We start from the raw sequence: 113296 nt of genomic DNA, 5'->3' as shown, positions 1-113296 counted from the left end.
GTCGGCGTCGACTACGCGGCGATCAAGGCGCGCAAGGACAAGGTGTCGGGCGCATCCCGCACCGGGCTCGAGACCTGGATCGCGAGCATGGAGAAATGCACGCTCTATCGCGGCCATGCGCGCTTCGTCACCGCCAACACCGTGCGTGTCGGCGACGAGCTGCTGACGGCTCCAAAGATCTTCCTGAACACCGGCGGCCGCGCCTCGGTGCCGGACTTGCCCGGCGTCAACGACGTGCCCTACCTCACCAATTCCTCGATGATGGACCTCGATGTGCTGCCCAGCCATCTGATCGTCGTCGGGGGCAGCTACATCTCGCTCGAATTCGCGCAGATGTTCCGCCGCTTCGGTTCGGAAGTAACTGTCATTGAAAAAGCGCCGCGGCTGACCGGGCGCGAGGACGAGGACACATCCGCGGCGATCCTGTCGATCCTCGAAAACGAAGGCATCGCCGTCCATGTCGGCGCCGATGACATCGGCTTCGCCAGGAAAGGCAACGAGATCGCCGTGACCTTCTCCGCGGATAAGCCGCCGGCGGTGGGCTCGCATGTGCTGCTGGCGCTCGGCCGTGTTCCGAATACCGACGATCTCGGCCTCGACAAGGCCGGCGTCGCGGTCGACCAGCGCGGCTTCATCGTCGTCGACGACCAGTTGCGCACCAGCGTGCCCGGCATCTGGGCGATGGGCGACTGCAACGGCAAGGGCGCTTTCACCCACACCTCCTACAACGACTACGAGATCGTCGCCGCCAACCTGCTCGACAACGATCCGCGCAAGGTCAGCGACCGCATCGAGGCCTATGCGCTCTACATCGATCCGCCGCTCGGCCGCTGTGGCATGACGGAGGCGGCGGTCAAGAAATCCGGCCGCCGCGCTCTCGTCGGCCAGCGGCCGATGACGCGTGTCGGCCGCGCCGTCGAGAAGGGCGAGACGCAAGGCTTCATGAAGATCCTGGCCGATGCCGACACCGGAGAAATCCTCGGCTGCGCAGTGCTGGGACCGGGCGGCGACGAGGCGATCCACTGCGTGCTCGACCTCATGTACACGAAGGCGCCGATCTCGACGCTGGCGCGCGCCATGCACATCCACCCCAACGTCTCGGAGCTGCTGCCGACCATCGCCCAGGAGCTGAAGCCGCTCGCCTAGTTGTTTCGTTCGCGAAGCCGCCCCCGTCTTTCTGCATTGCTGCATTGCAACAATGGCGCTTGTGCGCTTGGCGCGGGTGCAGCCACTCTCGATTTGAACCGATTCAGTCCGGACATCCCATGCCGCTGCCGATCCTAGCGCTTGCCATTGCATCCTTCTGCATCGGCACCACCGAATTCGTCATGATGGGCCTGCTGCCGGAAGTGGCGGGCGACCTTGGCGTCTCGATCCCGTCGGCAGGGCTTTTGGTCACCGGCTATGCGCTCGGCGTCGTGTTCGGCGCGCCGATCGTCGCCATGGCCACCGCGCAATTGCCGCGCAAGCCGGTACTGGTCGGGCTGACGGCTTCATTCGTCGTCGGCAATCTGTTCTGCGCCATCGCGCCTGATTATTGGACGCTGATGGCCGCGCGTGTCTTCACCGCTCTTGGGCACGGGGCTTTCTTTGGCATCGGCTCGGTCGTTGCCGCCAGCCTGGTGCCGCGCAACAAGCGCGCCAGCGCCATGGCGCTGATGTTCGCCGGCCTGACGCTCTCAAACATCCTCGGCGTTCCCGCCGGCACCGCGCTCGGCGAGGCCTTCGGCTGGCGCGCCACCTTCCTGGCCGTGGTTGGCATCGGCCTGATCTCGGTCGCGGCCATCGCATGGCTGGTGCCGTCGGATGTCGCTGAACCGAGCGGCGGCGGCCTGCGCGGCGAGTTGCGCGTGCTTGGAAAGCTGCAGGTCTGGCTGGCGATGCTGATCGCCTCGCTCGCGTCCGCCAGCCTGTTCGCAGTCTTCACCTACATCAAACCGTATCTCACCGACGTCTCCGGCCTCTCGACGGCGACCGTCACCTGGGTGTTGCTGCTCTTCGGCGCCGGCATGACCATCGGCAACATCATCGGCGGCAGGCTGGCCGACTGGAAGCTGATGCCGACGGTGATCGGCACGCTATTCGCCATGGCCGTGCTGTTCGTCGTCTTCGCCAAGCTCGGCGCGATTGCCGCGGTCGCGGTCGCCATCGTCTTCATGTGGGGCATGCTGATCTTCATCGTCGTGCCGCCGCTGCAGATCCGCGTCGTCGAGGCGGCCGCCGAAGGCCCGAATCTCGCCGCCACGCTCAACCAGGGCGCCTTCAATGTCGGCAATGCCGGCGGTGCCTGGATCGGCGGCCTCGCCATCTCCTGGGGCGTGTCCTATGCCAATCTGCCGCTGGTCGGCGCGGCGCTGGCGCTTCTGGCCGTCGCGGTAGCGGTGCTGTCGCAGGCGCTCGACCGCCGCGCGATCCTGCAGGCACAGCCGGCTGAATAGGTTCGGAGTCTTCGCCGTAGCAGGTTCGGCGTCTTCGCCGTAACCATGCTCGGCGCCTTCGCTGTAGCCTTGCTGCGCCACGGCGCGGCCCCGCTGGACCACTCGACATCCCGGCCCCAAACAGGCATTTGGGTGACCTCTTCATTCGGAGGCCCCATGCAGAAGACGATCGAACGCCTCGCCGGCGACGCCGAAGGAACCATCTACGAATTCCCGGTCTTCCGCTTCCAGGGCAAGGATAAGAAAGCGCCGTCCGCCTATCTGCAGGCCGCCCTGCATGCAGGCGAACTACCGGGCGTCGTCGCCATCGATGCGTTGATGCCGATGCTGAGCAAGGCGGAGGCCGAGGGCCGCATCAGGGGCCCGATCACCATCGTGCCCTGGGCCAATCCGATCGGCCGCGCGCAATATCATTTCGGCGAGCATCAGGGCCGATTCAGCCTCGGCACGCGCACCAACTTCAACCGGTCCTTTCCGCTGCTTGCGGCGCCCGACGTCAGGCTGCTGCCGGACACGACCCTGGGCGGCGCCGACCAGCGGCTGAAAACGCGGCTCGTCCAGCTTTCGCTCGGCACCGACATCGTGCTCGACCTGCATTGCGACGACGAGGGCCTCGCCTATCTCTACATCCACACCAGCCTGTGGCCGCATATGGCCGACTGCGCGGCCGCCATGGGCGTCGATGCGGTGGTGCTGTGGAGCGAGGACGCGGACGGCACCTTCGAGGGCGCCTCGATCATGCCCTACCAGAACGTCCCGGCGAACGTAGCGCGCTTCGACCGGCGCGTCGTCACCACGGTTGAGTATCGCGGCATGCTCGACGTCGACGCTGCTCTGGCCGCTTCCGATGCCGAGGGCCTCTACCGGCTGCTGGTGACGCGCGGCGTCATCCAGAACCCGTCCGTTGCAAAGCTGGGCACCTTCGCCGGCGCCGTCGTGCCGCTGGAAAACATCGACATGATGCCCGCGCCCAGAGCCGGCGCGATCCTCTACGACGTCAAGCCCGGCGACCCCGTCAAGAAGGGCGACAGGCTGGCGACGATCGTGCATGCGCCGGGCGAGATCGACGGCCGCACTGAGGTGTTCGCCCCGCAGTCGGGCTTCATCCTGACCCGCCGCTCGCGCCGCATCATCCGCGCCGGCGAGGATCTTCTGAAGCTCGCCGGCGACAAGCGCAGCGACGATGCAAGGTCAGGCACGCTCGAGGATTGACGCCGTGCGGCCTTCACCATCGGCGTGAAATCCAGTTGCGCCGGCCTCCATTCGCCGCTATGGGAGTCGCCATGAACATGCGTTCGAACAAGACCATTTGGTGGTGGGCTCGCTGACAGCGGCCGGTTCGTGCGTGTGCGCGTGAAGGAAAGGGTGGCCGCAGCGGAATGTCCGGGCGGCCATTTGTTTTTTAAAGCCATTCCCGGGTCCGTTGCCCAAAACGCTGATGGAGACGGCAATGACGACTAAAGTTCTGGACAACGGGGCCGAGCGCTTCGTCACCGCCGGCGGCGTGACGATCACCCGCGAACGGCACGACAGGCCCTATGAAGGCGCGATCGACGCCTATGTCGACGGCCTGAATTCACGCCGCGGCGCGGTCTTCTCCTCCAATTACGAATATCCGGGCCGCTACACGCGCTGGGATACCGCCATCATCGATCCACCGCTGGTGATTTCGGCGCGCGGCCGGGCGATGCGCGTCGAAGCGCTGAACAAGCGCGGCGAAGTGCTGCTGCCGGTGATCGGCAAGACGCTTGGCGAGCTCAGCGAAGTGACGATCGCCGAGGCCTCGAAGACGCTCATCGGCCTCGATGTCGCCAAGCCCGGCCGCGTCTTCACCGAGGAGGAGCGCAGCCGCGTTCCCTCGGTCTTCACCGTGCTGCGCGCCATCACCGCTTTGTTCAAGACCGCGGAAGACGCCAATCTCGGCCTCTACGGCGCCTTCGGCTACGATCTCGCCTTCCAGTTCGACCCGGTCGACCACAAGCTCGTGCGCAAAGAAAGCCAGCGCGACCTGGTGCTGTTCCTGCCCGACGAGATCCTAGTCGTCGACCACTATTCGACCAAGGCCTGGACCGACCGCTACGACTATTCCGGCGACGGTTTTTCCACCGAGGGCCTGGCCCGCGACGCCCATGCCGAGCCGTTCAGGACCGCCGACCGCATCCCGCCGCGCGGCGACCACGAGCCGGGCGAATACGCCAACCTGGTGCGGCGCGCCATGGAGAGCTTCAAGCGCGGCGACCTGTTCGAGGTCGTGCCCGGACAAATGTTCTACGAGCGCTGCGAGACCCAGCCCTCCGACATTTCGCGCAAGCTGAAGTCGATCAACCCGTCGCCCTATTCCTTCTTCATCAATCTCGGCGAAAACGAATATCTGATCGGCGCCTCGCCGGAGATGTTCGTGCGCGTCAACGGCCGCCGGGTCGAGACCTGCCCGATCTCGGGCACCATCAAGCGCGGCGACGACGCCATTTCCGACTCAGAGCAGATTCTGAAGCTGCTCAACTCGAAGAAGGACGAATCCGAGCTCACAATGTGCTCCGACGTCGACCGCAACGACAAGTCGCGCGTCTGCGAGCCCGGCTCGGTGCGCGTCATCGGCCGCCGCCAGATCGAGATGTATTCGCGCCTGATCCACACCGTCGACCATATCGAGGGGCGGCTGCGCGAAGGCATGGACGCCTTCGACGCGTTTCTTTCGCACGCCTGGGCGGTCACCGTCACCGGCGCGCCGAAACTGTGGGCCATGCGCTTCATTGAGCAGAACGAAAAGAGCCCGCGCGCCTGGTATGGCGGCGCGATCGGCATGGTCAATTTCAACGGCGACATGAACACCGGACTGACGCTGCGCACTATCCGCATCAAGGACGGCATCGCCGAGGTGCGCGCCGGCGCCACGCTGCTCTTCGACAGCATCCCCGAGGAAGAAGAAGCCGAAACCGAATTGAAGGCATCCGCCATGCTCTCCGCCATCCGCGACGCCAAGACCGGCAACGCCACCGGAACCGAGCGCACCACCGCGCGCGTCGGCGACGGCGTCAACATCCTGCTCGTCGATCATGAGGACTCCTTCGTCCACACGCTGGCCAACTACTTCCGCCAGACCGGCGCCAACGTCTCCACGGTGCGCTCGCCGGTGCCGGAAGAGGTCTTCGAGCGGCTGAAGCCCGACCTCGTCGTGCTGTCGCCCGGCCCGGGCACGCCAAAGGATTTCGATTGCGCCGCCACCATCAAGAAGGCGCGCGCCCGCGACCTGCCGATCTTCGGCGTCTGCCTCGGCCTGCAGGCGCTGGCCGAGGCCTATGGCGGGGAACTCAGGCAATTGCATATCCCGATGCACGGCAAGCCGTCGCGTATCCGCGTCTCCAAGCCCGGCATCATCTTCTCGGGGCTGCCCAAGGAAGTGACCGTCGGCCGCTACCACTCGATCTTCGCCGATCCGGTGCGCCTGCCCGACGGTTTCGTCGTCACCGCCGAGACCGAGGACGGCATCATCATGGCCTTCGAGCATCGCAAGGAGCCGATCGCCGCGGTGCAGTTCCATCCGGAATCGATCATGACGCTCGGCCACAATGCCGGCATGCGCATCATCGAGAACATCGTCGCGCACCTGCCGCGCAAGGCCAAGGAAAAGGCCGCCTAGAGCCGGATGATTTCAGGTCGAATCGACCTGAATCTGAATCCGTCTCTAAATCAAAGAGGTAGAGCATGATGTCGCCCGAAAACCGCTTCACACTTTTCGGCATCATGCTCTAGGGCGGCACGTTGGGATGAACGCGGCAATGGCGATGACGACGGCGGAAGCAAAAGTGGCGGCCAGGCAAAAGGTCGCCAGCCTTGCGTTCTGGTCGATCGTCGTCGCCTGCGTCGTGCTCGCCCTCAAGGTTGTCGCCTGGTACATCACCGGTTCGGTCGCGCTCTATTCGGACGCGGCGGAATCGATCGTCAACGTCATCGCTTCGGCCGCCGCCTTCTGGGCGATCCAGGTGAGCTACAAGCCCGCCGATCAGGACCATCCTTTCGGCCACCACAAGGCCGAATATTTCTCGGCCGTGCTCGAAGGGGTGCTGATCGTCGTCGCGGCGTTGCTGATCCTCAACGAGGTCTGGCGGTCCTGGCAGCATCCGACCCCGCTCGAACAGCCTTGGGAGGGCCTTGCCGTAAACGGCGTGGCGACGGTCATCAACGCGATCTGGGCCTGGATGCTGATCCGCACCGGCCGCAACGCGAAGTCGCCGGCCCTCGTCGCCGACGGCCAGCACATCATGACCGACGTGGTGACCTCGATCGGCGTGTTCGGCGGCCTTGTCGGCGCAATTCTCACTGGATGGCAGATCCTCGATCCAGCGCTCGCCGTCATCGTCGCGCTCAACATCCTGTGGCAGGGCTGGCACGTCATCGGCTCGTCGATGAACGGCCTGATGGACCGCGCCGTCGAAAATCAGGAACACATGCAGATCCGCGATATCATCTCGGCCAATTCGAAGGGCGCGCTGGAGGTGCATGACCTCAAGACGCGCATAGCCGGCCGCGCCACCTTCATCGAATTCCACCTCGTCGTCGACGCCGACATGTCTGTCGGCGCCAGCCATGTCATCTGCGACCGCATCGAGGACGCGCTGAAGGCCGAAATCCCCTCGGTTCGCGTCACCATCCATGTCGAGCCGGACGACGAGGCGAAGCTGCCGAAAGGCACCACGGCGGTGCCTTTCGCGTAGTCAATGCGCGAAGGTCTGTCGAGATTCTGGTCAGGCCGAGTCGAGAACGGTGGCTTCCGAGAACCGGAGCGGAGCGTACTTGAAGTACGTGAGCACCGAAAGCGCAGGAAGCCGCCGTTCGCAGGCCGGCATCACCTGAATATCGCCAGACCTTAAGGTGCGCAGGCCGACTGAGGCAACGGCTGCAGCCGGTAGACCTTGTCGTCGGACTTGGTCTTGCCATGCGCTCCCTTCGAGCAGAGATCGACGACCGCGACCGCATTGTTGGGGTTGGCGATCATCATCGTGCCGTTGGCTCCGCGCTTGAGGAAAATCTCCTTCTGCGAGATGTCGCAGGAAAAATCGCTCATCTTCGAGCTGGCCGAACAGCGCCACTGGTCGGCCTCGCCCTGGCAGGAATAGGTCTGCGTGACCTTGGCGCCCTTCTGCCTTGTCGTCACCGAAACGGCGATGTCCGCCCCGTCCGGCCAGTTCGCGGTGTCCCCGCCTGCCGCGAAGGAAGCGAGCTCGACCGGTCCGCGGAAGACGCGGATCGATCGCGTCAGCTGGTTGGGATGCGTCTTCAGATGCGCATCGTCGTAGTCGCGCCCGAAGCAGAAGGGCTGGTCGGGCTTCAGTCGCACGCGCAGCGGATCGCCCAACGCCGGGTCGATCGGGTCGATGCGCGCGAACTCCGCCTTGCAGGTATCGGCCGGCATCGGATCGAGCTTGAAATTGTCGTCCTCGCTGCCCAGCGCCTGTCTGTTGTACTCCGCTTTGCCGAGCGACTCCGCCGCATCCGGGTCGAGATAGATGTCGGGGGAGAGGCCTGACAGGATGAGCTTGCCCTTGTCGTCGACCTTCAGCGATGAAAGCGTTCGGTCGCAGTCCATGCCGCAGCGGATGCCGCTCGACGGATCGCTCGGGTCGTTCTTGTTGCACCAGCTGCTCGCCCATTCCGGCTTCTTGGCGTCGCGCACCATGGTGGTGAGGAAGCCGTTATAGGAATTATCCTGGTTGGCGGCGGGTTCCTCGTTCGGCCGGCTGACCGGGTCATGGCCATAGAAGAAGAAAATGCGCGCCACTTTCTGGTGCGGATGCGCCTTGAGATGGGCGGCATCGTAGACGCGGCCGAAGCAGGCGTCGGCGCCGTTGGGGCTGAGTTCCTTGAGGCTGAGAGCACTATCGGCGCGCGCCGCGCCGGCAAAAGCGGCAAGGGCAGCGCAAAGCAGCGCGCCCGCCATGGTCCTCGCTACCATGGTCCACGATGTCATGTGATCCTCCTCCCACCGACAGGACTGGCATATGCTAGTCTAGGAGTGCCACCCGGACCATGCAAAATTGCGCGAGGGCGAGGTAAGGAGGATACGATGCTGCGCCGTGACATTTTTCGGGCCGGCCTTGCCGGCGCCTCCGGACTTTTCGGCCTGACTCGAGCCAACGCGGCGACCACTGAGGAAAGGCTGAAAGTCGCCTATCACCTCAGCGACGCGGACAAGGTCAACTTCGTCCTCGGCAACATCAAGAACCACTATGAAGGCACCGCCGGCAATGTCGACATCGTGCTTGTGGTGCATGGTCCGGCTCTGGCCGCCTTCAAATCCAAGGGCGCTTCCGGTGCTGTTTCCAGCCGCTTTGCCGGCCTCGTCCAGCAGGGGCTCGTCCCGCAGGCCTGCGGCAACACCCTGCACGGCATGGATATCACGGTGACCGACCTGCTGTCGGGCTTCCAGCTTGCCGAGAAGGGCGGCGTCGTGAAACTGGCTGAGCTGCAGGGCCAGGGCTATGTCTATCTCAGGCCCTGAATGCGCCCGGACTTGAACGGCAGGCCGGCAATGGCCTACGAAAGACGGCAACCCGGAGACCAGCTTAAATGGCGACGCTTGACATCCCCGATCTTGCCGGCAAGGCGGTGCTGGTCACCGGCGCCTCGACCGGCATAGGTGCAGCACTTGCCCGTGCGTACGCGTCGCAGAGATGCCGCGTCGCGCTGCACTACAATGCGAGCCGCGCGCCAGCCGCAACCGTGGCCGAATCCATCCGCGACGATGGCGGCGAGGTGTTTCTGGTCCAGGGCGACTTTTCGATAGCCGCCGACGTCGAGCGTGTGGTCGAAGAGAGCGCAAAACATTTCGGCCGGCTCGATGGTCTCGTCAACAATGCCGGCGGCATGCTCGGCCGGGTCGCCTATGCCGACCAGGACGAAGCGCAATACGATGCCGTGATGGACCTCAACGCCCGCTCGGTGCTGACCGCCTCGCGCAAGGCGATACCGTGGCTGAAGCGCCAGGGCGGCTTCATCATCAACACCACCTCGATCGCCGCCCGCAACGGCGCCGGCGGCGGCGCCGGCCTCTATGGCTCGTCCAAAGCCTTCGTCTCCAACGTGACGCGCGGCATGGCCAAGGAGCTCATCGGCTTCGGCATCCGCGTCAACGCGGTCGCGCCCGGCACCATCCTGACGCCGTTCCACGAACGCTATTCGAGCGCGGAGCAGATCAAGGCCATGGTCGCCACCATTCCGCAGGGCCGGGCTGGAACGGCCGAGGATTGCGTCGGCGCCTATCTGTTCCTGTCGTCCGATCTGTTGAGCGGTTACATCATCGGCCAGGTGATCGAGGTGAATGGCGGCCAGTTGATGCCGTGAGCTGGCGATTGCATACTTGGTGCAGCGCGCAACCTGGAGGGAGATCAAGGCATGTACGGACTGATCGGCAAGATGCGGGCGGCGCGCGGCCAGCGTGATGCGGTCATGGACGTGTTGCGCGAAAGCACCGCCGCGCTCCCCGGCTGCCTGAGCTACATCATCGCCACCGATCCGGCCGACGCCGATGCCATCTGGGTCACTGAGGTGTGGACAGACCAGGCGAGCCACAAGGCCTCGCTGCAGCTGCCGGAAGTCCAGGCTGCGATCGCCAGGGCACGTCCTTTCATGGCCGGCTTCGAATTCCAGATCGAGACCCGTCCTGTCGGCGGCTTCGGCCTCCCCGCGTCCGAAAAGGCTGGCTGATCTCCCGGAAAACTCAACATGGCTGAGCAGGGTCGCGGCTCTCGGCAACATCGCTGTTAGCGGCAGATCTCAGGGACAATTTCCGATCACTTGCAATGTGCAAATAGATAGACTAAGTTCAATGGACTAAGTCTGGTTGGAGCGATCAGCGATGCAGACGGTAAACATCCACAACGCGAAGACTAATCTTTCGCGCCTGGTCGACCGGGCCGCGCAAGGTGAACCGTTCATTATCGCCAAGGCAGGCAAACCCTTGGTCAAGGTCGTCCCCATTGATCAGCCCGCCGCGACACAAATGAAACGGCTTGGCTTCATGGCTGGCCAGTTTTCCGTACCCGACGATTTCGATCGCATGGGTGACGATGAGATCGAGCAGTTGTTCGGCATGAACAAGTGAAGCTGTTGTTCGACACCCATCTGCTGCTGTGGGCAGCCGGCGAACCTGACCGGCTGCCACTTTCGGCAGTTGCCGAGATCGAGAACGCATCAAACGAGCTGCTGTTCAGTCCTGCTAACCTTTGGGAAGTCGCTATAAAACGTGGACTTGGGAGAGACGGCTTTACCGTGGATCCGCGTTTGCTGCGGCGAGGCCTTCTCGACAATGGCTATAAAGAGTTACCCATCACCAGTGAGCATGCCGCGGCCATCGACGGGCTTCCCCCCATCCACAAGGACCCCTTCGATCGAATTCTTATTACTCAGGCGATCGTAGAAGGCATCACCTTGCTGACCGTAGACGATCTTGTTGCCCGCTACCCCGGCCCCGTCCGAAAGCTTTGACCAGGACCCGACAAAGACGAGAGTCCGCCAAGGTATGCGGGAGTATGGTTTTCCGGCACCCCGGGGTTCGCATTTTCCCGGCTCCGGGTCTAAGACCAAAAGATGGATTCCTCACCGCAGCAACCATCGCCGGACCAAGCGCCCGTTGAGCGCATGGCGCGCCTGCGCCCGCCGCGGCAGTGGCTGGTCCTGCTGCTCTTTTCCCTCCTCTTCGCCGGCGCGCTGGAACTCGCCGCCCTGCCAGCGGCGCTGCTGATCGGTCCGATGCTTGCCGCGATCCTGGCCGGCACCAATGGAGCCACCGTGCGCGTGCCGCGCCCGCTGTTCGGCTCGGCCCAGGCTATCGTCGGCTGTTTGGTCGCCAGCTCGATCTCCGCCGACATCTTTCCGGTGTTCTATGCCGAATGGCCGCTTTTCCTCGCCGTGGTGGTCGCGACCGTCGCCGCCTCGAGCCTGCTCGGCTGGCTGATCAGCCGCTGGCGCATCCTGCCCGGCACCACGGCGGTCTGGGGCTCTTCGCCCGGCGCCGCCACCGCCATGGTGCTGATGGCCGGCGCTTTCGGCGCTGATCAGCGCCTCGTCGCCTTCATGCAATATCTGCGCGTCATCTTCGTCTCGATGACAGCCGCGCTCGTCGCCAAGATGTGGGTCGACACATCCGGGGTCGAAGTGCCGCCTATCGTCTGGTTTCCGCCGATTGATCCCGTTGCCTTTGCCGCCACCATCGGCATCGCGGTCGTGGGCGGCCTGATCGGAAAGCTGGTCAGGCTGCCCTCACCGTTTTTTCTCGGTACCTTCATCTTCGGCGCGGTGATCCATCTCGGCCTTGGCGAGCCGATGCAATTGCCGCCCTGGCTGCTGGCGATCAGCTACGCCATGGTCGGCTGGTCGATCGGGCTGAATTTCACGAAGGCCATCCTGCGCCACGCGGCGCGCGCCCTGCCGCAGATCATCGGTTCGATCGTGGCGCTGATCGCCTTTTGCGGCGGCATGGCCTTCGTCATCAGCCGCCTGCTCGGCATCGACCCGCTGACCGCCTATCTGGCGACCAGCCCCGGCGGCATGGACAGCGTTGCCATCATCGCCGCCGCGGCGCAGAACGTCGACATCTCCTTCGTCATGGCGCTGCAATCGGCGCGCTTCCTCGTCGTCCTGCTCATTGGGCCAAGCGTAGCCAAACTGGTGGCGCGAAACGTCACGGCCTGATCCGGTCTATCCAATGCAAGGGAGCGGAGGAGAAGTGCCCATGCAACGCCGTCCGAATGCCGTCGATCTTTCCGGCCGCGTCGCCGTGGTGACGGGCGGCGCGCAAGGCATCGGCCTTGCGGTCGTCAGGCGCCTGCTATCGTCGGGCGCCGCCGTCGCCATATGGGACGTCGACCAGGCTGCAATGAGCAAAGCTGCCGCCGAGCTCGCTTCGCTCGGCCGCGTTGAGGCCATCCTCTGCGACCAGTCGCAGATCGAGGCCGTCGAGCGCGCGGCCGCCGAGACTGAACTGACGCTCGGTCCCGTCAATCTCCTCGTCAACAATGCCGGCATTGCCGGGCCGGCGGCGACCGTCGTGGATTACGACCCCGCCGCGTGGCGGCAGATCATCGATATCGACCTCAACGGCGTCTTCTACTGCTGCAAGCGCCTGGTACCCGGCATGGTGGCGCGCAACTATGGCCGCATCGTCAACATCTCCTCGGTGGCCGGCAAGGAAGGCAATCCGAATGCCGCCGCCTATTCGGCCGCCAAGGCCGGGGTGCTGGCGCTGACCAAGTCGCTCGGCAAGGAGCTCGCTGGACACGACATCGCCGTCAACGCGCTCACACCCTCGCCCGCCCGCACCCGCATTCTCGAGCAGCTCAACGAGGCGCAGGTCGCCTATATGCTCGGCAAGGTGCCGCGCGGTCGTTTCGTCGAGGTAGAGGAGGCCGCCGCCATGATCGTCTTCATGCTGTCCGACGAGAACTCCTTCACCACCGGCGCGACGTTCGATCTTTCCGGCGGACGCACGACCTATTGACCGCAAACTCCGATCTCAGCTGATGATCAGGCTCGCGATGTGGTCGCCTTCCAGCGTGAAGGCCATGTCGCCCTCGCCGTTGAAGCCATTGCCGGTCACGGCGACGCGGGCGTGGTAGACGCCGTCGCGCTGCGTGACGCGGACGATGCGAAGATTGGATCGCACGCCGATATTGTCCGAAAGGTTCCAGCTGGCGATGCCGTCGCGGCCACGGAAATCGCGGCCCCAGTCGCTGAGGAACGCAACGTCCGTGAATGTGTCGAGAAATGCCGCGGTGTCGCCCGCGTTGGTGGCATCGACAAAGCGGCGAATGGGATCGGGCGTGGCAGTCATGGGCTGAACCCTAAAGCTGCGTCGAGATTCAGGTCAGGCCGGGTCGAGAACGGCGGCTTCCGAGAACCGGCGCGGAGCGTACTTCATGTATGTGAGCACCGGAAGCGCAGGAAGCCGCCGCTCGCAGGCCGGCATCACCTGAATATCGGCACAGCTTAGTCGAGCCGCTTCATCAGATCGTCATCCAGCCACCGCCCGAAGAAATAGACCAGCTGCTTGTGCCACCACGGCCAGTCATGGCTGACGTCGCCGCCCCAATAGTCGACCCAGGCGGGAATGGACTTGTCGCGCAGCACCTGCTCCAGCTCGCGCGTTTCGACGAGCATGCGCTCTTCCCAGGCGCCCTGGCCGCAGCAGAAGATCAGCCGCAGCGCCCGCAGCCGTCCGAGCAGCTTCTGGTCGACGATACCGGGCAGATAATCGAGCGGCGAATTGAAGTAGATGTTGCCTTCCAACGCCCGGCCGAAGAAGTCGCGGGCCGAATAGACGCCGGAGAGAGAGATCACGCCGCTCGCCAGTTCCGGAAAGCGGAACACGAAATTCGACGAGTGGTAGCCGCCCATCGAGCAGCCGCAGAACAGAGGCTTGAGAACGCGTCCACCATTGGCCTTGGCGGCAATCGCCTGCAGCTCCGGCAGCGCCTCTTCGCGCACATAGCGGAAATAGGCTTCGTGGCGGGCAATGCGATGCGCGCCATCGGCATGCTTGTTGAAGAAGGATTCCGAATCGATGCCGTCCAGCGTGAAGAGCTGGATACGGCCGGTGTCGATGAAGTCGGCAAGCGCTGCGACCCCGCCCGAATCCTCGAACTGGTAGAACCGCCCCTGCGAGGTCGGGAACACCACCACCGGGCGCCCGGCATGGCCGTAGCGTTTGTATTCCATGTCGCGGCCGAGATTGCGGGCATGGCCCTTGTGATAGGAGACGTCCATCGGCTCAGGCCTTTTCCGCGTGGATATAGTCGACCGCCTGGCGCAGCGCCTTCCGATCCTTCGAACGCATCTGGTAGGCGTAATTGCCCATGGCGCGGCTGAAAACCTCTTCGATGGCCTGATGATGGACGATCTTGTCGCCGTGGGCGGCTAGCACGTCCGCATGGCTGTGCAAATAGTCGATGTGGCGTTTGCGGCTGGCATAGGCGGTGAAATACTTGCCCTTGTAAGGGCCGCCGGCGGCGTCCTTGACCACCATGTCGGCCCATGCGGCATAGACGTCGATATCGAACGTGTAGTTGATGGCATCGGTCATCCAGGCGCCGGGCGGGCGCATGTTGACCTCGAGCGCAATGACGCGATTGTCCTTGGTTTCGAACAGCTCGATATGGAAGAAGCGCTCGCGCACGTCGAACGCCTTGAGGATCTTGCGTCCCGCCTCCTCCACTGCCGGCGTGATTTCCGGAAAGCAGGTGTAGCTCATGTGGCGGTCCTTGTTGACCGCATCCATGATGCTCTGGTCGTAACGGTGGCTGGCCGCCAGCACCACCTCGCCGTCGCGGTTGACCAGCCCGTCGAAGGTCACCACCAGCCCCTCGATGAACTGCTCCATGACGAAGGTCACGCCCTCCGGCTTGTCCCGGAAGAACTGGTCGAGCTCCTTGGCGTTGGAGATCTTGAAGGTGTTGGAGGCGCCGGAGCCGGAATCCGGCTTGACCACCACCGGGTAGCCGACGCGGCGGATGAAGGTCATGGCGCCTGCGCGGTCGGAGCATTTGCGCTGCGGAATGGTCTCGACGCCACTCTTGCGGAAGAAGGCCCGCATACGGCTCTTGCGTTTGAGGTTCTTCACGAAATCGAGCTTGGTGCCGAAGATGTTGAAGTCGGTGCGGATGTTGGCCTCGAGCTCCAGCCAATGCTCGTTGAGCGACTCGAAGCGGTCGATTCGGCCCCATTTGTGGATGAAGTGCCCCATCGCGCGGAACACCAGGTCGTAATTCTCCATGTCCGCGACCCGGTAATATTCCGAGAGCGACACCTTGAGCTTGCCGCTCAGGCTCTCGAAGGGCGCATCGCCGATGCCGAGCACAGTCGCCCCGGCCTTCTTCAGCCGGTCGCAAAACTCGGCGCCATTGGCTGGAAAATGCGGCGAGAAGAACACGAAATTCATGGATGACCCCCTCCCCGGCTGCTGCCGTCGATCGCCAAGTCTGGCGCATTTGCGGCGCGCGGGGAAGAGCGCCTGCATTGGGGATGATATTCAAGCAATTCCGGCCCGGCTTGCCTACGAGGGGTCGCTCCTGTAAGAGAGCCGTCATGACAACGCGCGTCCGCACCGTCGCTTCCGCTCGCACCGGCTTTGCCGGCGAGACCGCGCGCGCGCTCGCTTCGACGCTGCTTCTTCTCGGCCTTATCGGCGATCGCCGGGTTCGCTGAAGGAGCGCCCGGCGGTCGATACCCGCCGCTTAAGGCGCAGGCTCCTTGGCAAAGTCATATCAAGCGAACGAAATTCTGGTAGAGGCGACGCTCGCCACCAATCCGCCCAAGGCGATCATGCGAGCCGCCGGGAGACATGACGATGAACGCACGAGAAGAAATCCACGCCGGCGAGGCTGAAGCCGAGAAGCGCGCGGCCGGCCACATGCCGGATGCAGCACGCAAATACCAGTCCTACCCGACAGTCGGCCTGACCGACCGCACCTGGCCGAACAAGGTAATCGAGAAAGCGCCGGTCTGGTGCTCGGTCGACCTGCGCGACGGCAACCAGGCGCTGATCGACCCGATGGGCCACGAGCGCAAGGCGCGCATGTTCGCGCTGTTGCTCGACATGGGCTTCAAGGAGATCGAGATCGGCTTCCCCTCGGCCTCGCAGACGGATTTCGACTTTGCCCGCTGGTGCATCGAGGAAGGCGGCGTGCCCCGCGACGTGTCGCTCCAGGTGCTTGTGCAATGCCGGCCCGAGCTGATCACGCGGACTTTCGAGGCGCTGAAGGGTGCGCACCGCCCGATCGTGCATTTCTACAATTCGACCAGCGAATTGCAGCGCCGCGTCGTCTTCGAAAAGGACGTCGCCGGCATCAAGCGCATCGCCACCGATGCCGCCAAGATGATCACCGACATGGCGGCCAAGGTCGGCGGCGGCTACCGCTTCGAATATTCGCCAGAAAGCTTCACCGGCACCGAGCTCGACGTCGCGCTGGAGATTTGCAACGCCGTCACCGAGATCGTGAAGCCGACGGCCGACAACAAGCTGATCATCAACCTGCCATCGACGGTCGAGATGTCGACACCCAACGTCTATGCCGACCGCATCGAATGGATGTGCCGCAACCTCGACAACCGTGAGAACCTGATCATCTCGCTGCATCCGCACAATGACCGCGGCACCGGCATCGCCACCACCGAGCTCGGCCTGATGGCCGGCGCCGATCGCGTCGAGGGCACGCTGTTCGGCAATGGCGAGCGTACCGGCAATGTCGACATCGTCACGCTGGCGCTCAACATGTTCACCCAGGGCGTCAATCCCGAACTCGACTGCTCCGACATCAATCGGATGAAGGACGTCTACGAGTATTCGAACCAGCTGAAGATCCCGGAACGCCATCCTTATGTCGGCGAGCTGGTCTACACGGCTTTCTCCGGCTCGCACCAGGATGCCATCAACAAGGGCATGAAGGCGCTGAAGAAGGCCAACACGCCGATCTGGGAGGTGCCTTATCTGCCGATCGACCCGGCCGATGTCGGCCGCACCTACGAGGCGATCATCCGCATCAATTCGCAGTCGGGCAAGGGCGGCATCGCTTATGTGCTGCAGGCCGATTACGGCCTCAATCTGCCGCGCAACCTGCAGATCGAGTTCAGCCAGGCGATACAGGCGATCACCGATGCTGAAGGCAAGGAAGTGCCGGCCAAGCGCATTCATGATCGCTTCCTCGAAACCTATGTCGACCAGCCCGGCGCGCGGCTGAAGTTCCTCGACCACCGCACCTATCCGGACACCGAGGTGAAGGGCCGGCGCATGGTCGAGGCCGATATCCTCGACAACGGCAAGGAAGTGACCATCACCGGCTCGGGCACCGGCCCGATCGACGGCTTTGTCGATGCGCTCTCGCGCCATGTCGGCGTCGACATGTCGGTGCTCGACTATTCGGAGCATTCCCTGCAGCGCGGCTCCAACGCCTCGGCGATCTCTTACGTCGAGATGGAGTATCCGGGCGGCAAGCTGTTCGGCGCCGGCATCAACACCAACATCGTCGCCGCCTCGCTGGAGGCAGTCGTTTCGGCCGCTAACCGTATCCTTGGCCGCAAGGCCGGCTGACCGGTCGGGCTCTTGAACACGGCGCGTCCGCAAGGCGCGCCGTGTGGCAAAACTGACGCAATTTCCCTGTAGTCAGTTAACCGGCGGGGGAATTTCCGGTGGCTTACGCGATCGCATAACAAGAAGCATCCTTGTGTGCCGGCGCGGGCGCTATATGATCGCGCCCTAACCTGTGCCGTTCGGAAGGATCGACACTTGGAGCCTGCCCCGCCTGCCGCCCCCGCAGTGCGCGAGACATTGGAGCGACTGCTTGCCAGCGAAACGTTCGGACGATCCGAGCGTGCACGCAGGCTTTTACGCTATCTAGTCGAACGCGAGCAGGCCGGCGAGGCGGACAGGCTGAAGGGCGTTTCCATCGCCATGGACGTCTTCGGCAAGGACGGCGATTTCGACGCCTCCACCGACGCCGTGGTCAGGGTCCAGGCCGGGCGGCTGCGCGAGCTTCTGGAGCAGTATTTCGCCAATGAAGGCATCGCCGAACCGGTGCGCATCGCGATCCCGCGCGGCGGTTATGTTCCCTCTTATGAGCTGAACGCGATCCGGCTGCCCGGCGATGCCAAATCCGCGTCCGGCAACATCGCGCAGCGGCCCGACGTGTTGGCCGAAGCAGCTCCGGCCGCGGCCGAACGTCCAGACCTCCATGCGCCTGGCGAGCCAGTTGCGCCGGCGGCGCCTGCCCAGTCGCTCACGCGACAACTGCGGTTCTTCTGGGCCGCCATGGTTCTGGTCATCGTCATGCTCGGCGTGCTCATCGTGCGTCAGAGCAATGCCTTCATCGACGGCAACGACACGGCCTCGACGGCCGAAGCGGCGGGCGCGACCGGCACCGCGGCCCAGCCGATATTCGACTCCCTGCCGCTGATCTACATTGCCGTGAAAGCCGATGGAGCGGAGGCGGCTCGCGTCGCGTCGTCGCTGCGCGCCGGCCTTGCCGGTTTCGACACCATCGACTTCATCGGGCGCGATGCGGATTCAACGCGCGATCAGTCCGCCGACCCGATCAGTTTCGTCTTCGATGTCGTTCCCGGGCCCGCCGCCGGCGACGTCACGGTCGAATTGCAGAGCGTTGCGACCGGACGGGTTCTCCTGTCGCGCAACCTGACATCGGCTGAAAGCGCGCCTGGCGTGGTCGAAAGCAACACCGCCAGCCTCCTGACCTCGACTGTTCCCGCTTCGGGCGCGATCTATAGTTACATTGACCAGAGCGACATCCGGACCAGCCAGATCGGATGCCTGGTGCTCGACGACCGCTATTATCTCGACATGAACGCCAAGACACACGAAGCTGCGTATCGGTGCCTTGAGAAACTCGTCAGCCAAGGCACCAAATCATCACTCGTCTATGCGGAACTGGCTTCGCTTCATATGGAAGCCGTCACTGCCCACTACGCCTATCCGCCGGATGCGACGTTCGAAAAGGCCATGTCGCTTGCCCACCGCGCCGTCCAGATGGGGCCGATGACCCCGCACGCGCATCGAGCCTTTGGCTATCTCAACTCGCGTCTCGGCAACACGGACGAAGCGATCCGCTGGATGCGCAAGGCCTATGAACTCAACCCGTACGATCTCGGCATGGCCGCCGCCTATGGTTACGGCCTGATCTTCGCCGGCAAATATGATGAGGGAACGCCGATCCTGAGCCATGCGGTCGAGGCCTTCAGCGGCCACCCGACCTGGTGGGACTATGGCCTGTTCGTCGGAGCCTTCATGCAGGGCGACATGAAAAAGGCCGCGGTCGCCAGCGAGTCGCTGCGCACGACGGCATCCAAGTCGCACTATCTGGCCGCGCGTCTGATCGGCGCCAGGATTTCGGGCCGCGACAAGCTGGCGAGCGAGCTTGCCAACCAGTTGACCGCCGAATTCCCGAAATTCGCCGCCGATCCGCGCGCGACATTCGTCGACCGCAAATACCCTGCCGACCTGACCGAGCGGCTGGTACAATCTTTGCGCGAAGCTGGAATAGGCAACCCGAGCTGACGGCAATTGCCCGGCGCTGCTGTTGCGGTGAGCCGGCCGGCCATCTGGCGGCCGACTTCGCCCTAAGCTTTGCAAAAACAAATGCTTATGACGATTGGAGTCGGCTTCGCTGGGTGCCGAACCGACGTGCCGCGCCTTTCTGAATGACGGCCGCAAAGGGGCGAAACGGTCGCGAAAATTTTACTGGCTATCGATCTGGCCGGGGAGCAATCCAGCCACAATTCGCAATTGCTGCTCCTGTTTCCCCGCTACCCTAGTCTTCATGCTTCCATCCCCTCATGCTGTCGAATGCGGCACAGGCACGAAAACGATCGTGCTTTTGCACGGCTTCGGTTCCTGCCTGGCGATCTGGCGCGACGTGGCCGCATCGCTTTTGCCGGGCATGAGAGTACTGGCCTATGATCTTCCCGGACATGGGCATTCGCTGGAATGCGAAGGCATGGGCGGCGCCAAGCAGGCCGCCCGAACGATCCTTGCGGACCTGGCCGCCCGTCAGCTGAACAAAATCCACCTCGTCGGCCATTCCATGGGCGGCGCTGTCGCGACCTTGATGGCGCTCGCCGATCCCGGCAGGATTGCCTCGCTGACGTTGCTGGCGCCCGGCGGCTTCGGTCCTGAAATCAACGCAGCCCTGCTGCGCCGTTATGCGGCAGCGGCCGGCAAGAAAGAGGTCCGCGCCTGCCTTGCCGCCATGTCGGGCCCGCGGAACGTGCCGCCGGACCATGTGGTGGACGCCCTTTGTCAAATGCGCAAGCGGCCGGGCCAGTTGCGGGCCCTTGTCGATATGGCGGCGGCAATGACCAGGGGTGACCGGCAAGGGGTCATTCCGAGCGCGCAACTGGATACGCTCGACATGCCGGTGATGGTTGTTTGGGGAGCGGAGGACCCGCTGCTGCCGGTCGAGCAGACCGAGGCTCTGCCGTCGCGTTTCCATCTGCACCATATCCTCGACGCGGGTCATATGCTGGTCGAGGAAGCCCCCGGCCTGGTTGCCGAGATCGTGCGCCGCAACACGCGCCGCCGTGGCAGGCGGCAACGACCGGTGTTCGGTGCGGCGGCAAGCTGACCGGCGCCATCATTCAGTGCATTTTGCCGGTGATTGTGTTAACCCGCTGTTAACCAACAGCGAGACAGCCGCCATGAAGGATGCAGGCGACAAAATCACCCCCGTCGAGCCGTCGCGAAAGCTTTCCGAAGCCATACGCGACATCAAGAACGCCTTCGCCGACCGCGATGACGTCGTCGTCGACATGCGCGAGGCGCACCGCATGCGGCTTGAGCTGCTGGCGAGCGAGCTTGCCCCGGTGTTTGCCGATGTCCCGGCCGACATGGACAGCTTCGACTTCGCTGTCTCGTCCGGCCTGCAGCCGCGGCTATGGATCGATGCGGTCAGCCACGTGGCCATGGGGCGCGACCGCCGCACCTACCGCTTCCTCAAGGATACGCGCGTCGGCCGTGTGGCGCTGGCCGAATCGACGGAGATGAAAGCCGTCGCCGATACGGTGACGCGCTACGTGGCGGAACGAGTCGTCGAGCGGCAGCGCATGATGGAGGGCGGCATCGAGAGCGCTGTTCCCGGCCTGCATCGTGCCGTGGTCCAGGAGGCGGAGCCGCCCATTCAATCCGAAACCCGCCGCAACGGCTGGACGAGCTTCTTTGCCGGTCTCGGCCTGATCGCCGCCGGCGCCGTTGTCGGCCTGGCGGTTTCGCTGGCCTTGTTCTGGGATCGCATCATGCAGATGAAGATCAGCTTCTGACGAGTTGGCGCCCATCTGCAGGAACCTCGAGGTCCATGGTCTGCAGGTCCGACGGCGGCATCGCCGGTCCGGTCAGCCCGCGCCGGATCAGGCGCAGGCGCCAGTTGCCTTTTTCGCCATCGATTTCGAACATGTTGTACTGCGCCGCCGGGTGCTTGCCACCGGGCGCCTGGCCGGCGGCGGCGACCCCGACCACGGGCACTTTGGCGCTGCGTGGGCCGATGGTGAACAACGACGGCAGATGCGAATGGCCATGCAGGACGAGTTCGGCGCCATGCCGGCGAATGACCTTGTGGAAACGGCCGATGCCGAACAGCCGCTTATGTTGCTGCACAGCGCCGCGCACCGGCGGGTGGTGGATCATGATTGCCCGGAACAGCCCTTGTCCGGCGGTATCATCGAGAACTTTGCCGAGTCGCTCGGCCTGCCCTTCCATGAAGAAGCCGTTGGCCATGAAGGGTGCGGTGGCGCGCGCCGTGGTGACGCCGATCAGCGCGACATTGCCGCGCACGCGCAGATACGGAAAGGAGTTGCGATCGACAGGGCTGTTGACGCCATCGCCCGTCATCCATGGAGCCCACGCCCGGCAGACCTTGTCGAAGGCGCCCGGCACATAGGCGTCATGATTGCCGGGAACCACGGAAACGTCATGCGGCGAGCCAAGCGTCTCCAGCCAGTGCTTCGCCATCTCGATCTCGCCGTCGAGCGCCAGGTTGACGAGGTCGCCGGTGATGGCGAGATGGTCGGGCGCACTGGCCTTGATGTCGGCGACGAGGCTGTCGATCACCGCGTCATGCATATGGCGGCGGCGGTTGCGCTGCCAGTTGACATAGCCCAGCACGCGCTTGGACGCGAGGTCGCGATAGGTTACATCGGGCAGTGGTCCCAGATGAGCATCGGAAATATGCGCGAGCCTGAACATGCTCCCTTCTTAAGCGACGCCGACAAGGCTTTCCACTCACCGTTCGCTGTTCGCCCAAGCAGGTTCCGCAAAAGTGTCCCGCGGTTTTGCGGCCAGAACCTGCGAAGAACAAGGAAGGCCAGGCAGATGTTGGTGGGACAACCCACGAACATCTGCTTGCGGATCGTTGCATGAACCGCCGCGCCGATCCGGAAGAGGCCTTCCGCCAGGCCGGCTGGCCGGGGCTGCGCGCGAGGCTTTTCCATTTTTATTTCCTGCTGCGCCGCCCGATGACGCTAGGCGTGCGTGGTCTGGTCTATGACCGTGCTTCCAACGCCGTCTTCCTCATCCGCCACACCTATGTTCCAGGCTGGCAATTGCCCGGCGGCGGGGTCGAGTCTGGCGAGACGCTCGAAGAAGCGCTGGCGCGCGAACTGGTTGAGGAAGGCAACATCACCTTGACAGCCCTGCCGGAGCTGAAATCGATGCATTTCAACCGCCGCTCCAGCAACCGCGACCATGTCGGCCTTTACCTGATCGAGGCATTCAATCAGACGGGGCCGAAACTGCCGGACCATGAGATCGCCGAGGCCGGCTTCTTCCCTATCGATCGTTTGCCGGAGGACACGACCCCGGCGACGCTGCGGCGGCTGGCAGAGATCTTTCAGAGCCGGCCTGTATCCGCATATTGGTAGGCTTGCTTTCTCCTTTGCGGAAACTCTATGCTCTACTTCAGGCGATTTTGGGCTCGGGATGAGACAATGAGAAACAGCGATGAACCTTCCGTAAACCTCTGGCCTTATGTTGGGTACTATACTTTAACGATGGTGGCGTTGACGGTTGCGCTTGGCGTATTGGTGGTCGTCACCCCAACCCTTTCAAAGGAGTTCGGTAAAGCCGCGGGGTTCGCCATAAGCTTCGGGTCCGCCAATGTCGCGCTATACAAGTTCGTCAGAAGAAACGGCCGGTTGTTCAATCGTCGGGAATATTGGACGATAGTTCTGCTCTCAACCCTGGCAGCTTTTTTGATTTCGGCGCCGCTGGGTTGGTTGGCCATCGCGGGTGAATCCAGATCGCGCGACCTGAGCAGCGTTCCTCCGGCCGTGTGGGTCGGAGGCGCTCTGTTCGCGTTCCTGCTCACGTTTGGCTTGAATGCCGCCTGGTACTCGAGCCGGTTTGGGAAGACTCTGCTGAAGGTCGAACTCGCCAGGCGAACCCGCACCGATACTGAGGCCTTCCGTTAGAGCAATTCCAGGAAAAAGTGTGAGCGGTTTTCCGTCCGGAATTGCGTCAAAAGAAAGAGATAGAGCAATTCCAGGAAAATCTCGTAACGGTTTTCCTGGAATTGCGTCAGAGCGAAGGGTTCTATCACATCTGAACCGGCTCGGATCAGGTCACGCCGCTTTCCTGAACCTGCCCCGATCATGCGCCGCCGCATAGTCGAGTTCCGGCCCCACCGGAACGATTCCCGTCGGATTGATCGATCTATGGCTGCCGTAATAATGCGCCTTGATGTGATGCAGGTTGACCGTGCCTGACACGCCCGGAACCTGATAGAGATCGCGCAGATAGTTGGACAGGTTCGGGTAGTCGGCAACACGGCGCAGATTGCATTTGAAATGGCCGACATAGACCGGATCGAAACGCACCAGCGTCGTGAACAGCCGCCAGTCCGCCTCGGTGATGTATTCACCGGTCAGGTAGCGCCGCCGCGACAACCGCTCCTCGATCGTATCGAGCGCTAAGAACAATTCGCCGAACGCTTCCTCGTAAGCCTCCTGCGTGGTGGCGAAGCCGGCGCGATAAACGCCGTTGTTGATCGCCGGGTAGACCAGCGCGTTGATCTTGTCGATCTCCGCACGCAGCGCCGTCGGATAGAAATCGAGGCCCGCCTCGCCCCATTCGTCGAAAGCGGTGTTGAGCATCCGGATGATCTCGGAGGACTCGTTGTTGACGATGGTCTCTTCCTGCTTGTCCCACAGCACCGGCACCGTAACGCGGCCTGAGTAGGCCGGGTCTGCCTTGGCATAGATCTGGTGCAGGAAATCGAGGCCGTAGAGCGTATCGCCGGTGGCGCCGTCCTCGGCTTTGAAGGTCCAGCCGTTTTCACCCATGAAGTGGTGCACCACGGACACCGAGATGACGCCCTCCAGCTTCTTCAGGGCGCGGAAGATCAGCGTGCGGTGCGCCCATGGGCAGGCGAGCGAGACATAAAGATGATAGCGGCCGGGCTCCGCCTTGAAGCCGCGCATGCGGCCCTGCGCCGGCTTGCCATCGCGCGTGATCCAGTCGCGCCATTGCGATTCTCTCCGTATGAACCGTCCGCCGCTGTCGGTGTCGAACGGGCGGTCCTGCCATTTGCCTTCAATCAGCAAACCCATGCGAAAAATCTCCCTGCGGTTCCAACTATATCTAGGCCAATGACCGGCCTGGCGAAGGTCCCGAGGCACTGAACAGTCCGTCAAACGGCGAACAGGTTCGTCAAAATGACGCAAGGAGGGCAAATAGCGGCGATTGCGGCGAAACAAAATTGGTGCTAGCGGAGGCGCCCATGTTCGACTTTGCCTCGATCCGGTTCGACCGACGACGAAAGGGCGCCCGCGCTTAACAGCGCTGACTGGCGAACGCTGCCGCTTTGCAGCAAACCTTCCTCGCATACCGGAACGCAAAGACCATGAGCCTTGCCGACGTGAAATACCTGCCGGAAACCCCGGCGCATGATGCCGAAATCGAAGCCATCAACGACGAGGCCTTCGGCCCCGGCCGTTTCGTGCTTGCCGCCTACAGGATCCGAGAGGCGGGCGGGCATGACCGCTCGATGTCCTTCGTCGCCGTCAAGGACGGCACGGTGATCGCTTCCGTGCGCATGACTCGCGTGGCGGCCGGTGCTGGCCGCGCCTTGATGCTCGGTCCGCTTGCGGTGCGCCCCGCCTTCAAGAATCTCGGCATCGGCCGCAAGCTGGTCGCGATCGCGCTGGAAGCCGCCAGGAAGGCTGGCGCGCCCGCCGTCATCCTGGTTGGCGACGAGCCATATTACGGGCCGCTCGGCTTCAAGCGCTTCCCGCGCGGGCAGATTACCATGCCGCGCCCGGTCGATCTCGACCGGCTGCTGCATCATGAAATCAAGCCCGGCGCCGTCTCCCGCTTTGCCGGCGATGTCTGTCACGCCAACACGGCGAGGATTGCCGAATTTGTCCCGGCTTTGGCACGCTCGGCCGCCAGTGAGGCGCCATCCATCGACCCGGCTATTGCGGTTGCGCCGCCGTTGCGGGCTTCGTAGCATAGTCCGAAATCCTGGGAGGCTTGCATGACCCCGAACGGCCAGATCGCGATCGTCACCGGCGGCGGGTCCGGCCTCGGCGAAGCGACGGCGCGCGCGCTGGCCGCCAAGGGCGCCCGTGTCGCCATCCTCGACGTCGGCATGGAGCGCGCCGCGAAAGTCGCGGCCGACATCGGCGGCATTGCCGTCCAATGCGATGTCAGCAGTGGCGAAAGCGCTACGGCCGCGATCGCCGAAGTGGCTGAAAAGCTTGGGCCGCCGCGTATCCTGGTCAATTGCGCCGGCATCGCCATCGGCGTGAAGACCATCGGCAAGGACGGGCCGCATCCGCTTGAGCAATACCGCAAGGTGATCGAGATCAACCTGATCGGCACCTTCAACATGATCCGCCTGGTCGCCGACCGCGCGGCGAAACTCGACCCGCTCACCGGCGGCGAGCGCGGCGTCATCGTCAACACCGCTTCCGTCGCCGCCTATGACGGCCAGATCGGCCAGGCCGCCTACTCGGCCTCCAAGGGCGGCGTCGTCGGTATGACGCTGCCGGTGGCGCGCGATCTGGCGCGCTCCGGCATTCGCGTCTGCACGATCGCACCCGGCATCTTCAAGACGCCGATGATGGCCGGCATGCCGCAGGAAGTGCAGGATTCGCTCGGCGCCTCCGTGCCCTTCCCGCCCCGGCTTGGCGAGCCGTCGGAATATGCGGCGCTTGCGCTCCACATCGTCGAGAACCAGATGCTCAATGGCGAGACCATCCGCCTCGACGGCGCCATCCGCATGGCACCGAAATAAGTCGGATGACTGGCTCGCCGACAGGCGTCGGTGCTTCCGCCGAAAAGACCGGCCCGCTCGCCGGCTTGAAAGTCATCGAGATGGCCGGACTCGGCCCGGTGCCGCTTGCCGCCCTGATGCTGTCGGAGATGGGCGCCGAGGTGCTGCGCATCGAACGCACCGACGCCGGCCAGCCGCTTCTGAGCCTGCCGGAAGAATACGATCTCGACCGCCACGGCCGTTCCATCCTCAAGCTCGACCTGAAGCGCCCGGCCGGCGTGGAACTGTTGCTGCGCCTCGCGGTCAAAGCCGACCTGCTTGTAGAGGGCTTCCGTCCCGGCGTGATGGAGCGGCTCGGCCTCGGGCCCGATATCTCGCTCGAACGCAATCCGGCGCTGATCTATGGCCGCCTCACCGGCTTCGGCCAGGACGGGCCGCTGTCTGGCCGAGCCGGGCACGACATCACCTATCTCGCTTATGCCGGTCTTTTGCATGCGATCGGCAGACGGGACGCATCACCAGTGCCACCGCTCAACCTCGTCGCGGATCAGGGCGGCGGCGCCATGATGCTGATCGCAGGTCTGCTCGCCGCTCTTTTCCACCGGTCGCGCACCGGAAAAGGCCAGGTGATCGATGCCTCGATGATCGAGGGGGCCTCGATGCTCGCGGCGCCGATCCACGCCTACATGGCGGCGGGCCTGTGGAACGACAGGCGCGGGGAGAACCTGCTCGATTCCGGTGCGCCGTTCTACGATACGTATGAGACGGCGGACGCAAGGCACATCGCCGTAGGCTGCCTCGAGCCGCGCTTCTTCGCCGAATTCGCCAGGCTGCTGCCGCTCGACGAGCGTTTTGTCGGCGGCCAATACGACAAGTCGCTATGGCCCGCGCTACGCGCCGCCATTGCCGGCCGGGTGAAGGAGAAAACGCGCGACGAATGGGCCGCGCTTTTCGCCGCGACCGACGCTTGCGTGGCTCCCGTGCTGTCCCTGGTCGAAGCCAGGTACCACCCGCACAATCGCGCCAGGCAAAGCTTTGCGAAATCCGGCGGGCTCCAGCGCCCGGCGCCCGCCCCGCGTTTCTCGCAAAGCTCGCACACGCTTGCCGCGATGCCAGCCACCGCCAATCGCGACCCCGCCGGCATATTGATCCGTTTCGGCTTGAGCGACGAGGAAATCGCGGCCCTTGCCAAGGCGGGTATACTCGGTCGATAAGCGGAGAGTAGAAATCAACTTATCTCGGGTGAGCTCGTGACCGAACCAAAAAAGGATGTCATTCGTGAAACCGACGCCGAGGCGGTCAGGCTGGCGAAAACCCTGGTCCGCACGGCGCGTTTCGGCGCGCTCGCGGTGATCGAGCCGGGCACCGGCTCGCCGCTGGCAAGTAGGGTCGGCGTCGCCACCGACATCGACGGCGCGCCGCTGATCCTGATCTCGATGCTGTCCGCGCACACCGGCGCGCTGCTTGCCGATCCACGCTGCTCGCTATTGCTTGGCGAACCCGGCAAGGGCGATCCGCTCGCGCATCCGCGCATCAGCCTGGCATGCCGGGCCTTGCGGCTGGAACGGGGATCGGCTGATCAGATGCGCGCCGAACGGCGCTACCTCAACCGCAATCCGAAGGCGAAGCTCTATGCCGGGCTCGGCGATTTCTCGTTCTTCCGGCTGGAGCCCGGGCCAGCCAGCCTGAACGGCGGCTTCGGCAAGGCCTATCTTCTCGACAAGGGTGATCTCATCACCGGCGGTGCCGTCGTCGAGGAGCTGGGCGGCAGCGAGCAGGCAGCTCTTGACCACATGAATGCCGACCATCGCGACGCGCTTGGCCTTTATGCGCGCCATTTCGGCCGCGCCGAAGGCGACGGATGGATTGCCACCGGCTTCGATGCCGATGGCATGGATCTCACCGCTTCGGATGTCACCTGCAGGATCTTCTTTCCGCAGCCTCTGCGGAGCGCGGGCGAATTGCGCTCGGTGCTGGTCGAGATGGCCAAAACGGCGCGCTCGGCGGAGCAAGAGCGATAGTTGATCGCGAGCCGGCGAAAGCAACGCTTGAGATTTAGAGGAAATGAATTACCTTTGTAGTGACGCTGATTCAGCAGCGCCAATCGACATCTGAACATTGTGGAATCAGGCGCCATTGCCCCCTGGCGCCAGGATGAGCCAGGACCCTTGGGGGATCTATGATCTCAAATAAGCTAATCGCCAATGCGGAATCGGCCGCCGCGTTTCTCACTCTCATGGGCAACGAAAAGCGCCTGCTGATCGTGGCCCATCTCATGGACGACGAAATGTCGGTCGGCGCCATCGCCGAGAAAGTGCAGCTGAGCCAGTCCGCGCTGTCGCAGCATCTCGCAAAGCTGAGGGCACTCGATCTCGTAGAGACACGGCGCGATCGCCAGATGATCTACTATTCCTGCAAGTCCGAGGCGGTACGCGAATTGCTGCGCATGCTGGAAGGCATTTTCGGCGACGGCGATCTTTCCCAGATGGCCTATCGGTTGCGTCGCGCCGGGGCTTGACCTGCGGCTCCTGCCGCTCATTACCTCGCTGACGAACCTTCGGCGAGGCCTGCATGAATATCATCCCTATCGGCGATCCCCAGGACCCGCGCGTCACCGCCTATCTCGACATCCGCGAGCGCGATCTCGTCGGCCGGCATGGCCGCTTCGTCGCCGAAGGCAAGGTGGTGCTGGACCTTCTGCTGTCGACTAGGCGCTTCGCCGCCGAGTCCGCCCTTGTCCTCGAAAACAGACTGGCCGGCCTGCAGCCGATCCTGCGCAAAGCGCCTGCCGATTTCCCGGTCTACGTCGCCGGTGGCGAGGTCATGGACAAGATCGCCGGCTTCCACATGCATCGCGGCATTCTGGCGATCGGCGTTCGTGGCGATCCGGCGCCCGCAGAGGCCCTGGTGGAGACCTTGCCTCGACGCGCGTTGGCTGTCGTCCTTGTCGGCATATCCAATCACGACAATATGGGGGCGATCTTCCGCAACGCCGCGGCCTTCGGCGCGGATGCGGTGCTGCTCGATACGACCTGCTGCGATCCGCTCTACCGCAAGGCAATCCGCGTTTCGGTCGGCGCGGCGCTGCAAGTTCCCTTCGCGTCCTTCGCCGATACCGCAACCTTTACCGCGACGCTCGACCGGCTTGGCTTCAGCCAATTCGCTCTCTCGCCACGCGGAGCCCATGATATCCGCGAGGCGGACCGTTCACCGCGCCTGGCGCTCTATCTCGGCACCGAAGGCGAAGGCCTGCCACGGGACCTTCTAGCCCGGCTCCACACGGTGCGGATCAACATGGCCGAAGGCTTCGACAGCCTGAATGTCGCGGCGGCCTCGGCCATCGCCCTGCATCACTTTTCGAACCGGTAGCGGCCTGCGGAGCAACCAGGAGGTCGAATAGCTCGACGCTTTGAGGGGTGTCGAGAATTCAGGTCGAGCCAGCCTTCTGCAAAGCCCTCACCCGGTCGGCAAGGCTGATGCCGCGCCCGCCTTGCTGCCCGTCGCTCGCCAGCGCCTTGGCGATGGGGGAATCCGGCCCGTCGAGCTTCATCGTCAGGTTGACGACCTCGGCCGCCAATTCGTACATTTGCTCGCGAAGACCCGCACTCGGGCGTGCATCGCCCGCCGCGTCGGGCATTGCCGTGCCCGACGCGGCAAGGTCGGTTTTCAACCGCTTGTTCTCCCGCGCCAGGGCCGCCAGCCTTGCCTCCAGCCGTTCGCGGTCGCCTTCCAGCTTGGCGATTGCCTTGTCGACGTCGTCACCTTGCACAACGGCGCTTGTGGCCAGCCGTGCGATGCCGTTGGCAGGCGAAATCTCCCTCGACCGTTCGCGCATCCGGGCGAGATCCTTCTCGCGCCGGTCGAGCTTTTCCTCGCGGTCGGCAAGCGTCGCCAGCAGCCGCTCGACCTTCTTGTCGAGCTCGGCCGTTTTCTTCTTCTCCGCCTTCAGCGCTTCGCGCGCGCCCTTGCTTTCCGAGGTGATTTCCTGGTTTCGCCTGTCAGCCTCCTTGCGCTGGCTGCGCAGCATCGCGATATCGCTGGCGAGCTTTTCCAGCTCCGATTCGCGGGCGACCAGCTCGATCTGGCGGTTCGACGAAGAGAAGCTGGCATCGTCATACATCTGCTCGAGCTTTTGCAGCTCCAGCGCGCGTTTCTCCAACGCCCGCTCCGTCTGCGCAAGCTTTTCCGACAGGCGGTGCAGGTCCTCCTCGCGCTGCCTGAGCTCCGCATTTTTAGCCTGCAGATCGGAGAGCGCCTGGTTCTTGTCCTTCGTCTCGACCGCCAGCCCCTTCAGGGCCTCGCGCCCGCGGCCGATCTCGACCAGTTGCTCGGCCGCCTTCTCCTGCAGGTTCTTGACGGTTATCTCCAGCCGGCGCGTCGTCATGGCGTATTCCGCCCGCACACGATCCTTGTCGGCCTGGATTTCGGCTTGCGTCAACGGCAGCGATGCCTCGAGGCGCCTGCGGGTCAGGACAACGGCCCGCCGCCACACTGCCGGCGCGACAAGCGACACCAGGAAAACGGCACAGAGGAAACCGAGGACGAAGAACAGAACCGACTGGACCAAGGCGTGCTATCCACTTTACGGAGCGGCAATCGCTGGATTGTGTCACCTTGGCATGGCGGAAATTCAACGCCGCGGCAAGGGCTTGCCGCGGCGCGATCAGCACGGTCCGAGCGGTTGTGACGGGCGGAGCCCGATCAGAACGGGTTCCAGGTCGGTCTTTCGGTGAGCTTCAGATAGCCGAGATTGACGCCGAGACGGGCGCCGACGCCGGTGCGGATCGGCACCAGCAGCACCCGGTTGCTCTGCAGAACGTTGAAGCCGACGCCGGCAATGACATAGGCGGAGCCGGCAACGCCGCCGAAGCGGTTATAGAGGCTGCTGATGTCGTCGAGATTATAGACCAGCATCATCACGCGTGATCCCTCGCCGCCGAAATCCCAGCCGAGCGACGGACCTTGCCAGAAGACCTTATGGTCGCCGGCGTTCTTGGTGTAGAGCGTCCCCTCGCCATAGGTCAGGCCGCCTATCAGGGCGCCGGATCCTTCCTCGCCCAGCAGGTAGCCGTTGGGCAGGCCGTAGGAGGCAAAGATCTTCTCGACGACGGTGGCCAGGCCGCCCGACGTTTCGCCGAAGAATTTATGACCGGAATCGATGATTTCCTGAGCGGTGTACTGTTGGGCCCGCGACGCCGAGGTCGAAAGGATCAAAGCCCCCAGGAGTGCTATGGTCATGGTGAGGACACGGACGACTGTCCGGTCGTAGTATCGGGAAAACATGCTTCCAATCTCCGTCAGGGAGCACTTTCGCCGACGCCTCGCACCCCTGCGGCTCTTGCCGGCCGTTCAGGGTGGCTATCACGGGCAAACTATGCCGTAATCCTTTTTCAACCATTAAGCTCTCACACGAAGATGGCGGATCGAAGGCTGCGTTTCCCCCGCCACGCCGGGTTTCCCCCCGCGAACACATCATTTTCGCCATCGGCAATTGTGGATTTGTTGATGCGCGCTCGGGCGCTGTGTATTCAGAAAGCATTGGAAAAGAGTGTGATTCGTGTGGGCAGGCGCGAAAACGGTCGCTCGGCCATGAATATGTGACTTAAGCAGGGATTTCGCCGATGGCCGAGCTTTTCACCCTTTCCGCGCCCGATCTCGCGGCGCTGCTGTGCAGCCGCGTCTGCCACGACATCATTTCGCCGGTCGGCGCGATCAACAATGGTCTGGAGCTGCTCGACGAAGGTGGCGCCGACGAAGACGCCATGAAGCTCATTCGCCAGAGCGCTAAGAACGCCTCGGCGCGGCTGCAGTTTGCCCGCATCGCCTTCGGCGCCGCCGGTTCCGCCGGCATGATGATCGATACTGGCGATGCCGAGGCCGTGGCCATCGCCTTCCTGAAGAACGAAAAGCCGGAGCTGGTTTGGAACGGCTCGCGCGCGCTCTTGCCCAAGAACAAGGTCAAGCTGCTGCTCAACCTCATTCTCGTTGCCCATGCGGCCATACCGCGCGGCGGCAAGCTGGTGATCACGCTGGAAAATCTCGAAACCGAGCCGCGCTTTTCGCTGTCGGCCAGCGGCCCGATGCTGCGCGTGCCGCCGAAATTCCTCGAACTGCATTCCGGCCACAAGCCGGAGGAGCCGATCGACGCCCATTCGGTCCAGCCTTACTACACGCTGCTTCTGGCGCGTGAGGCCAACATGACGATCTCGATCCACGCGACCCCCGAAGAGATCGTGCTGACGGCTGCTTAAGAAAAGCCGAAGTATCTTTATTGATAATATTTATGTTGGCAGTGCAGATCGAGCAATGCCGGCTGTGATCCATGTAACGGCGTCGCGGGCAAGGAACGCGCGATACGCCCGTTTGGAAAAACTTTACCTAACGGATTCTCAGCTTCTTTACCAGATTGGACTATGGTGCTCACCGGTTACCCGGAGGCTGCCGGTTCGGCAGATGGCAAAGAGGATCCGGACATGAAGCGCTGCCTTTTCGTCGACGATTCGAGCGTCATCAGGAAGGTCGCAAAACGTATTCTTGGCGGCTCGGACATGATTGTCATGGAGGCCTCGAGCGGCCTTGAAGCCACCGAGATGTGCGCCGGCGACATGCCGGACGTCATCGTCATCGACGGCGGTCTGACCGATGTCCAGGCGGTGGACCTCATCCGTCGCATCCGCGCCATGGAAAGCCCCATCAAACCGCAGATCCTGGTCTCGCTGGTCGAGGTCGATGTCGGGGCGATCATGCGCGCCAAGCGCGCCGGCGCCCAAGGCTATCTGTTGAAACCCTTCAACCGGGCGCAATTGCTGGAAAGCTTCCGCGTCCTGAAGATCGCCGCCTGATTCGCTGGAAGCGCCTCAAACAAAAAACCCGGCCTGAGCCGGGTTTTTTGTTTGAAATCTCTTGGATCGCTCACGCGCTGACGCGGATATCTTCCGGTTCGCGCAGCACATAGCCGCGGCCCCACACCGTTTCGATGTAGTTCTGGCCGCCGGACGCCGCGTCGAGCTTCTTGCGCAGCTTGCAGATGAAGACGTCGATGATTTTCAGTTCCGGCTCGTCCATGCCGCCGTAAAGGTGGTTGAGGAACATTTCCTTGGTGAGCGTCGTGCCCTTGCGCAGCGAGAGCAGCTCCAGCATCTGATATTCCTTACCGGTCAGATGCACGCGCTGGCCGCCGACCTCGACCGTCTTGGCGTCGAGATTGACCACCAGGTCGCCGGTGGTGATGACCGACTGGGCGTGGCCCTTGGAACGGCGCACGATCGCATGGATGCGCGCCACCAGTTCGTCCTTGTGGAAAGGCTTGGTCATGTAATCGTCGGCGCCGAAGCCGAGGCCGCGCACCTTGTCCTCGATGCCGGCCATGCCGGAGAGGATCAGGATCGGCGTCTTGACCTTGGAGAGGCGCAGCGTGCGCAGGACTTCGTATCCCGACATATCGGGAAGATTGAGATCCAGAAGGATGATGTCGTAATCGTAGAGCTTGCCGAGATCGACACCCTCTTCGCCGAGATCGGTCGTATAGACGTTGAAGCTCTCCGATTTCAGCATCAGTTCGATGCTCTGTGCGGTTGCACTGTCATCTTCAATCAGCAGAACACGCATTTCATTCCCCTTTTCTGCTGCCGGGCCGTGTCACGACCCGTCCGGGACCCGGAGCAGTGATTGCCTGAACAGAAGGTGCCACCGACTGGTTAACAAATCCTAATTTCGTGTCGTCCACGATACCAGATTTTTTAACCCCTTTCTACACCCACTTGAATCTAATAATGAATCACAGACCCAAACCGCTAATGCACCACGTTAATAAGTCCGCCTAAGTGACTCCAGAGACTCGCTGGCCGGGGGTTCCCGTCGCTGCCGGAATTTTTACCCGGCCTTAAGTCCTCGCCCGTATGATTAACAATGCCCGTAAACGAATGGTTACCGCCGGCAAAAATCTTTAGGGCTTTGTTTCCCATAGCCCGGGGAAAGCCAGGGGAAACGGGCGGCGCCTGGATCGTTCCGGGTGGAGTGGACGGTATTGCAGGTGTGCGTTTGCGGAGTATCGAGTCATGAAGTCACGTGAAAACCTCGTTCGACTGAAGCAGTTTCAGGTGAATGAGAAGCGGCGCCAGCTCTTGCAGCTGGACATGATGATCGCCGAGTTCGAGCGCATGGCCGTCGAACTGGAAGCGCAGATCATCGCCGAAGAGAAAAAAGCCGGCATCACCGACATCAGCCATTTCGCCTATCCGACCTTCGCCAAGGCGGCTCGTTTGCGCCGCGACAACCTCAGGAATTCACAAAGCGACCTCGCCCAGCAGCGAAGCACCGCCGAATCATTACTCGGCGAAGCTGAAGCGGAGCTTTCCAAAGCGGAGATGCTGGAATCGCGCGACACCAAGATCCGCGACGCCGACACGGGCGCCCGCAGCGCCATGATCGGCTGATCGCCGGCCTATTTGCAGTGATTGCCGGAGACATGCCGGCCATCTTCAGGACAGGCACCCGGCCGAATCAGCCTCGCCGCCGGCTTCAGGACGCGGCGGCCACCTCGCTGTGATCAGACGACGCTCGGGACCGGGCATCCTTGATTTCCGGCGCATGCTCCTCCGCCCAGGATCGGATCTGGCTGAGCAGCCCCGCCAGGTTCTGGCCAAGCTCCGTCAACTCATACTCCACGCGCGGCGGGATGACCGGAAACACCTGACGCCGGACAAGACCGTCGCGCTCCAGCACGCGCAGCGTCTGCGTCAGCATTTTGGGCGTGATGCCTTCCAGCTTGCGCGCCAGTTCGCCGTTGCGCAGCCTTCCGCGCCGCAGCGCGCAAACGGTGAGATAAACCCACTTGCTGGCCAGCATTTCGAGCACGGTGTGCGACGGACAGGTGCGCCGAAACGCGTCGTAGCCGAAGGGTGCGCTGTCACTATCCATAAGGTGCCTATATATAGAAGAGGTACATACTAGACAACAGAATATTACTATCCAAATGATAGCGGCACATCCATCCAACAGGAGGCTTCCATGCGTGCCGTTATCCAGAATGCCGTCGGCGGACCCGACGTCCTTTTCGTCGCCGAACAACCCGACCCCTCTCCCAAGCCCGGTGAAGTGCTGGTCCGCGTCAAGGCGGCGGGCATCAACCCAGTCGACGGCGCCGTGCGCGGCGGCTTCTATCCGCTGCTTGGCGAGCCGCCCTTCATTCTTGGTTGGGATATTTCGGGGACCGTCGTGGCGCTCGGCGCCGGGGTGACCGCCTTCGAGATCGGTGACGACGTGTTCGGCATGCCGCTCTTTCCCAAGCAGGCTGGAGCCTATGCCGAGCTCGTCGCCGCACCGGCCAATGAGATCGCCGCAAAACCCGCCACCATCGACCACGCCCATGCCTCGGCTTTGCCGCTGGCCGGCCTTACCGCCTGGCAGGGTCTCGTCCGCCATGGCGGCCTGAAGTCGGGACAACGCGTGCTGATCCATGCTGGCGCCGGCGGCGTCGGCCATCTGGCGGTGCAGATCGCCAAGGCGCGCGGCGCCTGGGTGGTCTCGACCGCCAGCTCCGACAAGTTGGATTACGTCCGCTCGCTCGGCGCCGACGAGGTCATCGACTACACGAAGGACGATTTCACCGGAAAAGCCTCCGGCCTCGACCTGGTGCTGGAGACCCTCGGCGGCGACCATGCCGGGGAATCGCTGAAGGTGCTGCGCGACGGCGGCGTCCTGGTGTCGCTGCTCAACGTCCCGGACGCGGTCAAGGCAAAGGCAAAGGAACGAAACATCCGTGTCGAGCGAGTGTCGGTCACGCCCGACCGGGAAGGGCTGGTCGAGCTTGCCAGGCTCGTCGATGCCGGGAAGCTTACGCCCCATGTCGCGAAAGCTTTTCCGCTCGACCAGGCCGGGGCTGCCCAAGCTTTCCTCGCCGCGCGGCCGATCGGCAAGGTCGTGCTGACGGTCTGAGGTTTTACAAAAGCGAAAAGGGCGCGGAACGCCGCGCCCTTTTCGTTTATGGCTACGCGGCCTAATGCCGGTATTGCTGGATCCGCGTGGTGCGCAGCCCGGCAAGGCCGTATTCGTCGATCGATGCCTGCCAGGAGAGAAATTCTTCGGTGGTGAGCTTGTAGCGTTGGCAGGCTTCCTCAAGGCTGAGCAGGCCGCCACGCACCGCCGCGACCACTTCCGCCTTGCGCCGGATAACCCAGCGCCGCGTGTTCGTCGGCGGCAGATCGGCGATCGTAAGAGGGCTGCCGTCGGGCCCGATAACATACTTGACTCTAGGTCTAACCAGATCGGTCATCGTACTCTCTACTAAAAACTCAAAGACCCAATCCCCGCCACAGTACCGCCACAGCTTTAAAAATTGCCTAAGCGAACCCTAATCACTAGGTAAGGATCGTGAACGACCGGTTAGGATATCGTTTAGGATTTGAAACAACCGCATCCAGGCCCTGATTTTGCCGATAAGCTCGTTCTGGGCCGCAAGCTGGCGCATACGTGGCGCTTGACCTATATTCCGGCCATTGGCATTGAGCGCCGCACAGTGAAAGCATCATGAACAGCCTCGATCTCCCTCGCCGCCCTGAAGAAACCCGCGTCGTCGTGGCGATGTCGGGCGGCGTCGATTCGTCGGTGGTCGCCGGCATCTTGAAGCGCGAGGGCTATGACGTCGTCGGCGTGACGCTGCAGCTTTATGATCACGGCGCGGCCACCCATCGCGCCGGTTCGTGCTGCGCCGGACAGGACATTGACGACGCCCGCCGGGTCTCGGAGACGCTCGGCATTCCGCATTACGTGCTGGACTACGAGGAGCGCTTCCGCAAGGCGGTCATCGATCCCTTTGCCGAGAGCTATGTCGCCGGCGAGACGCCGATCCCCTGCGTTTCCTGTAATCAGACGGTGAAGTTCGCTGACCTGCTCGCGACGGCGCAGGATCTCGGTGCCGACGCATTGGCGACCGGCCATTATATCCGTTCGCGCGCCAATGGCGCGCATCGCGCGCTCTATCGTCCGGTCGATGCCGACCGCGACCAGAGCTATTTCCTGTTCGCCACCACCCAGGCGCAGATCGATTACCTGCGCTTCCCGCTCGGTGGCTTGTCGAAGCCACAGGTTCGCGCCATCGCCGAGGAAATGGGGCTGACCGTCGCCGCGAAGCAGGACAGCCAGGACATCTGCTTCGTGCCGCAGGGCAAATATTCCGACATCATCGCCAAGTTGAAGCCGGCGGCCGCCAATCCCGGCGACATCGTCCACATCGACGGCCGCGTGCTCGGCCGCCATGAAGGCATCCTGCGCTACACGATCGGCCAGCGCCGCGGCATCGGCATCGCCTCCGGCGAGCCGCTCTATGTCGTCCATCTCGACGCCGACCGCGCGCGCGTCATCGTCGGCCCGCGCGAGGCGCTGGAGACGCACAAGATCTACCTGCGCAACATGAACTGGCTGGGCGACGGAGCGCTGTCGGACGTTCCGGCCGGCGGCATCGAGCTCTTCGCCAAGGTCCGCTCGACCAGGCCGCCGCGCCCGGCCGTGCTGCATCACCGTAACGGCGTGACGTCGGTCGAGCTTGCCGACGGCGAATCGGGTATCGCCCCCGGACAGGCCTGCGTGCTCTATTCTGACGACGGCAACGAGGCTCGCGTCTTCGGCGGCGGCTTCATCGAGCGCTCCGAGCGCGGCGCCGAGGCCGAGGCCATGCTGTCCAGGCTCGCGGCCAAGCCGGCGCAGATCCCCGCCGAGTAAGTTCTCAGTTCTATCGCCGCTGCTTCAGGCAGGCTCAGGCCGACGAGCCGGTATGGATCACCGTGCCGGCCGTCAGGATGCGCAGCACCCGGATTGCTTCCTCGCCATCGGTGCGCGGCTCGGCGCGCGTCTCGATGCATTGCATGAAATGGGCAAGCTCGCGCGTCAGCGGCATGCCTTCGCCCACCGGCACGTAAGCCGGTTCATTGGCCGTGAAGGCCCACTGGCCGCTGTCCTGCCAGACCGCGTGGCGGTAGACGGCAAGCTTGCGCTCCCAGGGCTCGACGTCGTCGAACACCGCCATCGCCTTGGTGCCGACGACCGTCAGCCGCCGCTCGCGATAGGGATTGAGGCGCGAAGCGAAGAGATGGCTGCGCAGACCGTTCGGAAAGCGCATGTGCAGATGCGCGAAGTCGCTGAGATTGTCGAGCAGCGCCGCCCCCTCGCCTCTCACCTCGATCGGCTCGGTGCCGGTGATGGCGAGGATCATCGACAAATCGTGCGGCGCAAGGTCCCACAGCGCATCGTTCTCGGTATGGAACTTGCCGAGGCCGAGCCGGTGCGAGTGGATGTAGCGCACCTCGCCGAGCTCGCCATTGTCGATCAGCGCCTTCAGCGTCTCGAAAGCCGGATGGAAGCGCAGCACATGGCCGACCATGAACACGCGGCCATTGTCCTTAGCCGCCTTCACCGCGCGCTCGGCGTCCGCGACCGTCAGCGCGATCGGCTTTTCCACCAGCACGTCCTTGCCGCTTTCGACGGCGCGCACCGCGGTGTCGGCATGGAATTGCGGCGGCAGCGCCATGACGATGGCGTCGATGTCGTTGCGCTCGAACAGCCTGTCCGGCTCGATCGCCAGGCAATCCTGCTCGCTGGCGAAACCTTCGGCGCGGGCGCGGTTGGCGTCGGAAACGGCATGGAGCGCGCCAAGCGCCTTGAGGGTGCGGATGTGGTTGCTGCCCCAGTATCCGCAACCGAGGACGGCGATGCGCGGCTTCATTCGCTCAAACTCTAGAATTTCATGGCCGAGACATAGCGACGTGCCCCGCCGAACTCAACCCCGGCAGATGAGCAGAGTGTCTGCCCGGCAAAGCTTTTCTGGGATGATAATTATGCTGGCGGATTATCCCGACATGTCGGCCGCTTCCAAGCTTGACAGGCTCACCCTGCCAACCTTATATCCGCGCGACCTTGGCGAACGCCTTGAAATACCCGTCCATTGAGGATGGTTTTCAGGCCATTTGCCGCCCTGGCGGGGTAGCTCAGTTGGTTAGAGCACGGGAATCATAATCCTGGGGTCGGGGGTTCAAGTCCCTCTCCCGCTACCACCATACCCCCCGACGCTCTGACGCCGTTGGGGAAGGCTTTCTCCCCTAGGAGTGCCGTCAGACGTCCGGCGATTTCTACTTCGACTCCGCCGAGCCTTGATGGATCTCGAAAAACGGTCACGGTTTCGATCAAGTCCCGCATCGCTTCCGCGGATTCGGAATCGCCGGCCATAAGGCCTTTAGCAAGTCCGGCCCGCAGTTGATTCAATTGTTCTTCGTAGCGTGCCAACAACGCAGGATGCAGTGCGATCACGCTGGCCGCCGCGGGCACCTGATTCAGTTCCGTCACAATCGCTTTCCGCTCTTCATTCAGCGTTGTTGATTGCGGTCCCAAGATTGCTGGATCGCCATGGCCCTTGGCGATGGCGGTGACCAGCCGGTCGATCTCGCGCGACAGTTCTCCGAGCCGTCGCTCCAGGCGAGCACGCCGTGCATCGGTATCGGCTGCCAGGCGCCTTCGTTCCTCTTGATAGGTCTGGACGTAATGGGCAATTACCTCAGGGTGGCGCAACTCGGCGGCGAGGCCGGTCAGGACCGCAGTCTCGACGGTATCCAGATAGAACGTCTTTGGATCAGCGCAAATTCCGCTTTCCGTGGCGGCGGAACAGCGGATGCGAACACGCTTGGTCTTGTCGATACCCTTTGACGACATACCCGCTCCACAAGCACCACACTTAAGGAGTCCCGTCAGCAAGTGCTGCGGTCGGCGCTGATGGCTTGGATGGGTGATTGCCCGCGCCTTCTTCCTTGCTCGTACCGCATCGAACAACTCAGCCGAAACAATGGCAAGATCGGGAACTTCGACGGTTTGCCACTCGCCCTTGGCATTTGGACGCGAGACACGCTTCCCAGTATCAGGATCCTTGACCATTCGGACCCTGTTCCAGATCAAGCGACCGGCATACAGTTCATTCTGAAGCAGCCCGGTACCTCTTTGCACATTGCCATTGATAGTTGAGGCGTTCCAGGTTCGACCGCGAGGAGGCGGCACGCCATCTTTGTTGAGTTTGTGGGCGATATCGCGTGGCGTCTGACCCTCGACATACTCGCCAAAGATGCGACGCACTATACGCGCTTCCTCTTCTACGATCATGCGCTTCCCAGGATCGCCCAACACGTAAGCGTAACCGTAAGTCAATCCCCCGGCGTGAAGGCCATTTTTGATCCGCCCTGCTTGGCCTCGGCGGACTTTGTGAGCAACGTCCTCACGGTAGAGTTGGCCGACAAGGCCACGAAGCCCGACCAAGACCGTATTGACCACACCCTCGTGAACGGCACGGATTTCGATGCCCAGAAATGAAAGCCGCTTGTGAATGCCTGCAAGGTCTTCCATGTCGCGAGAGAGCCGATCGAGTGCCTCCACGACGAGCACATCAAATTCGTGCTCACGGGCTTGGTCCATGAGGTGGAGCAAACCATCGCGTCCCAACACCGAACCGCCGGAGCGAGCTCGATCGTCAAATGTTGCGACAACGTTCAGCCCCTCACGTTCAGCGTACGTTCGGCATAACGCGACTTGATCGTCTATCGACCGCTCATTCTGAAGATCGGTTGAAAAGCGTGCGTAGATCACGGCTCGATTCATGATGTGCTTTCTCGGCCTGTTGACGCGCGTGATCCTCGCGGGCGGCTTGGCGCGCGAGAGCGCTTGCGAGACGAAGAATCGCCCTATCAGGCGGCCGATGCAAGGCCTGATTGTGGATTTTCACTACCATTGCGCGAAGTGCTCGGTACGGCTCGAGAATGGCGATGAAGTTGCAAAATACGCGGACAGCTTTCCGCTGGATGCGTGGCCTCCTTTGAGCCAACCGAGATCGCGATTTTTCTCCATACCTAGCAACATGTATTCAGTCGGGAGATGACAGAAGCACTTAAAGCGGTCCGTCGCAGAAACGGATAGCGTGGCGTGCTATTCGGAAATCTGCCCGTCTGACCGGTTGCTCTCGTTGACCTCAGGAAGGAAAAGAGAGTGTCCAATCATGGACGTCCCGGTCCGCCAGCATCCGCCCTCCTGTCCAATTGCGCTTGCCCTTTCATTGCTGGGCGGTGCCGCGCCCGAACTGGCTCATGCAGAGTTTCGTGACCCATGCCCCGCCCCCTTCATCATTGTAACTTCTTGTCTTGTGCACCAGGTGCGCTTTGCTGTACCGAGGCTGCTGACGTAGATCGGGGCTGCGGCGACTGAACAGCAAATGAAGGGTTGGCCAAATGCCTGAAGATCTGATCGAGTCCGACGCGGAATTACTCCAGGTGACCGCCGACATTGTTTCCGCGTATGTCCGCAATAACCCGGTCCCAGTTGCGGAACTCGCTCGCATAATTTCCGATACCTACGGAGCGATCCGCAAGCTGCAGGGAGCACCGGCACCCAAAGCGGAAGAGAAGCCTACACCCGCTGTCCCGATCAAGAAATCGGTAACGCCCGACTTCATCATCTGCCTGGAAGACGGCAAAAAGTTCAAATCGCTCAAACGGCACTTAGGCACTCGCTACGACCTGTCCCCGGATGCCTACCGTGCGAAATGGGGCCTGCCTTCCGACTATCCGATGGTTGCGCCGAACTACGCTGCGGTGCGATCGACGATGGCGAAGGCGATCGGCCTGGGACGGAAGGCCGTAGCGCCTGAGCCTGAAGCGGCGCCAGCGAAGCGCCGCAAGATCGGCATCAAGACGAACTGACATCGGGGCAATTTTGCTCAAAAGGCCCGCGCTCTGTAGCAGAAGCGCGGGCTGATCGTTTTCTGATAGGGGGGAATTCTTACCCCTCATTCAAAGGCAGCCGCTGTCGAGGACACCATCCCTCAAGGGATGATCACCCTCTCGCAGGCGGCATCTGGGAAAACGCGTCGATGATCGCCTCGAGCGACACATTCAGTGCGTTGGAAAAGGTCCTGCCCTTCTGCCAAATCGCAACGTAGTGATAGAGCGCAGATGGCTCTACTGGCTTTATTCCCAGGTGAAATGCTGCGTATTCACGCGCGATGATCTCATTGGTTATCGAAATGCCTAGGCCAGCCGAAACGTATCCGGCCTCGTGACCGTTGCAATCGAATTCCACCAGTATGTCTGGCTCGACGCCGGCGAAGCGCAAGGCATTGAAGTTCATCTGGTGGGCGGCGAACTGGGGATCGATATCGACGATCGTTTCGCCTGCCAGGTCGTAAGCCTCGATACAGGTATGTTTTGAAAAGCGGTGGTCAGGATGAAAGATGCATACGTTGCGCGCTGACCCGAGTGGCGCCCATTCAAACAGAGTTGGGTCCAACGGCAATCTCGAGATCCCAAGATCCGCCCGCCCGGCAAGGATGTGCTCTCCGATCTGCTCGTAGCTTCCAGAAATCGACCGGACATTCGAAGCGGCCTTTGAGTGGATCATAGCCACGACCTTGGGCAAGGTCACGAAACCGAAAACGGAGGGGGCGGCAATTGCAATCCTCTGCTTTTCCTCGTTCTTCATTGCGAAGATGGACGCCCCCAGCCGATCCAGGGAGGTCAAGGCTAACTCGACGTTTCGCAGGAGTTCCCAGGCCTCCTGCAAGGGGACGATGCGGTTGGCTGATCTCTTGAAGAGTGTGATGCCGAGCGTAGCCTCCAGTAGCTTCACGTGTTGACTGACGGCCGGCTGGCTTATCCCGAGCGCTACCGCCGCTCGCCTTGCCGAACCGGCGCGCAACACTTCTCGGAAGACCTTCAGTTGACGGAGCTTGAGGTCGCTCTGCGGCAACTCCATTCCCTGCGCTCCTTTCCCTGATAACGCCACCGGGGAAGCAGATAACGCCAACCTGGGAGCAACGAACCACTCCAGTATATAACGCTTGGTTATAGATAAAATAATAAAAATTATAGATTGAGTGTGTGATTTCAGACGATAGAATTAGCAAACATCTCAAATTAACCCCAAATTACAAACATAACAGCTCGCAACCTTGGGTTATACGACCTAGTCTGAGTGGCAGATGCTGTCGTATATTGCCGTATTGCGAGTCGAGGAAAGCGCCCCATGGGTGGTTTTACTACTCAGTTTGTTGTCGCACTCACCGTGACCATAAGCCTGGCCCTTGTCACCGGCTGCCTCGGTACAGCATTTGGGTTGTTTCTGGCGATTTCGAAGGGCACCGCACAACCGCGCCTCAACCGTGTCGTGACGGCCTACACCACGGTCGTCCGTGGTGTACCAGAACTTCTCATTATCCTGCTCATCTACTTCGGCGGAACCACGCTCGCCAGCAAGATCGCCGGCCGGTATGTGGAGGTGAACGCATTCACCGCAGGGGTTGTCGCGCTCTCGGTCGTCTTCAGCGGTTATGCCACCGAAGTGTTTCGCGGCGCGATTGCGGCAGTGCCATCGGGTCAAACCGAAGCGGCAAAGTCGCTTGGGCTGAATGCCTGGCAGCGCTGGCTGTTCGTCATCGGACCGCAGATGCTGCGGCTAGCGCTGCCGGCCTATGGCAATCTCTGGATTTCACTCTTCAAGGATACCGCGCTGGTTTCGATCGTCGGCCTGACCGACATCATGCGCGTTGCGTATGTAGGAGCCGGATCCTTGCGCGCACCGTTGACCTTCTACCTTGCGGCCTCCGCTCTCTATCTCTCGCTGACCACCGTCACGCTGCTGTCGATCCGGCTGGCTGAGCGGCGCTATCCGGCTCTCGGCCGGTAGGAGGGCGCGACCCATGAACCTCGGCCTGATGTTTGACGCAATGGTTGTCCTGCCTTCGGGCGTTGGTCTCACATTGACCCTCACGGTCCTGTCGCTGACGGCCGGATTTCTTCTTTCCGTGCCGCTGGCCTTCATCCGCGCGTTTGGACGTCCCGGCCTCTCGCTCGCTGTGCTCTCATACACCTATGTCATACGGGGCACGCCGATGCTCGTTCAGCTCTTCCTGCTCTATTACGGCCTCGCTCAGATCGAGGCGGTGCGAGCCAGCATCTTCTGGGTGATCCTGCGGGATCCTTTCTGGTGCGCACTGCTGACATTTTCGTTGAACAGCGCGGCACACACCACCGAGATCCTGTGCCGCGGTCTCCAGTCCGTCCCCAGGGGTGTCACCGAGGCGGCCACGTCTCTCGGCTTGAAACGTTTCCAGATCGCTCGCCTGGTCACCTTCCCGATCGCTTTCAGGATATCGCTTCCGGCATATGGGAACGAGGTCGTGGGGATGATCAAGGGCTCGTCCCTGGCGAGCACCGTAACGCTGCTCGAGATCACCGGCATGGCGAGGCAGATGGTGTCGACCACGTTCGCACCCTACGAGATCTTCATCGTGGCCGGAGCGATCTACCTGTCGCTCACCTCGATCGCTGTGAAAGCGATCCAGTTGCTGGAACGGCGACTATCGACCGACGGCAATCGTGTGCATCGGCACAAAGCCCGATGGCGTCCGCCCTTGCCTGACCCCGAGATCACGACGCCGCCGGCCTGACCGCGGGTTTTTTCGGCAGCCCTTTCCAGCCAAACCAACGAAGAGGTGCATCATGCGCATACCCCTGGCTATTGCTGTTTCTTTCGCATCCTTGATGTCGGCGTTCCCGGCGAGCGCACAAAGCGAGCGCGTCATTTCGATCGCCTCCGAAGGCGCTTCGCCGCCCTGGGACAGCACCGACGCGAACGGTCGACTCTACGGTTACGATATCGATGTTGGACAGGAGTTGTGCCGTCGCATCGAGATCAAATGCACCTTCGTCCCGCAGGATTGGGACGGGATCATCCCGGCACTGCTTGTCGGCAAGTTCGACGTCATCATGTCCGGCATGGCGATTACAGAGAAACGCAAGCAGTCAATCGCGTTCTCGATCCCCTATGCCGCCGGATTCAACCAGTTCGTGGTGCGCAAGAACCTGGGTCTCGACGCCGGCGACACCAAGGAAAAGGTCAATCTTTCGACCATCGGCGACAAGGAGAAGGCGACCATCGAACGCCTCAGATCGACACTCGCCGGCAAGGCGATCGGGGCCTTGCGCTCGTCGAATTCGGAAGCGGTCGTGAAGGAAATCCTGGGCGATGTCGTGACCGTTCGCAGTTATGACAGCCTGGACAACATGAAGCTCGACCTGGCTGCGGGTCGCATCGACGGCGGCCTTGCCGATTATTTCACCTGGCGGGATTTTCTGGAGACGCCTTCCGGTTCGGATGCGGCGTTTTTCGGCCCCGAACTGAAGGGTGGGCTTTGGGGGCCGGGCGTCGGCGCCGGCATGCGCAAGAACGATGCCGAGTTGCTCGCCAAGTTCAACGCGGCAATCGACGCCGCCACCAAGGATGGGACGATAAAGGCGCTGAGCCTGAAATGGTTCAAGAGCGATATCTCACCGGCCCTCCCGCAATAGGCGGGCACCAGTTCCGACATCCATGTGGCGCCGGCCGGAAGGCCAGCGCCCTCCCCTCCTTCAAGGCGAATTCCCATGAAAGACCAGTTCTGCGCGGTCGTTACCGGCCAATCCCTGATCACGCACGACATCCGTGACGTCAAAGACGAACGCTTCAGCGCGGTTGCGGACTTCCTGCGTCAAGGGGACGTCGTCTTCACCAACTTCGAGTCGACAATCCTCGGCAAGCACGGCGGGTGGCCGACCAAGGGTAAATACTTCGGATATTCCAGAGCTGAAGTGCTCGACGCATTGCAGGCCATCGGTTTCAACGCGCTCGCGCTCGCAAACAACCACGCCTTCGATCTCGGCGCCGGCGGTATCCTCTCGACACTGGAGGAAGTGGAAGCGCGGGGCTTCCTCCATGCCGGCATCGGGGCCAACCAGACGGATGCCGCGAAACCGGGCCGCCACCGGCTGGGCGCGTCCGAGGTCGCGCTTCTTGCGATGGATGCAGGCCCAGGCCCGACCAACATGTATGCCGAAGACCGCACGGTCTTCCGGCCGGCTCGGCCTGGCGTCAATCGTCTGAACACCGTTCGCAAGATGGGAGTGCCAGACGGACATTTCCGCAGGCTGGCAAAGCTTGGCACTCATTTGCAAAGCTCCCTCTTTGAACTGACCAACTATGCGCAACCGGAAGACCTGGTGGAGGTGTCGGCCGGCAAGGAGATCAATTTCTACGGCACCGTGTTCACGCAAGCCGCCGATTTCGGCCGTCTGATCGAAGTCGATCAGCGGAGCGCGAGTGTCCATCTAGCCGCCATCCGGCACGCGGCGGCACAAGGCGATTTCGTCATCGCCTATCTGCATCACCATCATTGGGAACCAGGATGGCAGGACGTTCCGCGCTGGGTGCAGACCTTTGCGCGGATGTGCATCGACGCCGGCGCAGACCTGTTCGTCAGCCACGGCGCTCCGGTGCTGCAGGCCGTGGAAATCTACAACGGCTCGCCGATCTTCTACGGCCTCGGAAATTTCCTTTTTCACGTCCACCCCAACGAAACCGAATGGGATCCACCGGAAGTCTGGCAAAGCATCGTCGCCGCGTGCCGCTATGATGCGGGCGGAAACCTCGCAGAAATAGACCTCCTCCCCGTTGTGATCGGGGCGGACCCTCAGTCTCTCGGATCAGCGACCGGTAGACTGGTGCCCGTTGCCGTGACTGGAAGCGCGGCGCGAGACATCCTCGAAGGATTCGCGACCCGCTCGCGGGCGTTCGGCGTCGAAATCGAAGTGTCCTCGGCTAGCGGCCGCATCGCTGTGCCCGCTGCCCGAAAATTCGGCTGACGGGCCCGGCGTCAGGCCGTATTGTGTTCGGCCGGCGCGGCTTCGTCGATTGTTTCATTGTCGCGTTTCGCATCGAGCAATGCCAACTCCTCCCCCAATGCGGCAATAAGGGACGAGACGCGACCGCGCACACGCGGCGGAAGGTTCACTAGCCCCTCGATCAGGCGCCGGCCCTCCGCGCTGGCGATGAAATCCAGGCGCTCATCGACCGGTAGGGGCCGCGCCTCGACGCGGGCCTCATCGTTTCCCGGCAGGCCTTCGAAGAAGCGACCGACAGGAACGCCGAGCGAGCTGGCGATCTCGTAGAGCATCGACGCGCTCACGCGATTCCGCGCGTTCTCGTATTTCTGGAGCTGCTGGAAACTGATGCCGATGGATCGGGCGAGCTGGGCTTGCGACACATCGGACTGGACGCGAACAGTCGCGATCTGCCTGCCGACATGCTGATCGGCGGGATGAGGGTCACTCTCGATCTTTGGCTTCGGCACCGCCCGAAACAGGACGGAGTCGTGCATTTTTAACAACGCCTTTTGATCCTCCACTAGTCAGCCAGATAGAGTCTGTCGCATATCCGCCGGTTCATCGCTTCGATGTCATCTTAAGTCGAATCGCCATTCAATACACCTTACAGGGTGTAAAATAACCCTATAGGTGGCAAAGAATATCGGCCTGCCGATTGTGGACTCATGGTCAGTCCACGACAGATTCGAGCCGCACGGGCTTTGCTTGGTTGGTCGCAGCAGGAGCTTGCTGACAAGGCAATTGTGTCGCTGAATGCGCTGGCCCGGTTGGAAAACGGCAAGGTAGATTCCCGGATCAGCACTTTGCAGGCCATTGAGGCGGCTCTGACAAAAGCGGGTGTCGAATTCTTGTCCGCTGGTCAAAAGGGTGAAGGCGTACGACTCTTAGATCCTCTGGTTTGAAGGTCCCGTTGACGGAAAAGACGGGTTCTCGCAATTGCAACTGCCACAAGTACCCTCCTGCGGGTGACGAGAGGCAAAGTCATGCTATTGTCGGAATCACCCATGATCCGAGCTCCAGAACAGCTTGGGCAGTGGTTAGGCCGAACGATGTGTTGGAGCACGTCGTTCGGCTGCGCAGAGGCAACCACAAGTTACGTACATACCGTACATTACGGACACCGCCATTGTCAAATACTCCTGATCCGGTCGACACCAAAACCGAACGCTTCGAGTTGCGACTTTCGACCGACTTGCTCACTCGCGTAGATGAGTGGCGTCGCACTCAGCCAGATCTCCCCAGCCGATCGGAAGCGTTCCGACGACTGGTGGAAGCCGGTCTCGCTTCAAAATAGCTGTGCGGTTTGGCAATCGAGGTTTGCCATGCACGGTGGATCATTCTCGTCATGATATCTGGCCGCTCGACCTACAGCACACTTCCTTGATGCTCCGCAGGACCAGGCTGAACGGACACAGGCTACCAAGGTACGGCGCGCTGCCCTTGCCAATGCCTAGGTAGTTGCCCTTTATGCGACTTTCGAAGCACAAAAGGCGAACACTGAAAGGGCGTTTTGTGTTTTTGTCGGCCTGCTGGACGCGGACGAGAAAGGCAGCCATCCGCCCTCAATCCACTGCACTCTCTGACCGTCGCCCTCAGCCAAGATGTACGCATTCTCCCCGCCGTATGGATGGTTCGGGGCATTGAGGATTTGTGGCCCCAGTGGCTCATGATCATCTGAGAGGATAGCCCGGCGGCCGGGCCATAAGCGTGCACAACGCCAAGCAATGATTGCAGAGTGCAAAATTTCGTGCCACGAATCCATCATAATGCGAATCCGGTTTCGCTGGGCGCGGAGACACCAAATGATAGATGATGAACAGCGGGCACACATACTGGACGGGATCCGGCGCGACGTGCCCCGCGCGCTGCTTATCGACGTCCAACAGGACTTCCCGATAGGGGCTCAGCAGGCAGAAATCTCAGTCGCTGCGTCGACTGAGACGACAGCCGGAGGCGTCATACTCTCTCGAAAGCGGCAGTCGAAAGCGGTCGGGCTCGTCCGCCATCAGGTGTTCGATGAGATGTTTGAGAAGGCAATCGTCCGCAACGGTGGCGAGTTCGTAAGTCGGGTGAAGGTCGAGTTCGGTTCGGACGAAATACGGGAGCTGCCAGTGTATCTCACGACTGGTCGCTTCGGTGGTACTCTGGTTGGATTCGCGTCGCATCGAGATGCGGACGACGCTCCAGTGAAGAATGCAACGCGGTTGGCGCTTTGCAGCCAGAACCGGGGGCTGGACGCCGATCTGTTTCGCCCCCTGGAGAGCTTCACGGATCGTGAACGCTTCGTAGTGATTATGGTGCAGCGGGATCCATTCGCCATCGGAAAGCTCGCGTCGATCTCGGTTGGTGTCGCCGATACGAAGGTTGAGCAATTTATCGTCTTGGAAAAGATCGAGGATTTTCTCGCAGGATATGGAGCGTTGCGGGAGGCTCCGAAGCGCGGTATTGCGCTGCGGCCAGTTTCCAGAAGCTTCAAAGACACGATTGCCGGGACGGAGAGCGACCAAGCTGAGGGCTGAGAATATTGCGTAGCGGTGTAAGGGGATTTGACGGGCGAAAACTCGCAGAAGCAAGGTTGGCACGAGGGATCACCTCCCGCAAAGCCCTTGCCGACATGATGGCGCGCGCACCTAGCACGGTTATCCGCTGGGAAGATGGGGAGACCGCCCCGGAAGGCCCTGCACTGGAGGAACTGTCGAAGGCGCTGGCGGTCCCTGTTGATTTTTTCTTGTCGCCGCGCCCGCCTATCGGAACCACGTTCTTTCGGTCTTTAGCGAGCGCGTTGAAGGCGGATCGCTCGATCCAGCTCGCGCGGTTGTCATGGCTTGAAGACATCACGGCAGTTGCCGGCCACTACGCGTTTCTCCCTGAGGTCGACCTGCCGGATTTCCTCAATGGTGTAGGCTACCGAAGCCTGCGGGATGAGGATCTCGAGGACATTGCCCACGCAGCGCGAGAACATTGGGGGATTGGATTGCGACCAATCCCCAACGTAGTCGCTTTGCTAGAGCAGATCGGCGTCGTAGTGGCCAGCGAGCCAATGGAGACCACGCAGTTGGATGGTCTTAGCAGGTGGGGATCTGACGGTCGCCCATACGTCCTTCTCGCTACTGACAAGCAATCCTTCGCACGAAGGCAATTTGATGCCGCGCACGAATTGGCCCACCTCTTGCTTCACCGTGAAGTAGCTGAAAATGAGCTAGTCGAAAACTTCAAGCTAATCGAAGACCAAGCTCATCGCTTCGCCTCGGCGTTTCTTCTTCCGGCGAGCCAGTTCTCGGCGGAGGTAACTAGTGTCTCGCTATGGGACCTGGAGCGTCTGAAGGTTCGTTGGCGCGTGTCCATCAAAGCACAGATTATGCGGCTTCAGCGCCTTTGCATTGTGGATAGCGAGGGAGCGACCCGTCTTTACAGGAGTTATAGCGCCAAAGGATACTCAGGATCCGAGCCCTATGATGACGTATGGCCGTTGCAGCAGCCTACGTTACTGGCAGATGTTTTTCGGACTTTGGTTGATGAAGGCGGGCTGTCCAAGATAGAGCTCCAGCGCGATCTACCGTTGTTCGCTCATGATGTTGAGAGCTTGGTTGGCCTTCCGCCGGGCTGGCTTTCGCAAGAGCCTGCTCGCGTCGTGGCGCTGAAGCCTGTGTCGCCGACCCGCGACGTGGGGCCGTCTGGCAAGCTCGGCGAGGTCATACCGATCTCGCGTCGACAATAGACGACGGCCGCCAGCAAGGGATAGTAGCGGAGCGGCAGCTTTTAGAATCTGATTCAGAGTTGGCCCCTCAGATCGGCACGAGCTGTCTGCCGGCTGAATCCATTCTTGTGACCATCCGACGCCTGATTCCAGGCATCCAACGCCTGATTCCAGACGAAGGGAAAGAAGCCGCTCGCGTTTGTGCTCGCCCGTACGACCGACAGCAATTTCCCCTGTCGCAAGCGGGCTTACGAATGCGATAGTGAGCCATGCTTCGCACTACCCTCGTAGATTGATCTCCGAGACGAACGCTTCACCGACATGCATTCGAGCGCTATACCGGCCGGCATCGGTCGTAGTTCGCTCTTTGGCAGCTTGAGTGCTGCCGTCAACTTCCTGGATTGGCTCCTCCACCAACGGATGGTTGGAAAGCTGCCCCAAGAAGTCTAGTCCCACGCCGTACCGCACCCTGACCGAACGGACGACACGTTTGCCGACGACTATGGGCGCTGGAAGGTCGAATTCGATCTCACGACCAAGATAGCGGCGCTTTTCGGCGGTGAATGCTTTACGCTCTCGCCTGTTCTTCAATTCCTCAGCTGCACGATTCTGTTTCTCAGTCACGGTTTCCCGCCGCGCCCGCTCATAGCGACTAGATGTTTGCCGGGATCGGGGCGTCGCCCCAGCTGGTGCCGACATGGCCGAAGAACTAGCAGCAAAGCCTGCGAGCCGCAGCGACCTCGCACTCGCCGCCCTGATGATGGCGTCATCGGCGTAGACCATCTCTTCTTTCCCTACTACGAACTTTTCGTCAGCTGGCGGGTCGATAATGCGCAGGCTGCTGCCATGCGCACCGCCCTGCACGCCGATCTGAAGTCCGCAGGCCAATCGCTGCCCTGCATATCCGGCAGGAAATTGGATAGTACTTTTTTGGGCGACCGCTCCTGTGGGAGGGGGACCGCGTCCACCAAGTTGTGTCTCGCGGTAACCATTGCCAGTTTGGGTGCCTTTGCATTCGATGATGTGCCAAGTCCCTGTCGCATCGCAGGCCACGAAGTCAGGCGATTTTCCCGGCCCCCGCTTTTTTGGTTTTGTAGAATTCGCCCCGACCAAGGCAGCGACACGATCAATGAAATAGCGCCCATCCGCGATAGGCCCGAGTTGCAGGCGATCCATGAGCCAACAAATCGGTGCCCCCATTCCGAAATCGTCACTCAGAATGGTTTTCTGATGGGCGTCTAGTTCAAAGAAGGCAGGGGTGAGACGTAGATCTGGATCATCGGCGATCGCGTGGAGATAACGTACCCACGCCCAGAACTCGCTCAACGAAACACCTGAGGCATGCGATGGAGTGGTAAGATATCCAATAGTCAGCAGTAGTACTGGTATGTTCATATCGAAGTGTTGCGTTCCAGCGGTGAACGAGGGAGGGAACGCCGGTAATTCAGGCGGTGTTGGCCAGCTAGTTTGGTCGACGAAAACGGTAAGGCTACGCTCCATTGATCCCCCGTCCTTGATGTTGTCTTGCTCAGCATTTGGCAGTCGCCGCTACTTCGGCGCCGCTGGCTGAACATGCAACCCAGTTGCACAGCCGCTATGCGTAATGCAGGAACTCGTCATGCGGTACCCTCACCTGATCCCATCGTTTTGCGCCGACTGGGCGCTGCCTGCGTTGGCAGACGGTAAGGAAGAGGCGGCGCTTCGCACGAGAGATGCCGACGAAATAGACCGAGCGTTCCTTGTCCAGTTCGCCCCAAAAGGTTTGTTCCTCAACGCCCAAGATGAAAACGGTGTTAAACTCGAGGCCCTTGCTTTTGTGCATCGACATGACACGGACCGCGCGGTCACCCGAGAACGACGAAAGCGCTGTCGGCAAGTCAACTCCTGCTGCCAGCAATTCGTGAGCTCGATCTACCGTTTCGACGATGCGCTGGTCGAGGCGGTCCCCGTGGGCGTAATCGGAAGAAAGAGCGACTATCTTGGCTCGTCCAACCGTGTCGACAAGCGATCCCACTACAACATTGAGGGCCTTTGCTTGTGACAGGTCGATGTCACCTGAGGCGATCCTTTCCCGCGTCTCTCGCACGAAGCGGTCCCAGCGCGATCGGTGCTGATACTCTCGCTCTTCGTCGAGCCCATCGTTGAAGACAACCATATCGAGGAGGCGCTTATGGGCGGCCGTCTGCCGCGTCCCGCTCGTGACAAGCAGAAAATCAACGATGAGGCGGGCGACTGGCTCGGAGGCGAGATCTTGGGTACTGTCTTCTTCTCGAAATGGGATGCCCGCAGTATTGAGTGCAGCCACCAGGCTCTGACAATAGAGATTCTGCTGCCTGCTCACGAGAACGGCAATTTCGGAGGGCGGGACTTTCGCATCATCGATGAGATCGCGAATGATACCGGCAATGCCGGCGGCTTCCTCTTCATCATCGGCGAAATAGAGCTTATCTATGGTACCCTCATCCCCCACGATATCGCCGTCGTCCACCGCTGCCGGCGGATCCATCACTTTCACCATCTCGTTCTGCATGCGCCGTAACGTCGGCGCTGACCGAAAGTTTTGGTACAAATTCAGCGGTGTCGCTCCAAAGTCGCCTGCGAAGGTCTTGAAAATCCCCTCCAGGGCTCCAGCCCAACCCATAATGCTCTGCTTTGTGTCGCCCACGGCCGTGAGGATGGCGGAAGTGCCTGTGAAGCAAGCCTTAATCAAGTCGTACTGCTCGGAAGTACAATCCTGGAATTCATCGAGAAACACCTGGCTGTACGTTTGGCGGACTGCATTTCGAGCAATCAAGTTGCTAGCCACGATCGCATGTGCGAGGGGGACCATGTCTTGGAAAGTGATCGACTGATGTTGGACGCGCCTTTCACCTATGGAATAGTCGGGATTCAAGGCGTCCCGCCCCTTCAGCGCAGGACGGAAGCGGTCGATCAAGCGTTTGGCGAATGCGTGAAACGTGTGGCTATCAAGGCGAGACGCAAGTTCTGGGCCGCACCGTTTGCGTACGCGTTGCTTTAGATTCTGAGCCGCGTCGACCTTGAACGATATGGCCAGGATCCGCCTAGGATAGCGACACCATCCAGTACGAAGCAGGAAGTCGGCACGCTGCGCCAGCATTTCGGTCTTACCTGCCCCAGGGCCAGCGGTGAGCGCTAGATTGCGGCCGGTCTCCTTTGCGGCCTCAAGTGCATTGGGCTCCAGATTCAGACCATCGGACGGCACCCACCGATCCACCGAAATCATTCCGAAAGAGCCTCCAACTTGGCCTCGATGGAGTCGAACATTCGTCTAATTACCGCTGGCATCTTCGCGAGTAGCGTCTCGTCATCGAGAGCAGCCATTGCCCGTATGTGCCAACTCGGTTTGCTGCCAAGCTTAAAGCGTCGATAGTAGGCATCGAATAACTGTAGCTGATGGGGAGTGTACTGGTCTTCAAAATCGTCATGCGACTTGCCAAGTACCGCCTTCGCCGTTTTCTCGTCAGGCTTCTCGAGATCCAACAAGTCGTCTACGTCATAGGCTGATCCAAACGCCTCGAGCATCATGAAATCCAGATCGAGCGGCGAGGAAAAGAAAACGCCCTCACCCTCCAGATCTTCAAACCAGTGCTCGTCGTCGTCGAGGAGTAGCTTCTCGCCATTCCATTCGGGTATTGTCTCAACCGTCTCCAGACTGATTTCCGGATTAGTGGCCTTTCCGTAGAGGAGCAATTGCTTAGCCGCATAGCGAATCCGACCCCATCCGCCCTGATGTCGCGCCAAGTCAAGGTCAAGAAGGGTCACGTGCGGAATGCCGAGGTCGTTTAAGAGGCGCCAGAAATGGTTGACGTGCCTGCCACCCAGAGGGACTACCGAGATCGAAGCGTCGTCCGCGAGCATGCCCCTTGCTCCGAGTAGCCGCGGCAAGACGACCTCCTCGCTGTCGCCTTCCCCCAAGATCACAAGTCTGGAGAAGTACAATTCGGGGAAGGCTTGGATCCCCTCTCGCACGTACTTTCCGACGTCGGCATCGGCAGGCATTGTGATCCGCGAGACAACCGTACTGCGCCGTCCATCGAGACGCAGGTAGCGAACCCTCTCAGGCTCGACACGCCGCAGCAAAGATGGAGCGTGCGTCGCCACGACGGATTGGGTGTCGCGTCCCTTGGCGAATGCGCTTAGCACGCGAATGACCCTACCGAGATAGTGTGGTGAGAGGCTGTTTTCAGGTTCCTCGACCGCAATGAGCATGAAGATGGGAGGACGCAGCTTGTCGATGTCAAACGCAGCAAGCTCGCCGGTGAATATCTTGTCACCTATCTCGCGGATCGCAAGGACAAGGGCGATATACAAAAGCGATTGTTGCCCGTCGCTTAGCCGTGAGAAGTCGACCAACGGAGCATCGTGCCCAGGGGTGAAACTGAGACTGAGGTGCCGTAGTAAGTTCTCAATTTCACTACGAGCAAACGATACAGACGGGTTCGCATAGAACTTGCCCGTGTGCAGGTCGCCCCAGACCTTCGTCAACTCGTTGCCGACCTCGGCAACGGCAGCGTTGTTAGTGAGCACATCTGTGATCGCCTTGGTATGTCCATGTATGGCGTCGCGCTCGGCGGTCCATCGTGCTGCCCTTAAAACCCGGCCGAGAAGGGCATTGGCCGAATACGAGATGTGATCGGCAGGGTTCCGACGAGCCGGCAGGTAGTGAACCTGTACGGCGTTCCGATCCTGTTTCGAGACGCGGCTCTCGTCTTGGACTGATCCGTCCGCGCCCACCCTAACTACGTTGGTGAAAGACTCCTCAATATCACCGTCTTGGTCGAGATTCGCTTGAAGCCGGAAGCGGACAAGCACCGACTGATCGTCTGTTTCCATTTGCATGTGGGCGAAGTTTCCGGGAACCGCTGGCAGCATGTCACCTTCGGCAATCTCGGTCGTCAGTTCCGGAAATTCGAAGTCTGCTTCCAGCCACAAGTTTCGCTCGGGCGGAGCATTGGCGGGCTGCTCGTCGATGGGGACGTGGAAGTCCGAAGGTCGCACTTTGCGCTGCGCCGGATCGAGCCCGAACATCTTCGCGAGCGCTTGCAGGACAGCGGTCTTACCGGAACCATTTGGGCCGAGAACAAAGGTCATGTCGTCGAATTGGATCTCCGAGGGCTCCGGACCGAAGCATCGGAAATTGCAAAGCCTCATACGAATGAGCTTCACGTCGTCCCCCCTTTCTGTGGCCGAACCGGACCGCGCTGTTGAAGTCTAGCTCGTCGCACTACTCCGCTTATTCTTAGGCAACAGAGAAATGCCTCGAATTGGCGTAATTCGCAACCTTGTTACTCGGCCCATTCGCGCGCACATCGGGCAGATACGAACCAGCACGTTCAGGCGACGGCACCCGTCCTGGATGGGCGGCTGGATTTTCGGCGCCCTGTTTTGCCCGAGCGAAAGCGATCGCTTCTAGGCTAGGAACCGCGACAGCGACATGACCGAGATAAGTTGCAAAGCTGCCGTCGAAATCGGACCCGCGTACGCCGCGATCCATTGTCCGGCGGGTTGTCCAGACTAAACATTGTGGCTGATCAAAAGGCTCGGCCACGATCGCAGCTCGCTCGCATCCTCAGGGATGCTCACGCCGCTTCCGTGGCACAACGAGACGCAAAACACCTGTTGGCAGGGGCATGGCGATCTTGAAGGCTATCTCGATTCCTGCGAGCTTCTCACGTCAACGGAGGGCACACCCATGGCACATAAGTTCGAAATCTATAAGGACAAAGCTGGTGAATATCGCGTTCGCTTCGAGTACAACAGCGAGGTGATATTCTCGACCGAGGGCTACTCGAGCAAATCCGGTGCTCAGAACGCCATCGATTCGATTAAGAAAAATGGCCCGAGTGCGCCGGTCCAAGACAATAGCTGATCGCCTTCGCCTCCACACGATGCTGCCGTAGTTCCGAAGCTGGAGCATATTGGCTTCGAAACGAACTTCGGTTCGACACTAGGACTCGTTGCGCTTGGGCAAGTGGAGCCGTGGCCTCCTAAGGGAATCCTCAGCAAAGAGGCTTCACTAGACCTCGGCTACATTTAGGAGCATTCTCCCGCTGGGGGAGTGGGGTGTGGATAGGTCTCGTTACGAAAATCGTTCTGATCGCTGGCGCAAGCGCACTGGAGCAAACCACTCCCGTGCACAGCGGTGGGCAAGTGTGCCGCGACGGTTGATCTTCGTCACCGCTGCCGCAATCGGAGCCTTCGCCGCTGAGACGGCCATTCTGCATAGTGACCGCTTGCCCGACCTGACCCCTTCGAACTGGATCGGGCCAAAGCCCGCCCCCATGACCGGCGTGGCGTCCGTCATTGACGGTGACACAATCGAGATCCACGGCCAGCGCATTCGGTTCAACGGGATCGACGCGCCAGAGAGCAAGCAATATTGCGACGACGCCAAGGGCTTCGAATACCCATGCGGTCGGCGATCGGCCGAAGCGCTGGATAGCTTCCTCGCGGCCTCTAGGCCGGTGGCATGCATCTTTGTGACTTGGGATCGCTATCACCGCTTCGTCGGCGATTGCCGGCGCGCCGACGGCGCCAGCGTGGCGGCGTGGATGGTAGAGCATGGCCAGGCGCTCGATTGGCCGCGCTACAGCAACGGCGCCTACGCGCCGCAGCAGGTCGAGGCCAAGGCGGCGAGACTTGGTCTATGGGTTGGCAAGTTCGACGCGCCTTGGGACTGGCGCGCATCGCATGGCGGCGGGGCTGCGCCGTCGAGCCAGCCGCTCGGCATCATCAGTCGCAAGCTGGTCGCGCAAAGCGGCGGTCTTTCGTGCGAGCCCCGGCGGTACTGCTCGCAAATCAGTTCCTGCGAAGACGCCCAATGGTACCTGCACAACTGTGCGTGGGGCCGCAAGCTGGATAGGGATGGTGACGGGGTAGCGTGCGAGACGCTTTGCTAGGGAGGGGTCCATGGATGACAAGTTTTACAACCGCGTCGGCGGCGATCGCATTTCTTCGCGGCAGATCGATGAGTTGATTGGGTTAGCGCGCGGCCTCGCTGCAGACGGAAGTATCAATAAGGCGGAAGTCGAGTTCCTTCAAAAGTGGCTGGCCGCCAATGTCGACATTAGCGATCAGCCGATCGTCCGGACCTTGTACCGACGCGTCAATGAAATCCTTGCGGACGGCGTGCTCGATGCCGATGAACACACCGAACTTCTCGATACGTTGAACAGCTTCTCGAACCGAGATTTCGAACTCGGGGAAGTTTTGAAGCCGACCACCCTGCCCCTTTGCAATCCGCCTCCCCATTTGAGCTTTGAAGGTCGGTCGTACTGTTTCACCGGGACGTTCAATTATGGCCAGAGGAAATACTGCGAGCAGGCCATAGCGGATCGTGGCGGGCGCGCCGGCAATTTGACGCAAAAGACGGACGTACTCGTGATCGGTGCCTACGCCACGGAGTCTTGGAAGCACTCATCGTTTGGCGACAAAATTTTCAAAGCGACCGCCTGGCGCGACGAGGGGTTGCCAATCTCGATTGTCGCCGAGAGCCACTGGGTCGGTTTTCTCTGACTTCGTCCGTTCGTTTGGCAGCGTGTCATTACCGTCAGCACCCATTTCGACCGAGGTGGAACGATGCGACACAATGCGTTCAGCGATCTGATTCAACTGTTTCGGCGATTTGCGCATCGCTCCATCACGAGCTTCGTCGCGTTCGCAACTGCAACGGCAGCTGGGTGTAGCTCCATAGACTACCAGAAGCTCACCATCGGTGAGATATCAGGCAGCTTATTCGTCATGTGGGTCGGTGAAGGCAACAGTTCCGGCGACGGGAATTTCCTATTCGTGCCCGACCCTCATGATCCCTTGATCTTCCATCGGGCCGATCCGACGGCTCCAGGTAGCGAGATCAAGCCGGGCCTCATGTACACGGATGGTGGCTCGATCCCGAAAATCGCGCAAGTCTTCAAGGGGCTCTCACCTTGGGGCTACGCTCCGGCCTACATGATCCACGACTGGATCTTCATCGCACATCACTGCATTGTCGACGGCAGCACCGAGAAGAGGTTCGACCAAGTCCGTGGCGTCGAGTTCGACGACTCCGCAGCGATCCTCGGCGAGGCAATCAAGGCCTTGATCGCGACGCGCCAGGTCGCGCCGAACGATGTTGCACCCAGCGCCATCACCGCAGCCGTGGGAAGCGCAATCGCCAAGAACCTTTGGGACAAGAAGGGAGCCTGTAAGTCGTTACAGGTGAGCGCGAAAGATATTGCCTCAGCAGAGGCGGCCATACCTGGCTCGACATCCAAAGCTCAAAATCTGAGGACCTTCCAAATACCAGAAACCGTCGCACCTTCCGTCCGAGCAGTGAGGCCCGCGAGGATCATAGCACGCCTGTCCTTCTGACCTGGGTGTCGAGCCAACCCATGGCGGGCCGGCGTGCGGCGACCGACCGTTCGAGCACGCGCCAGCATCGACCACATTTGGATTACCCGAGCTCGTGGATGGCCACGTTAGGGACAACCGACTTCGCTATCTCACACAGGTGTTGATGATGCGTCAGGTAAATGACCTGGCCCACACTGGCCATCTCACCGAGCAGGCGGAAAACCTCCTCCGACCGGAGATGGTCGAAGGTCTCCATGATGTCGTCGGCAATGAACGGAACAGATGGCCTGAGCTTGGCAAACTCGTAATATCCGGCGAGCCGTAGAGCCAGATAGAGCTGAAAACGCGCGCCTTTCGACAAAGCGTCTGCGACCTTCGACTGGCCATCCCGTTGTGTCGCGATGAGGACCTCGCCGCCCTTTACAGGCTGGGTCGTCAAGCCTGTGTATAGGCCCCTAGTGATCAGTGCAAAGGCGTCGGAGGCCTCGCTCATCATTCCAGAGCGGTGGCGTTCACGATAGACCCGGAGCGCGGTCGCTGCAGACATGATGCCAAGCTTCAATTCGATAAAGCGTACAGCCTTATCCTCGATCTCCAAGAGGACTGTCCGGCGTTGAGCGTCTAGTCGGGCAACTGCGCTGTCTCCGCCGATCGCATCAAGCTTGTCAGACGCCCTGGTGCGGGCGACAAGTTGCTGTTGCAACGTTTCATCGACATCGACGAGCCGTCGCTCGCCTTGCGCCTTTTCGACTTCAAGCGCAGCGAGATCGGCGCCTTCGAGCAGGGATCGTGCCTCAACGACACTGCCCACGCTCAACTCGGCCGTCAGTTGATCCTCAAGTTCCCCCAAACTGCTTCGCAGACGGTCGCGCTCCCGCAACAATTCGTCTTGCTCGACAACTTCCGGCAGGCTTCCGACACCAAAAGCACCTAGCACTTCCCGCTTTATCGCCTCATGTGACGCGATCTCGGCCCGCAGAGCCTCACGGGCATCCTCCAGCTGTTGCAAATCGGCAAGCAGGTTGGCCCTGGTGTCACGAGCACGCTCTGATTGCTCCAGGCGTTCGGCAAGCCCGACGCTGAACTGTTCCGGGGCGGCGTCGCCGACAGCGCCGCCGGCCTGGGCAGCAACCCTTGCAACTTCTTCGGCAAACTCGACCCTGTCGGCCTCCATCTTGCGAACGCGTATTTGTATGGCGTCGCGGTCCTGCAGCGCCTTCGAGAGTTCTGAGAGCTGGTCAAGCACGCTTCCTAGCCCAGCGCCTGCGATGCCGTCTTCCAGCCAGGTATCCTTAAGAGCCGCCTTGACCTCCGCCTGCCATGCCTCCTCGCGCCTCTCGGCCATTTCCACGGCTAGCCGACGGCTTGCCAGCTCCTCCTCCTTCACGGCCACGCTTCTGAGCGCCTCGGCTCGTTCCGCGTCGACTTTGGCCTGCCGGTCGAGGAAGCGCTCGGCAGCAACGACCATCGTATCCAGCCCCTGACCGGCTTCAGGCTGGATTCCAACGCTCTGCAACGCCGAGATCAGCGCGAGCCGTATTCGTTCGCCTTCAGCATGAGCACGCTCTAGCCTGGTTCGCGCGATTCCGATTTCGTCCCAGGCCGCGAGGGCTTCCTGGCGGGCAGAAATGCGTTCGTCGACCAGATCTGTAAGCAGATCGAGCGACAGCGCCTGGCTATCTCCAAGCAATTCACTTGCCGCGTCGTTGATCTCGCCTGCAGCGCCCTCTGCCCGCTCGGCCAGCTTTGCCAATTGGCTGTTGACCCGCCCAATAGCCGCTTCGGCCTCGCCTTCTCTTTGCTTGATTGCGCGAAGATCGGCGAGTTCGCTCGCGTGGATCAGACGAGCCGCCCCGACTTGGTCGTCCTTGGCCAAGGCGACGATAAAGCGATCCGCAGTCTCAGGTTTGAGATCGGAGCGATGGCTTTGCCAAGCCCTGTCGCGCTCAACCCTTATAGCTTCGGCCGCTTCATCGTCCACCAGATCGATAGAGGCTCCGACAACAGCCAACCTGGACGAGGCATTGACCCGGTTTTGCTCATACTCGGCGAGTCGCTCCGACAGGACTGCGCGGTCCTTTTCAAGTGCCGCGGCAAGCTTTCTCCAGGCGGCAATGTGCACGGCTGTGGGAGCAGCGATGCTAGAGAGGGATTCTGCATCGCCCGACCAGGGTTGAAGGCGCCGCATAGCAATCGCCATCTTCGTTTGCCGGTCCTCTTCAAGCGTTCGGGCCTCTCGCGCATCCCTTGCGTGGCTACTGGTTTTCGCCTCCGACAGTGTAGCCATGAGCCTCACCCGTGCAGGCTCTGGTACCCCTCTTTCTTCGCTGACGCGGCCGCGTGCTGCTTGAAGACCGTCAAGTGCCGATGCGGCCTCATCGCGGGCCATGCGCAAGTTTGTGGTGATACCGGAGCGTTGCTCGACCATGGCGCGCAGGGTGCCGACGACAAATGCCGGCAGTATCAGTTTCGAGGGATCCTGTTCGCTCGATTTGCCCAGGGCCGCCAGGCAGCTATTCACGACATGATCGAACCCCTGCAGTTCCATCCTGCGGTTGGGCAGGTCCAAGCCTGCCGAAACGTAGCGCGCCTTGCGGTCGGCAAGCCCACGCACCTGCTCGGAGATCGCCAGCACGGCGTCGTCGATAACAGTCGCCGCGATCTTTGCCTGAGCCCGATCGATCTCTTCGGAGTTGGTCAGCAGGCGGGTTCCCAGCCTGGCATCATGCTCGATCAACTCGGCCACGCTGCCGGTCCAAGTCCGCAGTGGTGATGGAGTGTCGGGCAGTTGCGTCAGCTTGGTCGTCTTGCAGGTAATCTCGGCCAGCAACGGAGCCGCGCGCATGTATCGATCGACCGCAGCCAGACGAGCAGTCAAGGCCGAGCGCTCTGCTAAGCTGCGATCATATTTTTCGTCGGCGTCGGCTCGCTCCGCCTCGAGCGTCTCAAAAGTCGAAGCCAGCGTGTCGATTGCGTCCTTGCTGGCCTTCAGTTCCGCGAACCGCTTCTTCAGCTGAGCGATTTCGGTAACCTGAGCCTGCCTTCGATGCAGGGCGTCGGCTTCGGCCTCCAGCGCGCCCAAGACATCGCTTGCGTTGCCTAGGCCAGCGCTCGCTGTGAATAGAAGCTTGCCGAGGTCGCCCTTCGATTCAAGAATTGCCTTGCCGCCGGCTTCCAGTGTCTCGTCATCCAACGAAAACATCGTGCTGTAAGCATCCCGGGAGAGTCCGCCGAGGTGGGCCGCAATCGCAATTTCGCTAAGCGGTTGGCCCTGAGCATCGTGCACCGCGTTGTTGCGGCTCTTGATGCGCGAAAAGGCAAGCGACTGCTCCTCGAATTCCAGCACCCCGCCAATCCGCATGGAACTGTAGTCATGCAGGAAATTGTAGCGGCTGCGCTCTTCGATACCGAAGAGCAGGTCAAGATAGGCGGAAAGTGCTGTCGATTTGCCGGCTTCGTTCAATCCAAAGACTATGTGCAAATCCGGACCTGACGCCGGCTTAGGCCCGAAGTCGATCGCTTTGTCAGTGAATTTGCCATAGCGGGTAAGATCTAGGCGCCGCAATCTCATTGCGATCCACCTCCCTTCAGCCTGGCGGCGACCAAGTCGACGCCGCGCGCCAGCACATCGTCGAGGAAGTATTCAAGCCCGGCTTCGTCCTTTCCCACAAAGCCGCGGGCGTCGGGCGGCAGGTCCCCGATCATCTTCAACACAAACTCCCGGGCGTCGGACCGAAATGCGTCCGACTTCGCGTTGGCACGCATGGACTGCGCAAGCTCCAATATCGGGTCGGCGTTATCTTCTTGGTTTTCCATACCGGGAGGCGAAATGGCGAGCTCCAGCTTCTCCACCCAGGTATGGCCTACCTGCTCCGCTGCTTGCTCGGCTTCTGCTAGCAGCAAGTCCCGGTCGCGGATTATCGTCCAGGACAGGGCGGACGCTCCGATCACACTGAGGCGGGCAACGAGGTGCCGGGATCTGGCGGCGGTCCGTGCCTGTTCCAATGCCGATCGGATACGGACAACTGCCTCGCCCCAATCCAAAGCCCCGGTGAGATCGACGCTTACGCGCCCAAATTGCGCAACACTGGTGAGCCTCTCCTCAATCTCAACGGAGCGGTCATCGTGAACGGTCACCAATGTGGCTGACTTCTCGCCGGCCTCATTGATATCCCTGCCCTGAGGGATGCCAGGCATCACAATCGTGCTCGGACCGGGATAGACCTTGCGAACATGAATGTGGCCGAGTGCCCAGTAATCAAAGCCGTGGCCATTCAGGTCGGTGACACTGCAAGGTGCATAGACGTCATGGCCTGGCGAACCGGCGAGACTGGTGTGCATAAGGCCTACGTTTATTGCCCCATCCAACGGGCCGGCATATTTGGGCAGCAGGCTTTCCGGCGCCTTCTGGCTGGCGAAACTTAGACCGTGAAATGCGACATCTAACCCAGAGCTGGATTGGGTTACGGATTGGGCGCGGCCTGTGAAAGTCGTCACCGTGTCCGGCAACGCGAGCTGCTTCGAAATGCGTGACATGGCATCGTGGTTGCCGCGGATCATGTAGACCCTGACACCGGCCTGATGGAGACGTGTCATCTGAGTCGCCAAAAAGCGCGCCGTCTTCATCGACGTCTGGTCGCCGTCGTACAGATCGCCTGCGATGACAAGGGCATCGACACGCTCTGCCAGGCAAAGATCCACGATTGCGGTAAACGCCTGTCGGCTGGCATCTCCGATGAGATCGGCGAGGTCGGCATTGCGCAAAGCGAGCGAACGCAGCGGTGAGTCGAGGTGGATATCGGCCGTATGAACAAATCGAAATGCCAACGGAATGCTCTCCAGCCCCCAAACCGTTTAGGCCAAACACCGTCAAAGATCCGCCCAGACGGCGTGCGGCGAAGGCGTATCGGTTTCGGTAGCAAAGTCCGGTAGCGTTTCGCAACGGTCCCGGCAAGTTGGAGTCACCGCGTCAGCGGCGACCTCGGTCGCCCTGCCCGGCGATGCGTGACCTGCTGAACCGGTCGATCTTGGTTGACCCAATTATCAAGTGGACAAACGAACCCTTTGTATTCGCGTCACCCGCCGAGAGCCTTTTATATCCCGAAAATACTGTTAATCTGAACTCGGGGGACTGGGGTCAATGCAATCTGCCGATAGTTCAGAGTTAGTAACAAATGATAGTGTCGAAGCGGACAGCCCGACTATCCCGCGCATAGTCGCGGACGTAGCGTCTAGCTTCACATATGCATCCTATCAGAATGCAATTCCGGTTGTTCGATCCATCCGGCTCGACAACGACACCGCGCGCAGTCTGGGCAATTGTCGACTCGAGCTGACGTCATCGCCGTCGTTCTTGCGTCCGAAAACCTGGACCATCGACCGCCTCGTTCCCGGCGACCGCCTTCAGGTGAGCGATCGCAAGGTCGAGCTCGACGCCGGTTATCTGGCAGGCCTCAACGAGGCCGAACGGGGTGAGATCACCTTGCGGCTGTCGGCGGCGGGCGAGGTCCTCGATGAACGGCGTCTGACCGTCAGGTTGCTTGCTCGCGACGAGTGGGGTGGCGTTGCCGACATGGCGCAGCTGCTCCCGGCTTTCGTGATGCCGAATGATCCCGGCGTTGCACCGATCCTCAGGGCAGCTGCGGAACGACTTGCAGCGCACGGGCATCCGAGTGGCCTTGATGGCTACCAGTCGCAAAGCCCGCAACGGGCGTTCATGCTGACGGCTGCCATCTATTCGGCGATCGCCGGCATAGGGCTGCACTATGCCGAGCCTCCCGCGAGTTTCGAGAGCCGCGGCCAAAAGGTCAGGCGTCCGACCACTACAGCGGAGGAGCGGCTCGCTACCTGCCTGGACAGCTCGCTTCTTTTCGCCGCCGCCCTCGAGGGAGCCGGCCTCCACCCTGCTGTCCTGATGTTCGATGGACATGCCGCTGTGGGGGTCTGGCTCACTAAGCGCACCTTTTCCAACGCGGTTGAAACGGATCAGATGGAGGTCCGCAAGGCGCTGGCCTCGCGCGAGTTCATCGCTTTCGAAACCACAGGCGTCACGCACCGGCCCGCGCTGACGCTCGAGGCCGCCCAGAATACGCTTGGCGTTCGCCTTGCGGAGGAGCAAGCGCATGCCTTCGTCGCGGCCATAGACGTGCGGCGTTCGCGCAGCGGCGGCATCACGCCGCTTGCCTCGCATGAGCCGGTCCGGCGCAACGTCGCCGAGGAAGAGGCCGCGGCGGTCGCGGCTTTGCCACTTCCGGCAATGCCGGCGGTCGCCGAGATGCCGGCCGAGGCGGTGGAGATAAAACCCACCACGGCGGCGGGCCGCATCGACCGCTGGCAAAAGAAGCTGCTCGACCTGACGCTCAGGAACCGCCTTCTCAACTTCCCCGATTCGAAGAAGACGATCCCGTTCCTGTGCACCGACGTGGCTTATCTGGAGGACAGGCTGGCAAATGGCGCGGCGGTCCGCCTCATCTCCTTGCCCGAGCAGAACCCATTGGGAGAGCGCGACGCGGAACTCTACCGCGATGTTCATGGTCGCGATTTGCAGCGTAGTTACGCTGCCGAAGCACTGCTGCGGGATGAGCTCGCCTCGACACTGGATGCGCGTCAGCTTGATGCGCGATTGATCGATCTCTACCGACAGGTGCGCAACGACTTCGCGGAGGGGGGTGCAAACACGCTGTTTCTGGCAGTCGGCTTCCTGCGCTGGAAGAAGACGCCGGACGACGAACGCAGTTATCGAGCCCCGTTGTTGCTGGTGCCGGTGCGGCTTGAACGACGCAGCGCAAGCTCGCGCTTCACCATCCGCTTCCACGAGGACGAACCAAGGTTCAACGCCACGCTGCTGCAGTTCCTGGAACGGGATTTCGAACTTCGCCTGCCGCAGTTCGCCGGCGACCTGCCACTCGATGACAGTGGCATCGACGTGCCGCGCGTGCTGTCGTCGATGCGACAGGCTGTGCGCGACGTTCCTGGCATGGAGGTGATCGACGAGACCGCATTGTCGACCTTTTCCTTCGCGAAATTCCTGATGTGGAAGGACCTTGTCGAAAGGACCGACGCCCTTCGTCAAAACAGGGTCGTTCGCCACCTCATCGACACGCCGGAGCAGGCCTTCGAAAGCTCGGGCAATCAACCGGTTTTTCGCGATGAGGCAGAGATCGATCGTGTTTATGAACCTTCAAACATAATCGGCCTTCTTCCGCTGGATTCCTCGCAAACGGCAGCAAGCATGGCGGCCGCCGAGGGGCGTGATTTCGTCATCGTTGGACCCCCTGGGACGGGAAAGAGCCAGACCATCGCCAATATGATCGCCCACTGTCTGGCCGTGGGCAAGACGGTGCTGTTCGTGGCCGAAAAGACCGCGGCTCTCGATGTCGTCTATCGCCGGCTACGCGAGCATGGACTTGGCAATCACTGCATCGAGCTGCATTCCAACAAGGCCGACCGCAGGCATTTCCTCGCCCAACTCAAAGCCTCGTGGGAACAGGCAGGGCGGGCTGACGCCTCGCAATGGATCGCCGTCAACGAGCGGCTTCGCCTGCGCCGCGATGAGCTCAACGCCTATGTCGAGGCACTGCATAAGCGTTACCCGAACGGTTGGACGCCCTATCTGGCGTTGGGTATTGCTTTGAGGTCGCATGATGCTGGCGCGCCAGCATTCACCTGGCCGGCGCCTAACGGGCACGACGCGCAAACGCTGGTGAAGCTGGAGGAGCTGGCCGCACAGGTCGGCCTTGTCTTTACCTCGGTCGAACGCCAGCCGGCCCTGGACCTGGTCGACGTCGGAGAATGGAGCAGCGACTGGCAACTGAGGCTGCTCGGCGCAGCGACGTCGCTTCATTCGGCAATCGGCCAATTGACGGCATCGCTACGCGATTGCCAGTCTGGTCTCGGGCTCGTGCCCAGCGAGCCGATGTCTCATGCAGAGCTGCAGTCGCTCATCAGCCTGGCACAGGTGCTGGCTCATTCGCGCAACCGCGATATCTCGATTGCCTACGACCGGGATTTCCCGACCTTTGCCGGAGCGCTCGCAGGACTGGAGCGATCGATCGGGGATTATCGCGAGGCAGGGCGTGGCCTTTCCGCCGCCTATGATATCGCGGCCGTCCACACCGTAGACACAGACTCGCTCGAGCGCCAATGGCGCGATGCGCAAGCCTCGTTCTGGCCAAAGTCAGTTCTGGGCATGCGCAAGGTTCAGAAACGGCTCCAGGATCACGCGCAACACGGCAACGCCGACCCCGGTAAGGATATCCCCCTGCTGCGCCGGATGAAGGAGGCCTTGTCGGCCATCGACCAAAGCCCCCTGACCGGCAAGCCGTTGCCTGTCGGCGGGCTGACAACGGACGTAACAGCCGTTGCCGGCATCCTTGATCTCGCCCGCCGCCTGCGCTTGGCACTTCGAATTCCCGGACGAAGCCAGGACGAGTTTCGCACCATCGTGCGGGCCGTCGCGCCCAGTCTGCGCGGCACCCTCGAAAACGATCGCTTGCGCGAAGCGGGCGACCGCCTGCTGGCCGCCGTCAAGGATCTCGACGCGGCGCGCCTGGCATTCAACGAATCGGCTGGACGCGAAATTCCGGATCCAGCCGATGGGCCTGGCCTTGAGGCACTGCGCGCAAAGCTGATCGCCCTGGCGGACGCCCGGAACCTGCTTCGCAATTGGGCCGCCTGGTGCGGCGTCAAGGGCCAGGCAGTCCAGCATCATCTGGAAGCTCTCGTGGAGCAGATCGAGACGGGCGCAATTGCGCCCGAGCAGGCGCGTGAGGCTTTTCGTATCGGCTATGCCAGATGGTGGCTGCCCAAGGTCCTCGACAATGATGCGGTGTTGCGAAACTTCCGCAGGTTCCAGCATGAGAACGCGATCAGCGAGTTCCGCGAGATCGACGATCTGGTGCGCACGCATGCCACGCAGCGCGTGGTCAGCGCGCTTGCGCATGGACTGCCTTCGGTGCAGAGCGTCTCGCGAAACTCCGAGCTCGGGTTGCTGCGCTATCAGATGGAGCTCCAGCGACCCAGCCAATCGATCCGCGACGTGATCGGCAAGATACCGCAGAGCTTTGGCAAGCTCGCGCCCTGCATGTTGATGTCTCCGCTCTCGATTGCCCAGTATCTGCCGCCGAACCAGGCGCTGTTCGATGTGGTGATCTTCGACGAAGCCTCGCAGATCACCACATGGGACGCCGTCGGCGCCATTGCCAGGGCGCGACAGACGATCATCGTTGGCGATCCAAAGCAGCTGCCGCCGACCAATTTCTTCGGCCGCAATGAGGAAGATGAAGATATCGCCGACCATGAGAGGGACCTTGAGAGCATCCTCGACGAGGCCAGGGCTTCGGGGATTCCGGTGCGCGATCTCAGATGGCATTATCGAAGCCGAAGCGAGTCGCTCATCGCCTTCTCAAATCATCACTACTACAACAACCGGCTGGTCACGTTCCCCTCACCGGCGGTCGAGGATCGCGCGGTAAGCCTGCGCAAGGTACCCGATGGCATTTACGACCGCGGCAAGAGCCGCACCAACAAGGTCGAGGCAATGGCCGTCGTGCGCGAGGCCGTCAGCCGGATGACGCAATGGCTGGCGCTGCCCGAGAATGGGCGTCCAACGCTCGGCGTGATCACCTTCAACGCGCAACAGCAATCACTGATCCTCGACCTGCTAGATGCCGCGCGCCGGGATCATCCGGAACTCGAATGGTTCTTTGGAGAAGACCGGACCGAGCCCACGATCGTCAAGAACCTGGAGAACGTCCAGGGCGATGAAAGAGACGTGATCCTGTTCTCGATAACGTTCTACAAGGATGCATCCGGAAAGCCGCCCGCGATGGATTTTGGAGCACTGAACCGCGACGGCGGCGAGCGCCGCCTCAATGTCGCGGTGACACGAGCCCGCCAGGAACTGATCGTCTTTTCCGGCTTCACCGCCGATCAGATCGATCCGTCGCGGAGCAAGGCAATCGCGATCCAGCACTTGAAGACTTTTCTCGACTACGCCGAGCGGGGCCCGAGCGCGCTGCCGGCCCAGGACGTCGGATCGGTCGGAGGTTTCGATTCCCCGTTCGAGGAGGCGGTGGCCGAGCAACTTGGCCGGCGCGGATGGACAGTCGTCCCGCAAGTCGGGATTTCCGACTTCCGCATCGACCTGGGCATACGCCACCCCGATCTGGCTGGAGCCTATCTGGCAGGCGTCGAATGCGATGGCGCGACCTACCACAGATCGGCTACGGCAAGGGATCGCGACAAGGTCCGCGAGCAGGTGCTTACAGGGCTTGGCTGGACCATCCTTCGGGTGTGGTCGACTGACTGGTGGTTCGACGCCAAGGCTTGCGCCGAGCGGCTCCATACAAGCCTGGAAACGCTGCTGGAAGAGAGCCGAGCACGACGCTCCAGCGAGCAGAAGGAGGACCTGACGGCGCGCTGGGAAATGGGTCAGCAGGTAGAGCCGACAAGCGAGCCTATCGACCAGGCGCTGGCCCCAACTGAAGAGCCCCCGCTCCTCCCCGCCGAACCAGAGGTCGACCTGGTCTCGGCAAATGTTCCCGCAACCCCGGAGCATGCCAACTTTGCGGCGCTTTCGACGTTGGCGGTCCAGGACGGCGCCCGGCAAGGACGTTACCGGATAACGGACTTGACCAGCTTGCGCGCGGACCCTGAGCAATTCTTCGAGTTCGGCTACACCAGCACTTTGCGTGCGATGATAGAAGCCGTGATTGAAACGGAAAGTCCGTTGCGCGCCGATGTCCTTGCCCAACGTGTTGCACGCGCCCATGGCTGGCTGCGCACCGGCGGGCGCATCCGCGAGCGGATCGACCTGCATTTGCGCGGCATGGATCGCACACAGGAATCCAGCGGCGAGTTCGTCTGGAAACAGGGAGCCGTCACGGACTTCCTGCCTTATCGTCAGCCAGTCAGCGAGGGCGCCAGACGCTCGATTGCGGATATCCCCCTGGCCGAGCTGGCTTCGGTGGTGATCGACAATCCCGGACTGCTCGATATGCCCGATCCCGCACGCGACCTGGCCCACCTTCTGGGGATGGAACGCCTCGCAGCGATCTCTCGGGCGCGGCTGGACGAGGCAATCGCCAGGGCGAGACGCCAGCTTACCTAGCAACAACCAACCGGGGCTTGGACAAAACGTGGACTCAACAGCACAGGAAGATGCCGCGGCCGAACCGCCCGCGCAGGTGAAGTCGGTTGCCGCCAACATTCTTGGCCAATTCTTCGCCGAACTGGAAAAGGAAGAAGGTCTGGGTGACGTCGCAACCAGGCTTCGCAAGGTCGTGCTAGACGATGGCGTGTTTGCCGAACCGTCCATCCGCGCCGCTATTTTCCCGGATGCCTCATGATCCGGATCGACAAGATACGCATTGAGGAGTTCCGCGGCATCCGCGAGCTGACACTTAGCCTCAACGGCCAGAATTTCGCGGCCTGCGGGCCGAACGGAACCGGCAAGAGCGGCATCGTCGACGCGATTGAATTTGCCCTGACCGGCAACGTCTCGCGCCTGGCCGGCGCGGGGACTGGCGGTCTTTCGGTAAAGTCGCACGGCCCTCACGTTGACAGCCGCGGCAAACCAGAGGCGGCCGTGGTCACCCTCAACGTCACCGTCCCTGCGCTTGGCAACAAGAAGGCGCAAATTCGCCGCACGGTAAAGTCCGCAAGCTCCCCTGAGATAATCCCGGCCGACAAGGATGTTCTTGCCGCCTTCGAAAGCGTCAACCTGCATCCGGAGTTCGCGCTGTCACGCCGCGAGCTGATCCGCTACGTCCTGTCCGAACCAGGCCAGCGATCAAAGGAGGTTCAGTCCCTTCTGCGGCTAGAGGAAATCGAGAAGCTTCGGGGCGTGCTGCAGAAAATCGCCAATGCCTGCGGGCGGGAGCTTCCAGGGCTGCAGCGTGCCGAGTCAGATGCAGTCAAGGCCCTTCTTGCCGCTCTGAGTGTGAGCGAACTCAACAAGCGAACGGTCATCGAAGCGGTCAACCCGCAACGCGCGCTGCTTGGCCTCGCGCCGTTGGCTGACCTGGGCGGCGATATCTCGCTCAAAGGCGGCCTTGCCACGACTGCCACCAGTGAAACAGGCCGCGTCCCGAAGATACAAGCCACAGCAGATTTGGCTGCGCTCAAGCAAGCACTGGAAATGCTCGCCGCCAGTTCGTTCAAGGATAAGTGCGCCGCCGCCGCCGCCAGCGCCGCCGAACTCGGCAAGGACGCTCATAGCGTCGACGGATTGTCACGCGAATGGCTTCTCAAATCGGCGCTTGAACTGTATGACGGCACGGCTTGCCCGGTATGCGATACGCCCTTCGAGCCCGATGCATTTCGAGGGCATCTCGCCGAAAAGCTTGATCATCTTGAGGATCTGGGAAAACGCCGCGCCGCGCTCGAAGCCGAACTCAAGCCGGTCCTCGACGATCTGTTCAGTGCAGGCACCGCACTGACCACGATGATCGATCACGCGGGTCTTTTCTCCCCGAAGATCGACGTCGTCGCACTGAACGAATTCCGCTCGGTCCTTCGCGCGAGATACCTTCAGCTTCAAAAGCTCTTGCCGCTCGACGACACCGTCGCGGTCCTGACGGCGCCGTACGCCGTCCCGGAGCTGGGGACGGAACTGACCACGCTGGGAAAGGCGATCGCCGCAATTCCAGAACCGAGCAAGCAGGACGCGGCACGCGACTTTCTTGTTCTGGCACAAGAGCGCCTGGAGCAGCTTCGCATCGCACGGCAGAAACACGCTGCGGGCAAGCTCCGGGCTGAACGCGCTGGCAAGATCTCCAGCACCTACGCAACGGTGACGACGGCCGCGCTGGAGAAGATCTACAAGGACGTGGAGACAACCTTCGCGAGCTACTATCGCAAGATCAACGAAGATGATGAGAATACGTTCACGGCCAAACTCATGCCTTCCATAGGTAGGCTGGCTTTTGACGTGGACTTTTATGGCCGCGGACATTTCCCGCCAGGCGCCTATCACAGCGAGGGGCATCAGGATGGTATGGGGCTTTGCCTCTACCTGGCGCTCATGAACCATCTACTGGGAACGAATTTCACCTTCGCGGTCCTCGATGACGTGTTGATGTCGGTCGACGCCGGCCACCGCCGTCAGGTTTGTTCCCTGCTCAAGGAGAGATTTCCAAATACACAGTTCATCTTCACCACGCACGACGAAATCTGGTTGCGGCACATGAAGTCCGAGGGTCTCATCAAGAACCGGAACTTCGCGCATTTTAGAACCTGGACCGTCGACCTGGGTCCCGCCGAGTGGGATGATCGTGACGTTTGGGCCGAGTTGGATGAACACTTGGCGAAAAACGATGTCAGAGCGGCGGCCGCGCTGCTTCGTCACTATCTCGAGCATTTTGCCAAGGAAACTTGCGACCGCTTGCGCGCCAGTGTGGAGTTCCGCGGCGATGCTCAATTCATGCTCGGTGATCTTCTGCCGAGTGCAACCAGGGCGCTCGGCGAGCTGCTGAAGAAAGCAAAGGCGGCCGCCAGCTCCTGGAACCAGAAGGATGGCCTGGACCGCATCAATGCGATCGAAGCGATCTTTGCCGAAGCCAAAATCAAAACGGGTTACGACAACTGGCAGATCAACACGGCAGTCCACTTCAACGAATGGGCGGACCTCAACCGATCGGACTTCGCACCAGTCGTGGCTGCCTTTCGTGGATTTACGGATGCCTTTACCTGCGACAAGTGCAACGAGATCTATTTCGTTTCACCCGACAGAGGCAAGAAGGAGGCGCTGCGCTGTGGATGCGGTGCGCTGAACCTAAATCTCCTGCAGAAAAGCGCCTAGGACCAGAGGCTGTGCGGAGCCGACATCTCGCAGGGCTGACGCGTTTCCATGCGGCTGCGTCGGCCTATGGGAGGTGACCGGATTTGCGAAGCTTCGCCAGCAGGATGGTTGCCGTGCCATGATACTCGGCGTGCACATGCTCGCTCAGCGGCGAGGAACCCCAGTCAGCCAAGGTGGCGACCAGCACGGATGCGTCACCGTTCACAGCGGCGCATCTCAGTTGGCCGCTCTTATCGAGGACGACGATTGCTGCTTGCGCATCATCGTACCCTATCGCCGCTATTCTCCGAATGCTGACATCACCGTCGATCCGAACGTCAAAGAGCACCGAGCCTGCGGTTTTTTCCGCGGCATCGAGCACCCTGTCGGAAAACGGTCGTTGGATGCCATCGGCGTTGGTCAGTGATTGCTCGAAAAGAACCAGTTCAACGTGACCAGCGACCATGGTGATTAAAAGAGGTCCGCCCGGCGGGATTGGCAATAACCAAAACGGACTGGTGATGCCGTCCCGGGCAGTTATCACCAGAAACCGAGAGCCGGTACCCTCACCGGTGAGCTAAGGACGCATACAATCCGGCATTGAAACCGGCGTAACATGAGGGCGCAGCCGAAACATTCCAGCCGGCTTTCCTGCGCTTGAAGTCTGCCCCAGGGTGCCGACGATGTCGGTCATTATGATCAGCACGCGCAGCCGATGAGGACGCTGTTGTTGGTCCTGGCGGTGCTGCCATTCACGACCAGACGGGCGTTGATGCGTAGCGTCACTCTTCGGACATCCCGCGAGACGGACCTCCGCTGTTGACGCCCAATCTCTTGCTATCCCGGTAAGCATAAAACTTCAAAGGCCTGCCGCCTTCTTGCTTAGCCCAAAGGATTCGTGAATATGGGTCTTGGGGTTGTGTAGGGGATTACCATGCGTCGCGCGTGCAGTGTGGGCGTCGCTGCCTTGTTGGTGGCTGCTTCTTTGCCGGCTGTAAGCTCGGCATCATCGCTTTCCGAGTTTATCCAGATCATCCAGAACGGCCAACAAGTGGTGCGGCCGATGGGTTTCAGGCCTCCGCAGTCGAATGCATTCTGGCTCGTTGTATCGAGCCGACCTGGTGAAGAAGAGGCTATCGCCCTTGCACAGTCTTACGCACCGACCCTAGGACCAACGCTGGTCGTGCATAGCAGAAACGGGGTTTTTGCTGTAGTCGCCGGAACGCTTTATCAGGACAAAGCGAAGGCGAACCTGACGGCGCTCAAGGAATTGCACATCATCCCTCAGGACTCGTTTCTTTCACGCGGGGACGGCTTGGACGGATTGGTCTGGATGTCCTACCAGAGAGGTGCTTCGTTCGACTTTGCGACGCAGCCCAACTATCTCAGAGTTGTCCAGCGGCTCCAGGCGGCGATGTCGAGGCTTGGCCTTTATTCCGGCCCTGTCGACGGCCTGATCGGACCAACGACGGTAAAAGCTTTCCGAGTGTACCAGTCGCGTTTTGACCTGCAGACCGGGGACTTGCTTACAGAATACAGCCTCACGGAGATCGAACGTAACGCGAGCGATGGCTTCCACAGCGACCAGGAGCGAAACGACGCACGAGCTCTCGGCTACACGGATGCCCAGAGCTTCAGCGACGCGAAGGCGGGCGGTTTCACCTCTGCCAGCGCATTCGCGCAGGCCAAGAGCATGGGCTTCATGACGCAGCGCGACTACGATGCCGCCGTGTCAGGTGGCTTTCGCAACCGCGATGAATACCAAGGTGCCCAGACAGGTGGATTTGATGCCGCCAATGAGTATCGAGCCGCCCTGCAGCTTGGCATTCAAAACAGGGCCGAGTTGGTCGCCTATCGCGCGTCGGGATTCTCCGATCCCGCCGCTTACCGCGACGCCAAGCAGAAGGGTTTTTCTGACAAGGCCTCCTACGACAAGTCGGAGGCCCGGAAGTTGAAAGCCGCTAGAGCATCCGCAGCAGCGCTGCTATCCGATGCCGAAACCTTCCTGAAGTTGAACCCTCAGACAACCGACCTGGTCGAGATCGCTGGCCAGGCCGCCGCGCTGAACGCGCAAGTCCAGACCGATTCCACGGATGCCTTGAACGGTTCGGCGCTCCGACTGACCAACCTGCTCATGGCTGTGCCCGGCTACGCCGAGTTTTCGGCGTCGCGGGACAAGGAGCGTGCCGCGGCGATCGAAAAGCAGAAGGCAGAAATCTTCGCCGAGCTCCAGGCCGACCGTCAGGCGCTCAAGAACTGGATGAGCAGTCATCTAACATCCGCCAAGCTTCCCGAGGTCGTTGAGGAGGTGAAGGCACTCGATGAAATCTCCGACACGAACGATCTGGACTCGCTGACCGATGCACAAGAAGGCGTGCGGGCGATGATCGCGCGGCAGGCCCTGGCGGGTGAACTGGAGACTGCCAAGGCCACTGGGAGCCAGTCGGGAAACAGCGCGAGCCAGGAGAGCAACAGCGCAACTTATGCAGTTACCGAACTGAACAAGGCGCTCCTCCGCGGCCCGTTAGAGGGCGTGGTCATCCTCTACAATGCAGGCCCGAAGGCACCTTCTCTTCTGCGTACGATATTCGGACAGTTCTCGCTGACGAAGAACCAGGCGTGGATCTGCTTGTTCGGCCCAGAGAGGACACCTGCCTTGGACAAGGCCCTTCTCGGTGCAATCGACCCGCTGGGAGGCAAGGCAATAAACGTCAAGTCGGACTGCGGAGCGAACGATCTCGATGGCGCCGACCTCTTTCTGGTACAGCGCAAGACTTTCCTGGAGGCCCCGCCAACGCTTCAGGCGGCCTACCTCGAAGGGATGGAAGACAAGACGATCCGGGTGTTCGATCCTATCCGTTTCGAAGACATCAAGGCCGGCATGGAGTCAGACCAGACACTGGCCCTGAAGATCGCTCAGGAGGTCGCGTCAGCAACACGCGAGGGATATGGTGGCATCCTGTTGACGAGTTCGTCCGACCGAATCTGCAGCGTGGTCGACGGCAATGCCGCGGTGCACGAAGCGACGATTGGCAAGATAGCTGATTTCGCAGGTATGTCGGGAAGCACCGTCTCATATCCGTCGATCGACAAAGCCTACGAGGACGTACGGCACGAACAGTGCCGGGTACTCTACGCGTCGGCCGCCAACCTGAAAGCCACCTCTGAAGCGTTGGCGCGCGACGGCGTCCATTTTGTCTTCGCCCCGGTGTGGCTCGACCAAAGCGAAGCAGCCAGCACCGCTGCCAAACTGGATGCGGCCAAGCAGGAAACAATAAGAGCTGCGGAGGCCAAGCGCGTGGCCGCCGACGAGGAGAAGAAAATCGCTGCCCAGCGCGAGGCAGACGAGAAGAGCTCCCAATCGGCCCGCCAGTTGGATCTGCGCCAGAAAAACGGACCTGCCGCGACCGCATTGCTGAACCTGTTCTCGGATAGCCTGAAGAGGACCGTCCTGGGTACCGCAGACAAGGCCAACACCTCCTCCGGGATCAATGTGGAGACCCTGTTCCCTGATTTCGCAAGGTGGAATGCGAGCCTTTCGCAAGACAACTGGAAGGCCACCGACGTGATCTCCGCGGTGGAGGACTACGGCACCGTCAATTGGAAGGGTCGCAATCTGGACGGCATCGTCGTCAAGGCGACGGTGAAGATGGCGAGCGCGGAGCGGGGCCAGTACAAGGACGAGTGCTTCCTGTTCGGTGCCGTCGTCGACAACGAATTCCAGATGGTTCGCGACCCGTATGAGACCAAATGCAATGAAACTCAGACCTCTGCCCAGTGGGCTGTCGGCCACGAGCTCAAGAGCCTTTGGATTGCCAATTGACCTGACCTATCCCCCATCGCGATCGGAAAACTCAGGCATGATGTCGCCGGCCAGAAGCTTCTCTTTCGACAGCAGTCCCGCGTCCTCGAGCATCTCAAAATCCGGCAGCTGACGCAGCGTGTCGAGCCCGAACTGCGAAAGGAAGTTCTTGGTCGTCACATAGGGGTAAGGCGCGCCCGGCTGTGGGCTGCGCGGCCCCGAGGCGATGAGCTCCTGTGCGCGCAGCACGCCGATCAGATCGCGCGACACCTCCTTGCCGAAAAAGGAAGACGGCTCACCACGCGTGATCGGCTGGAAATAGGCAATGCACATCAGGACAAGCGCCTCCGACTGCGACAGTTTTTTTGTCCCCTAGCCCCGCCGGCGTGCCGAAGGCGGCGTTGATGGCACCGCCAAAGACCTTCCTGGTCCGGTGCTGCCAGCCGCCGGCTACTGACACCAGCTCGTAGGGGCGGCCGGCGACCTCGGCGCGGATGCCGTCGATGACCAGGTCGAGATTGCAGTTTCTTCCCACCAACCGCGCCAGCACCTCGCGCGGCACGGGTTCGCTGGCGGCAAAGATCACCGCTTCGACGCGGCCCATCCATTCGCGCCAGCGCAGTTCCGCCGGCAGGCGCTCGAGCTCGGTGTCCAGCAGCGCCGGCTGATCGTCAGGCTTGCGGCGGACAGAGGCCTGGCTCATCGCTACAGCCCAACAAGCCGGAAGCTGGTGCGGCCTGACAGCTCGCGCACGGCATCGAGCTGCTGCAGCCGCTCGAACAGCCGCCGCGCCGCGAAGCGCGACAGGTTTTTCGTCGTCAGCGATCCGACGACGGCATCTTCATTCAGCAGCAAAAAAATCACGTCGCCGGCGCCCTTGGCACGCAGCTTTGGCGCCACCGCCAGGAGTTTTTCGGCGCGACGCGACAGCTCGCTGGCCAGCCGGCAGGTCTCGGCCGCCGGTTGAACCAGCGCCACGCAAACCGCGCGCTCAAGATCTTTTTCGCCGGGTCGGATGCGCTTGCCGCCGCCGGCCTCCGCGCGGAAGGCTCGCCCAAAAACCTGCGCCATCAGGAGCGGCAGCGGTCGCGGCCAGCCCAGGGCTAGCGCCAGCACCAGGTCGGCCAGCCACCAGGCCACAAGCTCGGCATCGAGGCGAGCGGCCAGGACATCGGCGGCGATCGCGGCGGCGACAAATGGCGCCGGCGGCTGCGCCGCCGCCCGATTTTCGACCTGCCTGCTGAGGTCGCCGAGCGCCGCACTCTCCCAATGGAACCCGAGCTGGCCGAAACGATCTTTTTGAGCCGATCGGCGCTGACGGCGGGCGGGTGAATCGCCAGTCGCTGCCAAGCGGCAAAAATGGCGCCGGCGGGACCGAGATCGGCACCAGCCGGGCAAAGCTGCCAGGCGTCGCGCAGGGCGGCTTCACCCTCGGCGCGGCCGGCGAGCCGCATGCTGGCGGTGGCAGATTTGAGTGCGAGGCGCTGGCGCGCCGGCCCAGGCAGGTTGTGCGCGGGCAAGCGTGTCGAGCGAAGCCAAGGCGGCGCCGGCCTTTAAGGCGGCGCCACTGTCGCTGGACGTTGTGCCGGCGGCGGGCGCCCGGGGTGGAATGGTGGGCGGCGCGGCGGGACTGGCATTCGAGAGATCGGGGCGAATGATGATTTTCGAGGGTAAAGCGCCCGTGCGCTTTGTGCCAAGGTTTTCGCGTCAAAACGCACAGCTTGTCGGCGCGACAAAACGAATGATAATGTTGCCTTATCAGTCAGTTATTCATGCCTGCTCGCCAAAGTCTGCGTCAGTGCTCTTCGACTGGCTCCACAAACGCAGTTCGGCTTTGGTGTGGGTTTTGGATTGACGCTATGGCGTGTGAGGCGCGAAGCAGCCATTCCGCACACACACGCCAGTTGCTAGATCGCATAAAACATTTCAGGAAAGAGCCCATTCCGCATCGGCCGGCGTGACCAACCCCTGCCGAAGTCGTCTGTGAAGTTCTTGCCACGACGGGTCTGACACGAAGCCTTTCATGCTCCCACATGCCTCGGCGAAGGAAATGTCGCCGAAACGGTCGATAAGATCACTCATCCAGCCGTTCCCGCCATTTAGGAACAACTCGAACGGGTCATCATCGCACTCAATGACCCGATGTCCCCAAGCTCCGGGCGCGTCGTCCGTTGCGAGAGCCTGCAGAAGATCCGCATCCACACCCGCAACCTCAAGCGCCCGGCCGACGACATAGCGCATCAAGGGATAGTACAACGGCTGATGACTGCCTCCGAGCACGCGAACTCCGGGCAGAATGGACAAAACCAGAAACACGAGGAGGAGATTCGGAATGAGGCTTCGGTTTGCCAGCCGCTCAAGGATATCGGGGGCGGTAAAGCGTGCGACCTTCGTGCCGGTCGCCGGATGGACGAGTTCTCCCGCGGCGAGCCGCAGCGGCAGGCGCTTGCCATTCTCATAGAACCAGAAGAAGTCGGTGCCGCGCGCGAGCCAGCCACTCCAGGGGCCGGCTGCCAGCCTGTCGAGCCCCACAAGGATATTCGAAGCAAGCTTCGGGTCTTCCAGCAGCCGCGTCCGCAACCAGGAATCTTCGTCCGACAGATGGTCCGCTACAAGGTCGGCAATATCCTCGTCGTCGATCTGCAGAAAAGCGAAACGGCCTGCGAACATTTTTGGCCAAAGCACCAGATTGGCTGCCTTGATGGCATGCGCCGGCCGCTTGAATTGGGTCTTGGGTAGAAGACTGCGTAGCCGCGCGAGCGCGTCGCCCTCAACGTTTGGCTCCGTCGGCACAAGCTCAAACCCATAGGAGCCCGGCCCGGCCAGAAGGTTGTATCCCGCCATCCGGCTTCGGCTGAGGCCAAAGACGTTGACCGGCTTCCCGTCAACGGCGAGCCAGCCTGGCCCCCTGCGTGGCTTTTCAACGAGGCTCACCGTCGAAACGGCATAGGAAACGTAGGTCGAACAGCCATGCGCCGAGAGACCGAGGAGGCTGAAGATATGCGTGTAATACGCCTCCGGCTCCATGAGGAGAAGCAAATGCGGGCCTGTCTGCAACACGCGGCACCTTTCGAAATCCCTGCAGATTTCCGAGGCGGTATCGGTCGACAACCCGTTTCGTGTCGCTGCTTTCCGGATGATGTCGAGTAGTTTGGTGAGGGCTCGAAAACGGACTTCTGGCATGGACCAGGAAGTTGGGGCGTCGAACAGGCGAAACGCATAGTCGCGTATCGGCCTGGAATGATATTGGCTCATCCAGGGGTAGAGTGCCGTCAGCGACCCCAGGACTGCTTGTTTCGCATCATCTGCACCTACTGTCAGCTCTTCCACCTCACGATTCACATTTTTTCTTGCGTCTGAACGACACCGACGCTCAAACACGAAATACTGATGAGGAGCACCATTCCGAAGCTGAAGAAAAGCGTCGACGGAAATGCTCGATCTCCCACTGCGGCGGCGATGCCGAAGACAAGTAATCCGAGCACCATGGCCACACTATGCATAATGCCTTTGGCCCGGCCCAACAGATAAACAGATACACGCGACTGCAATGTGACTTCAACGCTAACGCGTCCAAGATTGTATAGAAACCCGTGCGCAGCAAAAAGGACCACTATCCAGGGCGTGCGCAGATATGCCAGCGCCATGAGTACCAGCGCCGTTAAGCCCAAAAGCATGAGATGCCGCGCGTGGGTACTCATCGCTCTTTCAATCCGGGACAGAGAGACCGCGCCGATCAGTGAGCCCGCCGACCATGCAGCCTCGAGGTAGCCGAAATCCACGGCAGAACCCTTCTGCTCCTGGAAGACGAAGCTAGATCCCATGACGCTGACAAGCACGGCGCTTGCATAGAGAAGCGCATAGACGACGATGAGACGACGCAGGCTCGGATCGATTTGTGCTGCAGAGATTTTGGCGATGCGGACATCGCGCGAAACCGGTTCCAGCCGCATCAAGGCAAGGCAGCCCGCTGAAAACAGGAAGAAAGCAGCAAGAACGGTGAATGGCAGGGCTGGGGAGCGCTCATGCAGCAAAGGCCCTGCAAGCAGAGCTGCGCCGAGATTGCCGAACTGCATGACGAAGAAGACGGCGGAATTCGAGGCTACAAGATCGCGGCCGTCAGCTATCACGGGGATCATTGATTGGGAGCTCGTGAGCGCGACACGATCGCAAAACGAAAAGAGGGCCGCTGACAGACAGATGATCAGAAACACGTCCATGTAGAGAAGCGCGCAAGCGGTAGCCAGCATAACGACGAAGCGGCCGAGGTCTGCCGCAACGTTCAAGCGTCGCCTGTCAAATCGATCGACCGCCACTCCGGCCAGGGGGCTTGCGATGAATTCGACAATGCTTGCGACCGCAAGGAACGTCGCCACTCCGGCGGTTCCGTATCCTCGCTCGGCGAGAATCCAGGCGGATGCGATGTAGTAGCCGTTTCGGGCAACAGCCGCCGATAGCGTGCTGGCCAGGAATCCCAGGCAGGGATTGGACCGGTCGGCCCGTCCTTTGCCATGAAGAATTCGAACCAGGTTTGACATGAGCGGCGTATCCGGGCTGACCGCCGATGGATAGCTTCTTCCGCCAAGGCTGCTTTACCGGGATGTCGCGGTTTTCAGATAGTTGCTGAAATCGACAGGCGGCGGCCTAGATTCTGCACTTACGACGAAATTCCGTGGGGCACGCGCCGAAGGCACGCTTAAAGGCGGTCGTGAAATGGCTCGAGTTTGCGAAACCACATTCCATCGCGATTTCCGTCGCCGACAAATTGGTCGATCGCAGCATGTCCGCCGATTGCTCAAGTCGGCGCTGCGGTCGCGGTCGAGTAGCTCAGCCATTCGGCTTTCGCCCTCACAGATCCGGGCGGGCGGATTTCCCGCACCCGGCTCTTCCCGAGAGTAACCCGCGTCATATCCTTGCCTGCGCCCAAGTGCGAGTGATGCGGGGATTGGGCAGGGGGAAGCGTGCCGTCAGGGTCTCGAACTCCAACCAGCCCATGCGCCGGCTTTTCTGGCTGCGCTGTCTCAGACAGCGCAGCCATATTCGACGCACTTCCCGGTAGAACCCGTTGAGCGCAGGGTAGTTGTGCGGCCTGCCGTAGTAGCCGTAGTGTCCACGCAGGACCGCGGCGAACCACTCGTGCTGCGTGGCCAGTGGCGCGTGCATGAACCGCCAAGCCTCCTTCCGCAACGCCGTCAGCTTGCGCGTCAGGCGTTTCCCTTCCGTTTTGTGCTTCACGATGAACCGGCCGTCCCGGGTCCGCCCACAATAGTGGATGAAGCCCAGAAAGGCGAAGGTCTCGGGCCGCCGCTCGCCACGCCGCTGCCGGGAGAGGGCCGCGAACCGGCCAAACTCGATCAGCCGCGTCTTGCCGTCATGGAGCGTCAGACCAAAGCTGGCCAGCCGCGTCCTGAGGGCCAGCAGCATCTCCTCTGCATCTGCCTTCTTCTCAAAGCCCATGACGAAGTCGTCAGCGTAGCGCACGATCACAACGCAACCGCGCGCATGGCGACGACGCCATAGCTGAGCCCAGAGATCGAGGACGTAGTGGAGGAAGATGTTGGCGAGGAGCGGGCTGATGCCCGCCCCCTGCGGGGTACCCCTGTCCGTCTCTTGCTTTTCGCCGCTCTCAAAGACGCCGGCCCGCAGCCACAGCCCGATGAGCCGTAGGATACGAGGATCAGCGATCCTATGCGCCACCATCCGCAGCAGCCACTCGTGGTCGACCGAGTCGAAGAAGCTGCGAATGTCGGCATCGAGCACCCAGTTCACGCGCTGGCTCATGATCGCCGTGTGCAATGCATCAAGCGCCATGTGCGGGTTCCGCCCCGGCCGAAAGCCATAGGAGAACCCGCAGAAGTCGGCCTCATAGACAGCGCTCAGCACCTCGGCGACCGCGCCTTGGACGATCTTGTCTTCCAGCGCCGGCACCCCGAGTGGCCGCTTACCGCCATCGGCTTTGGGAATATAGACCCGTCGCACCGGCTGCGGCCGGTAACGTCCGGCGTGGACCCGTTCGCAGAGATCGCGGAGGTTATCCTCCAGCCTCTCTTCGTACCTCGCCACTGTCATCCCATCGACCCCAGCACTCGCCTGCCGCTTCTGTCGCCGAAACGCCCGATATAGGGCGGCCTCATCGACGTGATGCAGCAGGGAGGTGAACCGGGTTTGGGCAGCCTGTCTGGCCGCCGCGTTCACCCGCTCAAGGTGCGGCGGCAAGGCAACCCGGCTCTGCGTCCGGACCCTGGCCTCCTCGCGCAGGTTCCCCTCGGGCTGGCCCCTTCCCTCCACGCGTCTCGTTTCCTTTGACGGTTTCATCAGTACTATGAACCAGTCCGACTCCCGACCTCAGCTCGGACGGCAGCTCCGGCAGTGCCTTGCTGCTGCCCCCCACTGGAGACCAATCCAGCGGACCCGGTCGGGCCTCTCATGTTCCGATGATTACCTTCCATGCGTGATCCGGCCTTCGACCCCGACGGAGCGACATCGTCTCGCATAACGACGATGCTCATGCTGCCTTCGTGTTTAGGGAACACACTCGGCCTCCGCGAACTTCCACCTTTCGAGGCTCAATCCCGCACCCCGCATGGCTCCTGTCTACACTTCAGACCCCGCGTTACCACGACGCCCGCAAGACTCGGTCCCGGCTTGCCCGCTACGGTTTTGGCCGGATGGGACTTGCACCCACAAGCAATCATCAGCTTGGCATGACGTACTCCCCACAGGTGGTGTAGCTGGGCGGTGGCGAAGCCGCTCGCGAGCGCGCCCTCAACAGCGCTGTAGCGAGCGAGCGGCGATAGCAGCGGTCATCGATGTTCCCCGGTAGGGTCGGGTTGCTGACACCAACCTGATTCGAAGGAACCACCGATGACCGACGACATGATGAACCTGCGCACGCTCGTGGAGAAGACCCCCGACGCCGATATCTTGCGCGAGATGATCGGCTTTGCCGCCGAGCGGCTGATGGAGCTGGAGGTGGGTGCCGCCACCGGCGCCGGCTATGGCGAGAAGAGCGCGCTGCGGATCGCCCAGCGCAATGGCTACCGCGACAGGGACTGGGAGACGCGGGCCGGAACGGTGGAGCTGCGCATCCCCAAGCTGAGGAAGGGCTCCTACTTCCCCTCGTTCCTGGAGCCGCGCCGCATGGCTGAGAAGGCGCTGACGGCCGTCATCCAGGAAGCTTACGTCCAAGGTATCTCGACCCGCTCGGTCGATGATCTGGTCAAGGCGATGGGCATGAGCGGCATTTCCAAGAGCCAGGTGTCGCGGCTGTGCGAGGAAATCGACGGCAAGGTCAAGGCCTTCCTCGAGCGGCCGATCGAGGGCGACTGGCCATACCTATGGATTGATGCCACCTACCTGAAGGTGCGCCGCGGCGGCCGCATCGTCTCGGTCGCCGTCATCATCGCCGTCGGCGTCAACACCGACGGCCGCCGCGAGGTGCTGGGCATGGAGGTTGGCACCTCCGAGGCCGAACCGATCTGGACGGAGTTCCTGCGCAAGCTCACCCGGCGCGGCCTGCGCGGGGTCAAGCTCGTCGTCTCCGACGCCCATGAGGGCATCAAGGCAGCGGTCACGAAGGTGCTCTCAGCCACCTGGCAGCGCTGCCGGGTCCACTTCATGAGGAACGTGCTGGCGCATGCCGGCAAGAGCGGCCGCCGCGTCGTCTCGGCCTTCATCGCCACCGCCTTCGCGCAGGAGACGGCCGAAGCCGCAAGCGTGCAATGGCGCGCCGTGGCCGACCAGATCCGGCCCAAGGTGCCGAAGCTCGCCACCATCATGGACGAGGCCGAGCACGACGTGCTCGCCTACATGACTTTCCCGAAAGAGCACCGCGTCAAGCTTCACAGCATCAACCCGATCGAGCGTCTCAACGGCGAGATCAAGCGCAGGACCGAGGTCGTCGGCATATTCCCCAATGATGACGCCATCGTCCGTCTCGTTGGCGCGTTGCTGCTCGAGCAGAACGACGAATGGGCCGTGCAGCGCGCCAGATACATGACGCTGGAAACCATCAGCCAGATGAGCGATGATCCGCTCATCAGCCTGCCCGCAGTGGCGCGCTGATCATTCCGGCCCATGCCGGAGAGCACGGCGACCAATGCCGTCAGCTACACCACGCCAGTGGGCACGATCGGCGCTGCGCAATGAATGCGTGCGGCGTCATGCCTGTCGACTGCTTGAAGGCCCTCCAGAAATGGAACCGGCTGACACCAACCTCCTTTGCCAAAGCGGCCAAGGTGGGTCTGCCGTCCGGCGAGGCCTCGATCATTCCTATTACCCGCTTGAGGTCGAACGACGACAGACCGCCTTTTGCCTGTTCACGATAGACGCCGCTCAACCTGACCATCTGCGCGAGCAATTGCGTCGCTAGGCTCTCCACCATCGTTGCGCTGATAGGATCGGGCTGCTTGAGTTCGATGGCGATCCTCTGCAGCGCCATCTCCGCGACGCTGTCTCGAAATCCGATCGACGGCGGCAGGTCAGTTGGACGACGACCCACCACCATTCCCCCAAATACCTCGTCAGCGAAGCCCTGTTCGATCGAAACGAGCAGGTAGGCGGCGTTCGCGTCGCCCTCATCCCAGCCAGTCCAATCCTTGCCTCCAGGCATATAGATTATCGAGCCGGCACGCCGCGGCTGGAAGGATATCCGGCGCCCATCGACGAAGTCTTCCCCGTTGCGCGCGACACCCTTTAGGTTCAACAAGAACACAGGCCCTGGAAAGGCAATCCTTGTTTCCTGACGCTCCAGCCCAGTCCTTTTGATCAAGTCCGCCCGCACTTGCCCCCAGCCCTCACACTGGTGAGCGAGCGTCTGGTGCTGTGATGGACGAATCTTGTTGGGGTCGAGGCAAGAGTATCCGCGAATCGAAGCAGCCTCCCATAGCGACCAGCTGGTTCCACTGTGTTTGCCTAACCACCGGTTGCCGAACAAATAAAAAATAACTGGGAGTTGGTGGAAGATGTGACTTTAGTAAAAATATAGCAATTGAATGAAAGCCGCACGCGCCACGCAGCCCTACCAGTGTCGTCAGCCAGTACTTGAGCCAATCGAAATATTAGACAACTCTTATTTTAGTGGCAGATCCCCATCGAGTTCTTGGCGTCTCACCAATGGAAGGGTGTGGGAGGCATACTGCGATGCGAGGTCTAAAGGATTTTCTGGCCGAATGCGATCATGGCCCGCGGATCAACGGACTTGCCGGCTTCTTCGCGGCGACCGCCGCAGGAAAGAGCGGGATGCCGATCCGCAAGCCCGTGGCCGATGCCCGACTTCTGCCGAGCGATGAACTCCTGCGCGATCTGGTCGCGCTGCACGCGACCCGCCAAGGTTTTTTTGACCAGCACTATCACGGCAGCATCCCCTACCGATTGGAAGAGGAATGCCGGATGGCCCATGCGGTGCTGAAATACGCACGGCATCGTAGCGCTCCGCTTTCGCTGTACAGCCTTGGAACGGCGGAAGGCACGATGGCGAGAACGTTGTCCGAACTGTCCGAGGGACAGATACGCACACTGTCGTGCAGTCCGAACGCGGAGAATTACACAAGTTTCATGGCCTATGGCGAACCGCCGCACGCCGATTTCTTCATTGGCCCCTTCCATAAATTGACCAAGGACGTCCTGACTTCAGGTCCGCGACTGGCAGATTTCGCCCACGGGTTCGATATTATTCTCGAAGATACGACCTTTCAGATGTACTCGCCAAACCGAGCAAGCCAGATCGAGTTCGTGACCCAGCACCTCAAGCAGGACGGAATCTTCGTCTTCGTCGAGAAGTTCCGGGCAGCCGAGGAGCCCGATTACAGGCGTCGCGAATACCAGAAGGATTTCGGCTTCAAGGCGCGCTATTTTCCCCCGGACGAAATCGAGAAGAAGCAGAACCTCGTTTTGAATACGATGTTCGGCAATGAGGTTACTTTGGCAGAGATGGCTGACGCCATACGCGCGCATTTCAGCTACTGCGCCTTGACCTGGAACAGCGGAAATTTCTGCAGCCTCGCGGCGAGCAATAGCGAGGAAAACCTGAACCGTTACCTTTCCCAGATGGCCACTCCGGCCATTCCGCACGAGTACGTCTACGAAACCAGCTTGTATCCGACCCTGCCGGTTAGCGTCGTCGCGCAGGAATGATGATGAGAGGCGGTCCCAGCGTTCCCACGTGACGGGACATCTCGATCTTTTGTAGAGGTTTCAGTGCATCGGTCATGTTTGATATTGAACGTCATCAATGCGGAAACTCTGCTTGGCAGATGCGCCGTGGCCCAAGCCTTTTCGACGCTGACGAACATGACCGCCAAGAGCGGCGTTCGCGTCGGCCCGGCTGCATTGCGTCCTCATGCAGAACGATATCCGCGAGGCTCCTGAGCCTTGAGACAGGTCAACAATACGTTGCGCCGTCTGGACCATGTCTTCGCGGCCGTCGACCACGGTAGCCTCAGGCAGGCCGCAAGAGTTCTCAGAGTGAGGGAATCCTGTGTCAGCCGCAACATCGTTGCTCTCGAGCAATTGCTGGACATGCAGTTGTTTGATCGCGACGTTCATGGTGTTCGGCTGACCGAAGCAGGCCGGGCCTGGACTGACCTCGTCCGGGCCCATTATGAAGGCTTGCGAGATGCCCTGGCCGGAGTTGGTCGTGGCGACCAGGATGCCAAAACAGTCAAGATAGGGTTGTGCGGCCAGATAGGCCGGGCGTTCGTGGCGCGCCTTGTCGATCGATTTTGCAGCTTACATCCGGACGTGAGCATCGCCATCGAGGACGTTCCCCAAGAACAGTGTCTGGCGGCAATACGTCGCCGGCGCCTCGATATCGTCTTCACGCACGGGCTCGAGAACGGCGCCTTATGCCGAAGCGAGCTATTTGGGCACGAGCGCTTGTTCGTTCTCCTGCCCGGTGGCCATCCGCTCGCTGAAAGGCCGGCAGTCAGATGGAGCGATCTTGCAGATACATGTCTCCTGCTTTCGGTCGGATCGGCGCAGGATCCGGTTTTGCTGGAAAAGATTGCCGCGGATGGTGGCCCCGCTATTCAAATATGTCGCGCGAGCGAAGGTACGGTCATCCTCAAGATACAACTCGGTCAAGGCGTGACTCTGGCAGGCGAAGGTTTTGCCAGGACAGTCGCCATCGACGCTACGGTGTGGAAACCCATCGACGGTCAGAACAGCATCACTTCGATCAAGGCAGTGTGGCTGGAATCAAACCCCAAGCGTACGCTTTTGCGGCTGGTTGGGACTGCAAGAAACATGGTGACACGCGACTTGAGCCTACCCCCGTCAAGCGCGAAACCTGAAATCACGCCATGAACGGGAGGCGCGACAGAGGCGGTTCGACTTCAGTCGTCCGGCTATTAACCGCCCTCCGAGCGCTTAGACCTGGCAAAGCCCCGATCCGTCGCAATGAACCGCTCCAACATCGCAACGATCAGGCGCGGCGGATCGGCTGGCCGTTGCCCCGCGTCGCGGCCGAGGATTTCGGCATAGGCGGCCAGGTCACGGTGCAGTGCCGCGGGGAGCTCCACCATGACCTTGACAGGTTTGTCGTCAGCAATTGGCCCCAGTTTCAGCTTGGCCATTTTTTTCAGCCTCCGTAAGGTTCAAGCACGATGTCGTGCGTGACGATAACGCGTACCGGGAATCCCGGTCGGATGGTGAGCGTCGGCGCTATGTTGAGCTGCCGCTGGACGATCTGCTGGCCGGCCTGGCTGATGCTGTCGGAAGCACCCTGGCGCAGAGCGCGCATGATGTCGCTCTCCTGGCCTGATGAGCCAGCCTGCGCGCCGATGCTCAGCACCGTGGAAAGTGCTGCAGCCTTGAACAACTCGCCCCAGTGATAATCGACGCCATCCTCAAGGCCAGCATAGCCTTCGGCGTCCGCGCCGGGCTCACGTTCAAGAACGATGGAGCGTCCGTCAGGAAAAATCAGCCTGGTCCAGACCAGCAACACGCGACGCTGGCCGAAGCCGACGCCATTGTCATACTGGCCGATGAGGCGCGTGCCCTGCGGAATGAGAAGGATATGGCCGGTGGGGCTGTCATAGACATTCTCCGTTACCTGCGCGGTAATCTGGCCCGGCAGGTCGGAGCGGATGCCAGTGATGAGGGCGGCTGCAATGACGGCGCCCGCCTGCAGAACGCTTTTCGACGCCGGCGCCACGACGCGATCGGCCGAGACGGTGCGTTTGTCCGGTGGCTGATCGAGGAATGCGCGCTGGCGGTCCTGCGCCGAGGGCGTCGCTGGCTGCAGCGCGAGGCCAAGGCTGGAAAGGTCGGGCTGTGGCGGAGTGCCTGTTGTAGACTGAGCGGCAGTCGCCTCAGCCGCAGGCCGCGTTTGCGTGGACGCGAACAGACGCGCGGTTCTCGCCGCTTCCAGTTCCTGCTCCCGGCGCTGCTCCTCCGGGTCCGGTCCAACGGGACCTGTCGATGGCGCGGGGCCGCCATTTTGCGCGTTGAGGATCGGGCGGCCAAGATCACCGGGAAGCGGTGGGCCAAGCTTCGGAACTCCCGCATAATCCTTCGGCAGGCCGGCAAGCCCATCGGGCGTCGAACGATTATCCGTTGAATACAGCTCCTGCCCCTGGCCTTGCTGACGGTTCTGCAGCGCGTAGATCAGCGCCCCACCGACAGTCAGGCTTGCGGCGAGCCCCAATCCGGCCAGCGCCTTGCGGGACAGACGCGTCACGCGGGGCGGCTCGGCGCGCAGCCGCATGGCCGCGGCCGGCTCGCCTGTCAGCGGCCGGGCGTCATCCTCGACCGGCGCCTCCGGCCGGGCGTCATTCGCCGGCCCCCGGCCTTCTTCCTTCCTGGGATCCAATCCGTTGCTCATGATGGCGACCCTCCGCTGTCTGTTCGCAGGTTCGTCGCTTTCGGAGTCTCAACAGGGCCACGCACCCATGAAAATCGACTGCTCCTCACCCCATCGGTGCGGGAGACGCGGACGCGCTGCTGGTTCTTGCCGGCGCCGAAGCGCAACTCGGCGGCGGCAAACAGCCGATCGACGATCATGTAGTTGCCGCGCACGCGATAGTTCACCAGCTCCGACGTGTCGCCTTCCGGCCCAACCACGAAAAGTGGCGGCATCTCACCCTGGCCGATGCCCCGCGGAAACTCGATGAACACCTGCTTGCCATCGTCGAAGGCACGCAGAGGCCGCCACGGTGCACGATCGCCTGTCACCTCGTAGCGGAAATTGACGCGCGAAAGATCGATGCCCGCCGAGACCGGCTGTGCAGCTTCGGCCTGCTGGTTCTGCCTGCGCAAGGCGATGAGTTGATCCTGCGGGTATTGCCAGGAGACCGATGCCATATAGGTCGACGGCGTCGAGCGCAGTTCCATGTGATAGGTGCGCCGATCGGTATTGATGACGAGATTGGTGAGAAGGCCGGCGCGGGTCGGCTTGACGAGAATGTGGACTTGCTTGGTCCCGCCCATACCGCTCTCGGTATCGCCGATGATCCAGCGCACGGTGTCGCCGGCGGCGACGGGACCGGAGCCGACGAGCTGCTCGCCGGGCTGGAGCGCGATGTCGGTGATCTGCCCCGGCGAGGCATAGACCTGATAGAGCGCGCCATCAACGAAGGGATAGACCTGCATCGAGTTGATGAACCCGTTGCGCACAGGCTGAACGCGGGCGGCCGCATTGGCCAGGTTCACGCGCGCGGCTGGATCGATCGGTTCCGGCGCGGGCTTCGCGTCCTTGCCGACCGGCTTCAACTGGCCGGGAAGCGGCAGCGGCTTAGACAGCTCCACCACCTTGACCGGCGGGGGCGGATCGACGGCCTGCACGGCCGGGACCGGATCGTCATAGGAAATCTCCGGCGGCTTCTGCCTGGTGGCACAGCCTGCAAGCGCCGAAGTGCAAAGCAGAAGTGCTGGAAAGGCTATCTTGCGGAAAGCTGGCAATGCGTGGATGAGGAAAGTTGGACACCCCCAGTGGGCGGCCTTGAAGAGTGTGGGCGTCATTGTCCAAGCTCCTTCGACCAGTTGATGGCGTTGATGTAGATGCCGAGCGGGTTCTTCCTCAGCGCGTCGGCGTCGCGCGGGGGCTGCACGACAATTGTGAGGATCGCGGACCAGCGCTCGGTGGAAGCGAGGGAACCGTCCTGATAGCGGCGTTCGACCCAGGCGATGCGGAAGCTCACCGGCGATGCGCGGATGACCGACGACACGTCGACGGCGACCTGCTGTTTGCCGACCTTGGCGAACGGGTCATTGGCGCGCGCATAGTCGTTGAGAGCCAGCGCCCCGCCCTGCGTCGCGAAGTCATAGGCGCGCAGCCAGTTCTGCCGCACGATGACCGGATCGGCGGGGATCGACCTCACCTGTTCGATGAAGTGCGCCAGGTAGAAGGCGATCTGCGGATCGTTCGGCTGATAGTCGGCAACGGCCGGTCCCACGGCCTGCGCCTGGCCGAGACGATCGACCTGCACCACCCAGGGCACGATCGAGCCATTGGCGGATTGCCAGACGAGTGCTGTGGAGAACCCCGCGGCGAGCGCCAGGCAACCGAAGGCCATGGTGCGCCAATTGCGCGCCTGCACGCGAGCCGAACCAATGCGCTCGTCCCAGACCTGGGCGGCGCGCTGGTAGGGCGTCTCGGGTTGTGGGGATTTGCCGTAATGCGTGGACGGTCGTTTGAACATGCTCAGTCGCTTTCAGAGAGGTTGATCGAGGAGCCGCCGCCATGGCTGTCGCCACTGCGAACGGCGTGAGCGGCGGCCTGGACGCCATGGGTCATCTGTTGCGAGCGCTTCATGCGCTTCGCCCAGGCGGGCTGACGTTCGGTGGCGGAGGACGGGGCGGGAGCGGAGCCGGCTTCGGCGGCGTTCGCGCCGATTGTGCTGGCGGCGGATGATCCGCCCGTCGCCTCGAAGGCAGCGCGAGCGCCTGACTGGTAGCTGTCTTTCATGCTGCCTGCCGCACTATTGGCCGCACGCTTCAGCGGTGAGATGGCGCCCTGGGCGCCAGCTTTCATGACACCGCCGAGCCCGGATGTGACGCCGGAAAAGCCAGACTCTCCGGCCGCGCCGAGATTGTAGGCTGTGGATGCCCTGCCCGCGATGGCGGCACCGCCACGGGCCGCCGTTGCTGGACCGCCGCTGACAGCTGCGCCGCCGGATACGACTGCGCCGGCGGCCGCGGCGCCCACTGCTGCCATGCCGCCGGCGGCGAGCCCGGTGCCGACCGCAGCACCGGCGCCGAGCTGCGGGCCGCCGGAGACGAGACCGTTGGCAATGCCCGGTCCAAAGATGCCAAGGCCGAGCAGCGACAGCGCGGCCAGCACGATCGCCATGGCATCGTCGATCGACGGCGTGTTGCCGTTGAAGCCTGCGGTGAACTCGGAAAAGAGGGTCGAGCCGATGCCGATGATGACGGCGAGCACCAGCACCTTGATGCCGGACGAGATGACGTTGCCAAGCACGCGCTCGGCCATGAAGGCGGATTTGCCGAACAGACCGAAGGGAATCAGCACGAAACCGGCAAGCGTCGTCAGCTTGAACTCGATCAGGGTGACGAAAAGCTGGATTGCCAAGATGAAGAAGGCGAGCAGTACCAGCGCCCAGGCGAAGAACATGCAGGCGATCTGGATGAAGTTCTCGAAGAAGGACCAATAGCCCATCAGGTTCGAGATCGAGTCCAGCAACGGCCGGCCGGCGTCGAGCCCTGTTTGCGCCACCTTGCCCGGGCGCATGAGATCGTTGACGGTAAAACCCGTACCCGAGGCCTTCAGGCCAAGCCCAGCGAAGCTTTCGAAGACGATGCCCGCGAGATTGTTCCAGTTGGAGATGAGATAGGCAAAAACGCCGACGAACAGCGTCTTTTTGACGAGGCGCGCGATGATGTCATCGTCCGCTCCCCAGGACCAGAAGAGCGCCGCCAACGTCACATCGATGACGATCAGGGTTGTGGCGATGAAGCCGACCTCGCCGCCGAGCAGGCCAAAGCCGCCGTCGATGTAGCGCGTGAAGACTTCGAGGAAATGGTCGATGACGCCCATGCCACCCATGTCAGCGAGCCTCCGGCCAGGACGGCTCGACCTGCATCGCGGGAGCGGTCACATCCGGCTGCTCCCGTTCTTTCCGGTCGGCTGACGCCGGCACATTCGGAAACAGCGTGGTCGGCGCTACCGGAGCAGGCGCGGTTGCCGTGTCACGTTGACCGAGAAACCGGCGCCGGCTTTCTGCCCACGCCTTCAGACAGCCGGGATCGCCGGCCTCGCCGATCCCGGAACAGCGGCGCAATTCGGCCGCGAGCGGATCTTGCGCCGCGATGGAACGGTCCCGCGCCGCACGGACGTCAGGCTCGTCGTCCTTGCTGCTCATCTCGATCGCGGTCACTGTCAGAGCGACCGCGACAAAGACGACCGCGCCGATGCGAGCGAGGATCTTGCCATCCATCGGGCCGGCCTCAGTTCTTGCCATAGAACATCTGCGCACTGCCGGGCTGGTAGCCGGAGCCCTGCGTCAGGAAGCGGCGGCGCTGCTCGCGGCCCTGGTCGGCGGCGGTGGCCTGCTCGGCCGATTGCAACGCCTGCGCCCGACCATTCGCCGCGACGACAGCGGTGAGATCGGCGAGCTGCTGCGCCTGAAGCGCGAGGAGCTGGTTGCCGGCCTGTGTTGCCTGAAGCGCTCCGGTTGCACCCTGGCTCTGGCTGACCAGCGCCGACATCTCGTTGCGATTGGTGTCGATGTTGCCGACGACGCCAGCCTGCACACGCATGGCGTCCTGAAGGCCACCAACCGTGTTGCCCCAGCGCGAGCGCGCCTCAGTGACGAGTTGCTGATCCGAAGCCGACAGCGAGACGTTGCCGTATTTCTGCTGGAAGGCCTGATCAATCTGCTGGACGTCATAGGCAACGTTCTGCGCTTGACCCAGCAATTGCTGCGTACGCTGCACCGACTGCTCGAGCTGCTGCAGCGAGGAGAACGGCAGGCTTGCGAGATTGCGCGCCTGGTTGATGAGCATCTGCGCTTGGTTCTGAAGCGAGGTGATCTGGTTGGTGATCTGCTCGAGCGAGCGCGCCGCCGTCAGGACGTTTTGCGAATAGTTCGAGGGATCGAACACGATGAAGGCATGTGCCGGCGTCGCCAGCATCGGTGAGAGCGCAGCGGGAGCGACTAGCAGGGCGGCAGCGAGCCGCATGCCAATGGAATGGCGCAGTTTCACGGGGACTTCTCCTTGTTGGTGAGGGCGGGGTTGGTGAGGGCGGGGCTGGTTAGGTCGGGAACGAGTTCAGCGGCCCAGCCGACGCCACGGTGGTTGAGCCAGGCTGCGAGGAACCCGTCGCGGCCGTGCTCGGCGACGATGCGGGCAATCGCGGCCTGGTCGGTCTTTGCGGATACAGCGCAAAGCGCGAGTGCCACATCCGACAGGCCGAGCTCGAACAGCCGGTTGCCGCGCCGGGACTGGCAGTAGTAGTCACGCTTCGGCATCGCCCGGGCGATGATCTCGATCTGCCGGTCGTTGAGGCCGAAGCGGCGGTAGATCGCCGTGACCTGCGGCTCGATGGCGCGCTCATTGGGCAGGAGAAGCCGGGTCTGGCAGCTCTCGATGATCGCCGGCGCGATCGCCGAGCCATCGATGTCGCTGAGCGACTGCGTGGCGAAGATGACGCTGGCGTTCTTCTTGCGCAGCGTCTTCAGCCATTCGCGGAGCTGGCCGGCAAAGCCCTCATCGTCCAGCGCAAGCCAGCCCTCGTCGATGATGAGAAGGGTTGGCGAGCCATCGAGACGATCCTCGATGCGATGGAAGAGATAGGACAGGACGGCGGGCGCAGCATCCGTTCCGATCAGCCCTTCGGTTTCGAATGCCTGGACCGACGCCGATCCGAGATGCTCGCGCTCGGCATCGAGCAAGCGCCCGTATGGACCGCCGACGCAATAGGGGCGCAACGCCTGCTTGAGATCATTTGATTGCAGCAGGACGACCAGACCGGTGATGGTGCGCTCCTCGACTGGCGCGGACGCCAGCGAGTTCAACGCCGTCCAGATATGCTCCTTGACCTCAGGCGTGATCGCCACATTCTCGCGCGTCAGGATCGCCACGATCCAGTCGGCGGCCCAGGCACGCTCGGGAACATCATGTATGCGGGCGAACGGTTGAAGGCTGACGCTGTCGATCGCCCCATCGCTGAGGTCACCGCCGAGATCATGCCAGTCGCCGCCCATGGCGAGTGCAGCGGCGCGGATCGAGCCGCCGAAATCGAAGGCAAAAACCTGCGAGCCTGCGTAGCGGCGGAACTGCAGCGCCATCAGTGCCAAAAGCACGGACTTGCCCGCGCCGGTCGGGCCGACGATCAGCGTATGGCCGACATCGCCGACGTGAAGCGAAAGCCGGAACGGGGTCGAGCCTTCGGTCTTGCCGAAGAGCAGAGGGGGCGCTGCAAAATGCTCGTCCCGCACCTCGCCCGCCCACACCGCGGAAAGCGGGATGATGTGGGCGAGATTAAGCGTGGAGATGGGAGGTTGGCGGACGTTGGCGTAGACATGACCAGGCAGGCTGCCGAGCCAGGCGTCGACGGCGTTGATGGTTTCGATGATCGCCGTGAAATCGCGGCCCTGGATGACCTTTTCGACCAGGCGCAGTTTTTCGTCGGCAATGCCGGGATCATCATCCCAAACAGTCACTGTCGCGGTGACATAGGCCATGCCGGCATAGTCGGCGCCGAGTTCCTGCAGCGCCATGTCGGCGTCGGCGGCCTTGTTTGCGGCGTCGGTGTCCACGAGGGCGGACGCCTCGTTGGTCATGACTTCCTTCAGGATCGCGGCGACCGATTTGCGCTTGGCGAACCATTGACGCCGGATCCTTGTCAGCAGCCTGGTCGCATCCGTCTTGTCGAGCAAGATCGCGCGTGTCGACCAGCGATACGGAAACGCCAGCCGGTTTAATTCGTCGAGCAGACCCGGCGTGGTCGCGGTCGGGAACCCCGTGACCGTGAGAATGCGCAGATGCGACGCGCCAAGCCGCGGCTCGAGCCCGCCGGTCAGCGGCTGGTCGGCCAGCATGGCATCGAGATACATCGGGGTTTCGGGAACGCGGACACGGTGGCGACTGGTCGAGACGCAGCCATGAAGATAGGTCAGCGTCTCGGCGTCATCGAGCCAGCAGCACTCCGGCATGAGGGCTTCGACGAGGCGAAGGACGCGGTCGCTGCGATCGGCGAACCCGGTCAGCACCGCATTGGGGTCGAGGCCCCTCTTCTCGCGGCCTTCGTAGAGCCAGCTTTCCGCTCGCGCGGAATCTTCGGCGGGCGCAAGATAGGTCAGCGTCAGGAAGTAGCTTGACTCGAAATGAGCGCCGGCCTCCTCGAAGCCTGCCTTACGCTCCGCATCGACAAGCGTCGATGCCGCATCCGGAAAGCGGCTGTCGGGATAGCGGGTCGATGCATGGCGTTGCGCCTCCACGAAGATCGCCCAGCCGGAGCCGAGACGGCGAAAGGCATTGTTGAGGCGGCCGGCGACGGCAACCAATTCGGCCGGAACGGCGCTGTCGAGATCAGGACCGCGAAAGCGCGCGGTGCGCTGGAAGCTGCCGTCTTTGTTAAGGACGACGCCGGCGCCGACCAATGCCACCCAGGGCAGGAAGTCGGCGAGCCGGCTGCTGCGATTGCGATATTCGGCAAGATTCATCATCCGATGGCCCCCTCAGACCGTGAGATGCGCCGGGATGCGCAGATGCCGGCGAACGACGTCGACGAAAAGCGGATCGCGCTTGGCGGCCCAGACGGCGGCAACGTGGCCGATCGCCCAGATGGCGATGCCGACGAGCCACAGACGCAATCCCAGCCCTACGGCGCCCGCGAGCGTCCCGTTCATGATCGCAATGGCGCGCGGAGCGCCACCGAGCAGGATCGGCTCGGTCAGTGCCCGGTGCACGGGGACCGCATAGCCCGGCACTGCGTAGTGCGGCATTGACCCGCCCTGTTCGACCGAACCCGCCATCAGATCAGCGCTCCGCCGCCGAACGAGAAGAACGACAGGAAGAAGCTCGACGCCGCGAAAGCGATGGACAGGCCGAACACGATCTGGATGAGCCGGCGGAAGCCACCCGACGTGTCGCCGAAGGCGAGCGTCAGGCCGGTGACGATGATGATGATCACCGCCATGATCTTGGCGACTGGGCCTTCGATCGACTGGAGTATCTGTTGCAGCGGCTGTTCCCACGGCATCGACGAGCCGGAGGCAAAAGCGGGCGCGGCCATCGCCAGGATGAGCGTGGGAACGGAAAGGGTCATGGCGAGACGATGGCGCGCGAGGCGCAGGCGTTGGATCACGGATTTTCTCCTTCAGGGCTTTGGATGGGCAAGGTCGGGCTGTCGTCGCCCTCGAGGGCGGCTGGCGCGACCCGGTAATCGCCGTCCGGGCGAAGGCCATCGACACGGGCGAGTTCGGACAGCCGGCGCGCGGAGCCGCGCCCGGAAAGGACGGCAACCAGGTCGATCGTTTCGGCGATCAGCGCGCGGGGAACCGTGACGACAGCTTCCTGGATGAGCTGTTCCATCCGTCGCAGCGCGCCAATCGCGCTGCCGGCATGGATCGTGCCGAGGCCGCCGGGGTGGCCGGTGCCCCAGGCCTTGAGCAACTCGAGCGCCTCGGCCCCACGCACTTCGCCGACCGGAATGCGGTCGGGGCGCAGGCGCAGCGATGAGCGAACAAGATCAGATAGAGATGCGACGCCGTCTTTCGTTCGCATCGCCACGAGATTGGGTGCTGCGCATTGCAGCTCGCGCGTATCCTCGATGATGACGACGCGATCGGCGGTCTTGGCAACTTCGGCCAGCAGCGCGTTGATCAGCGTGGTCTTGCCCGTGGATGTGCCGCCAGCGACCAAGATGTTCGCGCGGTTGGCAACGCCCAACAGAAGTGCGTCCGCCTGGCACGCCGACATGATCCCGGCCGCGACATAGTCTTCGAGGGTGAAGATGGCGACGGCAGGCTTGCGGATCGCGAAGGCGGGCGCTGCGACCACTGGAGGAAGAAGCCCCTCGAACCGCTCCCCGGTCTCGGGCAGCTCGGCCGAGACGCGTGGCGCGCCGGCATGGACTTCGGCACCGACATGATGAGCAACAAGGCGAACGATGCGCTCGCCGTCAGCTGCCGACAGGCGCTCGCCTGTATCGGAGAGTCCGTGCGACAACCGGTCGATCCACAAACGGCCATCGGGATTGAGCATGACTTCGACGATGCCCTGATCGTCGAGATAGCTTGCGATCGCGGGTCCGAGCGCTGTGCGCAGCATGCGTGCGCCGCGCGCGAGGCCTTCTGAACTGTGATGCGAAGTCGCCATTCTGTCCCCGTTTCGACCCGGGGAAAGATGAACGCCCCAGAACGGGGATGATTAAGAGAGCCGCATCTCGAGTGGATTCAACACCTTTGTCGAGGCGTCGTAGCGTAGCGTGCAAATACAAGCGGTCGGCGGTTCGGTCCGGCGGGCCGGATTGCAGATTTCGCGCCAGATCTGTGCCGGTGCAGCCGCGGCGCCGACTCAACGGCGTTGCCGTGTTGGCGACGCCGCCCTCCAAGTCTCTCCTGCCAGCCTCGACAGGTTGGGGAGGCCTGATCTATGATAATAGATCGTTGCAGCGCTTCGATATGTTTTTACATATCGGTATTTGCAAAATCCTCCACGAAATGATATATTTACGCATATCCCATTCGGAAAATGATATGTAGAGGCATATCAATGCTCTATTCGACGGACGAAATTCTCCAAACGCTCCGCAACGCCCGCGAGCAGAGCGGGCTGAGCCAGCGCGACCTCAGCGCTCGCATTGGCGTTCCGCAAAGCCATATTTCGAAGATTGAAAATGGTGGGACCGACCTCAGGCTTTCGAGCCTGGTTGAACTCGCACGAGCGCTCGACTACGAACTGGTCCTGGTTCCGCGCAAGGCCTTGGCCGCGGTCGAAGCCGTCGTCAGCAACGCTTACGCAACGCTCAGCAGCGAAGACCGCCAGCGCTCCGTGGTGTTCAATCGCGCCCAGGCTGCCCTTGCAAGGCTGCATCGCGACCATCCCGACGCTGGCGAATTCAAGCGTCTCGATCAGACGCTGCGCGAGCTTGCGAACTTTCGGTTGGGCAAAACCGATCTCGACACGCTGCGTGCCATCGCCGAAAAGCTGATGAAGCTGCCGGCCGGCGCTGGCGCGGCCGCTGCCATCGAGCGCGCCTCCAAGCAGCTTAGAACACTGCGCAACAGGATCGCCCACGCGCTCCCCGAAATGCCCCGCCCCGCATACCAACTCGACGATGAGAACGAGGATGCCTGACGTTTCCGTCCTCGATGTCCGCCTCTATGGCGAGAAGATCGCAACGCTCACGCTCATTCCGGGCGATCGTACTCTGTTTGCCTTCGACAAGGCCTACATCGACAATCCCGAGCGGCCCACGCTCAGCCTGTCGTTCGTGGACCAGTACGGGCAGCTCCTGACCGAATTCCGACCGTTCAATGTCAGGGTTCCTCCGTTCTTTGCGAACCTCCTGCCGGAAGGGCCGCTGCGGGCCTACCTTGCAGAGCGCGCGGGCGTGAGCGAAAAGCGCGAATTCTTCCTGCTCTGGGTTCTCGGCCGCGACCTTCCCGGTGCGCTCACCATCGTGCCGGCGGACGCAGAAGCCTGGCCAGATCTGAGGGAGGAGGGCGACGCGGGAGCACGCCGCGCGCGCCGGACCAATGCCCTGCGATTTTCACTCGCGGGCGTGCAGTTGAAGTTTTCGGCGGTGAGGAACACCGGAAAGGGCGGCGGGCTTACGATCCCCGCTGACGGCGTCGGCGGTTCGTGGATCGTCAAACTGCCCTCACAGCTCTACGACGGCGTGCCCGAGAATGAATTCTCGATGATGAGTCTTGCGGCCAAGCTCGGCATGGACGTGCCAGAGGTGCAACTCCTCGACGTCGATGCGATCGACGGCCTTCCCGAAGGAATGCGCAGTATGAAGGGCCAGGCACTGGCCATCCGGCGCTTCGACCGCAGCGGCGACGGTCCGGTGCATATCGAGGATTTCGCCCAGGTGTTCGGCGTCTGGCCGGACGACAAATACAAGCGCGCAAGCGCACGCAACATTGCGACCGTGCTTGGCGTTGAGGCCGGAGACGACAGCGCCTCCGAGTTCATCCGCCGGCTCGTCTTCAACACGCTGATCGGCAATGCCGACATGCACCTCAAGAACTGGTCGGTGATCTATCCCGATCGGCGCACGGCGGCGCTCGCCCCAGCCTATGATTTCCTATCGACAATTCCCTACATGCCGGACGAGTTCGCCGCCATCAAATATGCCCGCACCAAGCGCATGCGCGAGCTCTCGTTCGACGAGCTCCGTTACCTCGCGGCCAAGGCGCACCTGCCCGAGAAGCTGGTCGTCGATACGGCGCGCGAAACCGTCACCCGCTTCCGCGACGAATGGCCCGAGGCGAAGAAGACGCTTCCCATCGCGTGCTCCGTCGCCGACACGATAGACGCTCACCTGCAAAACCTTGCGCTGATCGCCGAGGCCTGAGCACTGGCCGTGTCGCCGGCGATCCGCCGATCTGCGGCGCCCGCAATCCGACCGTTCAATTATTGCCCGGGCACGCCGGTCTTGAGTGTATCGAAACCGGCGTCGATGTCCTCACTGATTTCTTGCCGGAGCTTCGGTCCTTTCGCCAGACGCCGGCCGAGCGCTGTGACGAAGGCATCATAGCGCTCGCCAGCCTTGGCGTGAGCAGCCTGCGCCGCGGGCTCGGGCAGAGCCGGGGTTGTCGCCAGCCAGAAGCGGACAAAAACGGCGAGCGTCTCAACGGCAATTGCCAGATCGCGCTCCTGGCGCGTCATACGGCGATCGAGCTGGTCGAGCCGCTTGGTAATCGCCGCCTCCTGCCTCTCGGCGGCATCGGGAGAGAGGAACGACTCGATGGCCGCCTCGGCGACGAGCGACCGTGAAAGATCACGGCGCGCCGCATGTTCGGCCAGCCTGCTCATCACCCTCGGATCGAGATAGACGGACAGGCGTTGTTTGCGCGGTGCCTTTGCCATCGGAGGCTCACATATCCACACCGTCACCGGGGTCGAGGGACGCCTGCCGCGCAATACCTTGCATGAGGCGCGTCAGTCGACGGTTGCGGGCAACACTGTCTTCCACGTCGTCCTGGTGATCGATCTCGAATTCGTTCTCGGTCGAAGGCTTCACGACCAGCTCGACGCGACTGAGCTCAGGTTGCCGACGACGCTCGGAATCAGTTTGGTCCTCATCCGCGGCCGACGGCGCCGACGTGGCTTCGGCAGTCCGGGGACAGGGCGGCAGAGGCAGTTTCGTCCAGTCGTCGGGTTTCCCCTCCGCCGCCGTCGTCAGCACAGGCGGCGGCAGGATACGCTCCTTGAAGCGTGTATCCTCATGATAGCGCGCCTTTTTGGCGCGGATCGGCGGCGCACCCGAGACCATGACAATCTCGTCGGTCGACGGCAGTTGCATCACTTCCCCAGGCGTGAGCAGCGGGCGAGCTGTCTCCGAGCGGGAGACCATGAGATGACCGAGCCACGGCGACAGCCGGTGGCCAGCATAGTTCCTCATGGCCCTCATTTCGGTCGCTGTTCCCAGGGCGTCGGACACGCGCTTGGCTGTGCGCTCATCATTGGTGGCAAAACTTACCCGGACATGGCAGTTGTCGAGGATTGAGTTGTTGGCGCCGTACGCCCTCTCGATCTGATTGAGGGATTGAGCGATCAGGAAGCTTTTCAGCCCGTAGCCGGCCATGAAGGCAAGCGCCGACTCGAAGAAGTCGAGGCGGCCAAGCGCCGGGAACTCGTCAAGCATCAGGAGCAGCCGGTGCCCTTTCGCCCTCCCCTGAAGATCTTCAGTCAGGCGGCGACCGATCTGATTGAGGATCAGTCGGATGAGCGGCTTGGTCCGGTTGATGTCGGACGGCGGCACGACGAGGTAGAGCGTCGTCGGATGCTTGTCGTCGACAAGATCGGTGATGCGCCAGTCGCAGCGGCGCGTGACCTCGGCCACGACAGGATCGCGATAGAGGCCAAGGAAAGACATCGCGGTGGAGAGCACGCCGGAACGCTCGTTGTCGGATTTGTTCAAGAGCTCCCGCGCGGCGCTGGCGATGACCCGGTGCGGACCGGCTTCACCCAGATGCGCCGTTTTCATCATCGCGGACAGCGTCGATTCGATCGGACGCTTTGGATCGGAGAGGAAGCCGGCGACGCCGGCGAGTGTCTTGTCCGGCTCGGCGTAGAGGACATGCAAGATTGCGCCGACCAGCAGGGCATGGCTGGTTTTCTCCCAATGGTTTCGCCTCTCGAGCGAGCCTTCGGGATCGACCAGGATGTCGGCGATATTCTGAACGTCGCGGACTTCCCATTCGCCGCGGCGCACCTCGAGCAGCGGGTTATAGGAGGAGGATTTCGGATTGGTGGGATCGAACAACAGGACACAGCCATGCCTGGCGCGGAAGCCCGCGGTGAGTTGCCAGTTTTCGCCCTTGATATCGTGGACGACCGCTGAGCTCGGCCAGGTCAGCAGCGACGGGACGACAAGGCCGACGCCCTTGCCCGAACGTGTGGGCGCAAAGCACAGCACGTGCTCCGGTCCGTCATGGCGCAGATAGGCGCCGTCAAACCGCCCAAGCACCACTCCATCAGAGCCGAGAAGGCCAGTTGCCCTGACCTCCTGCTTGTCGGCCCAGCGGGCGGAGCCGTAGGTCTCGACCTTCTTGGCCTCGCGAGCCCGCCAGACCGACATGCCGATGGCGACGGTGACGCAGGCGAAACCGCCGGAAGCCGCGATCAAGGCGCCCTCCACGAAGATCGATGGAGCGTAGGCATCGAAGCCATACCACCACCAGAAGAAGGACGGCGGAAGGTAAAACGGAAAGCCCAGGACACGGAACCATGGCCTTCCGAGTTCCGGCTGGAATGCCAGGCGCCAGGCCACCCACTCCGTCGCGCCCCAGGTCGTGAACAGTACGATCGCGACGACCGCGAGGATCTGGCCCCAGAGTATCTTGGTGGCGGACATGGAAGCGGTCCTTTCTTCAACATGAGGTTAGAGGCCGAGGCCTCGCTTGCGGCCAAAACTCCAGTCGATGCCGTCATCATTGCGAGCGACGCCAGAGACGTGGCGGCCAAGATGTTTTTCCAGGGACGGCGTCCAAGGCACCAGTTTGAACCCGAGGCCGTCATCGATCATGGCGAAGCGGCCCGACGCGAGCGTGAACCGTTGCCTGTAGGAACCGGCTACGGACTCCCCGCCGCAGGCGCGATTGAAGAGCTGGCCGGTTTCGGCCGAGAGCTTTTCACCAAGCGTCTCCAACTCACGGCGACGCAGCGTGTCGACCAGGTTGCGGGTGAAGGTTGTGCGTTGGCCATGCCGCTCGCCGAGGCCCTGTTCGACGAGGTGTTCGGCACGGCGCTGCATCGCCTGTCGCACCTCGGCGCCGAAGCCGCCTTCCGACAGCGCAATCGGCTCGCGGGCGATGTTCTGACGGTCAAGCCAGGTCGCGCCGGTGGCGGTGACCTGGCGGTCAATGTCGAAATCGGAACGGACAGCGATCGCCGCGCGCGGATGTCCCTGCGCGTCATGGAACTTGCGTAGCTCGACGATCGAACCCGGAGCGCTGTCGCCGGCGGCGTCGAGGTCGGACAGCTTGATGTGATGTGTGCGACCGTCGGTGCCATCGACCACGGCGTAGGCGCTGCCCTTCAGCTCATCGTCGAGACCGCGGTCGACCAGCCGACCGACGATCGGCGTATCGAGTCGCTCCGCAGCCAGCACATAATTCGCCGAGCCCCGCTCAATGCCCTGTTCTGTCAGGGCGCGGTGCATCCGCTTGATGATGTCGCCGCGATCACCAAGCTCGCGCAGCGTCGCCTCGGCCTTGTCGTCGATCATCCATTGGCCCGGGCCGACCTGTTCGGCGAGGCCAAGGGTTTCAAGCTTGCGCAACCGCCCGACCTTCAGCACGTGATATTCGTCGGCCGGGGCGTTCGCGGCGGTGGCAAGGCCGATGACGCCTCGCTCGCGGCCGTCGCGAACAATCTGCCGGTCAAGCTGGGTCCAGCGTTCGGCTTCGACCTGGCGCTGCAGATTGCGGCGGATATCAAGATCGCTGCGCGGACCGAGCTCCTGGCTAACGAGATCGGCGGCGCGGGCGCGCATCCCCTCCTTGATGTAATCGCGGGAGATCACGAGATCCTGCCCGTCATCAGTGTGGCCGCGCAGGATGATGTGAAGGTGCGGGTTGTCGGTGTTCCAGTGATCGACGCCGGCCCAATCGAGCTTCGTGCCGAGGTCCTTTTCCATCTGCCCCATCAGATCGCGGGCGAAGGATTTGAGGTCCGCCATGTCGACGGCATCTTCGGGCGAGACGATGAAGCGGAAGTGGTGCCGATCATCGCCACACCGCGCGGCGAAAGCACCGTTGTCCACCGCATCGATCTCCGGCCCGAACAGACTTGCCTTCTCCCCGTCACGGGTGACGCCCTCGCGGCGCAGATAGGAAAGATGGGCGGCAAGCGGAGCGGCGCGCGCGTGGTGGCGCACCAGCCGCGTCTTGATGATCACGGTTCGCGAGCGGCTGGTCAGGAGACGATTGGCGCGCACGCTCGCCGTGCGGCCACGCCCGAAGGTCGAGCGATTGCCCGGACTTATCCGGCCGGTGCGAGAGATACGAGCGCCGGCCTTCTGGGCGGCGGCAAGCGCCTGTGCGATGAAGGGCCTGGCCCGCTGGGCGCCGGACGAGCGGATGCGGCCGGGGCGGATTCGAAGATCGTCCTCGCCAGTCATCTAAAGATCCGCACATCGCGCCAAGACACCGAAATCACAGGCAAATTGGTGTTCGCGCGCGGTGCGCCGCTTGCCAGCACCTCGCGAAAATCCTGCATAACCTATTGAAACAACACAACCGACCGACGCCGCACCTCGCGGCCTTTTATCTCGCCATCTTCCGGTTGTTCTGCCCACCTTCCGCCTCCATCCACGCCACGGTGCGCTGAAGCTTGCGGTTGCGCGAAAACGCCCGTATGCGCTCATGGCTGGATCCCTTCGCCCGCTCGCGCCACGAAGAGGCCTTCGGACAGCGGCACGATGGCGGAGACATCGCGCGCGGTGGGTGCAGAGCTCGCGTCATTTGGTCGTTGCTCCGTCGGCACGAGAGCGACAGCTTGTATGCGATCCAGCTGACCTACGAAGAGCGAGCCGTGCTTCCAGGGAATGGCCTCGACAGGCGTAACGGCGAAAGGGCGCATACCCTCGCTTTCACCGATCAGGGGGGCGAGCGTCGCGACATAGGCGCGGGTCTCAGCCGGTAACGGACGCCCAGTGAGGTAGGCTTCATAGCGTGCAGGCCCCGCGTTGTAGGCGGCCAGAAACCCCGGCGAGCCGAAGCGATCGTGCAGTTCGCGCAGATACGCCGTTCCTGCCAGGATGTTGTCCCGGGGATCGAACGGATCGCGGCCAAGCGACCAGCGGGCGCGCAGATAATCCCATGTGCCGGGCATGATCTGCATCAAGCCGCGGGCGCCTGCGCTGGACACGGCGCGCTCATCGCCCGCACTCTCGTTGCGCATGATGGCGCGTATCCACGCGGTCGGAACGCCGAAGCGCTGCGAGGCTTCGCTGATGTGCGCGCCGAACGGATCGCGCTGCGACGATCGCGCGATGGCCAAGTCCTGCGCCACTGTCGCCGCCGGCATGACGGTCGCGACGGACAGGCCGCAAAGGAGGAGCAGAGCCATGCGCCGGGCAGCGCGAAGCGGCCCGGGCGCACCGCGATGGCTCGTCGAGCGACGGCGAGCGCGCATCGTTCAATCCTTCTCGCCGCGGTCGCGCGGTCGCGCCCAGTGCAGCGACCAGGACGTCTTGTCGTCGCCATTGCGAAAGAGGTTCGCGCGTATCGGCTGCGCGAAGGTCGGGTCGTCGAGCTGGATCGAGACATAGTCTCCGGCCTTTTCGCTAGAGCGTTTCCAGCCGGCACCAATCTCGGGGCCGTCCTCGCTTCCGGCGTGAACGCGGTAGTCAGGCGCATTGTCCGTTTCGCTCGCCTCTGCCGCCACAATGGCGATATCCAGGTTGAGGCTGAGCGTGAGGATGTGCCCGCTATAGCCAGTCTTCTGGCGCGTGAATTCCCCGATCTGTTGCATGTCAGGCTCCTGTTTTGGAGTGGTGCGGTGATGATGGCTGGCGGCACGACGCGCGCCGCCGGTCGCGCGCTCACCGCGTTGACGCGCGCCATACGAAGCGGCCGTTTTTCCCCTCGTCGGTCCACAACGGGACCGCGCGACCGATGATCTGGGCTGTGGAGATGAGGCCGAAGTAACGGCCGTCTAGGCTGTCGCGGACCTGCCAGTTCATCAGGAAGACTTCGCCGGTCGGGATGAGGCGGCAGCCCTGCCAGGCAGGCAGGTCACGGCCGGCCCGATCATGCTCGAGCGCCACGCCCGCCTCGATACCATCGACAGTGATGGTGAGGTTCGAGCGACAGACCCGTTGCCCGGATACGCCAAGGATGCGCTTCAGCAGTGGCACGCCCGTCGGCAGATAGCCGCGAGCAGCGAGGAACGTTGCGAGTGGTTCGGGCGCGTCGACCGCCACAAGATCGGTGACCTCGAACGGTCGGTCGAAGTCGATCGTGTAGAAGCCGATCGGCGCGCTGGCTGACGCATTCCAGATGAGCTTCGTGGGCATCGAAGTGAGGCCGGGATAGCCGACGCCCAAGGTTGCGAGAACGCTAGCGAGGATGATCCCGGCGCGCGTCACGGCTCGGTCCTCTTGCGCAGCAGGAAGGCGCGATGTTGGTCGAGCGTGTAGCTGCGGGGCGCGTGGCCGGCGGTTATCCGGTTGTGGATGTGCCGCCAATGATCGGGCGACACCATCTCAGGCTCGATGTCGAGGCGCTGGATGGCGTCGATCGCCTGCAGCACGCGCTCGACCTTGGGCCAGCTCTCTACCTTCAGCAGGATGTCCCCGCCGGGGCGCACGAAGGGCAGTGTCTGATAGGCTTCGCCACGTCTGACCGCACGCACGATATCTATGCGTGAGATGATCGTTCCGAAGTCGTTCGCGGCCCAGCGAACGAACGCGAAGACCGTGCCGGGGCGATAGGACAGAATGCGCCGGCGACGATCGACGATTTGTTCCTGGGCGTGCGTGCCGAACCGTATCCAGTTCTCGATCCTCTTCTCGACCCAGGTCAGTTCGACATGGACGAGTTCGTCGCGAGCGTGGCACGTGGCGGCGATCATCGGGTGGCTCCCGAGCGCGGATCAAGAGGCGGATTCGGGGCTTCGGAGACGCTGGTTGCCGTGCTGCTGCCGTCAGAAACCGATGGCGCATTCGAGGTCTTGTCGGGGTCTACGCTGAGTGCGTCGCTGGTTCGTCGGATGAGCCTTTGCACATCACGCGCGCGCTCTTCAAAGTTAGAATCTGGGTTAGATTCTAAGTTAAGGGCGCGATTTCGGCTTTTCTTTCTGGAGATTAGGCCCCGTTTGGGTTCCTGATAGCACGAGCCTGCGGTTCCCGATGGCACGACAGTTCCGGTTCTTGATAGCACGAGGCCGTCCACAAGCCTTCCACAGGAGCCTATCCGCTCGAAGGCGAGCAGCGCCCGGCCGCCAATCTCCACTTCCAGCGCGAGGGTATAGCCGGGCAGCGGCTGGCGGCGGATGATGTCGCGCAGCTCGAAGGCAAAGCGCTTGTGGGGCGACAGGCTGCCGGATTTCTGGTGAAGGTGACGGAAGTCGAAACGCCAGCCGTCGCGCTGGCGTCCGCCATGCTTGCGCACCAGCCGATAGAGCCAGCGCTCGAGACCGCCAGTCAGGTCGAAATAGGCGCGATCGATCGTCAGCACGAGCGCGTCATCGAGGACTGCCTGGTAGAACCAGTCGGGGACGATCAACTCGATCCCCGAGGGTTTGCCATGGCGATCGATGCGCTCCTGCCACTCGTTGATCCATGAGAAGCGGTGACGCCGTCCTTCGGCGGGCTGACGGATCGTCGTCGAGACGGTGGTCGACTGCAGCCGGTCAAGCGCCGCCTTCAGGCGTTGATAGTCGCGAAGGCTCTTGCCGCGGCCGACGAAGGTGAGAATCTCATAAGGCGTGGCGGCCATCAGGCGCGAGGTGCGAAGGCCGGTGTCGCGCGCCTCGACGATCTGGCTCGCGGCCCAGATCAGGATGTCCGCGTCCCAGATGGTCGCCATCCCATGATCGGGTACGGCTTCGACCCGGATCGTGACGTTACCCGCGGCAAAATCGATCGGGGTGGTGCGATGTGTCTTGGAAAGGGAGAAGAACGGATAGGCCATGAGATCCTGCGCGTCTCGCGGGGCGAAGTCGCCAGGCAGCGCCCGGAACAGGTCGAGCTGCCCGCGCTCAGAAAGGGATTGGTTTCGCGCCACCATTTGGAAATCCGCGCGCGGTCAGCGTGCGTACCGTCCGCCATGCGCCGGCGGCGTCGGTGTGTGACGCTTGGCCGGCAGGACCGACCCACGCGGATCGGATGTAGAGGTGACGGCGCCGCGTTCGGCCCAAGCCTGTAGATCGTCGACGGCATAGACGACACGGCCGCCGAGCTTTCGGTAGCCAGGACCGGTGCCATAGGTGCGGTGCTTTTCGAGCGTTCGGGCGGAGAGGCTGAGAAAATCCGCGGCTTCCTTGGTGCGCAGGAAGCGCGGCGGCAAGACGGCGATATCGGGTCGCATGGATCGGGCCTCCGTGGGGTTTTGGGCTCCCGCTGGCGTTCAGCGGTGGACGGCGACCACGGTGGCGGAGAATAGACTTCGCAAGGGATGGGGAAGTTGAGGGGGGCTAAAATTCCACCCCCTTTTGCGCGGCCAGACCCGCTAGGATCGACGGCGATGACGCAGGATTTGCAAATAGCCGCCGCCGATCATGGCGGTGGCGCCGTCGACCAGGCCGATCACCGCGTCGCGCAACGCCGAGGTCTTCCACGGATCGGCGGCGATGCGCTTGTGTCCGTAGAACGCAACCGCAATGCCGCGGTAGCTCGCGCCGTTCGCACGGCCGTCAGCAGCCTGCATCATCAGACGAAACCGGCGGCGCTGCTGTGGGGTCATACGCGTGTCCGAAGCCGTTGGGCGCCCCTGCAAGGAACGCCAGAAACGGGTGAGTGCTTCGATCCGTCCCAACGTTTCTGCATCCAGGGGGATCAACGCCGCCAGATGGCCGCTCGGGTCACTGCCGGGCAGAAGCAGAAGTTGGGTCGCGATACCTGCACTGTGGACAATGTGACGTCCTTCCGGGCTGTCGTGGACTACGCCCAGGCCGGTCAAAGGCGCCGATCGCAAAGACGACAGGAATTCCGGCGCCGGCACGAGAGAGACCACAGCTGGATCGACGTCAGGCGACCAGAAAACGTCTTGCGCCAAGGCAGACAAATCCGGCCTGGCCGGGAAATCGTAACCCCCACAGCCGCTGTGTCTCAGGGTGGAAGGGCGCTTTTTCGGCTCTTGCGGTCAGGAGCGCTTGGTAGTGTCGTTGATAGGGTTCGTGACGCCGCAGACACTCCCAGGCGAGCCCTTCGATGGGTAATGTATCGAAATAATCATAGCTGGCATTGTCTCGCCAATGCGACGTATCCGGCCTCATCCAAGAGCTCCTCGCAAGAAACGCGTAGTCCCCGCCTCAAAACAATTTCGGGTTGTAGCGATTGGCGGAAGACCCTCGCCGGGCATCGGGTGATGCCATTTCGGCATCACCCGGGAACGACAGGAGCGTTGGTGCTAGCTGCCGGGCTGACGCAACAGATGGCGGTAGCCAGCACGCGCCATCCAGCGCGCTCGCGCCAGATGGCTGTCATGGATGCGCCGGGCGCGTTGTGGCTCCTTCGTCAGATCAATGCCGAAGAGAATTTCGACCACCTCGCGCCAGTCCGCGCCGTCGTCGGCGGCGTCAAGCAGGCGCACATAGAGCTTGACGTGTTCCCGATCGTATTCGGTGAGTTCGTCACTGGTCGGCGCGGTTTCGTCAAACGGCTCGATCATCGCTTGCCCTCGTCGTGACAGAGTGAAGCCTGCATTTTATAGAAACAATTTTGCCGGCGGAGCATGGTTGATAAGCATCAGGCGATGCGGTTTCGGCATCGCTCTCGGCTTGAGTGGGATGAACCGGACGTCCGCGGAAGAAGGCCCCGGCCTTCCGGCCGGGGCCTGCACGGGTCCTCAGTCGCCCCGCCGCGCGTTCGGGCGGGACCAGATGAGCGAGAAACCCTCACCTTCCTCATCGTCGAAGAGGTTGGCGTAGATCGGGGCGTTGAAGCTCGGATCGTCGAGCTTGAGACCCAGGTAGTCGCGGCCCTCGTTGGAGGTCTTCGACCAGGCGGCGCCGATCTCGGCGCGGCCGACCAGCACCCGGTGGCTGGGAGCGTTCTCGCCTGTGGCGCGGGTGTCTGGGACGATGCGCACGTTCTTGGCCTGGACGCTGAGGGTGACGATTTCCCCGGTGAACTCGTTCGAGGCGGACTTCTTGAAGGTGCCGATGGTAGCCATTGTAAGTCTCCGTTTTCTGTTCCCGAGCCCGCACCATGCGGCCTCGATGGCGATCACTTGGCCGGAGGCGACCGACGACGCATCGCTTGCGACCGGAGCAAACGCGCAGGACGGCGCAGGAACGACTTTCTTGTCTCGCGAGGAATGGCGGCGCTCGGGGTCCCCATGCCGCTTGTGGCATGGGGTGGGAGCCGGCAGGGGAAGAAAGTCGAGACGCGCCGTTGCGGCTTAGGCGGTCGAGGCTTCAGCCGTCCTTCGGCCAGATCAGCCCATTGAAGAGGCCGTTTGGAGCGCTCTTGGGACAGATTGGCAACGGAGACGTTGGCGTCCAACGCGCCTCCAGCAGATCGCTACGAGTTCACTGGCGTCGTCCACGCATTCCAGGCGCCGGGGAACCCCCACGCACCTCCAGCGCCGCGGCCACCGGCCCGCGCTGCCGTCCTGCCACCGACTGGTCGTCCTGCCATGCGGCATCGACGGAAGAAAGTCCAAGTCCACAAACGGGGCCGCGCCCCCACGTGGCCGTTGCTCGATCCTTGGCATGTAGCCCGATTGCTCCAACCGATGATGAGGAGGCTAGGCCTTCGTCGGTCAGGTCCACCCGCCTCGCTCGCGGGTTTAAGCTCGAACCATGTCCCTACCGGATTGGTCGGCGGCGGCCATGCCCGCGACCCGCAGATATGCCGTGACGCCGACGGCGATCGCGCCAATGACGGAAAAGACGACCTGCCAGATTTCCGAAGGCATCATGTGCTTCGCGATGCCATGGGTGGCATGATAGCCGGCAACGATCGCGGGAGCGACGAAGACCAGCGCGATCGTCAGCTTCGCCCACATGGGGCTGATAACGCCGAGGAGGATTTGGCCGACGCCGAGCGTCAGCCCGGCTGCGAGGATGCCGACAAGGATCGCGCCAAGCCAGCCGGCACCGGTGTTGAATGCCCACGTACCTGCGCTGACGCCGACGAACAACGGGAAGGCGAAGACAGCAAGCGTGAAGAGCAACCAGCACAAGATGCCGATGGCCGCGATGCAAAGGAGAATGCCGAGGATGATCATGGTGGTGTCTCCGAGAGAATAGCTCTGGCGATTGCGCCTTCCACCACCACCTGGCGCAGCGCACAGCATAGCAAAGGAAAAGCGCGGGCGAAACCCGCCGGTTCTTGCATCGCCAGGCGCGGCCCGCCCCGTCATGGGGCGAACGGGTCGATTTCGCCGATGATAGCGGTGTCGTCGCCGTCGTACTCGTTCGCGGGCACGACCGAGAGAGTGCCGTCGCCGGCACGAAAGATGACGATGACGACCGTGAGGGTGGCGGCGAGGCTGAAGGCGAAGGCATGTGCGTTGGCGAAGGACATCGATCCGGCTCCTGTTTGAAGCGGAGGACCATCCCCCGCGGACAGGCGCCCGATGTGTTCGGCCGATGGCCGCAATCACCGCGAAGGCGAAGCCGGAGTGGCGGCACGCTTCGCGTAGTCCGACCCGTTGCGGGTTGATGGCGTTAGGTCGTCGGCTGAACCAAGGATCAGCGCAATGGATCGCCGGGGGTGGTCGTCTTCAGTCAGGAGCGGCGGGCGTCATTGGCGCGACGCTTGCTCCAGGAGCGTCTGAGCGAGCTGCCGCGCGATGTGGCGGGCGTCGAGCGAGAAACCGGACGGCCATGATCGCGACGGGCCCCGCTGGAAGCCGCCACGCTGAAAATGAAGCTGGGCGACGACGCTGTGCAGTCGCGGTGGCAGGCCTAATCCAGCTCTCTCTCGGCATAACGAGCCGCCTTGTCGAGATCGTGCCCGATATGGCGGCGGTTCCAGCGATCGTCGGTCGCGACCCTGAGAAGATGCGACTTCAAGAGCAATTCAATGGCGATGGCGATGGCGTGAAGGGCGGCATTGTGCCTGCCTATATCCGCCGCCCGGTCAGCGCCATCGAGGTGGGCGGCGGCATTGCGTACGAAGGTATCGGCGAGCGCGATGTCCGGCGTGAAACTTTCGGGAAAGGATACGAGCGACATGGCTTGAAGAATGCCTTGCCTCCCCGGCTATTTATGGGAGGGCGGAGATTCCGGCGGCGCTTACGCGCCGCCGTTGCCGAGCCGATAGACCGGGATGCCGAGCTTGCGGGCCTTGTCTGCGAGGTTCTCCTGAATGCCGGTGCCCGGAAAGATGATGGCGCCGATCGGCATGACCGCCAGCATCTGGTCGTTGCGCTTGAAGGGAGCGGCCTTGGCATGTTTGCTCCAGTCGGGCTTGAAAGCGACTTGCGGCACTTTGCGATGGTCGGCCCAGCGGGCGGCGATCTTTTCGGCGCCTTTCGGTGATCCGCCGTGCATCAGCACCATGTCGGGGTGCTTGGCACGGATTTGGTCGAGCTTTGCCCAGATCAGCTCATGATCGGCAGTATCGCCGCCGGAGAAGGCGATCTTGGGGCCGGGGGGTAAAAGGACCTCGGTTTCCGCGCGCCGCCTGGCCGCTAGGAAGTCGCGGCTATCGATCATTGCGGAAGTGAGATGGTGGTGGTTGACCATCGACCCCGTGCGCGGTCGCCAGGCCGAGCCAGTATGCTGCTCGTAGTGGTCGGCGGCCTGGTCACGCATAAGCTCGAAGGCGTCACGCCGTTCGATCATGGTCTGGCCCTGGGCGGTGAGGTGCTCGAGTTCGACCGCCTTGATCTCTGTGCCGTCCTGTTCGCGCTGCAGACGGCGCTGGGCCTGCTCGTTGTCGTCCAGTTGCCGCTCGATCCGTTGTACAGCGCGGTGGAAGACATTGGTGACGGACCAGAGCAGGTCATCGAGGTCGGGTTCGAGGCGCGTGTCGGCCAAGGTGGCGATGAGGGCGTCAAAGATGTCGGCCACGGCTCTGGCTACGTCTTCGCCACCGGGGAGCGGTCGCGGATCGGGCTCGTCCGCATAGGGGCGCCAGCCATAGAGCTGGAGTTCGGTGAGGAGGTGATCGGTCGGAGAAGCGGCGTGGTGCGGTTCCGTGTCGTCGTGCTCGCTCATGGGGATGCTCCCGTCGGATTGACCGCGACCCTCGCGGCCTTCATGGCGACGAGAGCCACGGGCGGGACGGCCCGACACCCGCAGCGAAGCGAAGGGCCGAAGCGCAGCGGAGGATGGCGGCAGCCGGCTATTTTGCATCGCGATGGAAAGGCGTCGCGCCCAATCGCTGCCATTCGCAACCAGTCGCGCGCCGCCGGAAAATAGTCAGCCGCCGCCATTGTCTGGCAGGCCAGCTCGTGGGCCCGATCGCCCTCTTGAAGGACGGGTC

General features: G+C 62.2%; 104 protein-coding genes, 1 tRNA gene and 3 pseudogenes (1 of these 108 running past the window's edge). 52 read left to right on the top strand and 56 right to left on the bottom strand.

The genetic code is table 11. The features are described from left to right. From DPM33_RS21175 to DPM33_RS21155, 5 genes are all read left to right on the top strand, one after another. A protein-coding gene (locus tag DPM33_RS21175) for an FAD-containing oxidoreductase (RefSeq protein ID WP_112099379.1) crosses the window boundary here: on the top strand, positions 1-1146 show its 3' portion. Its footprint begins 231 nt before the window's first position; 1146 of the gene's 1377 nt are visible here — the last part of the coding sequence; the start codon falls outside the window, past its left edge; it ends in the stop codon at positions 1144-1146. A gap of 119 nt (positions 1147-1265) precedes the next feature. After that, on the top strand, positions 1266-2438 hold the full coding sequence (locus DPM33_RS21170; RefSeq protein ID WP_112099378.1) for an MFS transporter: 1173 nt from the start codon (positions 1266-1268) through the stop codon (positions 2436-2438). Positions 2439-2594: 156 nt separating this feature from the next. Then, positions 2595-3650 (top strand): M14 family metallopeptidase, encoded by a 1056-nt coding sequence (locus tag DPM33_RS21165; protein WP_112099377.1) that lies wholly within the window; start codon positions 2595-2597, stop codon positions 3648-3650. A gap of 238 nt (positions 3651-3888) precedes the next feature. After that, a complete protein-coding gene (locus DPM33_RS21160) occupies positions 3889-6078 on the top strand; it encodes an anthranilate synthase (RefSeq protein WP_112099444.1) in 2190 nt (729 codons plus the stop codon). A 166-nt stretch (positions 6079-6244) separates the two neighbouring features. After that, the gene (locus tag DPM33_RS21155; protein ID WP_208648436.1) at positions 6245-7153 is read left to right on the top strand and encodes a cation diffusion facilitator family transporter; all 909 of its coding nucleotides are present in this window, start codon (positions 6245-6247) and stop codon (positions 7151-7153) included. A gap of 152 nt (positions 7154-7305) precedes the next feature. On the opposite strand, the gene DPM33_RS21150 is transcribed toward DPM33_RS21155, so the two are convergent. Then, positions 7306-8406: a hypothetical protein gene (locus DPM33_RS21150; RefSeq protein WP_112099375.1), complete on the bottom strand. Its 1101-nt coding sequence runs from the start codon at positions 8404-8406 to the stop codon at positions 7306-7308. A gap of 96 nt (positions 8407-8502) precedes the next feature. Here DPM33_RS21150 and DPM33_RS21145 point away from each other — a divergent pair, with 96 nt between their 5' ends. The 7 genes from DPM33_RS21145 (at position 8503) to DPM33_RS21115 (ending at position 12933) form a co-directional block, all read left to right on the top strand. Continuing rightward, positions 8503-8937 carry a DsrE family protein gene (locus DPM33_RS21145; protein WP_112099374.1) on the top strand — a complete coding sequence of 145 codons (435 nt, stop codon included), beginning with the start codon at positions 8503-8505 and terminating at the stop codon, positions 8935-8937. A 68-nt stretch (positions 8938-9005) separates the two neighbouring features. Beyond that, positions 9006-9779, top strand: a complete 774-nt coding sequence (locus DPM33_RS21140; RefSeq protein WP_112099373.1) for an SDR family NAD(P)-dependent oxidoreductase — start codon at positions 9006-9008, stop codon at positions 9777-9779. A gap of 51 nt (positions 9780-9830) precedes the next feature. Beyond that, positions 9831-10142 carry a putative quinol monooxygenase gene (locus tag DPM33_RS21135; protein ID WP_112099372.1) on the top strand — a complete coding sequence of 104 codons (312 nt, stop codon included), beginning with the start codon at positions 9831-9833 and terminating at the stop codon, positions 10140-10142. A 151-nt stretch (positions 10143-10293) separates the two neighbouring features. After that, positions 10294-10539: a type II toxin-antitoxin system Phd/YefM family antitoxin gene (locus DPM33_RS21130; protein ID WP_112099371.1), complete on the top strand. Its 246-nt coding sequence runs from the start codon at positions 10294-10296 to the stop codon at positions 10537-10539. After that, on the top strand, positions 10536-10922 hold the full coding sequence (locus DPM33_RS21125) for a type II toxin-antitoxin system VapC family toxin (RefSeq protein WP_112099370.1): 387 nt from the start codon (positions 10536-10538) through the stop codon (positions 10920-10922). Before DPM33_RS21130 ends, DPM33_RS21125 begins: the two co-directional genes overlap by 4 nt. Before the next feature lie 153 nt (positions 10923-11075). Then, positions 11076-12128, top strand: coding sequence for an AbrB family transcriptional regulator (locus tag DPM33_RS21120; RefSeq protein WP_425373551.1), 1053 nt, complete (start codon positions 11076-11078; stop codon positions 12126-12128). A 40-nt stretch (positions 12129-12168) separates the two neighbouring features. Continuing rightward, the gene (locus DPM33_RS21115) at positions 12169-12933 is read left to right on the top strand and encodes an SDR family NAD(P)-dependent oxidoreductase (protein WP_112099368.1); all 765 of its coding nucleotides are present in this window, start codon (positions 12169-12171) and stop codon (positions 12931-12933) included. A gap of 15 nt (positions 12934-12948) precedes the next feature. Here DPM33_RS21115 and DPM33_RS21110 read toward each other — a convergent pair whose 3' ends face one another. The 3 genes from DPM33_RS21110 to DPM33_RS21100 form a co-directional block, all read right to left on the bottom strand. Continuing rightward, positions 12949-13266: a nuclear transport factor 2-like protein gene (locus DPM33_RS21110; protein ID WP_112099367.1), complete on the bottom strand. Its 318-nt coding sequence runs from the start codon at positions 13264-13266 to the stop codon at positions 12949-12951. Between the two features lie 155 nt (positions 13267-13421). Next, a complete protein-coding gene (locus DPM33_RS21105; protein ID WP_112099366.1) occupies positions 13422-14198 on the bottom strand; it encodes an esterase family protein in 777 nt (258 codons plus the stop codon). A 4-nt stretch (positions 14199-14202) separates the two neighbouring features. Continuing rightward, positions 14203-15369, bottom strand: coding sequence for an ATP-grasp domain-containing protein (locus DPM33_RS21100; protein WP_112099365.1), 1167 nt, complete (start codon positions 15367-15369; stop codon positions 14203-14205). A gap of 408 nt (positions 15370-15777) precedes the next feature. Between DPM33_RS21100 and leuA the strand changes: the two genes are divergently transcribed. From leuA to DPM33_RS21075, 4 genes are all read left to right on the top strand, one after another. Further along, a complete protein-coding gene (gene leuA / locus DPM33_RS21090) occupies positions 15778-17517 on the top strand; it encodes a 2-isopropylmalate synthase (protein ID WP_112099363.1) in 1740 nt (579 codons plus the stop codon). A gap of 195 nt (positions 17518-17712) precedes the next feature. After that, on the top strand, positions 17713-19494 hold the full coding sequence (locus DPM33_RS21085) for a tetratricopeptide repeat protein (RefSeq protein ID WP_112099362.1): 1782 nt from the start codon (positions 17713-17715) through the stop codon (positions 19492-19494). Positions 19495-19756: 262 nt separating this feature from the next. After that, on the top strand, positions 19757-20560 hold the full coding sequence (locus DPM33_RS21080) for an alpha/beta fold hydrolase (RefSeq protein WP_112099361.1): 804 nt from the start codon (positions 19757-19759) through the stop codon (positions 20558-20560). Positions 20561-20633: 73 nt separating this feature from the next. Then, entirely contained in the window at positions 20634-21251 is a 618-nt protein-coding gene (locus tag DPM33_RS21075) for a hypothetical protein (RefSeq protein WP_112099360.1), read from the top strand. Here the strand turns inward: DPM33_RS21075 and DPM33_RS21070 are convergent. Further along, positions 21241-22173 carry a metallophosphoesterase family protein gene (locus DPM33_RS21070; RefSeq protein ID WP_112099359.1) on the bottom strand — a complete coding sequence of 311 codons (933 nt, stop codon included), beginning with the start codon at positions 22171-22173 and terminating at the stop codon, positions 21241-21243. The two genes, DPM33_RS21075 and DPM33_RS21070, sit on opposite strands and share 11 nt — an antisense overlap. A gap of 170 nt (positions 22174-22343) precedes the next feature. Between DPM33_RS21070 and DPM33_RS21065 the strand changes: the two genes are divergently transcribed. Further along, positions 22344-22847, top strand: coding sequence for an NUDIX domain-containing protein (locus DPM33_RS21065; RefSeq protein WP_112099358.1), 504 nt, complete (start codon positions 22344-22346; stop codon positions 22845-22847). Between the two features lie 66 nt (positions 22848-22913). Next, entirely contained in the window at positions 22914-23396 is a 483-nt protein-coding gene (locus tag DPM33_RS21060; RefSeq protein ID WP_146770300.1) for an ABZJ_00895 family protein, read from the top strand. A gap of 150 nt (positions 23397-23546) precedes the next feature. On the opposite strand, the gene DPM33_RS21055 is transcribed toward DPM33_RS21060, so the two are convergent. After that, on the bottom strand, positions 23547-24533 hold the full coding sequence (locus DPM33_RS21055) for a glutathione S-transferase family protein (protein WP_112099356.1): 987 nt from the start codon (positions 24531-24533) through the stop codon (positions 23547-23549). 293 nt (positions 24534-24826) lie between these two features. On the opposite strand from DPM33_RS21055, the gene DPM33_RS21050 reads away from it, so the two are divergent. The 6 genes from DPM33_RS21050 (at position 24827) to DPM33_RS21025 (ending at position 29569) form a co-directional block, all read left to right on the top strand. Then, positions 24827-25432, top strand: coding sequence for a GNAT family N-acetyltransferase (locus DPM33_RS21050; RefSeq protein ID WP_112099355.1), 606 nt, complete (start codon positions 24827-24829; stop codon positions 25430-25432). A 27-nt stretch (positions 25433-25459) separates the two neighbouring features. Next, positions 25460-26221, top strand: a complete 762-nt coding sequence (locus tag DPM33_RS21045) for a 3-hydroxyacyl-CoA dehydrogenase (RefSeq protein WP_112099354.1) — start codon at positions 25460-25462, stop codon at positions 26219-26221. Between the two features lie 5 nt (positions 26222-26226). Further along, the gene (locus tag DPM33_RS21040) at positions 26227-27414 is read left to right on the top strand and encodes a CaiB/BaiF CoA transferase family protein (protein ID WP_112099353.1); all 1188 of its coding nucleotides are present in this window, start codon (positions 26227-26229) and stop codon (positions 27412-27414) included. A gap of 36 nt (positions 27415-27450) precedes the next feature. Continuing rightward, positions 27451-28221 (top strand): HugZ family pyridoxamine 5'-phosphate oxidase, encoded by a 771-nt coding sequence (locus tag DPM33_RS21035; protein WP_112099352.1) that lies wholly within the window; start codon positions 27451-27453, stop codon positions 28219-28221. A 158-nt stretch (positions 28222-28379) separates the two neighbouring features. After that, entirely contained in the window at positions 28380-28718 is a 339-nt protein-coding gene (locus DPM33_RS21030; RefSeq protein WP_112099351.1) for an ArsR/SmtB family transcription factor, read from the top strand. Between the two features lie 53 nt (positions 28719-28771). Further along, positions 28772-29569, top strand: a complete 798-nt coding sequence (locus tag DPM33_RS21025) for a TrmH family RNA methyltransferase (protein WP_112099350.1) — start codon at positions 28772-28774, stop codon at positions 29567-29569. A 58-nt stretch (positions 29570-29627) separates the two neighbouring features. Here the strand turns inward: DPM33_RS21025 and DPM33_RS21020 are convergent, their stop codons facing one another. Together DPM33_RS21020 and DPM33_RS21015 are read right to left on the bottom strand one after the other, a co-directional pair. Next, positions 29628-30767, bottom strand: coding sequence for a coiled-coil domain-containing protein (locus DPM33_RS21020; RefSeq protein ID WP_112099349.1), 1140 nt, complete (start codon positions 30765-30767; stop codon positions 29628-29630). Positions 30768-30901: 134 nt separating this feature from the next. After that, positions 30902-31438, bottom strand: coding sequence for a DUF1134 domain-containing protein (locus DPM33_RS21015; protein ID WP_245442297.1), 537 nt, complete (start codon positions 31436-31438; stop codon positions 30902-30904). 383 nt (positions 31439-31821) lie between these two features. Here DPM33_RS21015 and chpT point away from each other — a divergent pair, with 383 nt between their 5' ends. Further along, on the top strand, positions 31822-32451 hold the full coding sequence (gene chpT / locus DPM33_RS21010) for a histidine phosphotransferase ChpT (protein ID WP_042640350.1): 630 nt from the start codon (positions 31822-31824) through the stop codon (positions 32449-32451). Between the two features lie 222 nt (positions 32452-32673). Beyond that, the gene (locus DPM33_RS21005) at positions 32674-33042 is read left to right on the top strand and encodes a response regulator (RefSeq protein WP_112099443.1); all 369 of its coding nucleotides are present in this window, start codon (positions 32674-32676) and stop codon (positions 33040-33042) included. A gap of 70 nt (positions 33043-33112) precedes the next feature. On the opposite strand, the gene ctrA is transcribed toward DPM33_RS21005, so the two are convergent. Next, positions 33113-33808, bottom strand: coding sequence for a response regulator transcription factor CtrA (ctrA, locus tag DPM33_RS21000; protein WP_006203583.1), 696 nt, complete (start codon positions 33806-33808; stop codon positions 33113-33115). 449 nt (positions 33809-34257) lie between these two features. Between ctrA and DPM33_RS20995 the strand changes: the two genes are divergently transcribed. After that, entirely contained in the window at positions 34258-34635 is a 378-nt protein-coding gene (locus DPM33_RS20995; protein ID WP_112099347.1) for a flagellar export protein FliJ, read from the top strand. Positions 34636-34720: 85 nt separating this feature from the next. Here the strand turns inward: DPM33_RS20995 and DPM33_RS20990 are convergent, their stop codons facing one another. After that, complete coding sequence (locus tag DPM33_RS20990) at positions 34721-35119, bottom strand: winged helix-turn-helix transcriptional regulator (protein WP_112099346.1); 399 nt, start codon at positions 35117-35119, stop codon at positions 34721-34723. Positions 35120-35209: 90 nt separating this feature from the next. On the opposite strand from DPM33_RS20990, the gene DPM33_RS20985 reads away from it, so the two are divergent. Next, entirely contained in the window at positions 35210-36136 is a 927-nt protein-coding gene (locus tag DPM33_RS20985; protein WP_112099345.1) for an NADP-dependent oxidoreductase, read from the top strand. A 61-nt stretch (positions 36137-36197) separates the two neighbouring features. Here DPM33_RS20985 and sciP read toward each other — a convergent pair whose 3' ends face one another. Next, positions 36198-36473: a CtrA inhibitor SciP gene (sciP, locus tag DPM33_RS20980; protein WP_006203587.1), complete on the bottom strand. Its 276-nt coding sequence runs from the start codon at positions 36471-36473 to the stop codon at positions 36198-36200. Positions 36474-36727: 254 nt separating this feature from the next. Between sciP and mnmA the strand changes: the two genes are divergently transcribed. Continuing rightward, entirely contained in the window at positions 36728-37918 is a 1191-nt protein-coding gene (mnmA, locus tag DPM33_RS20975) for a tRNA 2-thiouridine(34) synthase MnmA (RefSeq protein WP_112099344.1), read from the top strand. 34 nt (positions 37919-37952) lie between these two features. Here mnmA and DPM33_RS20970 read toward each other — a convergent pair whose 3' ends face one another. Next, positions 37953-38918: a Gfo/Idh/MocA family protein gene (locus DPM33_RS20970; protein WP_112099343.1), complete on the bottom strand. Its 966-nt coding sequence runs from the start codon at positions 38916-38918 to the stop codon at positions 37953-37955. A 251-nt stretch (positions 38919-39169) separates the two neighbouring features. Between DPM33_RS20970 and DPM33_RS20965 the strand changes: the two genes are divergently transcribed. Continuing rightward, positions 39170-39246, top strand: a tRNA-Met gene (locus DPM33_RS20965). On the opposite strand, the gene DPM33_RS20960 is transcribed toward DPM33_RS20965, so the two are convergent. Beyond that, on the bottom strand, positions 39203-40831 hold the full coding sequence (locus DPM33_RS20960; RefSeq protein ID WP_112099442.1) for a recombinase family protein: 1629 nt from the start codon (positions 40829-40831) through the stop codon (positions 39203-39205). The two genes, DPM33_RS20965 and DPM33_RS20960, sit on opposite strands and share 44 nt — an antisense overlap. Before the next feature lie 623 nt (positions 40832-41454). On the opposite strand from DPM33_RS20960, the gene DPM33_RS20950 reads away from it, so the two are divergent. After that, positions 41455-41925 carry a Ros/MucR family transcriptional regulator gene (locus DPM33_RS20950; RefSeq protein WP_112099341.1) on the top strand — a complete coding sequence of 157 codons (471 nt, stop codon included), beginning with the start codon at positions 41455-41457 and terminating at the stop codon, positions 41923-41925. Between the two features lie 133 nt (positions 41926-42058). Here the strand turns inward: DPM33_RS20950 and DPM33_RS20945 are convergent, their stop codons facing one another. Beyond that, positions 42059-42976, bottom strand: a complete 918-nt coding sequence (locus DPM33_RS20945) for a LysR family transcriptional regulator (protein ID WP_112099340.1) — start codon at positions 42974-42976, stop codon at positions 42059-42061. A gap of 270 nt (positions 42977-43246) precedes the next feature. Here DPM33_RS20945 and DPM33_RS20940 point away from each other — a divergent pair, with 270 nt between their 5' ends. The 4 genes from DPM33_RS20940 (at position 43247) to DPM33_RS20925 (ending at position 46899) form a co-directional block, all read left to right on the top strand. Beyond that, positions 43247-43906, top strand: coding sequence for an ABC transporter permease (locus DPM33_RS20940; RefSeq protein WP_112099339.1), 660 nt, complete (start codon positions 43247-43249; stop codon positions 43904-43906). 13 nt (positions 43907-43919) lie between these two features. Beyond that, the gene (locus tag DPM33_RS20935; protein ID WP_112099338.1) at positions 43920-44669 is read left to right on the top strand and encodes an ABC transporter permease; all 750 of its coding nucleotides are present in this window, start codon (positions 43920-43922) and stop codon (positions 44667-44669) included. Between the two features lie 52 nt (positions 44670-44721). Next, on the top strand, positions 44722-45570 hold the full coding sequence (locus DPM33_RS20930; RefSeq protein ID WP_112099337.1) for a transporter substrate-binding domain-containing protein: 849 nt from the start codon (positions 44722-44724) through the stop codon (positions 45568-45570). A gap of 75 nt (positions 45571-45645) precedes the next feature. Further along, on the top strand, positions 45646-46899 hold the full coding sequence (locus tag DPM33_RS20925) for a CapA family protein (protein WP_112099336.1): 1254 nt from the start codon (positions 45646-45648) through the stop codon (positions 46897-46899). 11 nt (positions 46900-46910) lie between these two features. Here DPM33_RS20925 and DPM33_RS20920 read toward each other — a convergent pair whose 3' ends face one another. Beyond that, complete coding sequence (locus tag DPM33_RS20920; protein ID WP_112099335.1) at positions 46911-47414, bottom strand: helix-turn-helix domain-containing protein; 504 nt, start codon at positions 47412-47414, stop codon at positions 46911-46913. Positions 47415-47585: 171 nt separating this feature from the next. Between DPM33_RS20920 and DPM33_RS20915 the strand changes: the two genes are divergently transcribed. From DPM33_RS20915 to DPM33_RS20900, 3 genes are all read left to right on the top strand, one after another. Beyond that, a complete protein-coding gene (locus tag DPM33_RS20915; protein ID WP_112099334.1) occupies positions 47586-47822 on the top strand; it encodes a helix-turn-helix domain-containing protein in 237 nt (78 codons plus the stop codon). A 900-nt stretch (positions 47823-48722) separates the two neighbouring features. Continuing rightward, a complete protein-coding gene (locus tag DPM33_RS20905; RefSeq protein ID WP_112099332.1) occupies positions 48723-49439 on the top strand; it encodes a hypothetical protein in 717 nt (238 codons plus the stop codon). A 5-nt stretch (positions 49440-49444) separates the two neighbouring features. Further along, entirely contained in the window at positions 49445-50638 is a 1194-nt protein-coding gene (locus DPM33_RS20900; RefSeq protein ID WP_112099331.1) for a helix-turn-helix domain-containing protein, read from the top strand. Positions 50639-50896: 258 nt separating this feature from the next. Here the strand turns inward: DPM33_RS20900 and DPM33_RS35895 are convergent, their stop codons facing one another. The 3 genes from DPM33_RS35895 to DPM33_RS20885 form a co-directional block, all read right to left on the bottom strand. Beyond that, complete coding sequence (locus DPM33_RS35895; protein ID WP_146770297.1) at positions 50897-51943, bottom strand: hypothetical protein; 1047 nt, start codon at positions 51941-51943, stop codon at positions 50897-50899. Between the two features lie 268 nt (positions 51944-52211). Next, complete coding sequence (locus DPM33_RS20890) at positions 52212-53861, bottom strand: UvrD-helicase domain-containing protein (protein ID WP_112099329.1); 1650 nt, start codon at positions 53859-53861, stop codon at positions 52212-52214. Then, positions 53858-55789, bottom strand: a complete 1932-nt coding sequence (locus DPM33_RS20885; protein ID WP_245442303.1) for an ATP-dependent nuclease — start codon at positions 55787-55789, stop codon at positions 53858-53860. Before DPM33_RS20885 ends, DPM33_RS20890 begins: the two co-directional genes overlap by 4 nt. A gap of 541 nt (positions 55790-56330) precedes the next feature. Here DPM33_RS20885 and DPM33_RS20880 point away from each other — a divergent pair. From DPM33_RS20880 to DPM33_RS20865, 4 genes are all read left to right on the top strand, one after another. After that, positions 56331-56507, top strand: a complete 177-nt coding sequence (locus tag DPM33_RS20880; RefSeq protein ID WP_112099441.1) for a YegP family protein — start codon at positions 56331-56333, stop codon at positions 56505-56507. 295 nt (positions 56508-56802) lie between these two features. Further along, positions 56803-57537 (top strand): thermonuclease family protein, encoded by a 735-nt coding sequence (locus tag DPM33_RS20875; protein WP_245442294.1) that lies wholly within the window; start codon positions 56803-56805, stop codon positions 57535-57537. Positions 57538-57547: 10 nt separating this feature from the next. Continuing rightward, positions 57548-58153: a BRCT domain-containing protein gene (locus DPM33_RS20870; protein ID WP_112099326.1), complete on the top strand. Its 606-nt coding sequence runs from the start codon at positions 57548-57550 to the stop codon at positions 58151-58153. A 63-nt stretch (positions 58154-58216) separates the two neighbouring features. Beyond that, on the top strand, positions 58217-58987 hold the full coding sequence (locus DPM33_RS20865; protein WP_112099325.1) for a hypothetical protein: 771 nt from the start codon (positions 58217-58219) through the stop codon (positions 58985-58987). Positions 58988-59069: 82 nt separating this feature from the next. Here DPM33_RS20865 and DPM33_RS20860 read toward each other — a convergent pair whose 3' ends face one another. Both DPM33_RS20860 and DPM33_RS20855 read right to left on the bottom strand, forming a co-directional pair. Then, positions 59070-62540: an ATP-binding protein gene (locus DPM33_RS20860; RefSeq protein ID WP_112099324.1), complete on the bottom strand. Its 3471-nt coding sequence runs from the start codon at positions 62538-62540 to the stop codon at positions 59070-59072. Further along, entirely contained in the window at positions 62537-63796 is a 1260-nt protein-coding gene (locus DPM33_RS20855) for a metallophosphoesterase family protein (RefSeq protein ID WP_112099323.1), read from the bottom strand. The genes DPM33_RS20860 and DPM33_RS20855 overlap by 4 nt, the downstream gene beginning before the upstream one ends. Before the next feature lie 313 nt (positions 63797-64109). Here DPM33_RS20855 and DPM33_RS20850 point away from each other — a divergent pair, with 313 nt between their 5' ends. The 3 genes from DPM33_RS20850 to DPM33_RS20840 all read left to right on the top strand — a co-directional run bounded on the left by DPM33_RS20850 (position 64110) and on the right by DPM33_RS20840 (position 72770). Further along, complete coding sequence (locus tag DPM33_RS20850) at positions 64110-70079, top strand: DUF3320 domain-containing protein (protein WP_112099322.1); 5970 nt, start codon at positions 64110-64112, stop codon at positions 70077-70079. Between the two features lie 76 nt (positions 70080-70155). Beyond that, positions 70156-70317 carry a hypothetical protein gene (locus DPM33_RS20845; protein ID WP_245442293.1) on the top strand — a complete coding sequence of 54 codons (162 nt, stop codon included), beginning with the start codon at positions 70156-70158 and terminating at the stop codon, positions 70315-70317. Then, entirely contained in the window at positions 70314-72770 is a 2457-nt protein-coding gene (locus DPM33_RS20840) for an ATP-binding protein (protein ID WP_112099320.1), read from the top strand. Before DPM33_RS20845 ends, DPM33_RS20840 begins: the two co-directional genes overlap by 4 nt. Before the next feature lie 64 nt (positions 72771-72834). On the opposite strand, the gene DPM33_RS20835 is transcribed toward DPM33_RS20840, so the two are convergent. Beyond that, entirely contained in the window at positions 72835-73215 is a 381-nt protein-coding gene (locus DPM33_RS20835) for a hypothetical protein (RefSeq protein WP_112099319.1), read from the bottom strand. A gap of 468 nt (positions 73216-73683) precedes the next feature. Between DPM33_RS20835 and DPM33_RS20830 the strand changes: the two genes are divergently transcribed. Continuing rightward, the gene (locus tag DPM33_RS20830) at positions 73684-76572 is read left to right on the top strand and encodes a peptidoglycan-binding domain-containing protein (RefSeq protein ID WP_112099318.1); all 2889 of its coding nucleotides are present in this window, start codon (positions 73684-73686) and stop codon (positions 76570-76572) included. A gap of 6 nt (positions 76573-76578) precedes the next feature. Here the strand turns inward: DPM33_RS20830 and scpB are convergent. Next, positions 76579-77254, bottom strand: a pseudogene (scpB, locus tag DPM33_RS20825) (SMC-Scp complex subunit ScpB). 2 nt (positions 77255-77256) lie between these two features. Beyond that, positions 77257-78162 (bottom strand): annotated as a pseudogene (locus tag DPM33_RS20820) (DUF1403 family protein). Here DPM33_RS20820 and DPM33_RS37050 point away from each other — a divergent pair. After that, a complete protein-coding gene (locus DPM33_RS37050) occupies positions 78074-78406 on the top strand; it encodes a hypothetical protein (RefSeq protein ID WP_245442292.1) in 333 nt (110 codons plus the stop codon). The pseudogene DPM33_RS20820 and the gene DPM33_RS37050 overlap by 89 nt on opposite strands. 71 nt (positions 78407-78477) lie before the next feature. Here DPM33_RS37050 and DPM33_RS20815 read toward each other — a convergent pair whose 3' ends face one another. From DPM33_RS20815 to ltrA, 4 genes and pseudogenes are all read right to left on the bottom strand, one after another. Beyond that, on the bottom strand, positions 78478-79881 hold the full coding sequence (locus DPM33_RS20815; protein WP_146770296.1) for a hypothetical protein: 1404 nt from the start codon (positions 79879-79881) through the stop codon (positions 78478-78480). An 8-nt stretch (positions 79882-79889) separates the two neighbouring features. Further along, a complete protein-coding gene (locus DPM33_RS20810) occupies positions 79890-81089 on the bottom strand; it encodes an MFS transporter (protein ID WP_112099316.1) in 1200 nt (399 codons plus the stop codon). A 106-nt stretch (positions 81090-81195) separates the two neighbouring features. After that, a pseudogene (locus DPM33_RS20805) lies at positions 81196-81348 on the bottom strand (helix-turn-helix domain-containing protein); the annotation flags it as partial. Positions 81349-81456: 108 nt separating this feature from the next. Further along, a complete protein-coding gene (gene ltrA / locus DPM33_RS20800; RefSeq protein WP_112099315.1) occupies positions 81457-82866 on the bottom strand; it encodes a group II intron reverse transcriptase/maturase in 1410 nt (469 codons plus the stop codon). A 549-nt stretch (positions 82867-83415) separates the two neighbouring features. Here ltrA and DPM33_RS20795 point away from each other — a divergent pair. Continuing rightward, positions 83416-84615, top strand: coding sequence for an IS256 family transposase (locus tag DPM33_RS20795; protein ID WP_112099314.1), 1200 nt, complete (start codon positions 83416-83418; stop codon positions 84613-84615). 40 nt (positions 84616-84655) lie between these two features. Here the strand turns inward: DPM33_RS20795 and DPM33_RS20790 are convergent, their stop codons facing one another. Then, positions 84656-85258 (bottom strand): AraC family transcriptional regulator, encoded by a 603-nt coding sequence (locus DPM33_RS20790; protein WP_245442290.1) that lies wholly within the window; start codon positions 85256-85258, stop codon positions 84656-84658. 434 nt (positions 85259-85692) lie between these two features. Between DPM33_RS20790 and DPM33_RS20785 the strand changes: the two genes are divergently transcribed. Next, a complete protein-coding gene (locus tag DPM33_RS20785) occupies positions 85693-86685 on the top strand; it encodes a class I SAM-dependent methyltransferase (protein WP_112099313.1) in 993 nt (330 codons plus the stop codon). Between the two features lie 237 nt (positions 86686-86922). Then, positions 86923-87855 (top strand): LysR family transcriptional regulator, encoded by a 933-nt coding sequence (locus DPM33_RS20780; protein ID WP_112099312.1) that lies wholly within the window; start codon positions 86923-86925, stop codon positions 87853-87855. A gap of 44 nt (positions 87856-87899) precedes the next feature. On the opposite strand, the gene DPM33_RS20775 is transcribed toward DPM33_RS20780, so the two are convergent. Genes DPM33_RS20775 through trbB form a run of 11 tightly spaced genes read right to left on the bottom strand, consistent with a single transcriptional unit; the run spans position 87900 to position 97833 of the window. Beyond that, positions 87900-88124, bottom strand: coding sequence for a DUF2274 domain-containing protein (locus DPM33_RS20775; protein ID WP_112099311.1), 225 nt, complete (start codon positions 88122-88124; stop codon positions 87900-87902). Positions 88125-88129: 5 nt separating this feature from the next. Further along, the gene (locus tag DPM33_RS20770; RefSeq protein WP_112099310.1) at positions 88130-89374 is read right to left on the bottom strand and encodes a TraB/TrbI/VirB10 family type IV secretion system protein; all 1245 of its coding nucleotides are present in this window, start codon (positions 89372-89374) and stop codon (positions 88130-88132) included. Further along, positions 89371-90510: a P-type conjugative transfer protein TrbG gene (gene trbG / locus DPM33_RS20765; protein WP_245442289.1), complete on the bottom strand. Its 1140-nt coding sequence runs from the start codon at positions 90508-90510 to the stop codon at positions 89371-89373. The genes DPM33_RS20770 and trbG overlap by 4 nt, the downstream gene beginning before the upstream one ends. Then, positions 90507-91190: a conjugal transfer protein TrbF gene (trbF, locus tag DPM33_RS20760; RefSeq protein ID WP_112099309.1), complete on the bottom strand. Its 684-nt coding sequence runs from the start codon at positions 91188-91190 to the stop codon at positions 90507-90509. Before trbF ends, trbG begins: the two co-directional genes overlap by 4 nt. 2 nt (positions 91191-91192) lie before the next feature. Next, complete coding sequence (gene trbL / locus DPM33_RS20755; protein WP_112099308.1) at positions 91193-92554, bottom strand: P-type conjugative transfer protein TrbL; 1362 nt, start codon at positions 92552-92554, stop codon at positions 91193-91195. 1 nt (position 92555) lies between these two features. Beyond that, entirely contained in the window at positions 92556-92945 is a 390-nt protein-coding gene (gene trbK-alt, locus DPM33_RS20750; protein ID WP_112099307.1) for a putative entry exclusion protein TrbK-alt, read from the bottom strand. Positions 92946-92955: 10 nt separating this feature from the next. Next, on the bottom strand, positions 92956-93690 hold the full coding sequence (trbJ, locus tag DPM33_RS20745) for a P-type conjugative transfer protein TrbJ (protein WP_112099438.1): 735 nt from the start codon (positions 93688-93690) through the stop codon (positions 92956-92958). A 20-nt stretch (positions 93691-93710) separates the two neighbouring features. Beyond that, a complete protein-coding gene (gene trbE, locus DPM33_RS20740; RefSeq protein ID WP_112099306.1) occupies positions 93711-96179 on the bottom strand; it encodes a conjugal transfer protein TrbE in 2469 nt (822 codons plus the stop codon). 12 nt (positions 96180-96191) lie between these two features. Then, entirely contained in the window at positions 96192-96488 is a 297-nt protein-coding gene (locus tag DPM33_RS20735) for a VirB3 family type IV secretion system protein (protein WP_112099305.1), read from the bottom strand. Then, entirely contained in the window at positions 96488-96820 is a 333-nt protein-coding gene (locus DPM33_RS20730; RefSeq protein ID WP_112099304.1) for a TrbC/VirB2 family type IV secretion system protein, read from the bottom strand. The genes DPM33_RS20735 and DPM33_RS20730 overlap by 1 nt, the downstream gene beginning before the upstream one ends. Further along, positions 96817-97833, bottom strand: coding sequence for a P-type conjugative transfer ATPase TrbB (trbB, locus tag DPM33_RS20725; protein ID WP_112099303.1), 1017 nt, complete (start codon positions 97831-97833; stop codon positions 96817-96819). The genes DPM33_RS20730 and trbB overlap by 4 nt, the downstream gene beginning before the upstream one ends. A gap of 396 nt (positions 97834-98229) precedes the next feature. On the opposite strand from trbB, the gene DPM33_RS20720 reads away from it, so the two are divergent. Both DPM33_RS20720 and DPM33_RS20715 read left to right on the top strand, forming a co-directional pair. Further along, on the top strand, positions 98230-98814 hold the full coding sequence (locus DPM33_RS20720; RefSeq protein ID WP_167449162.1) for a helix-turn-helix domain-containing protein: 585 nt from the start codon (positions 98230-98232) through the stop codon (positions 98812-98814). Continuing rightward, complete coding sequence (locus DPM33_RS20715; protein WP_112099301.1) at positions 98807-100039, top strand: type II toxin-antitoxin system HipA family toxin; 1233 nt, start codon at positions 98807-98809, stop codon at positions 100037-100039. The genes DPM33_RS20720 and DPM33_RS20715 overlap by 8 nt, the downstream gene beginning before the upstream one ends. A gap of 59 nt (positions 100040-100098) precedes the next feature. Here DPM33_RS20715 and DPM33_RS20710 read toward each other — a convergent pair whose 3' ends face one another. The 17 genes from DPM33_RS20710 to DPM33_RS20635 all read right to left on the bottom strand — a co-directional run bounded on the left by DPM33_RS20710 (position 100099) and on the right by DPM33_RS20635 (position 113028). Further along, a complete protein-coding gene (locus DPM33_RS20710) occupies positions 100099-100554 on the bottom strand; it encodes a ribbon-helix-helix protein, CopG family (RefSeq protein WP_112099300.1) in 456 nt (151 codons plus the stop codon). 7 nt (positions 100555-100561) lie between these two features. Next, on the bottom strand, positions 100562-102544 hold the full coding sequence (locus DPM33_RS20705) for a conjugal transfer protein TraG (protein WP_112099299.1): 1983 nt from the start codon (positions 102542-102544) through the stop codon (positions 100562-100564). A gap of 27 nt (positions 102545-102571) precedes the next feature. Continuing rightward, a complete protein-coding gene (locus tag DPM33_RS20700) occupies positions 102572-104311 on the bottom strand; it encodes a relaxase/mobilization nuclease domain-containing protein (RefSeq protein WP_112099298.1) in 1740 nt (579 codons plus the stop codon). A 242-nt stretch (positions 104312-104553) separates the two neighbouring features. Further along, positions 104554-105327, bottom strand: coding sequence for a lytic transglycosylase domain-containing protein (locus DPM33_RS20695; RefSeq protein WP_112099297.1), 774 nt, complete (start codon positions 105325-105327; stop codon positions 104554-104556). 3 nt (positions 105328-105330) lie between these two features. Then, the gene (locus DPM33_RS20690; protein WP_112099296.1) at positions 105331-105666 is read right to left on the bottom strand and encodes a DUF736 domain-containing protein; all 336 of its coding nucleotides are present in this window, start codon (positions 105664-105666) and stop codon (positions 105331-105333) included. 70 nt (positions 105667-105736) lie between these two features. Beyond that, a complete protein-coding gene (locus DPM33_RS20685) occupies positions 105737-106282 on the bottom strand; it encodes a S26 family signal peptidase (RefSeq protein ID WP_112099295.1) in 546 nt (181 codons plus the stop codon). Further along, entirely contained in the window at positions 106279-106767 is a 489-nt protein-coding gene (locus DPM33_RS20680) for a DUF2840 domain-containing protein (protein WP_112099294.1), read from the bottom strand. Before DPM33_RS20680 ends, DPM33_RS20685 begins: the two co-directional genes overlap by 4 nt. After that, entirely contained in the window at positions 106764-107924 is a 1161-nt protein-coding gene (locus DPM33_RS20675; RefSeq protein WP_112099293.1) for a replication initiator protein A, read from the bottom strand. The genes DPM33_RS20680 and DPM33_RS20675 overlap by 4 nt, the downstream gene beginning before the upstream one ends. An 18-nt stretch (positions 107925-107942) precedes the next feature. Next, positions 107943-108224 (bottom strand): helix-turn-helix transcriptional regulator, encoded by a 282-nt coding sequence (locus tag DPM33_RS20670; protein WP_109672573.1) that lies wholly within the window; start codon positions 108222-108224, stop codon positions 107943-107945. 141 nt (positions 108225-108365) lie between these two features. Continuing rightward, complete coding sequence (locus DPM33_RS20665; protein WP_245442288.1) at positions 108366-108911, bottom strand: DUF2285 domain-containing protein; 546 nt, start codon at positions 108909-108911, stop codon at positions 108366-108368. Then, positions 108883-109131, bottom strand: coding sequence for a transcriptional regulator domain-containing protein (locus DPM33_RS37045; protein WP_112099291.1), 249 nt, complete (start codon positions 109129-109131; stop codon positions 108883-108885). Before DPM33_RS37045 ends, DPM33_RS20665 begins: the two co-directional genes overlap by 29 nt. A gap of 134 nt (positions 109132-109265) precedes the next feature. Beyond that, positions 109266-109526 (bottom strand): DNA -binding domain-containing protein, encoded by a 261-nt coding sequence (locus tag DPM33_RS20655; RefSeq protein WP_112099290.1) that lies wholly within the window; start codon positions 109524-109526, stop codon positions 109266-109268. Positions 109527-109703: 177 nt separating this feature from the next. After that, positions 109704-110030, bottom strand: a complete 327-nt coding sequence (locus DPM33_RS20650) for a DUF736 domain-containing protein (protein ID WP_023731557.1) — start codon at positions 110028-110030, stop codon at positions 109704-109706. A 618-nt stretch (positions 110031-110648) separates the two neighbouring features. After that, positions 110649-111089, bottom strand: a complete 441-nt coding sequence (locus DPM33_RS20645; protein ID WP_112099289.1) for a hypothetical protein — start codon at positions 111087-111089, stop codon at positions 110649-110651. A gap of 131 nt (positions 111090-111220) precedes the next feature. Then, positions 111221-111388 carry a hypothetical protein gene (locus DPM33_RS36340; protein WP_167449161.1) on the bottom strand — a complete coding sequence of 56 codons (168 nt, stop codon included), beginning with the start codon at positions 111386-111388 and terminating at the stop codon, positions 111221-111223. Positions 111389-111771: 383 nt separating this feature from the next. After that, positions 111772-112041 (bottom strand): hypothetical protein, encoded by a 270-nt coding sequence (locus DPM33_RS20640; RefSeq protein WP_112099288.1) that lies wholly within the window; start codon positions 112039-112041, stop codon positions 111772-111774. Between the two features lie 60 nt (positions 112042-112101). Continuing rightward, positions 112102-113028, bottom strand: a complete 927-nt coding sequence (locus DPM33_RS20635; RefSeq protein WP_112099287.1) for a DUF2493 domain-containing protein — start codon at positions 113026-113028, stop codon at positions 112102-112104. Positions 113029-113296 lie beyond the last annotated feature (268 nt).

Source organism: Mesorhizobium hawassense (assembly GCF_003289945.1).
GTDB lineage: Bacteria > Pseudomonadota > Alphaproteobacteria > Rhizobiales > Rhizobiaceae > Mesorhizobium > Mesorhizobium hawassense.
This window is presented reverse-complemented; position numbering and strand designations above follow the sequence as displayed.

Bases quoted from the DNA above. Each gene is read 5' to 3' on its own strand.
- DPM33_RS21170 (WP_112099378.1), top strand. From the start codon at position 1,266: ATGCCGCTGCCGATCCTAGCGCTTGCCATTGCATCCTTCTGCATCGGC.
- DPM33_RS21165 (WP_112099377.1), top strand. From the start codon at position 2,595: ATGCAGAAGACGATCGAACGCCTCGCCGGCGACGCCGAAGGAACCATC.
- DPM33_RS21160 (WP_112099444.1), top strand. From the start codon at position 3,889: ATGACGACTAAAGTTCTGGACAACGGGGCCGAGCGCTTCGTCACCGCC.
- DPM33_RS21150 (WP_112099375.1), bottom strand. From the start codon at position 8,406: ATGACATCGTGGACCATGGTAGCGAGGACCATGGCGGGCGCGCTGCTT.
- DPM33_RS21145 (WP_112099374.1), top strand. From the start codon at position 8,503: ATGCTGCGCCGTGACATTTTTCGGGCCGGCCTTGCCGGCGCCTCCGGA.
- DPM33_RS21140 (WP_112099373.1), top strand. From the start codon at position 9,006: ATGGCGACGCTTGACATCCCCGATCTTGCCGGCAAGGCGGTGCTGGTC.
- DPM33_RS21135 (WP_112099372.1), top strand. From the start codon at position 9,831: ATGTACGGACTGATCGGCAAGATGCGGGCGGCGCGCGGCCAGCGTGAT.
- DPM33_RS21130 (WP_112099371.1), top strand. From the start codon at position 10,294: ATGCAGACGGTAAACATCCACAACGCGAAGACTAATCTTTCGCGCCTG.
- DPM33_RS21120 (WP_425373551.1), top strand. From the start codon at position 11,076: ATGGCGCGCCTGCGCCCGCCGCGGCAGTGGCTGGTCCTGCTGCTCTTT.
- DPM33_RS21115 (WP_112099368.1), top strand. From the start codon at position 12,169: ATGCAACGCCGTCCGAATGCCGTCGATCTTTCCGGCCGCGTCGCCGTG.
- DPM33_RS21110 (WP_112099367.1), bottom strand. From the start codon at position 13,266: ATGACTGCCACGCCCGATCCCATTCGCCGCTTTGTCGATGCCACCAAC.
- DPM33_RS21105 (WP_112099366.1), bottom strand. From the start codon at position 14,198: ATGGACGTCTCCTATCACAAGGGCCATGCCCGCAATCTCGGCCGCGAC.
- DPM33_RS21100 (WP_112099365.1), bottom strand. From the start codon at position 15,369: ATGAATTTCGTGTTCTTCTCGCCGCATTTTCCAGCCAATGGCGCCGAG.
- leuA (WP_112099363.1), top strand. From the start codon at position 15,778: ATGAACGCACGAGAAGAAATCCACGCCGGCGAGGCTGAAGCCGAGAAG.
- DPM33_RS21080 (WP_112099361.1), top strand. From the start codon at position 19,757: ATGCTTCCATCCCCTCATGCTGTCGAATGCGGCACAGGCACGAAAACG.
- DPM33_RS21075 (WP_112099360.1), top strand. From the start codon at position 20,634: ATGAAGGATGCAGGCGACAAAATCACCCCCGTCGAGCCGTCGCGAAAG.
- DPM33_RS21070 (WP_112099359.1), bottom strand. From the start codon at position 22,173: ATGTTCAGGCTCGCGCATATTTCCGATGCTCATCTGGGACCACTGCCC.
- DPM33_RS21065 (WP_112099358.1), top strand. From the start codon at position 22,344: ATGAACCGCCGCGCCGATCCGGAAGAGGCCTTCCGCCAGGCCGGCTGG.
- DPM33_RS21060 (WP_146770300.1), top strand. From the start codon at position 22,914: ATGAGAAACAGCGATGAACCTTCCGTAAACCTCTGGCCTTATGTTGGG.
- DPM33_RS21055 (WP_112099356.1), bottom strand. From the start codon at position 24,533: ATGGGTTTGCTGATTGAAGGCAAATGGCAGGACCGCCCGTTCGACACC.
- DPM33_RS21050 (WP_112099355.1), top strand. From the start codon at position 24,827: ATGAGCCTTGCCGACGTGAAATACCTGCCGGAAACCCCGGCGCATGAT.
- DPM33_RS21045 (WP_112099354.1), top strand. From the start codon at position 25,460: ATGACCCCGAACGGCCAGATCGCGATCGTCACCGGCGGCGGGTCCGGC.
- DPM33_RS21040 (WP_112099353.1), top strand. From the start codon at position 26,227: ATGACTGGCTCGCCGACAGGCGTCGGTGCTTCCGCCGAAAAGACCGGC.
- DPM33_RS21030 (WP_112099351.1), top strand. From the start codon at position 28,380: ATGATCTCAAATAAGCTAATCGCCAATGCGGAATCGGCCGCCGCGTTT.
- DPM33_RS21025 (WP_112099350.1), top strand. From the start codon at position 28,772: ATGAATATCATCCCTATCGGCGATCCCCAGGACCCGCGCGTCACCGCC.
- DPM33_RS21015 (WP_245442297.1), bottom strand. From the start codon at position 31,438: ATGACCATAGCACTCCTGGGGGCTTTGATCCTTTCGACCTCGGCGTCG.
- chpT (WP_042640350.1), top strand. From the start codon at position 31,822: ATGGCCGAGCTTTTCACCCTTTCCGCGCCCGATCTCGCGGCGCTGCTG.
- DPM33_RS21005 (WP_112099443.1), top strand. From the start codon at position 32,674: ATGAAGCGCTGCCTTTTCGTCGACGATTCGAGCGTCATCAGGAAGGTC.
- ctrA (WP_006203583.1), bottom strand. From the start codon at position 33,808: ATGCGTGTTCTGCTGATTGAAGATGACAGTGCAACCGCACAGAGCATC.
- DPM33_RS20995 (WP_112099347.1), top strand. From the start codon at position 34,258: ATGAAGTCACGTGAAAACCTCGTTCGACTGAAGCAGTTTCAGGTGAAT.
- DPM33_RS20990 (WP_112099346.1), bottom strand. From the start codon at position 35,119: ATGGATAGTGACAGCGCACCCTTCGGCTACGACGCGTTTCGGCGCACC.
- DPM33_RS20985 (WP_112099345.1), top strand. From the start codon at position 35,210: ATGCGTGCCGTTATCCAGAATGCCGTCGGCGGACCCGACGTCCTTTTC.
- sciP (WP_006203587.1), bottom strand. From the start codon at position 36,473: ATGACCGATCTGGTTAGACCTAGAGTCAAGTATGTTATCGGGCCCGAC.
- mnmA (WP_112099344.1), top strand. From the start codon at position 36,728: ATGAACAGCCTCGATCTCCCTCGCCGCCCTGAAGAAACCCGCGTCGTC.
- DPM33_RS20970 (WP_112099343.1), bottom strand. From the start codon at position 38,918: ATGAAGCCGCGCATCGCCGTCCTCGGTTGCGGATACTGGGGCAGCAAC.
- DPM33_RS20960 (WP_112099442.1), bottom strand. From the start codon at position 40,831: ATGAATCGAGCCGTGATCTACGCACGCTTTTCAACCGATCTTCAGAAT.
- DPM33_RS20950 (WP_112099341.1), top strand. From the start codon at position 41,455: ATGCCTGAAGATCTGATCGAGTCCGACGCGGAATTACTCCAGGTGACC.
- DPM33_RS20945 (WP_112099340.1), bottom strand. From the start codon at position 42,976: ATGGAGTTGCCGCAGAGCGACCTCAAGCTCCGTCAACTGAAGGTCTTC.
- DPM33_RS20940 (WP_112099339.1), top strand. From the start codon at position 43,247: ATGGGTGGTTTTACTACTCAGTTTGTTGTCGCACTCACCGTGACCATA.
- DPM33_RS20935 (WP_112099338.1), top strand. From the start codon at position 43,920: ATGAACCTCGGCCTGATGTTTGACGCAATGGTTGTCCTGCCTTCGGGC.
- DPM33_RS20930 (WP_112099337.1), top strand. From the start codon at position 44,722: ATGCGCATACCCCTGGCTATTGCTGTTTCTTTCGCATCCTTGATGTCG.
- DPM33_RS20925 (WP_112099336.1), top strand. From the start codon at position 45,646: ATGAAAGACCAGTTCTGCGCGGTCGTTACCGGCCAATCCCTGATCACG.
- DPM33_RS20920 (WP_112099335.1), bottom strand. From the start codon at position 47,414: ATGCACGACTCCGTCCTGTTTCGGGCGGTGCCGAAGCCAAAGATCGAG.
- DPM33_RS20915 (WP_112099334.1), top strand. From the start codon at position 47,586: ATGGTCAGTCCACGACAGATTCGAGCCGCACGGGCTTTGCTTGGTTGG.
- DPM33_RS20905 (WP_112099332.1), top strand. From the start codon at position 48,723: ATGATAGATGATGAACAGCGGGCACACATACTGGACGGGATCCGGCGC.
- DPM33_RS20890 (WP_112099329.1), bottom strand. From the start codon at position 53,861: ATGATTTCGGTGGATCGGTGGGTGCCGTCCGATGGTCTGAATCTGGAG.
- DPM33_RS20885 (WP_245442303.1), bottom strand. From the start codon at position 55,789: ATGAGGCTTTGCAATTTCCGATGCTTCGGTCCGGAGCCCTCGGAGATC.
- DPM33_RS20880 (WP_112099441.1), top strand. From the start codon at position 56,331: ATGGCACATAAGTTCGAAATCTATAAGGACAAAGCTGGTGAATATCGC.
- DPM33_RS20870 (WP_112099326.1), top strand. From the start codon at position 57,548: ATGGATGACAAGTTTTACAACCGCGTCGGCGGCGATCGCATTTCTTCG.
- DPM33_RS20865 (WP_112099325.1), top strand. From the start codon at position 58,217: ATGCGACACAATGCGTTCAGCGATCTGATTCAACTGTTTCGGCGATTT.
- DPM33_RS20860 (WP_112099324.1), bottom strand. From the start codon at position 62,540: ATGAGATTGCGGCGCCTAGATCTTACCCGCTATGGCAAATTCACTGAC.
- DPM33_RS20850 (WP_112099322.1), top strand. From the start codon at position 64,110: ATGCAATCTGCCGATAGTTCAGAGTTAGTAACAAATGATAGTGTCGAA.
- DPM33_RS20840 (WP_112099320.1), top strand. From the start codon at position 70,314: ATGATCCGGATCGACAAGATACGCATTGAGGAGTTCCGCGGCATCCGC.
- DPM33_RS20835 (WP_112099319.1), bottom strand. From the start codon at position 73,215: ATGGTCGCTGGTCACGTTGAACTGGTTCTTTTCGAGCAATCACTGACC.
- DPM33_RS20830 (WP_112099318.1), top strand. From the start codon at position 73,684: ATGCGTCGCGCGTGCAGTGTGGGCGTCGCTGCCTTGTTGGTGGCTGCT.
- DPM33_RS20810 (WP_112099316.1), bottom strand. From the start codon at position 81,089: ATGTCAAACCTGGTTCGAATTCTTCATGGCAAAGGACGGGCCGACCGG.
- ltrA (WP_112099315.1), bottom strand. From the start codon at position 82,866: ATGAAACCGTCAAAGGAAACGAGACGCGTGGAGGGAAGGGGCCAGCCC.
- DPM33_RS20795 (WP_112099314.1), top strand. From the start codon at position 83,416: ATGACCGACGACATGATGAACCTGCGCACGCTCGTGGAGAAGACCCCC.
- DPM33_RS20785 (WP_112099313.1), top strand. From the start codon at position 85,693: ATGCGAGGTCTAAAGGATTTTCTGGCCGAATGCGATCATGGCCCGCGG.
- DPM33_RS20775 (WP_112099311.1), bottom strand. From the start codon at position 88,124: ATGGCCAAGCTGAAACTGGGGCCAATTGCTGACGACAAACCTGTCAAG.
- DPM33_RS20770 (WP_112099310.1), bottom strand. From the start codon at position 89,374: ATGAGCAACGGATTGGATCCCAGGAAGGAAGAAGGCCGGGGGCCGGCG.
- trbG (WP_245442289.1), bottom strand. From the start codon at position 90,510: ATGACGCCCACACTCTTCAAGGCCGCCCACTGGGGGTGTCCAACTTTC.
- trbF (WP_112099309.1), bottom strand. From the start codon at position 91,190: ATGTTCAAACGACCGTCCACGCATTACGGCAAATCCCCACAACCCGAG.
- trbL (WP_112099308.1), bottom strand. From the start codon at position 92,554: ATGGGTGGCATGGGCGTCATCGACCATTTCCTCGAAGTCTTCACGCGC.
- trbK-alt (WP_112099307.1), bottom strand. From the start codon at position 92,945: ATGGATGGCAAGATCCTCGCTCGCATCGGCGCGGTCGTCTTTGTCGCG.
- trbJ (WP_112099438.1), bottom strand. From the start codon at position 93,690: ATGCGGCTCGCTGCCGCCCTGCTAGTCGCTCCCGCTGCGCTCTCACCG.
- trbE (WP_112099306.1), bottom strand. From the start codon at position 96,179: ATGATGAATCTTGCCGAATATCGCAATCGCAGCAGCCGGCTCGCCGAC.
- DPM33_RS20735 (WP_112099305.1), bottom strand. From the start codon at position 96,488: ATGGCGGGTTCGGTCGAACAGGGCGGGTCAATGCCGCACTACGCAGTG.
- trbB (WP_112099303.1), bottom strand. From the start codon at position 97,833: ATGGCGACTTCGCATCACAGTTCAGAAGGCCTCGCGCGCGGCGCACGC.
- DPM33_RS20720 (WP_167449162.1), top strand. From the start codon at position 98,230: ATGCTCTATTCGACGGACGAAATTCTCCAAACGCTCCGCAACGCCCGC.
- DPM33_RS20715 (WP_112099301.1), top strand. From the start codon at position 98,807: ATGCCTGACGTTTCCGTCCTCGATGTCCGCCTCTATGGCGAGAAGATC.
- DPM33_RS20710 (WP_112099300.1), bottom strand. From the start codon at position 100,554: ATGGCAAAGGCACCGCGCAAACAACGCCTGTCCGTCTATCTCGATCCG.
- DPM33_RS20705 (WP_112099299.1), bottom strand. From the start codon at position 102,544: ATGTCCGCCACCAAGATACTCTGGGGCCAGATCCTCGCGGTCGTCGCG.
- DPM33_RS20700 (WP_112099298.1), bottom strand. From the start codon at position 104,311: ATGACTGGCGAGGACGATCTTCGAATCCGCCCCGGCCGCATCCGCTCG.
- DPM33_RS20695 (WP_112099297.1), bottom strand. From the start codon at position 105,327: ATGCGCGCTCGCCGTCGCTCGACGAGCCATCGCGGTGCGCCCGGGCCG.
- DPM33_RS20690 (WP_112099296.1), bottom strand. From the start codon at position 105,666: ATGCAACAGATCGGGGAATTCACGCGCCAGAAGACTGGCTATAGCGGG.
- DPM33_RS20680 (WP_112099294.1), bottom strand. From the start codon at position 106,767: ATGATCGCCGCCACGTGCCACGCTCGCGACGAACTCGTCCATGTCGAA.
- DPM33_RS20675 (WP_112099293.1), bottom strand. From the start codon at position 107,924: ATGGTGGCGCGAAACCAATCCCTTTCTGAGCGCGGGCAGCTCGACCTG.
- DPM33_RS20670 (WP_109672573.1), bottom strand. From the start codon at position 108,224: ATGCGACCCGATATCGCCGTCTTGCCGCCGCGCTTCCTGCGCACCAAG.
- DPM33_RS37045 (WP_112099291.1), bottom strand. From the start codon at position 109,131: ATGAGGCCGGATACGTCGCATTGGCGAGACAATGCCAGCTATGATTAT.
- DPM33_RS20655 (WP_112099290.1), bottom strand. From the start codon at position 109,526: ATGATCGAGCCGTTTGACGAAACCGCGCCGACCAGTGACGAACTCACC.
- DPM33_RS20650 (WP_023731557.1), bottom strand. From the start codon at position 110,030: ATGGCTACCATCGGCACCTTCAAGAAGTCCGCCTCGAACGAGTTCACC.
- DPM33_RS20645 (WP_112099289.1), bottom strand. From the start codon at position 111,089: ATGATCATCCTCGGCATTCTCCTTTGCATCGCGGCCATCGGCATCTTG.
- DPM33_RS36340 (WP_167449161.1), bottom strand. From the start codon at position 111,388: ATGTCCTTCGCCAACGCACATGCCTTCGCCTTCAGCCTCGCCGCCACC.
- DPM33_RS20640 (WP_112099288.1), bottom strand. From the start codon at position 112,041: ATGTCGCTCGTATCCTTTCCCGAAAGTTTCACGCCGGACATCGCGCTC.
- DPM33_RS20635 (WP_112099287.1), bottom strand. From the start codon at position 113,028: ATGAGCGAGCACGACGACACGGAACCGCACCACGCCGCTTCTCCGACC.